Origin of the sequence: Flavobacterium sp. ZB4P23, from assembly GCF_003970375.1 — a bacterium.
Taxonomy (GTDB): domain Bacteria; phylum Bacteroidota; class Bacteroidia; order Flavobacteriales; family Flavobacteriaceae; genus Flavobacterium.
In genome coordinates this window covers 350,889-442,436 of record NZ_RYDK01000003.1, presented here as the reverse complement: position 1 = coordinate 442,436, position 91,548 = coordinate 350,889, and the positions used below count along the sequence as shown (strand labels likewise).

81 protein-coding genes, 1 tRNA gene and 1 pseudogene are annotated in these 91,548 nt (G+C 35.4%); 43 read left to right on the top strand and 40 right to left on the bottom strand.

What is annotated here, in order from left to right:
- Positions 1 to 512: 512 nt before the first annotated feature.
- Entirely contained in the window at positions 513 to 1,007 is a 495-nt protein-coding gene (locus tag EKL99_RS07535; RefSeq protein ID WP_126463278.1) for an RNA polymerase sigma factor, read from the top strand.
- Positions 1,008 to 1,012: 5 nt separating this feature from the next.
- Entirely contained in the window at positions 1,013 to 1,618 is a 606-nt protein-coding gene (locus EKL99_RS07530) for a hypothetical protein (RefSeq protein ID WP_126569203.1), read from the top strand.
- A 24-nt stretch (positions 1,619 to 1,642) separates the two neighbouring features.
- Here the strand turns inward: EKL99_RS07530 and EKL99_RS07525 are convergent, their stop codons facing one another.
- Together EKL99_RS07525 and EKL99_RS07520 are read right to left on the bottom strand one after the other, a co-directional pair.
- Positions 1,643 to 2,452 carry a 1-acyl-sn-glycerol-3-phosphate acyltransferase gene (locus tag EKL99_RS07525; RefSeq protein ID WP_126563286.1) on the bottom strand — a complete coding sequence of 270 codons (810 nt, stop codon included), beginning with the start codon at positions 2,450 to 2,452 and terminating at the stop codon, positions 1,643 to 1,645.
- A gap of 138 nt (positions 2,453 to 2,590) precedes the next feature.
- Entirely contained in the window at positions 2,591 to 3,232 is a 642-nt protein-coding gene (locus tag EKL99_RS07520; RefSeq protein WP_126576677.1) for a CoA pyrophosphatase, read from the bottom strand.
- A 93-nt stretch (positions 3,233 to 3,325) separates the two neighbouring features.
- Here EKL99_RS07520 and EKL99_RS07515 point away from each other — a divergent pair, with 93 nt between their 5' ends.
- Positions 3,326 to 3,766: a DUF4268 domain-containing protein gene (locus EKL99_RS07515; RefSeq protein WP_126456341.1), complete on the top strand. Its 441-nt coding sequence runs from the start codon at positions 3,326 to 3,328 to the stop codon at positions 3,764 to 3,766.
- Positions 3,767 to 3,797: 31 nt separating this feature from the next.
- Here the strand turns inward: EKL99_RS07515 and EKL99_RS07510 are convergent, their stop codons facing one another.
- From EKL99_RS07510 to guaA, 11 genes are all read right to left on the bottom strand, one after another.
- Positions 3,798 to 4,202, bottom strand: a complete 405-nt coding sequence (locus EKL99_RS07510; protein ID WP_126556195.1) for a hypothetical protein — start codon at positions 4,200 to 4,202, stop codon at positions 3,798 to 3,800.
- A 3-nt stretch (positions 4,203 to 4,205) separates the two neighbouring features.
- Complete coding sequence (locus tag EKL99_RS07505; protein WP_126569205.1) at positions 4,206 to 5,150, bottom strand: nitronate monooxygenase family protein; 945 nt, start codon at positions 5,148 to 5,150, stop codon at positions 4,206 to 4,208.
- A 14-nt stretch (positions 5,151 to 5,164) separates the two neighbouring features.
- The gene (locus EKL99_RS07500) at positions 5,165 to 6,778 is read right to left on the bottom strand and encodes a S8 family serine peptidase (protein WP_126576676.1); all 1,614 of its coding nucleotides are present in this window, start codon (positions 6,776 to 6,778) and stop codon (positions 5,165 to 5,167) included.
- A gap of 103 nt (positions 6,779 to 6,881) precedes the next feature.
- Positions 6,882 to 8,069: a tRNA 2-thiouridine(34) synthase MnmA gene (gene mnmA, locus EKL99_RS07495; RefSeq protein WP_126456348.1), complete on the bottom strand. Its 1,188-nt coding sequence runs from the start codon at positions 8,067 to 8,069 to the stop codon at positions 6,882 to 6,884.
- 73 nt (positions 8,070 to 8,142) lie between these two features.
- On the bottom strand, positions 8,143 to 8,856 hold the full coding sequence (locus EKL99_RS07490) for a toxin-antitoxin system YwqK family antitoxin (RefSeq protein ID WP_231507399.1): 714 nt from the start codon (positions 8,854 to 8,856) through the stop codon (positions 8,143 to 8,145).
- An 84-nt stretch (positions 8,857 to 8,940) separates the two neighbouring features.
- A complete protein-coding gene (gene yidC, locus EKL99_RS07485; RefSeq protein ID WP_126576675.1) occupies positions 8,941 to 10,845 on the bottom strand; it encodes a membrane protein insertase YidC in 1,905 nt (634 codons plus the stop codon).
- Between the two features lie 54 nt (positions 10,846 to 10,899).
- Positions 10,900 to 12,513 (bottom strand): CTP synthase, encoded by a 1,614-nt coding sequence (locus EKL99_RS07480; RefSeq protein ID WP_126556181.1) that lies wholly within the window; start codon positions 12,511 to 12,513, stop codon positions 10,900 to 10,902.
- Positions 12,514 to 12,585: 72 nt separating this feature from the next.
- Positions 12,586 to 12,819 carry a DUF3820 family protein gene (locus tag EKL99_RS07475; RefSeq protein WP_066082415.1) on the bottom strand — a complete coding sequence of 78 codons (234 nt, stop codon included), beginning with the start codon at positions 12,817 to 12,819 and terminating at the stop codon, positions 12,586 to 12,588.
- An 83-nt stretch (positions 12,820 to 12,902) separates the two neighbouring features.
- Positions 12,903 to 13,304, bottom strand: coding sequence for an OsmC family protein (locus EKL99_RS07470; protein WP_126456088.1), 402 nt, complete (start codon positions 13,302 to 13,304; stop codon positions 12,903 to 12,905).
- On the bottom strand, positions 13,304 to 15,265 hold the full coding sequence (locus tag EKL99_RS07465; RefSeq protein WP_370453907.1) for a LysM peptidoglycan-binding domain-containing protein: 1,962 nt from the start codon (positions 15,263 to 15,265) through the stop codon (positions 13,304 to 13,306). Before EKL99_RS07465 ends, EKL99_RS07470 begins: the two co-directional genes overlap by 1 nt.
- A 121-nt stretch (positions 15,266 to 15,386) precedes the next feature.
- The gene (guaA, locus tag EKL99_RS07460) at positions 15,387 to 16,916 is read right to left on the bottom strand and encodes a glutamine-hydrolyzing GMP synthase (RefSeq protein ID WP_126456084.1); all 1,530 of its coding nucleotides are present in this window, start codon (positions 16,914 to 16,916) and stop codon (positions 15,387 to 15,389) included.
- A gap of 198 nt (positions 16,917 to 17,114) precedes the next feature.
- On the opposite strand from guaA, the gene EKL99_RS07455 reads away from it, so the two are divergent.
- A complete protein-coding gene (locus EKL99_RS07455; protein WP_126561694.1) occupies positions 17,115 to 17,642 on the top strand; it encodes a hypothetical protein in 528 nt (175 codons plus the stop codon).
- Positions 17,643 to 17,774: 132 nt separating this feature from the next.
- Here EKL99_RS07455 and EKL99_RS07450 read toward each other — a convergent pair whose 3' ends face one another.
- Positions 17,775 to 18,443 (bottom strand): hypothetical protein, encoded by a 669-nt coding sequence (locus tag EKL99_RS07450; protein WP_126561693.1) that lies wholly within the window; start codon positions 18,441 to 18,443, stop codon positions 17,775 to 17,777.
- 283 nt (positions 18,444 to 18,726) lie between these two features.
- On the opposite strand from EKL99_RS07450, the gene EKL99_RS07445 reads away from it, so the two are divergent.
- The 6 genes from EKL99_RS07445 to EKL99_RS07420 all read left to right on the top strand — a co-directional run bounded on the left by EKL99_RS07445 (position 18,727) and on the right by EKL99_RS07420 (position 24,611).
- Positions 18,727 to 19,137 (top strand): RidA family protein, encoded by a 411-nt coding sequence (locus EKL99_RS07445; RefSeq protein ID WP_126463247.1) that lies wholly within the window; start codon positions 18,727 to 18,729, stop codon positions 19,135 to 19,137.
- A 33-nt stretch (positions 19,138 to 19,170) separates the two neighbouring features.
- Positions 19,171 to 20,427 carry a voltage-gated chloride channel family protein gene (locus EKL99_RS07440; protein ID WP_126576674.1) on the top strand — a complete coding sequence of 419 codons (1,257 nt, stop codon included), beginning with the start codon at positions 19,171 to 19,173 and terminating at the stop codon, positions 20,425 to 20,427.
- Positions 20,428 to 20,496: 69 nt separating this feature from the next.
- Complete coding sequence (locus tag EKL99_RS07435) at positions 20,497 to 21,501, top strand: bifunctional oligoribonuclease/PAP phosphatase NrnA (protein WP_126556164.1); 1,005 nt, start codon at positions 20,497 to 20,499, stop codon at positions 21,499 to 21,501.
- Between the two features lie 3 nt (positions 21,502 to 21,504).
- Positions 21,505 to 22,164, top strand: coding sequence for a gliding motility-associated peptidyl-prolyl isomerase GldI (gldI, locus tag EKL99_RS07430; protein WP_126563296.1), 660 nt, complete (start codon positions 21,505 to 21,507; stop codon positions 22,162 to 22,164).
- 14 nt (positions 22,165 to 22,178) lie between these two features.
- On the top strand, positions 22,179 to 23,303 hold the full coding sequence (locus EKL99_RS07425) for a peptidylprolyl isomerase (protein WP_126463239.1): 1,125 nt from the start codon (positions 22,179 to 22,181) through the stop codon (positions 23,301 to 23,303).
- 33 nt (positions 23,304 to 23,336) lie between these two features.
- The gene (locus tag EKL99_RS07420; RefSeq protein WP_126563297.1) at positions 23,337 to 24,611 is read left to right on the top strand and encodes a peptidylprolyl isomerase; all 1,275 of its coding nucleotides are present in this window, start codon (positions 23,337 to 23,339) and stop codon (positions 24,609 to 24,611) included.
- Between the two features lie 197 nt (positions 24,612 to 24,808).
- Here the strand turns inward: EKL99_RS07420 and EKL99_RS07415 are convergent, their stop codons facing one another.
- Complete coding sequence (locus EKL99_RS07415) at positions 24,809 to 25,249, bottom strand: hypothetical protein (RefSeq protein ID WP_126463235.1); 441 nt, start codon at positions 25,247 to 25,249, stop codon at positions 24,809 to 24,811.
- 616 nt (positions 25,250 to 25,865) lie between these two features.
- On the opposite strand from EKL99_RS07415, the gene EKL99_RS07410 reads away from it, so the two are divergent.
- Both EKL99_RS07410 and EKL99_RS14430 read left to right on the top strand, forming a co-directional pair.
- Positions 25,866 to 26,909 carry a site-specific integrase gene (locus EKL99_RS07410; RefSeq protein ID WP_126576673.1) on the top strand — a complete coding sequence of 348 codons (1,044 nt, stop codon included), beginning with the start codon at positions 25,866 to 25,868 and terminating at the stop codon, positions 26,907 to 26,909.
- Positions 26,910 to 27,056: 147 nt separating this feature from the next.
- A complete protein-coding gene (locus tag EKL99_RS14430; protein ID WP_156063263.1) occupies positions 27,057 to 27,230 on the top strand; it encodes a hypothetical protein in 174 nt (57 codons plus the stop codon).
- On the opposite strand, the gene EKL99_RS14775 is transcribed toward EKL99_RS14430, so the two are convergent.
- Complete coding sequence (locus EKL99_RS14775) at positions 27,227 to 27,358, bottom strand: hypothetical protein (protein WP_255416406.1); 132 nt, start codon at positions 27,356 to 27,358, stop codon at positions 27,227 to 27,229. The genes EKL99_RS14430 and EKL99_RS14775 overlap by 4 nt on opposite strands.
- Before the next feature lie 38 nt (positions 27,359 to 27,396).
- Between EKL99_RS14775 and EKL99_RS07405 the strand changes: the two genes are divergently transcribed.
- The 7 genes from EKL99_RS07405 to EKL99_RS14525 all read left to right on the top strand — a co-directional run bounded on the left by EKL99_RS07405 (position 27,397) and on the right by EKL99_RS14525 (position 33,537).
- Positions 27,397 to 28,521 carry an SHOCT domain-containing protein gene (locus EKL99_RS07405; protein WP_126576672.1) on the top strand — a complete coding sequence of 375 codons (1,125 nt, stop codon included), beginning with the start codon at positions 27,397 to 27,399 and terminating at the stop codon, positions 28,519 to 28,521.
- A gap of 61 nt (positions 28,522 to 28,582) precedes the next feature.
- Entirely contained in the window at positions 28,583 to 28,801 is a 219-nt protein-coding gene (locus tag EKL99_RS07400) for a hypothetical protein (protein WP_126576671.1), read from the top strand.
- On the top strand, positions 28,785 to 29,267 hold the full coding sequence (locus EKL99_RS07395) for a hypothetical protein (RefSeq protein WP_126576670.1): 483 nt from the start codon (positions 28,785 to 28,787) through the stop codon (positions 29,265 to 29,267). The genes EKL99_RS07400 and EKL99_RS07395 overlap by 17 nt, the downstream gene beginning before the upstream one ends.
- A 230-nt stretch (positions 29,268 to 29,497) precedes the next feature.
- Positions 29,498 to 31,063: an IS1182 family transposase gene (locus EKL99_RS07390; protein ID WP_126576669.1), complete on the top strand. Its 1,566-nt coding sequence runs from the start codon at positions 29,498 to 29,500 to the stop codon at positions 31,061 to 31,063.
- An 89-nt stretch (positions 31,064 to 31,152) separates the two neighbouring features.
- Positions 31,153 to 32,220: a tetratricopeptide repeat protein gene (locus EKL99_RS07385; protein WP_126576668.1), complete on the top strand. Its 1,068-nt coding sequence runs from the start codon at positions 31,153 to 31,155 to the stop codon at positions 32,218 to 32,220.
- Between the two features lie 599 nt (positions 32,221 to 32,819).
- Complete coding sequence (locus tag EKL99_RS07380) at positions 32,820 to 33,404, top strand: zeta toxin family protein (protein WP_197037222.1); 585 nt, start codon at positions 32,820 to 32,822, stop codon at positions 33,402 to 33,404.
- Positions 33,391 to 33,537, top strand: a complete 147-nt coding sequence (locus EKL99_RS14525; RefSeq protein ID WP_197037221.1) for a hypothetical protein — start codon at positions 33,391 to 33,393, stop codon at positions 33,535 to 33,537. Before EKL99_RS07380 ends, EKL99_RS14525 begins: the two co-directional genes overlap by 14 nt.
- 293 nt (positions 33,538 to 33,830) lie before the next feature.
- Here EKL99_RS14525 and EKL99_RS07375 read toward each other — a convergent pair.
- Positions 33,831 to 34,247, bottom strand: a pseudogene (locus EKL99_RS07375) (transposase); the annotation flags it as partial.
- Between the two features lie 540 nt (positions 34,248 to 34,787).
- Here EKL99_RS07375 and EKL99_RS07370 point away from each other — a divergent pair.
- The 4 genes from EKL99_RS07370 (at position 34,788) to EKL99_RS07355 (ending at position 38,633) form a co-directional block, all read left to right on the top strand.
- The gene (locus tag EKL99_RS07370; protein WP_126456259.1) at positions 34,788 to 35,081 is read left to right on the top strand and encodes a type II toxin-antitoxin system HigB family toxin; all 294 of its coding nucleotides are present in this window, start codon (positions 34,788 to 34,790) and stop codon (positions 35,079 to 35,081) included.
- A 5-nt stretch (positions 35,082 to 35,086) separates the two neighbouring features.
- Complete coding sequence (locus tag EKL99_RS07365; RefSeq protein ID WP_126456257.1) at positions 35,087 to 35,443, top strand: type II toxin-antitoxin system HigA family antitoxin; 357 nt, start codon at positions 35,087 to 35,089, stop codon at positions 35,441 to 35,443.
- Between the two features lie 549 nt (positions 35,444 to 35,992).
- On the top strand, positions 35,993 to 37,450 hold the full coding sequence (locus EKL99_RS07360) for a M28 family peptidase (RefSeq protein ID WP_126576667.1): 1,458 nt from the start codon (positions 35,993 to 35,995) through the stop codon (positions 37,448 to 37,450).
- Between the two features lie 16 nt (positions 37,451 to 37,466).
- Positions 37,467 to 38,633 (top strand): ATP-grasp domain-containing protein, encoded by a 1,167-nt coding sequence (locus tag EKL99_RS07355; RefSeq protein WP_126576666.1) that lies wholly within the window; start codon positions 37,467 to 37,469, stop codon positions 38,631 to 38,633.
- 232 nt (positions 38,634 to 38,865) lie between these two features.
- Here the strand turns inward: EKL99_RS07355 and carB are convergent, their stop codons facing one another.
- Together carB and rpmH are read right to left on the bottom strand one after the other, a co-directional pair.
- A complete protein-coding gene (gene carB, locus EKL99_RS07350) occupies positions 38,866 to 41,718 on the bottom strand; it encodes a carbamoyl-phosphate synthase large subunit (RefSeq protein WP_126516381.1) in 2,853 nt (950 codons plus the stop codon).
- 157 nt (positions 41,719 to 41,875) lie between these two features.
- Positions 41,876 to 42,037, bottom strand: a complete 162-nt coding sequence (rpmH, locus tag EKL99_RS07345; RefSeq protein ID WP_007136275.1) for a 50S ribosomal protein L34 — start codon at positions 42,035 to 42,037, stop codon at positions 41,876 to 41,878.
- A gap of 164 nt (positions 42,038 to 42,201) precedes the next feature.
- Here rpmH and EKL99_RS07340 point away from each other — a divergent pair, with 164 nt between their 5' ends.
- On the top strand, positions 42,202 to 42,717 hold the full coding sequence (locus EKL99_RS07340; RefSeq protein ID WP_126561685.1) for a DUF2892 domain-containing protein: 516 nt from the start codon (positions 42,202 to 42,204) through the stop codon (positions 42,715 to 42,717).
- Positions 42,718 to 43,001: 284 nt separating this feature from the next.
- On the opposite strand, the gene EKL99_RS07335 is transcribed toward EKL99_RS07340, so the two are convergent.
- Both EKL99_RS07335 and EKL99_RS07330 read right to left on the bottom strand, forming a co-directional pair.
- The gene (locus tag EKL99_RS07335; protein WP_126563303.1) at positions 43,002 to 43,895 is read right to left on the bottom strand and encodes a lytic transglycosylase domain-containing protein; all 894 of its coding nucleotides are present in this window, start codon (positions 43,893 to 43,895) and stop codon (positions 43,002 to 43,004) included.
- A 19-nt stretch (positions 43,896 to 43,914) separates the two neighbouring features.
- Positions 43,915 to 44,607, bottom strand: a complete 693-nt coding sequence (locus EKL99_RS07330; RefSeq protein ID WP_126563304.1) for an alpha/beta hydrolase — start codon at positions 44,605 to 44,607, stop codon at positions 43,915 to 43,917.
- Between the two features lie 240 nt (positions 44,608 to 44,847).
- On the opposite strand from EKL99_RS07330, the gene EKL99_RS07325 reads away from it, so the two are divergent.
- Entirely contained in the window at positions 44,848 to 45,564 is a 717-nt protein-coding gene (locus tag EKL99_RS07325; RefSeq protein WP_126555852.1) for a pirin family protein, read from the top strand.
- 29 nt (positions 45,565 to 45,593) lie between these two features.
- Positions 45,594 to 45,878, top strand: coding sequence for a GNAT family N-acetyltransferase (locus EKL99_RS07320; RefSeq protein WP_126463288.1), 285 nt, complete (start codon positions 45,594 to 45,596; stop codon positions 45,876 to 45,878).
- Positions 45,879 to 45,935: 57 nt separating this feature from the next.
- On the opposite strand, the gene EKL99_RS07315 is transcribed toward EKL99_RS07320, so the two are convergent.
- The 4 genes from EKL99_RS07315 to EKL99_RS07300 form a co-directional block, all read right to left on the bottom strand.
- Positions 45,936 to 47,570 carry an ABC-F family ATP-binding cassette domain-containing protein gene (locus EKL99_RS07315; RefSeq protein ID WP_126576665.1) on the bottom strand — a complete coding sequence of 545 codons (1,635 nt, stop codon included), beginning with the start codon at positions 47,568 to 47,570 and terminating at the stop codon, positions 45,936 to 45,938.
- Positions 47,571 to 47,872: 302 nt separating this feature from the next.
- Positions 47,873 to 49,336: a sodium:alanine symporter family protein gene (locus EKL99_RS07310; RefSeq protein ID WP_126563305.1), complete on the bottom strand. Its 1,464-nt coding sequence runs from the start codon at positions 49,334 to 49,336 to the stop codon at positions 47,873 to 47,875.
- A 283-nt stretch (positions 49,337 to 49,619) separates the two neighbouring features.
- Positions 49,620 to 50,795 carry a GlmU family protein gene (locus tag EKL99_RS07305; protein WP_126576664.1) on the bottom strand — a complete coding sequence of 392 codons (1,176 nt, stop codon included), beginning with the start codon at positions 50,793 to 50,795 and terminating at the stop codon, positions 49,620 to 49,622.
- Between the two features lie 161 nt (positions 50,796 to 50,956).
- Positions 50,957 to 51,208: a type B 50S ribosomal protein L31 gene (locus EKL99_RS07300; protein ID WP_126454388.1), complete on the bottom strand. Its 252-nt coding sequence runs from the start codon at positions 51,206 to 51,208 to the stop codon at positions 50,957 to 50,959.
- 243 nt (positions 51,209 to 51,451) lie between these two features.
- On the opposite strand from EKL99_RS07300, the gene EKL99_RS07295 reads away from it, so the two are divergent.
- The 5 genes from EKL99_RS07295 to EKL99_RS07275 all read left to right on the top strand — a co-directional run bounded on the left by EKL99_RS07295 (position 51,452) and on the right by EKL99_RS07275 (position 57,900).
- Entirely contained in the window at positions 51,452 to 51,982 is a 531-nt protein-coding gene (locus EKL99_RS07295) for a DUF4199 domain-containing protein (protein ID WP_126463204.1), read from the top strand.
- Between the two features lie 5 nt (positions 51,983 to 51,987).
- On the top strand, positions 51,988 to 52,941 hold the full coding sequence (locus EKL99_RS07290; RefSeq protein ID WP_126576663.1) for a glycosyltransferase family 2 protein: 954 nt from the start codon (positions 51,988 to 51,990) through the stop codon (positions 52,939 to 52,941).
- Positions 52,942 to 53,555: 614 nt separating this feature from the next.
- Entirely contained in the window at positions 53,556 to 55,283 is a 1,728-nt protein-coding gene (locus EKL99_RS07285; RefSeq protein ID WP_126576662.1) for a phospho-sugar mutase, read from the top strand.
- The gene (locus EKL99_RS07280; RefSeq protein WP_126576661.1) at positions 55,283 to 57,112 is read left to right on the top strand and encodes an ABC transporter ATP-binding protein; all 1,830 of its coding nucleotides are present in this window, start codon (positions 55,283 to 55,285) and stop codon (positions 57,110 to 57,112) included. Before EKL99_RS07285 ends, EKL99_RS07280 begins: the two co-directional genes overlap by 1 nt.
- Before the next feature lie 86 nt (positions 57,113 to 57,198).
- Positions 57,199 to 57,900: a hypothetical protein gene (locus EKL99_RS07275; protein ID WP_126555863.1), complete on the top strand. Its 702-nt coding sequence runs from the start codon at positions 57,199 to 57,201 to the stop codon at positions 57,898 to 57,900.
- 11 nt (positions 57,901 to 57,911) lie between these two features.
- Here EKL99_RS07275 and EKL99_RS07270 read toward each other — a convergent pair whose 3' ends face one another.
- The 3 genes from EKL99_RS07270 to EKL99_RS07260 all read right to left on the bottom strand — a co-directional run bounded on the left by EKL99_RS07270 (position 57,912) and on the right by EKL99_RS07260 (position 62,935).
- Positions 57,912 to 58,634 carry a hypothetical protein gene (locus EKL99_RS07270; protein WP_126463194.1) on the bottom strand — a complete coding sequence of 241 codons (723 nt, stop codon included), beginning with the start codon at positions 58,632 to 58,634 and terminating at the stop codon, positions 57,912 to 57,914.
- A 122-nt stretch (positions 58,635 to 58,756) separates the two neighbouring features.
- Complete coding sequence (locus EKL99_RS07265) at positions 58,757 to 61,225, bottom strand: carboxypeptidase-like regulatory domain-containing protein (protein WP_231507398.1); 2,469 nt, start codon at positions 61,223 to 61,225, stop codon at positions 58,757 to 58,759.
- Positions 61,226 to 61,240: 15 nt separating this feature from the next.
- Positions 61,241 to 62,935 (bottom strand): M23 family metallopeptidase, encoded by a 1,695-nt coding sequence (locus EKL99_RS07260; protein ID WP_126576660.1) that lies wholly within the window; start codon positions 62,933 to 62,935, stop codon positions 61,241 to 61,243.
- Between the two features lie 179 nt (positions 62,936 to 63,114).
- Between EKL99_RS07260 and EKL99_RS07255 the strand changes: the two genes are divergently transcribed.
- The 3 genes from EKL99_RS07255 to rny all read left to right on the top strand — a co-directional run bounded on the left by EKL99_RS07255 (position 63,115) and on the right by rny (position 65,481).
- Positions 63,115 to 63,405: a hypothetical protein gene (locus EKL99_RS07255; protein WP_126576659.1), complete on the top strand. Its 291-nt coding sequence runs from the start codon at positions 63,115 to 63,117 to the stop codon at positions 63,403 to 63,405.
- A gap of 8 nt (positions 63,406 to 63,413) precedes the next feature.
- Positions 63,414 to 63,707, top strand: a complete 294-nt coding sequence (locus tag EKL99_RS07250) for a cell division protein ZapA (RefSeq protein WP_126463188.1) — start codon at positions 63,414 to 63,416, stop codon at positions 63,705 to 63,707.
- Positions 63,708 to 63,915: 208 nt separating this feature from the next.
- The gene (rny, locus tag EKL99_RS07245; RefSeq protein WP_126561677.1) at positions 63,916 to 65,481 is read left to right on the top strand and encodes a ribonuclease Y; all 1,566 of its coding nucleotides are present in this window, start codon (positions 63,916 to 63,918) and stop codon (positions 65,479 to 65,481) included.
- Between the two features lie 454 nt (positions 65,482 to 65,935).
- On the opposite strand, the gene xerD is transcribed toward rny, so the two are convergent.
- Together xerD and EKL99_RS07235 are read right to left on the bottom strand one after the other, a co-directional pair.
- Positions 65,936 to 66,832, bottom strand: coding sequence for a site-specific tyrosine recombinase XerD (xerD, locus tag EKL99_RS07240; protein ID WP_126576658.1), 897 nt, complete (start codon positions 66,830 to 66,832; stop codon positions 65,936 to 65,938).
- A gap of 74 nt (positions 66,833 to 66,906) precedes the next feature.
- A complete protein-coding gene (locus EKL99_RS07235) occupies positions 66,907 to 67,335 on the bottom strand; it encodes a porin family protein (protein WP_231507397.1) in 429 nt (142 codons plus the stop codon).
- 420 nt (positions 67,336 to 67,755) lie between these two features.
- Between EKL99_RS07235 and EKL99_RS07230 the strand changes: the two genes are divergently transcribed.
- The 3 genes from EKL99_RS07230 (at position 67,756) to EKL99_RS07220 (ending at position 71,478) form a co-directional block, all read left to right on the top strand.
- Complete coding sequence (locus EKL99_RS07230; protein WP_126463181.1) at positions 67,756 to 68,319, top strand: porin family protein; 564 nt, start codon at positions 67,756 to 67,758, stop codon at positions 68,317 to 68,319.
- A 164-nt stretch (positions 68,320 to 68,483) separates the two neighbouring features.
- Positions 68,484 to 68,897, top strand: a complete 414-nt coding sequence (gene aroQ / locus EKL99_RS07225) for a type II 3-dehydroquinate dehydratase (RefSeq protein WP_126561672.1) — start codon at positions 68,484 to 68,486, stop codon at positions 68,895 to 68,897.
- A gap of 94 nt (positions 68,898 to 68,991) precedes the next feature.
- Entirely contained in the window at positions 68,992 to 71,478 is a 2,487-nt protein-coding gene (locus EKL99_RS07220; protein WP_126576657.1) for a DUF5686 and carboxypeptidase regulatory-like domain-containing protein, read from the top strand.
- Positions 71,479 to 71,624: 146 nt separating this feature from the next.
- Here the strand turns inward: EKL99_RS07220 and EKL99_RS07215 are convergent, their stop codons facing one another.
- The 4 genes from EKL99_RS07215 to EKL99_RS07200 form a co-directional block, all read right to left on the bottom strand.
- Positions 71,625 to 72,494 (bottom strand): cation diffusion facilitator family transporter, encoded by an 870-nt coding sequence (locus EKL99_RS07215; RefSeq protein WP_126555878.1) that lies wholly within the window; start codon positions 72,492 to 72,494, stop codon positions 71,625 to 71,627.
- A gap of 113 nt (positions 72,495 to 72,607) precedes the next feature.
- Positions 72,608 to 73,918 (bottom strand): UDP-N-acetylglucosamine 1-carboxyvinyltransferase, encoded by a 1,311-nt coding sequence (gene murA / locus EKL99_RS07210; protein WP_126463175.1) that lies wholly within the window; start codon positions 73,916 to 73,918, stop codon positions 72,608 to 72,610.
- A 104-nt stretch (positions 73,919 to 74,022) separates the two neighbouring features.
- On the bottom strand, positions 74,023 to 74,748 hold the full coding sequence (locus EKL99_RS07205; protein ID WP_126463173.1) for a DUF4290 domain-containing protein: 726 nt from the start codon (positions 74,746 to 74,748) through the stop codon (positions 74,023 to 74,025).
- Positions 74,749 to 74,832: 84 nt separating this feature from the next.
- Positions 74,833 to 75,117: a DUF493 family protein gene (locus tag EKL99_RS07200; RefSeq protein ID WP_126463171.1), complete on the bottom strand. Its 285-nt coding sequence runs from the start codon at positions 75,115 to 75,117 to the stop codon at positions 74,833 to 74,835.
- Positions 75,118 to 75,264: 147 nt separating this feature from the next.
- On the opposite strand from EKL99_RS07200, the gene EKL99_RS07195 reads away from it, so the two are divergent.
- From EKL99_RS07195 to EKL99_RS07175, 5 genes are all read left to right on the top strand, one after another.
- Positions 75,265 to 75,804 carry an AAA family ATPase gene (locus EKL99_RS07195; protein ID WP_126463169.1) on the top strand — a complete coding sequence of 180 codons (540 nt, stop codon included), beginning with the start codon at positions 75,265 to 75,267 and terminating at the stop codon, positions 75,802 to 75,804.
- 59 nt (positions 75,805 to 75,863) lie between these two features.
- Positions 75,864 to 77,759 (top strand): ATP-dependent DNA helicase RecQ, encoded by a 1,896-nt coding sequence (locus EKL99_RS07190; RefSeq protein ID WP_126463167.1) that lies wholly within the window; start codon positions 75,864 to 75,866, stop codon positions 77,757 to 77,759.
- Positions 77,759 to 78,706, top strand: coding sequence for a methionyl-tRNA formyltransferase (gene fmt / locus EKL99_RS07185; protein ID WP_126576656.1), 948 nt, complete (start codon positions 77,759 to 77,761; stop codon positions 78,704 to 78,706). Before EKL99_RS07190 ends, fmt begins: the two co-directional genes overlap by 1 nt.
- 179 nt (positions 78,707 to 78,885) lie before the next feature.
- Positions 78,886 to 79,158, top strand: coding sequence for an HU family DNA-binding protein (locus tag EKL99_RS07180; protein ID WP_073017033.1), 273 nt, complete (start codon positions 78,886 to 78,888; stop codon positions 79,156 to 79,158).
- A gap of 119 nt (positions 79,159 to 79,277) precedes the next feature.
- Positions 79,278 to 79,838 (top strand): YqgE/AlgH family protein, encoded by a 561-nt coding sequence (locus tag EKL99_RS07175; RefSeq protein ID WP_126568629.1) that lies wholly within the window; start codon positions 79,278 to 79,280, stop codon positions 79,836 to 79,838.
- On the opposite strand, the gene EKL99_RS07170 is transcribed toward EKL99_RS07175, so the two are convergent.
- Both EKL99_RS07170 and EKL99_RS07165 read right to left on the bottom strand, forming a co-directional pair.
- Complete coding sequence (locus EKL99_RS07170; RefSeq protein ID WP_126576655.1) at positions 79,835 to 80,674, bottom strand: aminotransferase class IV; 840 nt, start codon at positions 80,672 to 80,674, stop codon at positions 79,835 to 79,837. The genes EKL99_RS07175 and EKL99_RS07170 overlap by 4 nt on opposite strands.
- Positions 80,675 to 80,728: 54 nt before the next feature.
- Entirely contained in the window at positions 80,729 to 81,121 is a 393-nt protein-coding gene (locus tag EKL99_RS07165) for an START-like domain-containing protein (protein WP_126463160.1), read from the bottom strand.
- 152 nt (positions 81,122 to 81,273) lie between these two features.
- Here EKL99_RS07165 and EKL99_RS07160 point away from each other — a divergent pair.
- A tRNA-Met gene (locus EKL99_RS07160) sits at positions 81,274 to 81,350 on the top strand.
- A 264-nt stretch (positions 81,351 to 81,614) separates the two neighbouring features.
- Here EKL99_RS07160 and EKL99_RS07155 read toward each other — a convergent pair.
- The 4 genes from EKL99_RS07155 to EKL99_RS07140 all read right to left on the bottom strand — a co-directional run bounded on the left by EKL99_RS07155 (position 81,615) and on the right by EKL99_RS07140 (position 91,423).
- On the bottom strand, positions 81,615 to 82,691 hold the full coding sequence (locus EKL99_RS07155; protein ID WP_126555887.1) for a PorP/SprF family type IX secretion system membrane protein: 1,077 nt from the start codon (positions 82,689 to 82,691) through the stop codon (positions 81,615 to 81,617).
- A 13-nt stretch (positions 82,692 to 82,704) separates the two neighbouring features.
- Positions 82,705 to 89,427 carry a PKD-like domain-containing protein gene (locus tag EKL99_RS07150; RefSeq protein WP_126576654.1) on the bottom strand — a complete coding sequence of 2,241 codons (6,723 nt, stop codon included), beginning with the start codon at positions 89,425 to 89,427 and terminating at the stop codon, positions 82,705 to 82,707.
- 136 nt (positions 89,428 to 89,563) lie between these two features.
- The gene (locus EKL99_RS07145) at positions 89,564 to 90,052 is read right to left on the bottom strand and encodes a hypothetical protein (protein ID WP_126555893.1); all 489 of its coding nucleotides are present in this window, start codon (positions 90,050 to 90,052) and stop codon (positions 89,564 to 89,566) included.
- A gap of 33 nt (positions 90,053 to 90,085) precedes the next feature.
- Positions 90,086 to 91,423 carry a restriction endonuclease subunit S gene (locus tag EKL99_RS07140; protein ID WP_126555903.1) on the bottom strand — a complete coding sequence of 446 codons (1,338 nt, stop codon included), beginning with the start codon at positions 91,421 to 91,423 and terminating at the stop codon, positions 90,086 to 90,088.
- Positions 91,424 to 91,548: the final 125 nt, after the last annotated feature.

Genomic DNA, 91,548 nt, shown 5'->3' with positions numbered 1-91,548 from the left:
AATCCCTTTTTTTTAAACTTTTCTTAACTTTTTCTTTAACTAGCTGATATCTCGTTTTTTGAAGATCAAAGTTTTTTCTTCTCCACATCTAGATTCAAAAGAAAGGATGACTTTATCTACAAATTTTAGGGGTTCTGCAGCCTTAACTAGTGTAAAATTGCCTTTCCTGTTTATTAAATCTTTAAAAATTCATGCTTTATTGCACTCAGCAATTCACTTTGCGTATTCAAGATAGCATCCCTAACTAGCATTCGAACAAAAAATCCGGTTTAACTCTTTCTTTTCAAACAGAAATCATGCTAAATCATTTCGGTAAACATCATCAAAAAGAACTATTTGCACGATACCTTATATATAAGGAGTACCTATCAATATATTCTCTCCATACTTTTAGAAGATAAATGACGCAAAAGCACTGCAAAACGAATAGTATCAAAAAAGGAACACTGTTGTGCTTCAAAAAAAAAGCACTACTTTGTAACAAAAACCACTATTGACTTACTAACGTATATATGAGTGATAATTTAGAACATTCTTTTGTAATGCAGTTGCAAGAAAATCAGAATATAATCCACAAGATTTGTAGGTTGTATACTAATGGCGATGATGCACACAAGGATTTGTTTCAGGAAATTACGATTCAGTTATGGAAGGCTTTTCCAAAATTCAGAGGTGACAGCAAATTTTCTACTTGGGCGTATCGAGTTGCTTTAAATACAGCAATTACTTTATACCGAAAAACAAAACGATCCATAAACACCATAGAATTTGAAGGACGACAACACTTCCTGAATGACGTGGAATATGATTATGAAGAAGAGGAGCAATTAAAATTAATGTACAAAGCGGTTTACCAGCTGAATGATATTGAAAAAGCATTGATATTTATGTATCTGGAAGATAAGGATTATCAGGAAATATCAGAAACATTAGGAATTAGCGAGGTGAATGCCCGGGTAAAAATGAATAGAATAAAAGGGAAATTAAAAAAAATATTAAATCCGTAAGGAATATGAAAGAGCTGGATTTATTAAAAAAAGACTGGCAGAAGAATGATAATTCTTTTGCGCAAGTATCCGAAACCGAGATTTACAAAATGATTCATAGAAAATCGTCTTCGATTGTGAAATGGATATTTATTATTAGCATTATTGAATTTGTAGTATTAAACACTTTGAGTTTTTTACTTCCTGATAAAAAGATGAGTGAATCTGAAACAATTGATATTTTTATTACTGTTTTAGATTATTTAAGTTATGGTGTAGCAATATTTTTTATGTATTTATTCTATAAGAATTATCGCTCTATATCAGTCACTTCGAATACTAAAAAACTGATGGAATGCATTTTAAATACCCGGAAAACAGTCCGATACTACATAGGATATAATTTGTTACTTGTGTTTTTTGTTGCTGTACTTTTACTATCCTATGAAATTCAAATTAAGTCTGCAACGACCAATGACGATGGAGTAAGAATATTTTTTACTTGTATTCTTATGCTATTGTTTATCCTTATTTTAGTAGGTATGGTATGGCTGTTTTATCAATTAATTTATGGAATTTTACTAAAAAAATTGAATAGAAATTATGCAGAATTAAAGAAAATTGATTTATAAAAAAAGAGGCTTTTGCCTCTTTTTTTAATATTCCCATTTTCTAAATTTATTCAACTCTTCTTGCTCTTTAATATCTTCAGCAGGAATAACTTTAAGGAACGAAGGATGCTGCTCAATAGCAAATTCTACTTTTTCGACTATCTCATCAACTGTATCATTGTCATAATCAATATCTAAGGGCTCTTTAATAATGAACGATTGCAGAATTCCTTTCTTTTTCATCCGAAACCCTTTTTTATCAAATGAACGACGAAAACCATCTATAACAATAGGCACCACAATAGGCCTGTGTTGTTTGATAATATGGGCCGTTCCTTTACGAACTGGTTTAAAAGATTTTGTTGTTCCTTGCGGAAAAGTAATTACCCATCCGTCATTTAAGGCTGTTTTTATGTTTTCAGTATCATCCGGGTTAATTTCTTTTTTCTCCTGGACATCAACTCCTTTAGCACGCCAAGTCCGCTCTACAGAAATTGCTCCGGCATACGCCATAATTCTTGGTAACAATCCCGCCTGCATGGTTTCTTTGGCAGCAACATAATAAATATTCATTTTGGGTTGCCACAGATAGCAGACATTCTTAATAGTATCTTCTCGTCCGCTCAAACTTGCGTTAAAAACATGAAACATAGCTACTACATCTGCAAAATAAGTTTGATGATTGGAAATAAACAGCACGTTAGTGTCCGGTAAATTTCTGATAATTTCTGACCCTTCAATTTGCAATTCATTGAATCCTCTATAGCGTCTGTGAGTCACGACACCAAAAATCCGAATTAACCATTTTTTTATAAATAATACATGACCAAAAGGATTTCTCTTAAATAATCCCATAAAATTGTGTGTTTTTTTTTAAAATTCTAAATACAAACTTACGAAAATTATATTTGAAGTTGAGTACTGAAGTACACAGAAAAAAATTGAACATGACAGCCAATTAATTGCTCTTTTCAATTCCTAAACAAAACTATTTTAGCGTAAAACTTCCTTTAACACATCTTTCAATTCGCTCAACATCATCGCTGTAGCTCCCCAAATAATGTGTTCTTCAATTTTGAAAGCCGGTACATTTATATCATTCGCATAAGAAGTTGACAATTTTGCTTCAATTACAATTGCATCGCTTAAAAAAGTTGACAACGGTATTTCGATAATACTGGCTACTTCAGCAGGTTCCAGTACAAATACAAGTTCTTCTTTACTAATTCCCAAAAAAGGATACACCATAAAATTACTTGGAGGAATATAAATTTGAGTAAATGGTTTAATAATTTCAATTTTATCTGGATGGATCCCTACTTCTTCATGTGTTTCACGTAAGGCTGTAATTGCATAATTCCCATCCTGTAATTCATACTTGCCTCCTGGAAATGCAATTTGTGCTGAATGAACTCCTTTATACGAGTTTCTCACAATTAAAACGAAATGAGCACTGTCCTTTTTAGGATAAAAAAGCATCATCACTGCTGCTATTCTTGGATTTTCAGTCTCTATAGTACTCTTTTTCAAGCTTTCCAATCGCTCTAGTGGCGCCATTTTGATATGTGCGTCAAATGCAGGAAGCCCAGCATTAATTAATTTAGGAACAAACCGTAAAAATTCTTGAAAATCCATAATCAAAGTCTATTTTTGTACACTGAAATTTAATATAAATATAGTTTAGAAAATGTGCTTGAGCAAATTTTCCAGGATCAAAAAGCCCCTAAAATGTACAGTAAAGAAGAGACCCAAAGATTAAAGCGAGAATTCTGGATTGCATTTGCAGAAAAATATCCCAGAAAATGGGTCTTATATGATACTAAGATTAAAGATTTCTCCTTTAAATTTTACGTAGATAATAAAAAAGCGCAAGTTTTAATAGATATTGAACATCGAAGTGACGAAAAAAGAATGGCTTATTTTGAAAAATTCGAAGCGTTAAAAAACATTCTTGAAGAAGAATTTATCAAAGATTTGATTTTTGAAAAAGACTACACCCTGGAAAGCGGAAAAACAATTAGCCGCATTTGGGTTGAAAAACTGGGTGTGGGAGTTAGCAATAAAAACTATTGGAATGAAATCTTTGATTTTTACAACGAAAAGATGAATGCTGTAGAATTATTTTATTTAGAATATGATGGTTTCATCAAAGACATCGAAAAGCTTTAAAGGAACAAAATCTAATACGATAATTCACTATTTACATATTGAAAATATTATAAACTATTATCCGATTGTCATAATTGATATAGAGCTGTTTCCTGTTATTTTGTTTTTTTCTGGTTATGATTGAGACGGTACAATCGACCCCCTCATTGTCTTTACAGGTAAATGAATACACAATATCAGTCTCATTTTCTTCGATGGGTTGATACTCGATTATTTCAAATAATTGAATGATTTGAGAATAAACTACAATCCTGTTTTTATCCGTATCCAAAGTAACACGGAGATTGACCAGCTGTAAATCTGACCACTTATCCCCTTTTTCTTTTTTTTCTAAAACACTAAATCCTGATGTTTTAAACGTATAGCTTTGTCCATAAGAAGTATGCAACCCTATGACCAAAAAAAACAATATCTTGTATATTTTTGTCTTTGTCATTGTTTAAAAATTGAAATTCAACACTTCCCTTTTTGCCAATTCAAAATCAGATATCATTTCCTGGACAATTTCTCCCGCTGGTCGTATCGCGTGAATAATACCTGCTATTTGACCAATTTCTAATTCTCCTTCAATTACATCACCCTCAAACATCCCGCGTTTTGCTCTAGCTCTTCCTAATAAGGAAACAATTTCCTCTTTTGTAGGACCACTTTCATACAAATGCTGTACGTCTTGATAGAATTTATTTTTAATCAATCGTACCGGAGCCAGTTCTTTTAAAGTCAATTGTGTATCGCCTTCCTTCACCTTTACGATGATTTCCTTAAAATTATCATGAGCAGATGATTCGATAGACGCTGCAAATCTGCTTCCAACCTGAACGCCATCTGCACCAAGAACCATTACGGCTAACATTGCATGGCCTGTGGCAATTCCGCCGGCAGCAATCAAAGGAATCTTTATTTTTTCTTTAACCATAGGGATCAACGCAAGGGTCGTAGTTTCTTCTCTCCCATTATGTCCTCCAGCTTCAAAACCTTCGGCAACAACGGCATCGACACCCGCATCTTGTGCTTTTAACGCAAATACAGAACTGCTGACTACATGCACTACCGTTATGCCATTTTCTTTTAAATATGAAGTCCACGTTTTAGGGTTTCCTGCTGATGTAAAAACAATTTTCACGTCTTCTTCAACAATAATTTTCATGATTTCTTCAATGTTTGGATACAACATAGGAACATTTACTCCAAAAGGTTTTGAAGTCGCTTTTTTACATTTCTGAATGTGTTCTCTCAAAACTTCAGGATACATGGAGCCTGCTCCAATTAATCCTAAACCTCCGGCATTACTGACGGCACTTGCTAATTTATATCCGCTGTTCCAAATCATTCCGCCTTGAATAATTGGGTATTTTATTTTGAAAAGGGCTGTAATTTTGTTCATGTGCTCCTACTGTATTATTGTTTCATTATTTTTCCCGTTTTAGAAAAACCAACGGATTCCATTTTATAAAAGTACATTCCTTTCTCCAATTTTTTCAAGGAAATAGTTGCGGATTGAGGAGTTACTTTTTGTTCTAAAATTTTTTGGCCTAAAAGAGTATAAATAAATAAAGTACCCATTTCAAATTTTGAAGGTAAAGAAACCGAAACAAAATCGCTTGTCGGATTGGGATAAATAATAAAATCATCTTTCGAAAAAGAAGCTATGGACAATTGATTGCTTAGCGCCAAATTAAAATCGGGGATTCCATATCCGTACTGATTATTTGGTACTGAAAATTTATCGGATGATTTGAGTACTAATTCTCTAATTTCCCTGTTGGTTTTTTTAGGAAATGCCTGCCACAAACACGCTACCATTCCTGCCATAATTGGACTGGAAAAAGAAGTTCCGCTTGCCGTTACAATAATTCCAGCTGCATCTGAAATTACTGCTGCTTGTCCTTGTGCCATTACATCCGGTTTTATTCTTCCGTCAAAAGAAGGACCAATTGAACTGAAAGAAGTTTTTACTTCAGAGGAATTTACTGCACCAACTGCAATTACTGAAACAGCATCTGCCGGAACAGCAATATGAGGATTTGAGGAACTTCCTGAATTACCGGCCGATGTCACTAAAACCATTCCTCGGCTAAATGCAATTTCAGCTCCTCGAGACATAAATGCAGTTGTGCCATTCATTTCGGCATACGTATGATTGTAGGCCTGATTCTCAAAATCAAAATAACCCAAAGAGGTATTAATAATATCGACCCCTAAACTATCTGCTTTTTCTGTTGCTTCAACCCAAAGTGATTCTTCCACAGGATTTTCAGAAGTATCGTCTTCCGTAATAAATAAATAATAAGAGGCATCCGGTGCCGTTCCTACAAGAGCATTTTCTTTATAACCGCCCATTGTAGAAAGCACAGAAGTTCCATGTGAAGAACCGGTATAAAAATTTGGATTTCGTAATACAAAATTATAACCTCCTAAAATCTGACTGTTATTTCTTAATCTTTCAAAAGGAAGTATGGTATTTACACCCGGAAATCCGGCATCCATAACGGCAATTATTTTTCCTGATCCAGTATAATTCTGCTGGTGCAACAGGTGCCCATTGAGCATCCGTATTTGAGTTGAAGAAGATCCGTAAGCGTAATCAATTTTGGTTTTACTAGTCTTGTTCTCTTTTTTTACCTTAATTGATTTTGCGGTTTTACCTTTTTGATTTAACGATTTGTCTGCAAAATCAACTTTATCTACAAAAGAAAATAGGGCTAATGACTGTATCGCTACCTGTTCTCCTCTAACATGAATGGCATTCATCCATTTAGATTTTGCCATAACAGTAATTCCCGATGTAGATTTTACTTGATTAACATAGGAAGCTTCTACCGGAATATCTTTAAAATCTAAGGCAATATTTTGATTGGATCTTCTGTCCAATGCTCTTTGAGAAAGCATTTTCAGTGGTGAATCAACATAGAATTGAGAATTGGGCTTCGCATTAAAATACACCCAAGCATCCTGTTGTGAAAAACCCACAGTAGTAATGAATAGAAAAAAGAATAAATAGAATTTTCTCATAGGTAACTATATTGTTAAGATATAAAGATATAGCTTCCAATGAAATTAAATGGCAATTGAAACTACGGTTTTTCTTGAAATCATACTAAAATAAAGTACTAAACTAAGAAATAACTCCTGAACCAACTAATTCATCCCCTAAATACCACGCGGCAAATTGTCCTTCGGTTATTGCCGACTGCGGTTCGTTAAAGTCCACGTACATTTCATTTTCAAACTGATGCAAAGTAGCCCTTTGCAACGGTTGCCTGTAGCGTATTCTTGCCATCACCTCCATCGTTCCTCCATTGGCCAAAGCCAAATCTTTACGAATCCAATGTACTTCTTCTTTTTCAATACGCAATGCTTTCTTGAATAATCCGGGATGTTGACTTGATAATCCGGTATATATCGTATTGGTTTCTACATTCGTGGCTATAATAAACAAGGGATCCGTTGTGCCTCCTACATTTAATCCTTTTCGTTGTCCAATAGTAAAATAATGAGCCCCTTGATGTTTCCCCACTATTTTCCCCATTTGTGGCGTGTACGGAATTTTTCTTGCTGCTGATTTTAAATCCGCTTCTACACTTAGGCCTACATGATTTTCAGCACTGTAAACCGGATCATTTTTATCTATTTGGATAATAATTCCGTCTTTGGGTTGCAATTTTTGTTGTAAAAATTCAGGTAAACGCACTTTTCCAATAAAACACAAGCCTTGTGAGTCTTTCTTTTCGGCAGTTATCAATTCCATTTGGGCAGCAATTTCACGTACTTCCGGCTTAGTTAATTCGCCAATGGGAAATAAGGATTTTGCCAATTGTTCTTGGGATAATTGACACAAGAAATAGGATTGATCTTTATTGGTATCAGCACCGGCTTTAAGTTGATACACGGTTTCGCCATTCACTTTGATTTCACTTTTTTGACAATAATGCCCCGTTGCAACATAATCAGCACCAAGACTCAAAGCAATTTTCATGAAAACTTCAAATTTTATTTCCCGATTACAAAGCACATCGGGATTTGGAGTACGTCCTTTTTCATATTCATTGAACATGTAGTCTACGATTTTTTCTTGGTATTCAACACTTAAATCTACTGTTTGAAATGGAATTCCAAGTTTTTCGGCAACTAACAATGCATCATTACTGTCCTCCAGCCATGGGCATTCATTAGAAATAGTGACTGAATCGTCATGCCAATTCTTCATAAAAAGACCAATAACTTCATACCCTTGTTGCTGCAACAAATAAGCAGCAACACTTGAATCTACTCCTCCGGAAAGTCCTACAACTACACGCTTCATCTTCAAAAAATTAAAATTTTATAAGGGTGCAAAGTTACAAAAAGATTTACAACAGTAATGGCTAACGATACCGTTAATTGTTTTTTGATTTTGTGGCATTTTCTGTAAAGCTCATATTGATTTCTTTGACTACTTTTCCTTTTTCAAAAAACTGCCATATACCCGCTTTCTTTCCATTTACAAAGCGTCCTTTAGAGACTGTATTTCCGTTGGAATCTCTAAAGATTGCTAAACCGTTATAAAGGTCGTTCTTGAAAACAGACTCTTCCAACACGATTCCTTTTTCAGTATATTTTTTATAAAAGCCATTTTTTAAATTATTTATATAATTGATTTCTTCGGCAATTTTTCCACTTAAATAAAATACGGTACGCAAACCTTCTAGTTTTCCTTTACTATAGTGCTCCGTTGTCATTATATTTTTTGAGGCCAAATGGTAATAGTTCCATTGACCCTCAAATACTTTATTGATCACTTTTCCTTCACTTACTTTATTCTTGTTTTGGTCGTAAAAAATAGTAAACGCTGCATTGTCTTTTGGATTAAATTCTCGAGTTGCAATTAGCGATTTTGCTCTGGTATCATCAAAAAAATTAAAAATACCAATTTCTTTTCCGTGCTCAAAAGTTCCTTCATATCTAGGTCGTTTTGAGGTTTCATATACACCTTTCCACACTCCGTGTTTTTTCCCTTTTGCATCTAATACATTAAAATCAGTTTGTGCATAAAGAAAAAACACATTCAAAAACATCAAAACCAATATTCTTTTTTTGTAATATGTTTTCATAATTACTTTTTTTAGTACCGAATTCAGGTCACTTAAATTAATCTAATAAAAAAGCTCTCAATATTTGAGAGCTTTTTTTATGCATTATTTTTTCTTTTGTTGTGCTTTTTGAGCTTCGGCTTGTTCCATCACTTCTTGCAGTTTTTTCTGGAATTTACCTTGCTTTTTGGGCTCTTTCAATTTATTCTCTTGAATTTGAGTATGAATCTTATCACTATCGATAAAGTATCGTTTGATGACAATCATAATTCCAATGGTAATCAAATTCGAAATAAAGTTATACAAACTCAATCCCGCACCATAACTATTAAAGAAAAACAACATCATGATTGGCGACACGTATATCATAATTTTCATCATTTTTGCCATATCCGGCATTCCTTCTTGTTGCGGAGCAGCCATTTGCTGGTCTCCAGAAGTCATTTTCATGTAAAAGAAAATAGCAATCGAAGCCAGAATAGGAAATAAACTGATGTGATTTCCGTAAAACGGAATATAGAAAGGCAAACGGATTACTTCATCAAAAGACGATAAATCATCTGCCCAAAGGAAACTTTTTTGTCTTAACTCAAATGCCGATGGGAAAAACTGAAACGAAGCATACATAAATGGCAGCTGAATCAATGCTGGAATACAACCTGCCATAGGATTTACTCCCGCTTTGTTATACAACTTCATTGTTTCCTGTTGTTTCTTCATGGGGTCTTTTTTGAATTTTTCACCCAATTCTGTTATTTCAGGACGCAATACTTTCATCTTAGCCTGTGACAAGAACGATTTAAAAGTAATCGGCGACATTGCTATTTTTATCAAAATTGTAAAAATAATTATCGCAATTCCATAAGAAATATAAGAACTTAAAAAGGCAAATAATGGAATAAAGATAAACTTATTGATCCACCCAAAAATTCCCCAACCCAGTGAAATAATTTTTTCCAGATTTTGATCGTATGAGTGTAATGTCTTATAATCTGTTGGACCAAAATACCAACTCATTTTGTGATCTAATTCGCCATTAGTAAATGCTAATGGGATGTTAGCATTAAATTGTTTTGTAAAAGTAGTATCTACTTTGTCATCCAGCACTAAATTTGTTGATTTTAATTTAGCCGTTTCGAAAGGGGTTTGCGTTAAAAGAATCGTAGAGAAAAAATGCTGTTTGAAAGCTACAAAAGTGGCTTTATCTAAGTCAGATTCTTCCGTCTGACCCAATCCTGCGTAATCTATTTTTCCGTCTTCATGTTCAAAATAGATTTCAGTATACCGGTTTTCATACGAAACACTTTTCTCGTTTCGGTAGGTTTTTAAATCCCACTCTAAATCTACTGGTTTGGCGGTATTCAAGACTTTATTCAATCCTTGGGAACGAATGTCAAAACCAATCATATATTCGTTTGGTTTCAAAATGTATTTGTATTCCAAATATTCATTGGCTCCCGCTTTCAATTTCATGGACAATATTTGATCTGCTCCTATTTTTGTTAATGTAGGCTCAAAATACAAGTCTTTTGAATTTAACGTACGGTTATCACTAGTCAGCAATTGTACATTTAAATTGGCATTATTGTCTTTGATCAATTGCACTAATTGTCCTGAACCTTTCTTGAATTTTTCAAATTTTTTCAAAGTAGCCTCCACAATATAGCCTCCTTTATTGGCTATTTTTAGCATAACCAATTCGTTTTCAATAGTTGTAAAGCCTGCTTTTGCTGAAGGTAATGTTGCAGAATAGGCAAAATTCCCTAAGGTTTTTTGCAACTGCGCCAGTTGAGTTGAATCTCCGGTTGCAGCAACCTCAATTGTTGCTTTTGCAACCGTTTTAGCTTCTAACTCTTTCGCTTTAGCTTCCTGAATCACCAATTCTTTTTGTGCTTTTTCAGCGGCAATTACTTTCTCATCAGGTTGATTTTGATACATGATAAAAATCAAAATACCAAAAATTAATACAAAACCTATGATCGAATTGAGGTCAAATTTTTTTTGTTCCATTATAATTAAAAAAAGTTATAAATTTTAGGTTTACTGAAACCCAATCGTTTTCAGTTATTTTTTCTTTGCCTGAACGGCTGCTGCCACAAAATTCACAAAAATAGGATGCGGATTTGCAACCGTACTCTTGTATTCCGGATGGTATTGCACGCCAATAAAAAACGGATGATCTTCTATTTCTATAATTTCTACCAATCCCGTATCAGGGTTTACGCCTGAAGCCATCAATCCGGCATTTTCTAATGGAGCAACGTATTTACTGTTGTACTCATAGCGGTGACGGTGGCGTTCTGAAATGGTTTCTTTTCCGTAAATTTTATAGGCTAATGTATCTTTTTTGATGTCGCATTTCCATGCACCAAGACGCATTGTTCCGCCCTTATCCGTGATAGTTTTTTGCTCTTCCATGAGGTTTACTACCGGATAAGCGGTGTGTTCATTCATTTCAGTTGAATTAGCATCTTTATAACCCAACATATTTCTTGAATATTCTATGATGGCCATTTGCATCCCCAAACAAATTCCGAAAAACGGCACTTTATTCTCACGGGCATATTGCACTGCTGCAATTTTTCCTTCAATTCCTCTTTCTCCAAAACCTGGAGCAACCAGAATTCCGTCTAAACCTGAGAATTTTTCCTGTATATTATTTGCATCAATGTGTTCTGAATGAATCGAAATCACATTTACTTTTGTTTCATTAGCTGCACCGGCATGGATAAATGCTTCCAAAATAGATTTGTAGCAATCCTGCATTTCTACATATTTTCCTATCAAACCTATATTCACGGTATGCTTTGGATTTTTTAATCGGCGTAAAAAAGTATTCCAGTTTTTTAAATCCGGAGCCGCTTTTTTAGGTAAATCTAATTTTTTTAACGCCACAACATCAAGTCCTTCTTCCAGCATTAGATTCGGCACTTCATAAATCGTGGAAGCATCAATAGACTGAATAACAGCTTCTCTTTTTACATTACAAAACAAAGCCAGTTTATTGCGTAATTCTTCAGAAATTTCGTGTTCCGTTCTGCACACTAAAATATCTGCTTTTATTCCGCTTTCCATCAAGGTTTTTACGGAATGCTGGGTTGGTTTTGTTTTCAACTCTCCCGCGGCAGCTAAATAAGGAACCAGAGTAAGGTGAATTACAATCCCATTATGCTCTCCTAATTCCCAAACTAATTGACGAACAGATTCTATGTAAGGTAAGGATTCAATGTCTCCTACTGTACCCCCAATTTCAGTGATGACAATATCATAATCGCCGGAATTTCCAAGCAACTGCATTCTTTCCTTGATTTCATTGGTGATATGAGGAACTACTTGTACTGTTTTTCCTAAAAACTCTCCTCTTCTTTCCTTTTCAATAACCGAAAGATAAATTCTTCCTGTAGTCACATTATTCGCCTGAGAAGTAGGAACATTCAAAAAACGCTCGTAATGCCCTAAATCCAAATCCGTTTCGGCACCATCATCAGTCACATAACATTCTCCATGTTCATAAGGATTTAATGTCCCTGGATCTACATTAATGTATGGGTCAAACTTTTGGATGGTTGTACGGTATCCTCTAGCTTGTAACAATTTTGCCAAAGATGCTGCAATGATTCCTTTCCCTAAAGAAGAAGTCACACCGCCAGTAACAAAAATATATTTCGTTTGATTCATTCTGTTGTTATTTGTATTGTAGTTGTGTAAAAAACGTGGCAAAAGTACAATTATAAATTGTCAAATTGAAAATTAAATCGGTTTTGGGTACCGTTTTTTTATATTTCGAATTAACTCTTCCAGACCATTGAGTTTCAATTCATAAATTAATTTCAGTTGTTCCCCTAGTTCCCCTTTAGGAAACCCTTTATTGCTATACCAAACAATATAGTATTCCGGGATATCGATAAGAAACCAGCCTTCGTATTTACCAAAAGGCATTTTAGTATGGGCTAGCTTGATGAGTTGTTTTTGGTTTTGATCCATTTTATAATAAAAAAGAAGCAAGAGACAGGAAAACAAGAAGAAATAATCATTTTTGTTTCCTGTCTCTTGCTTCCTAAGACTATTTAATTCCAGTTAAAAATAATTCGTTTCTCGATTTCGGGATGCAGACTCAGGAATACAGGACAGGTCATTGCTGCTCTTTCCAGTATTCTTTTATTCTTTACATCAGCAGTTCCGTACATCTCAAAATTAATCGCTATTACATCAATACGTCTGGGTTCCATTTTCATTATTTTGACCACCTCAGCGGTAGATCCTTTTAAATCCACTTCGAGATCTCGTGCTTTTATTCCCATAATGGTCATCATACAAGTTGCCAGAGCATTGGCAACCGCATCCGTTGGAGAAAAAGCTTCTCCTTTCCCATTATTATCTAAAGGAGCATCCGAAAAAATTTCAGTCCCGGATTGCAAATGAATAGAAGAGGTTCTTAAATCCCCTAAATACGTTACTATTGATGTCATTATTTTGCTTCTTTTATGGTTAAATCGGTATCATAATATAAAATATAAATTCCTTTATTGGTATACCCACCATCTTCTTTTTTATAGAATTCAAACTTATTATCTATTTGTTCCGTTGCCGTAAAGTCTACTGTTTCCTGATATTTCTTATCTTGTGACAAACGCATCATCGTGTCAAAAGTAACATCAAAACCACGAATTGCATAAGCACTTGGAGTAATTTTATTTCTGTTTTTAAACTCTTTCTCAAAAATTAATGCTTCAGGAGTTTCATTTTCACGAGCAACTGAAGGATACATTAATTTCAATTTTGTCAAATTCACAAAATTAATTTCGTCCGTGTCTAATGTTTCATTTGGTTCCAGAATTACTAACTGCACTTGATACGCAGACATAGCACTCAACATAGTGGCCATAGTTGCCTTGATCATACTCGTGTTTTCGGTTTCCATCACCACGTAATTCATTTTGCCTTTTACAAATAAACGCTGTAGATTTTCGGGAGACACACTGCCATTTGGATTAAGAGTTGCAAATTTAACGTCTTTATGATTTTCTTTTATAAACTGAATTACAGATTCTTTTTTCCTATCGACTACTGCTATAATAACGCCTCCTCTGGCTCGCATATAATTGAACATCGCATTTTTAACCTCAGTGGTCGTTGGAATGGTTTGATATAAATTACTAAGGGAGTTGCCAACATCTTTTGATAAAGGGGAGATTACCGGAACCTGGCGTTTATGAAGTAATTCAGCCGTTATCTCGACGTTACTTTGATAAAAGGGTCCAATTATAGCATCTGAATCTTCCAAATTATTTCGCTTAATTAATGCTACTATATTAGAATAATCCTTAGTTTCCTGGGAATCATAGATACTCACATCAAGAGAAAGACCCAATTGTTTGGCAGAATCTATGGCCATTAATGCACCTGCATAAAAATCTAAAGTCATATTCAAAAACTTGTCGTTTTTCAAGCGGGTGATGATTGAATTTGCAGTATCCACCTCCATTTTTGCAATATTAAAGGGCAAAAGAAGCACTAGTTTTTTCCTGTTCGCGCTATTATTTGACAATACGGTATATTCTTTTTTAATTTCTTGCAAAACAGGAGTCGCTGACGGAACTTTCAAAATCATACCTTCTGTCACGCCCTGAGATAAAGCGGGGTTTAAAGCAATTAATTCCTCCTGACTCAAATTAAACATTCGGGACAAACTATACAGTGTTTCTTTCGGTTTTATAACATAGGAACGGTAACTAAAGAATACTTTGGCTGGTTGTGCATTATTTTCTCCCATTTCTTCTTTGGACGCAAACGCTGCTTCCGTTTTATCTGCTTTTGGCCCCAAAGTTTCGGGATTCCCTTTGATACGCAATTTATATCCAATGGGTAAACCGGAAACTATTTCAGGATTTTTCTGCTCTAATTCTGCAATGGTAATTCCATAGTATTTTGCGATTGAGTATTTAGTCTCTTTTGGAAGCACATCGTGATACACTACTTTATCCTGATTTGATACTGTTTTTTTTAACCCATTTTTAGATGGAATAATAAGCGTCTGCCCTATTTGGAGGCCCTCGTTTTCAAGAAAAGGGTTCGCTTCTTTTAAAGCTTCATCCGTTACCTCATATTTTTTTTCGATACCATAGAGCGTTTCTTTTGGTGTCACTTCGTGAATTATAGCCTTCGCACCTGGTATAGTCGCAGTCAACGGTTTTTGGTTGCCCCCTTTTTTAGGAATCAGCAAAATACTGTTTGGTTTCAATCCACTTTGAGCATCCGGATTTAGTTGATATATATCAAATGGAGTGACCTTGTATTTTTGAGCAATTTCGTTAATTGTTTCCCCTTTCGCCACTTTGTGCGTTGTATTTTTTTCTTGTGCAAAAACACTATCATGATTGAACAACAACAGCACCATACAAATTACAAAAAAATATTTCATCGTTTTCATTTATAAATTATTCAAATTAGTAATACAAGAACGGTACCAAATTTTATTCTAAAAAATTTGATACCGTTTATATGGGAACATTAAAAAAAGCTGTTCTTAGAAAGGACTAAATAGTAAAGTATTATTCCCATTCAATAGTTGCCGGCGGTTTTGAACTGATATCATACACCACTCTATTAACCCCTTTTACTTTGTTGATTATGTCATTCGAGACTTTCATCAGGAAATCATAGGGAAGATGTACCCAATCTGCTGTCATACCATCTGTAGATTCTACAGCACGTAATGCAATTACTTTCTCATAGGTACGCTCATCTCCCATTACTCCTACGCTATTAACGGGAAGTAAAATGGCTCCGGCTTGCCATACTTTATCGTACAGTCCCCAAGATTTTAATCCGTCAATAAAAACAGCATCAACGTCCTGTAAAATCTGTACTTTTTCCGGGGTAATGTCTCCTAAAATTCTGATGGACAGTCCTGGTCCTGGAAAAGGATGTCTGCCTAATAATTCAGGGTCTATTCCTAAAGAAGCCCCTACTCTGCGTACCTCATCTTTAAAAAGCATGCGCAATGGCTCTACTATTTTTAGTTTCATGTAATCCGGTAAACCGCCAACATTATGGTGTGATTTTATGGTTGCCGATGGTCCTTTTACAGAAACGGATTCAATAACATCCGGGTAAATAGTACCTTGTGCCAACCATTTTACATCTTGTATAAGGTGCGATTCATCATCAAAAACTTCGATAAAGACACGTCCTATAATTTTACGTTTGGTCTCCGGGTCGCTGACACCTGCTAATTCAGATAAAAAACGATCACCGGCATCGACTCCTTTTACGTTCAAACCCATTCCTTTGTACTGATCCAGTACGTTCTGGAACTCATTTTTACGAAGCAAACCATTATTTACAAAAATACAATACAGGTTTTTACCAATCGCTTGATGTAATAAAACTGCTGCCACGGTAGAATCTACTCCTCCAGAAAGTCCGAGAACCACTTTATCGTCTTGTAGTTTTTCTTTTAATTCAGCCACCATTTCTTCAACAAAAGCATTTGGCGTAAAATTTTGAGGCACTTCCGCAATTTTCACCAAAAAGTTCTCCAACATTTTAGATCCGTCGGTTGAGTGAAAAACTTCCGGATGGTACTGAATGGCGTACGTGGTTTCACCCTCTATTTTGTAAGCTGCAAATTCCACATCGTGGGTACTGGCAAGTTTTACTCCATTAGTGGGCAATGCTTTGATACTATCGCTATGGCTCATCCAAACTTGGCTGTTTTCAGAAACACCCTCGAAGAACACTTCATTCTCTTTTATAAAAGATAAATTAGCTCTACCATATTCTCTTGTATTTGAAGCTGCCACTTCACCTCCACTAAAATGAGATAAATATTGGGCTCCGTAACAAACGGCTAATAAAGGTAATTTCCCTCTAATTTGAGATAAATCAGGATGTGGCGCATCTTCTCCTCGAACAGAAAAAGGGCTACCACCAAGGATTACGGCTTTGTAAGAAGATAAATCACTCGGAAAATGATTGTATGGGAAGATTTCGCAGAATATATTTAATTCGCGAACTCTACGAGCAATAAGTTGTGTGTATTGCGATCCGAAATCTAAAATAAGTACGTTGTGTTGCATGTGCAAAAATACTTTTTATATTTTGAATTGAAAAATCGAATTTTAAAATATTTATTTTATTTTGGATCGCCAAAATAATTTCTCCTATCTTTTAAAAGAGAATTAGCCTTTTAGTCCATTTTGGAATTATCCTGAAATTAAGTTTAGAAGATAAAAGAGTACATTTGCAGCCCTAATAATCTACTTAAAACAGCAAAAATGAAAGCAAAAAATTTTATAGCCGTTGCCTTTTTTGGCTTTATTATCATTTCATGCAATGTAATTGATGATTTATTGACCTTTTCGATAGACAATCAAACGACCGTTACCATTCCTTCTGGATTTCCAGTGAACACCTCTTTAGAATTAGTTACTCCAGATGTTCCGTCTAATTCTAGTACCGCATTTGAAAATAACAATACAAATGCCGAATTAGTCAAAGATGTAAAATTGAAAGAGATGAAGTTGACGGTAACAAATCCCGCTAACAAATCATTTTCATTTTTAAAATCGATACATATTTATATTTCAACAAATGACAGCGACGAGATTGAACTGGCTTTTTTAGACGATATAAACGCAACATCAAACACGTTGAATTTAACCTGTACCACAGCAAAATTAGACAAATACGTTAAAGCTTCCAGTTTTAAACTACGAACAAAAGCGATAACCAAAGAGGCGATTCCTCAAGATATTTCCATAAAAGCGGACATGAAATTTCAAGTTACTGCAGATCCTTTTTAGAAAAAGCTATCAAACTAGTGGCTGACGAAATCCAAAGTGATTGTACCCTGAAATTTCAAATAAGACAAAAAAAGACCTTTGGAATCTCATTTCAAAGGTCTTTTTGTTTTTACAATACAGGATTTATGTCAACTATTCTTTGACCAAAATAATGGTTGCTTTAAAACCTGTTCCCAGATTCCATTGACTTCCTGATATCAAACCTCCTTTATCATTATACACTTTGAATTCAGCAGTATTGGGTCCTGAAGATCCCTGGTTCAACGCTTCAAATTCAATCTTGTTAAATCCTTTTTCTAAGACGATTTCAAATCCTTGAAAATTACTTTCAAGATTCACTTGGTACTGGATCACTTTATCGTTCAGATACACCCTGATCTGATCCCCATCAACGTAGGCCGCATCGCGATACATTACTTTTGCTGTGACAGATCCCGTGGTAAAATTGCCTAAATCTTGGTTTTTTCGATACACCAAACCTTCTGTTTTTTCTTCTTTTTTATTCCATTTGTCTCTATACACATCTCCCGGATTAATAAACTCATTTTTAGGAATCATCGAAAAATTATTTGCCGGCGCTACAGGAGCTGAAGCATTTGGTTTTGGATTTAATAACTCCGGATTTTTAAACACATTAGGTGTCTTAACAGGTGGAACACTCGCTTTTGGAGGAATTGGTTTTTTAATTTTTGGTGCTATATTTTTAGGGGGAATGGCTTTAAATTTTGAGCTAAATTCGTTTTGGGCATATCCGCTTAGAGACATGCTGATGGTAATCATTAAAAATAAAATCCTTTTCATAACTTTCAAAATTAGGTTTTTTGTACCTGTAAAAATTTAAAAATAAAAAACCTATTGTACTTAATCAAGAACGAAGCACTAATTTAACTTTCATTTATAACTTATAATTTCCGATTTTATTATATTTTGGATACCCAAACACCATAAAAAACCGGTACATAAAAGGAATATTTTAATTACAAAACGGGTGATTTTATTTCGCTTTTTTTTATAACTTGCAAATAGTATGCCATACCAAAGCATCGCCTTCCATAACACTAAACAACCTTTAAACACTACTACAATGAAAAGAGAAAACATACTGACAGGCTCGCCATGGGAAGACAAAATGGGATATTGCCGCGCCGTACGCATTGGCAACTCTATTGAGGTTTCCGGAACTGTCGCACTAGTTGACGGCAAAAAAGTAAAAGCTAATGACGCCTATGCGCAAACGCTTAATATTTTAGAACGTGTCGAAAAAGTTCTTGAAGACTTGGATGCAAGTATGAAAGATGTTATCAGAACCCGAATTTTCACTACTGACATTACTACTTTTGAATACGTTGCTAAGGCTCATGCTCAATTTTTTAAAGATATAAAACCTGTCACTGGTTTTTATGAAATCAGCAAATTAGTCGGTCCTGAATATCTAGTTGAAATAGAATTTACAGCAATAGCCCCTGAAAAATCATTAATTCAAGACGGATTATAATACTTTTGCACAAACACTTTGCCTGTTCTACTAATGAGTTTAGAAAAAACGAATAAAATTACGACACTCCTTTTCAAATGGATTTTTATTGGTGCCCTGATCGGTGTTTTTTCCGGATCGGTATCTGCATTTTTTCTGGTAGCATTAGAATGGGTAACCCAAACCCGAGACAACAACAACTGGATCATCTGGCTTTTGCCAATAGGCGGCTTGGCAATAGGACTGGGATATTACTATTGGGGGGAATCAGTCGTCAAGGGGAATAATTTATTGTTAAAAGAATACGAAAATCCGCAGCAAATTATTCCATTCAAAATGGCGCCTTTGGTACTTTTTGGCACCTTGATCACCCATCTTTTTGGCGGTTCAGCCGGTCGTGAAGGAACAGCAGTACAAATGGGCGGTGCCATTGCTGATCAGTTCACAAAACTATTTCAGCTTGACGTTTCCGAAAGAAAAACAATCCTCATTCTGGGAATCAGCGCAGGATTTGCTTCCATTTTTGGCACCCCTTTAGCCGGAGCCTTATTTGCTTTGGAAGTTGTTTTTTTTAGTAAAATCAATTTAAAAAGCATCCTATTATCGTTTTTTGTTGCCTATATCGCTTATTTCACCGTGGAACTTTGGCAGGTACAACACACGCATTATGCTATTCCTTTTGTCCCTTCAATTACTTTCATTACCTTATTCTGGGTAGTTCTCGTGAGTATTTTGTTTGGCTTGGTCGCCATGCTTTTCTCCAGAAGCACACACTTTTGGGGTCGGTTATTTTCTAAAACCATATCGTTTCCGCCTCTTCGCCCTTTTGTGGGAGGATGTTTCATTGCATTAGCCGTCTATTTTATTGGAACTACAAAATACATTGGCCTTGGAGTTCCTATGATTATTGAGGCATTTTCGAATCCAAATGCTTCTTATGATTTCCTACTAAAAATACTCTTTACGGGATTTACGCTGGGAGCAGGATTTAAAGGGGGCGAGGTAACCCCGCTATTTTTTGTTGGCGCTACTTTAGGAAGTGCCTTATCGCTGGTTGTGCCATTGCCAATTGCCCTTTTGGCAGGCATGGGGTTTGTGGCTGTTTTTTCCGGAGCCACCCATACACCTATTGCTTGCACGGTCATGGGAATGGAACTCTTTGGGATTGAAAGTGGTATTTTTATTGGGATTGCTTGTGTGTTGGCCTACTTTACATCCGGTTCCGTGGGGATTTACAACGCCCAAATTGTAAAAGGAGCAAAATACCATTTGTACCAAAAATTAAAAAGAAGAAACACCGACTTTTTATAACCCTCTAAAAGTTTGTTAATTGTATAATTCATTTCAATATTACAGTAAAAAAATGTAATTTCGCAATCTATGAAAATACAAGACATTCAAGCGATACAGTTGTTATTAGCAACTCCTAAAAAGATTGCCATAATCCCACACCGAGGCCCTGATGGCGATGCCATGGGTTCTACCCTGGCTTTATATCATTTTTTATTAAAAAACAAACACCAGCCCGTTGTTGTTTCTCCCAATGAATTTCCAGATTTTCTGGCTTGGATGCCGGGCTCTGAAACGATTAAAATATTTGAAAAAGACAAACAAAATTGCACAAAAATCCTTGAAGAGGCCGATCTGATTTTTACCTTAGATTTTAATGCCTTGCACCGCACCGGCGATATGGAGCAGGTTTTATCCCAGCTAAAGGCACCCTTCATCATGATTGACCACCATCAAAAACCGGATGATTATGCCGCGATCACCTACTCTGATACGGCCTTTGGATCAACTTGTGAAATGGTGTACAACTTCATTTTATTCCTTGGAAAAAAGCAAGATATCGACAAGACTATCGGAACCTGCATTTATACTGGAATCCTAACCGATTCCGGTTCTTTTCGTTTTCCAAAAACAACTGGAACAACCCATAAGATTGTGGCTGAATTAATCGATTTAGGCGTTGAGAACACAGAAATCCCAAGCTTATTATTTGACAACAGCTCCTTTGGACGTTTGCAAATACTAGGAAGAGCGCTCCAAAACATGAAAGTACTTCCGGAACATAAAACAGCCTACACGACTCTTAGCCAGGACGAATTAAATTCGTTTGATTATGTAAAAGGCGATACAGAAGGTATTGTAAACTACGGATTAAGCATCAAGGGAATCATTTTTACAGCTATCTTTATAGAAAATAGAGAAGAAAAAATCATCAAAATTTCATTCCGTTCCCAAGGCGATTTTGATGTGAATCAATTTGCAAGAGACCATTTTAATGGTGGCGGACATCGCAATGCAGCCGGAGGGAAATCAGAAACATCAATGACAGAAACTATCAAAAAATTCGAAGATTTAGTAACAACGCTAAAAGTATAATCCATGTTAAAATTCAGTACGCCTATTGCACTGGTCTTTTTTTTGATTCTGGTTATGTCAAGCTGCAAGCAGCATCAGGAGGCGCGCAGACCCCTTTCGCAAGCTTCGGGAAGTTTCATGAAAAAATCAATTCAACGCAACAAAAAACTGGTGGCCACCGAAGAAGATAAAATTGAGGCTTTAATCAAAAGCGACCCAAAGATAAAATACCTTGCCTCAAAAAAAGGATATTGGTACACCTATCAAACCCGGAATGAAACGGATACGCTTACGCCAAAAAAAGGAGATGTAGCCTTTTTTGATTACGAGATAAAAGATTTAAAGGGAGCCATCATTTATTCTGAAGTAGAGCTAAGACCTCAAATCTATTATGTTGACAAACAAAACATTATGATGGGATTGCGAGACGGCATCAAACTAATGCGTAAAAACGAGAAAGTTACCTTTCTTTTTCCATCAAATATGGGGTACGGTTACCATGGTGATGACAAAAAAATTGGCACCAACCAGCCCTTAATCTGCACGGTTACGCTGCGTGACTTTAAATCGGAAGCAACTTATAAAAAAGAGAACGAAGCACCAGTAAAAACAGTTGTACTCCCAGCTCCCAGCAAACAACAAGTACCGCCCACCAGTACACCTAAAGACACTATAAACCAATAAAAATAAAGTTAGAAATGAAAAAAAAGATCGTACTCGCATTCCTGGCAATTGCCTCATTTTACTCCTGTAAAGAAGAACACAGCGATCTTCCAGACGGTTTATACGCTAAAATTGAAACCAATAAAGGGGACATCATCGTACAATTAAATTTTGAAAAGGCCCCTATTACAGTAGCAAATTATGTGGCATTAGCAGAAGGGAAAAATGATTATGTGACCAATGAAAATCTTAAAAAAAGACCTTTTTTTGATGGTTTAAAATTCCATCGTGTCATCAATGACTTCATGATACAAACCGGAGATCCGCTAGGAACGGGTTCTGGTGATACCGGCTACAAGTTCAAAGATGAATTTACTGATTTGCAATTTGATAAAGGAGGTGTTCTGGCTATGGCCAATAACGGCCCGGCCACCAACAGCAGTCAGTTTTTTATCACGCATCTTGCTACACCTTGGCTAGATGGCAAACACACTATTTTTGGTCATGTAGTCGAAAAAGGGATGGAGGTCGTGAACAAAATTCAACAAAACGATTACATCAATACAGTTACCATTATCAGAAATGGAGAAGCGGCTAAAAAATTTAACGCAGTAAAAATATTCAATGATTATTTTGCTGTAGAAAATAAAAATCAAAAGGAAAAAGCAGCTGTAGATACTGAAAACAAGCGAGTTTACAACGAGAAATACAAAGAAGTCCGCAAACAAAAAGTAGCTTATTTTGCCGAATTGAAAGCCAAAGCAACAAAAACCAAAACAGGACTGCAATACGTGATCACCAAAAAAAGCGGGGGTAAAAAACCTGCTATTGGTACTGGCATCTTCATTCATTACGCCGGTTTTCTTGAAAATGCTGAATTATTTGATGCTAGTATCGAAAGTATTGCCCAAACTTTTGGAAAATACGATGAAAACAGAGCCGCTCAAAACGGCTACCAACCCATCCCTTTCCAAGCTGGTAAAAAAGATGGCATGATTCCTGGTTTCATTGAAGGCATCGAAAAATTATCGTTTGGAGACAAAGCCGTGATTTTTATTCCATCCCAATTGGGATATGGGGCAGCTGGAGCCGGAGGTGTGATTCCGCCTAATGCCAACATCATTTTTGAAATTGAATTATTAGAAAAAATGCCTCAATAATAGTAAGAAAATAAGCCTTTAAATTAGTACACTATGAAATTTAAAATTCTGGTTTTATTGTTTCTGGGAATGGTCAATGTACATTCCCAAACGGTCAAGAAATCTATTCCTGCCAAAAAACCGGTGACAACAGCAAAAGCAATTGTAAAAAAACCGGTGAAACCTGCGGTAAAAGCTCCGGTAGTTATCGAGGGAATTTTTGCAACAATTGCTACCAACAAAGGAGACATTGTAGTGGAATTAGCCTACCAAAAAGCACCGGTTACCGTTGCGAACTTCATTGCATTGGCAGAAGGTAAAAACACTTTTGTCACTGATGACAAACTAAAAGGAAAACCGTTCTTTGACGCTCTGAAATTTCACCGTGTCATACAAGATTTTATGATACAGACTGGAGATCCTTCCGGCAATGGTTCCGGTGGCCCAGGTTATAGTTTCAAAGATGAATTTACGGACTTGAAACACAGCAAAGCCGGTATTCTTTCTATGGCTAATTCCGGACCTGCAACTAATGGAAGCCAGTTTTTTATCACCCATAAAGCAACGCCATGGTTGGATGGTAAGCACTCCGTTTTTGGTCATGTAACCCAAGGAATGGCTATTGTAAACGCTATTGCGCAAAGCGATGTAATTACAAAGATTACTATTGTGAGAAAAGGCGCTTTGGCCAAAAAATTTGATGCGCCAAAAGTATTCGCTGATTATTTCAACAATAAATCCGAAGACCAGAAGAAACAAGACCTGGCAAACGCTGAAAATAAAGCAAAACAAGCTGTTTTTGAAGCGGAAAACAAAGTAAAAAGAGAAGCGCTGGAAGCGGAAGCTAAACGAGTATACATGGAAAAATACGGTGCTGTAGTAACCGCTAAAAAAACCTATTTAGCCGCTGCTAAAGCGACAGCAACCATCACACCTTCCGGATTAGCGTACAAGATAACAGAGAAAGGAACCGGAGTAAAACCTGCTAACGGAGCAACATTTTATTTTCATTACGCAGGCTATTTTGAGGACGGAACCCTATTTGACAGTAGCTATGAAGAAGTCAATCAAGTCTACGGGAAATTTGATGCCAATCGTGCCGCCCAAAACGGATACCGAGCCTTCCCGTTTGAAGCCGGAAAAAAAGACGGCATGATACCCGGATTTATTGAAGGACTTGACAATATGGCTTTTGGCGATAAAGCAGTCATTTTTATTCCATCCAATCTGGCGTATGGCGAGCGAGGTGCCGGAGGCGTTATTCCGCCTAATACAATGCTTGTGTTCGAATTAGAAATGCTGGAAAAACAGCCAACTCCAAAACAATAAAATAAAATATTTGACAATTATAAAACCCGACAATTCTCATCAAAGGAAAATTGTCGGGTTTATTATTTAATCCATTTAGATAAATCTTATTCAGTATGCGGATTTAAACTGGGTTACACTGATTAAAAAATACTTAAAATCCGTTTTTCCTCTGGCATCCGTGTCATCTGAGTGCTATCAGACGTACACCAACACTATTATTTCTTTGTAAATTTCCAGTCAAATTCATCTTTCTGATTGATAATTGCACCAATCTCAAATTTTACCACCTCATCAAATTCTGTTTGAAAAATGATCCAGTTTTCCTCGTTGAAGTAATTTTCGAACGTATCAAACTCTTCCTGAGTAAATTTAGTGATTCCTTTGGTAACCAAATCTTTTTTGACCTCACTAATTTTTCTGTTGATCAATTTGTATCCAAATAATTCCAACTCCGGACTTGATGCGACAATGTACCCCAATTTCAGCTCTTCTTCCTTATAGAATGTCAAGCGCATTTTGAGTTTGTTGTAAGCAAAAATTACATTATCATCCTCATCCTTATAATTGCGGTCTGGTTTCCCGTAAAGCGCCGTAACATCATTTTGTTTCATCCCGAAAAGAAGCTTATCGATGCCGTGTTTTGGATTTATTTTCATACGTAGTCTGTTTTTTTTTAGTGAATAGAAAAATCAATGTGTATTGCAACAGCTCCTTTTCCAATCCTGATTATGGAACGCAAAGTTCGCAAAGTTTTTATAATGTTTGCCCTTTTTATCATTAAAAACTGAAGACTTTTTAGTAATCTAGCCGAGTATAAAAAAACCAGCTGCCAAACTACAGAGTAGGATCGGTTTTCGGGGCGGCAAAGTGCTCAATTTTTTTTAATCCCCATCGTTAAAACTACAATTTAAGGTTTTGTTTTAATCCAGCGCTGGATTTCTTTCCTGAGATTTCACCCATTTACACCGATTAATTCATCAGGCATCTTTAAAAATCTTTTATCAGCCTATGCTGTGGCAGCACTTTTTTTAATACTTGTATCTATATCCTTTTCTTGCTGCTTAATCATTAATGCTGGACTAAAAATGTAATAGATTTGACGGCAGTATTAAAGTCTGTACCGATACCATTCTAAATGATAATCCTATATTATTTTTAGAATCCAGAAGCAAAACACATTGAAGCACATTGTTTTAACTAGCATCGAAGCCAGTTCACTATTTTGGAAAGATGACAATAAATGGCTACTTTAGTACCACCAAAAGAAATAGTATGAGCTGGAATGCTAAAATTATTACACATAAAAAAGAGAAAAGAATCGCGGTCTATTTCGAAAAAAATCAAGAATTAATTACTCGAATAAAAACAGTAGCCGGTTCCAGATGGAGCCAATCTTTAGTCGCTTGGCACATTCCAGATACGGAAGAAAATAGAATTCGGTTTAAAATCCCAGCACTTACCTACTCCTTTCCGTCACCTGAAGGCATTGCTCAAATCGAGAAACTCAAGCAATGGATGCGTTCCAAGCGGTATAGCGAAAGTACGGTTGTTACCTATAGTGAAGCTTTGAAATCCTTCTTGGTTTTTTATAACCAAAAACCTATTGCTGAAATTACCAATGAAGATGTAATTGTGTACAATAATGAATACATTTTGAAAAACAATCTTTCGGCTTCGTATCAAAACCAAATTACAAACGCCCTTAAGCTATATTTTAAAACTATACAAAACACCAAAATCGAAATTGATAAAATTCACCGACCAAAACGGGCTAAGGTTTTGCCAAATGTATTGAGCAAAGAAGAGATAAAATTGATTTTGAATGCACACAGCAACATTAAGCACAAAATGATGTTGAGTCTGATTTATAGTTGTGGGTTACGCTGTGGTGAATTATTAGCACTTCGACCCGTTCATATCGATGCTAACCGAAACATAGTTTTGCTAAAAAACGCCAAAGGTCAAAAAGACAGGATTGTGCCATTAAGTCTAAAAATATTAGAAATGCTTCGTGAGTATTATAAAGTTTATAGACCTATATCTTATTTATTTGAAGGACAAATCAAAGGACAACCCTACGATGATAGAAGTTTGCAACAGGTGTTGAAACAAGCGCTTCAAAAAGCTGGGATCACAAAACCAGCCACCTTACATTGGCTCAGACACAGCTACGCAACGCACTTATTAGAAAGTGGCACCGATTTAAGATATATACAAGAATTATTGGGACACAGCAGCAGCAAAACCACCGAAATTTATACTCACGTAAGTACGAAAAGTTTGCAACAAATAAAAAGCCCATTTGATGATTTGTAAGAAATTAATTTATTATATTTGAATCGCAATGCGCTCCTCAATAGCGACAATCTACCCAAAACAGGGTGTATAGTCGCTACTTTATAGCGAGTATAGACAAGTTGTGTGAGATTATAAGAAACCAACGTTCAAAAAACACGAAACAAAATGAAAGTGTATGTAAACGGATATGGTTTAAGACCATTTAGAGTTGAAGAAACTACAGAAAACCCTACCCAATATAAAGGTAGTTATCAGTTGCCAAAAAATGTAGAAACAACTGGTGGAGAAAAGTGGATTAAATTAGACTACTACTTTACCGAAAAAGAAATAAAAAATTAAATAGGAACTTTCATTGTCTCCTTAACTGTTGTTTTAGGATTCTTTTTAGCATACTCTGCTGTTACAGTTCTACCAGTAATTGCGCTTCTGTAAATGATTACAGTTTTGAATTTTACCTCTTTAGCCATAATATATAAATTTAATTAAAATCAAATATACTTAAAATATGGACAGTAATCCATTAGTCGCCATCATAGTAGGTTTAGTAACAGCATCAAGCATATACGTTTGGAAATCTGACGAGTTTAATAAATCACAAAAAACATTTATATTGTTTTGTATTGTATTCCCACCCATACAGTGGATTATGATTTTACTTGCTAAGTACTATAACAAGTTAGCCTATAAAAAATCAAAAGAGTTCAAAAAAGAAGTTCTGAATTATAATGAAGAAAAGAAAATTGACAATTCAAAAACTACTCTACAAGAATTAAAAGATAGTGGTATAATAACTGAGGAAGAATACAAAACAAAAGTTGAGAAAATAGACGGTCAAAAAACTGAACTCGCCATTTTAAATTCAAAAGAATATAACCAATTAAAATCTCTATTAGATTCAAATATATTGACTAAAGAGGAATTTGAAAGTAAAGTAGAAATATTAAAGCATAGTAATATAAAAAGTGAAATTCTCGAAAAAGTATTACCACCCACATTTAATCCTGTAGAATTTGATAGCCTTGAAAGTGAAAATAAATCAAGTACAGTTAAAACTTATTTTTTGTCTTTTTTGGCACTAATTGCTTTATACTTACTTATTTATCTGTTTATTAATAGTAATAACTATAGTAATGAAAATATTGACAGTCAACCAACTGCTATTGATTCTACCTATATTAACAATAGTTATCAAAATACTACATATGTAGAACCACTAAAAATAAAAAAGTTTGTCTATGTTGTAATGAAAATCGAAAAACCAAGTTTAGATGTTTACGAACCAAAAGGATTTATAAATAGTGTCGGTTTTTACGAAACTTTAGACCCTATGTATTCCATAAACTATGAAAAAGAAACATATAGTACTGATATAATTGAGGTAAATGATTATAACATTGATGAAAAGTATAAAGTTTTAGATGATGCAAAAAATAAAATGTATTCACAATTGAAATTTGTTGATGATGCGTTCTCAACTAATTTATGGGTTAAATGTAAAGACGATAGCAAAAAGGAAGAATTCAAAGGAATACGCTCAAAAATAACTGATTCTCAAATATTTGATTTTGACAGCTATTCAGAAGCAAGTATTCATAAACAGGATAATTTGGATATTAATCCAAAACAATAGAATGGAATTAATTTGGAATAAAATTTGTTGTATATTTGAATACTTTAAATAAGTTGAAATTATGAGAACTCTTAAATTTAAAATTTCACCTGATACGATTAGAAAAGCAAACCGAACCTTAATTGTTAATGGTGTAGATTTTCACGTAAAAAATTCCTATGTTGGTGTAATAACTACAAGAATAATACTGAATGGTGTTGAAGTCGTAAGAGAAATTAGTGGAGAGAAGATAAAAGAAGCTTACGGTAAATCCCTTCGAGAATATGCAGAGAAAGTATAACTACATTTATTCTCAACTTGTAAAAGAAGATGCTGATTTAATTGGACACATAGCCTACTCTCTTTATAAAAAACAAAAGATAGAATATATCCAAAAACAACAAACTAGCGGAAAAGACCTTACTGATGAAGAGTTAGTGCCGTTTAATGATTTCTCATCATCTGAAAGCTCAATTGACAGTTATAAAATCAAAGCTGAAATTATCATACAAGGGTTTATTGAAAATGTTTTAGATGAAACATTTGATGATATGGAAAAACAAGCCGTATCTCGACAATCTGAAATACTAAAGACAATAGTAGACCCATTAAAACCTTCTTATCTTAAAGATTTGGGTATTGGAGTTTTGAGTGCCTTTATATTTGCATTGTTAGTGATTGTATTAGCTTTTTACATTCAAAATAAAGACACCTCTTTCAACATAACCGTTGAGACTCCTAAAACAGTTACTGCACCTGCAAAATAACCTCACACAACACACGCTACAAGCAAGTTGGGCATTTAGGCTTAATTTAAAGAATACGCTTACCAGCCGAAATTCGGCAAAACAGAAAAACAAGGAATTTTAACCCCAACTTGCTTGTAGCGTGGGAACGTCAAACTGTCTAATAACCTCCTTATCTCTATGTTAGATAATTTGTACAAAAAATCGTTCAAATAATTTGCATAATTCGTTGGTTTTATGTATATTTAAGCATGAAATTCATCAACGGAACCAACAGAAACCAACTCCCGCTATTTGCCTCATCGATTGATGATGCCATTGCGCAAGACAACGAAATCAGACTCATTGACCTTTTTGTAGACCGTCTTAAACTCGCTGATTTTGGATTCATTTTCGATTTTGTCGAGAACGGAAGACCCGCTTATCATCCTTCGGATTTACTCAAACTCTTTATTTACGGCTACCTCAATCGCATGCGTTCCTCCAGAACTTTGGAGAAAGAATGCAATCGTAACATTGAACTCATCTGGCTTTTGAAAGGTTTGGTTCCGGACCACAACACCATTGCTAATTTCCGAAAAGACAATTCTAAAGCCATTGCTCGCGTTTTTCGGGCAACAGTTAAACTAGCGACGCACTTTGAACTCATCGGTGGTGCTTTGGTTGCTGGAGACAGTACCAAACTCAGAGCGCAAAACTCCAAGAAAAACAATTTTAATCCCAACAAAATAGAGCGTCACATTGCTTACATTGATGCTAGACTCGAAGAATATAACACAGCTTTAGCCAAAGAAGACGGCGATGTTCTGGAAAAACAAAGCATAGCAAAGAAGATTAAAAAACACAGTATTCAAAAGCAAAAATACATTGGGTATCAAAACACCATTGACTCTACTGGTATTACTCAAATCTCGACATCGGATCCCGATAGTCGCCAAATCATGACTCGAAATAACATCTCGGAAGTGGCCTACACAGTACAAACCACCGTAGATGCACTGCATAACATCCCCATTGATTTTAAGGTGACCAATGAAAACGATTCCAAAGCTATGGGCGGCATGTTACGCCGAGCCAAAACTATTTTAAGACACAATAATTTTACCGCCATTTATGACAAAGGCTATCACACTGGAAGCGAATTTGATTGCGCTAATAGTCTTGGAATTGATCTGTTGGTTGCCATTCCTGGTGTTTCTGCACACGCGCCTGATTTGGCTTTTGATGTAGAACATTTTATATACAATAAAGAAACGGATACTTATACGTGCCCTGCGAATCAAACCCTAACGACCAATGGAAATTGCTACGCCAAAAAGAACGGCAAGTCAATAAGCCAGATGAAGCATTATAAAACTAGTGCGTGTTTGAGTTGTGAACTCTTTAAAAAATGCACCAAAAATGCCAAAGGAAGGCTCATTGAACGCTCTCAATACGCCGATTTGATTTATCAAAATAAAGTAAGAATCCAAAATAATTATGAAATCTACCGCAGACGCCAAGCCATAGTTGAACATCCATACGGTGTCATAAAACGGCAATGGGATTTTTATTATATCATGACCAAGAAAACCATAAAACGCGCCGCAGCTGATGTTGGATTGATTTTTACCGCCTACAACCTGCGCCGAATCTTCAACCTGATTGATCACAATCTACTCACACAGTATCTAAGAATACTGGCTTTATATTTTGGGACTCTAAGAGCAATATATAACCCTTTTTACGGACTGTTTTATTTTATTAATCATAAAGCGAGTTTTACCAGAACGAATTTTAATTGTAGTTTAAATAACATATATTTACTCAATGAATAACAAAATACAGTTCGTTTAGAGGTTTTTAGACGAACTGACGTTGGCAGAAATATTACCAAAAATCGTAGAATTAAGAAAAATTAAAACGAATGAAAAAAGTTATATTATTATCGCTATTATTGAGCGTTCCATTTTGTTTCTCTCAAAATAAAGTTGAAGCAGAAAAATTAGTTGAGGAAGGAATTCCTTATCACGACAAAGGAGATTTTGAAGGTGCAATAAATAAATATGACAAAGCATTAGAATTAGATAAAAATAATGTTTTAGCATTAACAGAAAAAGCTTTTTCACTTTTGTCGTTAAAAGAATATGATAAAACAATAACAATATGTAAATCACTTATTGAATCAAATCCAAACGATACAAAACTTAAAACAGTCTATGTTACCTATGGAAACGCGCTTGACGGTCAAAATAAAACTGACAAGTCTATTGAAATCTATACTGAAGGTATTAGTAAATTTCCCGATTATTATCAGTTATACTATAATAAAGGAGTTACTTACGCAAGCGTTAAAAAGAATGACGAAGCAATTATATGTTTTCAGAACGCACTTTTACAAAATCCTAAACATTCAAGTTCAAATAATGGACTTGGTAGACTTGAAAAAGCTAAAGGAAACAGAATTCCAGCAATTTTATCTTTTTGCAGATTTTTAATTATTGAACCTCAAACAAATCGGTCTAAAGAAAATCTCGCAAGTTTAAAAGAATTGTTAATGCAAGGTGTCAAAAAAACAGGTGAAAATGCAATAAGTTTAAGTATCGATCCAAAAGACTTAGATTCTGATGACAAAAGAGAAAAAACAAAAGAGAATAATTTTAATTCAACTAATATGATTTTGTCAATGACTTCTGCTTTAGATTTTGACGATAAAAATAAAGATAAAACAGAAATAGAAAACTTTATCAGAAAAATGGAAACTATTTGTGCTTCTTTATCTGAAACTAAAAAGACAAATTTTGGATTCTATTGGGAATATTTTGCACCATATTTTGTTGAGTTGAAAAAAAATAATTTATTGGAGCCATTTGCTTATATTGTTTTTGCATCATCGGAAGAAGAGTACATTAAAAATTGGATTAAAAATGATAAAACAGAATTAGACAAATTTTACAATTGGTCAAAAGAATATAAATGGAAAAACATCAAGTAGAAAATACTTCTGCCAACAGCTAGGGATTCGTTGCGTGCGCAGCACGAACAATGAAACCCGGGTTGAACGGAACCGATTGTACGTCCGTCAACACTATGGAGTTGTCGTAAAGATTTTAGAGAGAATTATAAAAGGCAAGCGAGACCCGATCGCGCGGATATCTGATTTTTCGGACAACTATAGCGCGGATTTGCAATCCGTGCCCACAAAGAGAATGATTCAGCAAGAAATTGTGCCCGTTTAGAGTGTGAAATAGAAGTGGTTTTATTAGAATTATTTCGATATTGTTTACGGGCACGGATTGCAAATCCGCGCTATCGAAGCTAAAAATTATCATCAAAACTGTCCAATTTGAACCGGAATGAGGTGTTCACTTTGCTCCGGAATCACCGGTCCAGTTTGACCCGGAATATCTATAAAGCAACTTTTGCCAGAACGAATTTTAATTGTAGTTTAAATCACAGGTATTTACTCAATGAGTAACAAAATACAGTTCGTTTAGAGATTTTTAGACGAACTGACGTTGGCAGTAATCTCAAAAAAATCCAGAAATCGAAAAAGAATAGTTTCCAATTTTGAATTTGATTATATTTGCAATTATGAATAAAAACCTTTACATAATTGCAGGTTGCAACGGAGCAGGGAAAACAACCGCTTCTTTTACTATTTTACCTGATATTTTAGACTGTAAAGAATTTGTAAATGCTGACGAAATAGCGAAAGGATTATCGCCATTTCAGCCCGAAAAAGTTTCATTTGAAGCTGGAAGAATAATGATAAAGAGAGTTAATGAACTTCTTGAAATTAATGAAAATTTTGCTTTTGAAACTACTTTAGCTACCAAAAGTTATAAGTCAAAAGTAATAAAAGCTCAGAGTAAAAATTATACTGTTACTTTACTTTTTTTTTGGTTGCAAAACGTAGATTTGGCAATTGAAAGAGTAAAAACACGAGTATTGGAAGGTGGACATAATATAGAGACAGAAGTTATTCGACGTAGATATAAAAACGGGATTAAAAACTTATTTGAAATTTATCTTTCAATAGTTGATGAAGTTATGATTTTTGATAATTCAGGAGGGAAACCTGAATTGATTGCTGAAAAAACTTTAGAAACAGAAATAAACATTTTAAATGAAATGAAATTCGATAAACTTAAAAAATATTACAATGAAAAAGCATAAAAGAACATTAAATCAAACCAAGATTTTAGAAGGAATGGATAAAGTTTATGAAAAACTAATCGAATTCAAAAAGAAAATGAATAGCGAATTGATAATATTGAAAGATAACCAAATCGTAAGACTAAAACCGTAAATATTTGCACTTCTGCCAGCAGCTAGGGTTTCGTTGCGTGCGCAGCACGAAAAATCAATTATAATCACCGAATACCAACAAAAATAAATTCAATGAGGTAAATCCGGGTTGAACTGCCTGTCCCGTTTTTACGGGAGAACCGATTGTACGTCCGTCAACGCTATGCTCTTATCGAAAAAAAATTAGAGAGAATTATAAGAGGCAAGCGAGCCTCTTTTTTTGTAGCGTGGTTTCAGCTTGTTTTTTTTCGTGTTTTTCATCACTTTTGAGCAGAAGTTCCCTTACCCATCCCGCTAATTAGCGGGACAGGAATTTGAACTTTGGCTACCGCCAAGATACCAAGCAGGTGGACCACGCTGGTCAAAGACTGCTATCCGGTGTAAATTTCCTGTTTTACAACACGGACACTTAGGCATAAAGGTCTTTTTCTCTGCTTTTTCTAACACTTTTACTTTGAGCTTTTCTTGTAGAAGCTTTAGTTTTTTTCGTTTCCAGGTGCTACTCAAAAATCCATAATGCCGTATTTTTACAAAACGTTTGGGCAAAATATGCAACGAAAATCTTCTAATAAACTCCTTATGCGTGAGCGTCATTTGTTTTTTAACGCCCGCTACTCGGTAATCCTTGTAAACAAAAGTTACGTTTTCATTGTCAATGCTTTTAATTCGATTGTTACTAATGGCAATTTTATGAGTGTAACGTCCTAGATATCCCCGATCGCGCGGATATCTGATTTTTCGGACAACGATAGCGCGGATTTGCAATCCGTGCCCACAAAGAGAATGATTCAGCAAGAAATTGTGCCCGTTTAGAGTGTGAAATAGAAGTGGTTTTATTAGAATTATTTCGATATTGTTTACGGGCACGGATTGCAAATCCGCGCTATCGAAGCTAAAAATTATCATCAAAACTGTCCAGTTTGAACCGGAATGAGGTGTTCACTTTGCTCCGGATTTGTTCGTATTCAGTGCAATCTCCTAAAAAAGATGGCTTTATATTTTGGGACTCTAAAAACAATTTTTAACCCTTTTTACGGACTGTTATATTTTAATATTCATAAGCGAATTTTGCCAGAACGAATTTTAATTGTAGTTTAAATCACAGGTATTTACTCAATGAGTAACAAAATACAGTTCGTTTAGAGATTTTTAGACGAACTGACGTTGGCAGTCATACACACTTGCGACGGAAAAAATAGAAATCCCATTTCGGGAACTTTTTTTTATTATCTTTGAAAAAAATTAATACATTTGAGAGTAGTAGCTAAAAAAATATTAAGAGACTTTTGGGAGATACATGGTGATTGTGAACAACAATTAAAATCATGGTTTCAAGAAGCAAGTACAGCTGAATGGAAAAACCCAAACGAAATAAAGTTAGATTATCCTAGTGCTAGTATTTTAAATGACAATAGAATAGTTTTCAATATTAAAGGAAATAATTACAGATTGATAGTTAAACTAACTTATGAATATCAAATGATTTGGATTCGATTTATTGGAACGCATGCAGAATATGACAAGATTAATGCAAATGAAATTTAAATATTATGGAAATTAAACCTATAAAAACAGAAAACGATTACAATCAAGCTTTACAAAGACTTGAAATAATCTTTGATGCAAAAAATGGCTCTCCTGAAGGAGACGAACTTGAGGTGCTCGGTATTTTAATTGACAAATATGAAAATGAAAAATTTCCTATCAGCTTACCAGACCCCATTGAAGCAATTAAATTTAGAATGGAGCAAATGGGTTACAACCAAAATGATTTAGCAAATATTATAGGTCTGAAAAGTCGTGCAAGCGAAATTTTAAACCGAAAAAGAAAGCTTTCTTTGGAAATGATAAGACAATTACACGAAAGGCTTCATATACCAACTGACGTTTTAATTCAAACTTATTAAAAGTACGACTGCCAACAGCTAGGGTTTCGTTGCGTGCGCAGCACCAACAATGAATTATAATCACCGAATCCAACAAAAATAAATTCAATGAGGTAAACCCGGGTTGAACAGCCTGTCCCGTTTTTACGGGAGAACCGAGTACCTGCCGTCAACACTATGGAGTTATCGTAAAGTTTTTAGAGAGAATTACAAGAGGCAAGCGAGCCTCTTTTTTTGTAGCCTGGACATGCTAACTTTACCAGCATAAAAAGTTAAGAAACCAGGATACCAAATAAAGTCCCAAATAGAATCCCTATGCGACACATTTCTTAGTAAACGAAACGGATTCACGCTATATTCGGGAATTATTAGAGCGCAATAGTAGAAAAACTCACAGCCAATGAAGTACCAAAAGTATTCAGCAAAAAAAAAGTCATTTTGATGATTTGTAATAAAAGATTATCTATACATTTGGAAAGACTAGGCTATTCAACAGCGATTACAGACAGGTTGCCAATACTCATAGATCCTTTACGATTTTAAACTTTTCAATTTTTAAAAATAAATCTTATGAAATACAAACAAATTCTTCTTTTAATATTATTTATTTCCACTTCGCTTTTTGCGCAAAGCACAGCACCACAATTAGATAAAATTAAGCAGCAAGATCTAAAAGATGATTTATATGAACTGGCGGGTGACGCCTTTCGGGGACGAAGAGGAGGAGAACTTGGCGAAATGCGAGCTTCTGTTTGGGTGGCTCAAAAGGCCCGTGAAGCTGGCCTTAAACCTGCAGGCGAAGATGGAACCTACTTCCAATTCTTTAATCTGAAACGCAGCCGTGTGGCCAATAGTAGTACTGTTAGTGTAAATGGTAAAGCACTTGATCTTTGGAAAGAGATTTGGCCAACTAATTTGGTTGACACTACCCTAGAAGGCTCCGTAGTTTGGCTGGACAAAATACCGGATAATACTGTCGATCTGAAAGGCAAAATTGTAGCTATGAATATTATGCCTCCAACCCCCATTATTCAAGACTGGGTGAGCCTCTGGCAATATCGTTATACCGCTTCTGCCATGAACCAGCAGGGAAAAGAACTCCTCAGCCGCGGTGTTACTGCTATAATTTTTGTTGCTGATGACACTGTAGAATCACTTATCTCATTTACGGGATTTCATTATCAAGAAGGAAGTTATGGAATAGAAGGTGCCCAATCCTCTACTGCAGCTACGGTACCAATTATATTGGCAAGTAAACAGTTAAAGAATATGTTTTCTAAACAAGGCGCTTATTTAAAAACTACTTTGAAGGTAGAGAATTTTGACTATCCCTCTATTAATGTTGTTGCTAAGGTTGATGGAACTGATCCTAAACTGAAAGAGGAATATGTTTTATTCAGCGGTCACCAGGACCATGACGGAGTAGGACCAGCTGTTAACGGTGATCCTATCTGGAACGGTGCTGATGATAATGCATCAGTAACGGTAGCGATGCTTGCAATAGGGAGTGCGTGGAGTACACAACCCGCTAAGCGATCGGCTTTATTTGTATGGCACGGATCTGAGGAAAGGGGTTTATTGGGTTCTCGCTATTTTGTTAGCCATCCCACCGTTAAACTGCCCTCCATAGTTGCTGTTTTAAATGGCGATATGATAGGACGCAATGCACCTGATTCTGCTGCACTATTGGGCGTAACAGAACCTCATCTTAATTCTTCTGACCTTGTAGCTATCACTTTAGCAGCTAATAAAAGTATTGCCAACTTCAAAGTAGATACTTCTTGGGATGCTGCAGATCACCCAGAGAATTGGTACTTCCGAAGCGATCATCTTCCCTATGCTCAAGCTAATGTTCCAGCAATATTTTTTACCACCTTATTACACCCTGACTACCATACCCCCTTCGATAGCCCAGATAAAATTGACTACGTAAAACTTACTAAGATGGCAAAGTGGATCTATGAAACCGGATGGAGAGTTGCTGAAAGTGCCAAACGTCCTGCTTTAACTATTGAAATAAAAAAATAAAAAATAACTACTTATTATGTTCTTAATAGACAAGCCATTTGTTTCCGATTTTCTTATCAAAACAATAAAAGATAATAATTATAAAATAATTGCAACCAAAGTAGCAAAAGAATTGGTAAAAGATGATTCTTTGGCATGGATAGCCGAAGAGGAAGCAATCACTTTACTAAAAAATAATCCAGAAATTTCTCTTTATAGCAATTCAGAGAACGCATTAGCTTGGATCGACCAATACTATGGAGAAAGTGAATTATCAAGTCAATTACAAGTTTTAAAAAATAAAGTAAAGTTTAGAGAACTTATAAAAGAGTTGTTTCCCGACTTTTATTTTAAGCAAATAAGTATTGAAGAAATCCAACGATTGTCCGATGATGAAATTCGGTTCCCTTTTGTAATTAAACCTGCTGTTGGTTTCTTTAGCATAGGAGTTCATATAGTAGAAAATGAGAAAGACTGGGTAAAAGCTAAAAGTGAGTTACAACCTGATAAACTTAAAAGTATATTTCCTGAAAATGTATTAAACACAAGTAATTTTATTATTGAAGAATTTATTCGTGGAGAAGAATATGCAATCGATTATTATTACGACAATAATGGAGATGCTGTTTTGTTAAACGTTTTACACCACCTCTTTTCATCCGGTACAGACACAAGTGATCGGGTTTATTCAACATCCAAAGCAATCATTGAAAAGTATAAAATTGATCTTGAATATTTTTTAAGTAAAATTGGTAAAGAGTTACATTTAAAAAATTTCCCGGCTCATGCAGAAGTCCGCATAGATGAAAATGGAAAAATAATCCCTATCGAGGTAAACCCTTTACGCTTTGGTGGATTTTGCACCACGGCCGACCTTCTAGGAGTAACTTTAGGTTTTAATGAATACAAATGCTTTTGTGAAAACAAAAAACCAGACTGGAATACTATATTTAAAGGAAAAGAGAATAAAACATTTAGTGTCATTATTTTGGATAATAATTCAGGAATAATTCCTTCGGATATTTTAGGATTTAACTATTCAGGTCTTGCTAAAGATTTTGAAAAACCGATAGTAATTAGAGAATTAAATATAAATAAATATCCTGTATTTGGATTTGCTTTTATTGAAAGTGCTGCCAGTAATAAAAAGGAATTAAATGATATTCTAACCTCTGATTTAAGAAAATATATAGTATCGAAATAAGGAAAATTTTAAAGTAACATGCTTTAGCCATCATAGAAAGTTAAGAAATAATCTTAATTTTAATCTATGAAACAAGTGCGCAAAATTTACGAAAAAGCTTTTAAAGAAAAAGCTGTCCAAAGCTAGACTTGGTTGCGTGGCACAATAAAAGCATCTGCGCTATTTTACCTTTCAGCAAATTCCACAAAAAAAGCCCCAATCGGGGCTTTTTACATATAATAAATTCAAGTTTCTACTTACTCAAATACATTTTTCTTCTGGAGTACAATTCGTAGAATTGATCGTCTTTCAAGTCATCAATAAACAAGATGCTTTCTCCTGTTGATTTCATTTCTGGTCCTAATGCTTTGTTCACATTATGGAACTTGCTGAAAGAGAAAACCGGTTGCTTGATGGCATATCCTTTCAATTGCGGATTAAATTTAAAATCGGTTACTTTATTATGCCCTAACATTACTTTAGTCGCATAGTTCACATACGGTTCTCCGTATGCTTTTGCAATAAACGGCACCGTACGAGACGCTCTAGGATTTGCTTCAATGATGTAAACGATATCATCTTTGATTGCAAACTGAATGTTGATTAAACCAACGGTTCTCAAAGCCAACGCAATATTCTTGGTATGGTCTTTTATTTGTTGCATTACAAATTCACCTAAGTTAAACGGTGGCAAAGTCGCGTTACTATCTCCAGAGTGCACTCCGCAAGGTTCGATGTGCTCCATAATTCCTATGATGTACACATTTTCGCCATCGCAAATCGCATCAGCTTCCGCTTCAATTGCACCATCTAAATAATGGTCTAAAAGCAATTTATTTCCTGGAATCGTTTTTAATAAATTGATTACGTGCTCTTCCAGTTCTTGTTTGTTGATTACAATTTTCATTCCTTGACCACCCAACACATACGAAGGACGAATCAATAATGGAAAATCTAAAGTATCCGCCAAAGCTGAAGCTTCATCCGCTGTTTCAGCGATTCCAAATTGTGGAAAAGGAATTTTTAAATCGGTCAACAATTCTGAGAAACGACCTCTGTCTTCGGCTAAATCCAATGCATCAAAACTCGTTCCTATAATTTTAATACCGTATTTAGACAGTTTTTCGGCTAGTTTCAGGGCCGTTTGACCTCCTAACTGCACAATTACCCCTTCTGGTTTCTCATGTTGAATAATATCGTAAATATGCTCCCAGAAAACCGGTTCAAAATACAATTTATCTGCTGTATCAAAATCCGTCGAAACTGTTTCCGGATTACAGTTGATCATAATCGTTTCGTAGCCACATTCTTTAGCCGCTAACACACCATGCACACAAGAATAATCAAATTCGATTCCTTGTCCAATTCTATTTGGGCCTGACCCAAGAACGATTATTTTCTTTTTATCGGTAACAATACTTTCATTGTCAACGTAACGGGTTCCGTCCGCTTTTTCTATTTCGGCTTCAAAAGTCGAGTAATAATAAGGCGTTTTTGCTTTGAATTCCGCCGCACACGTATCCACCAATTTGAATACACGATTGATGTTCATTGTAGTTCGCAGCGTATGTACCTGGCTTTCCAAGCAACCTACCATGTGAGCAATTTGTCTGTCGGCGAAACCTTTTTGTTTGGCTTCTAATAGCAATTCTCTGGGTAAAGAATCCACTTTATAAGTAGAGACTTCTTTCTCTAACGTATAAAGCTCTTCGTATTGTTTCAAGAACCACATATCGATTTTAGTGATTTCATGAATGCGGCTCAATGGAATTCCCATCGCGATAGCATCATAAATCACAAAAACACGATCCCAACTCGCAAAAGTCAGTTTCTCGATAATCTGTTCGTAGTTTGTATATCCTTTTCCGTCAGCACCCAGACCATTTCTTTTGATTTCTAATGATTGAGTCGCTTTGTGCAATGCTTCTTGGAACGAACGTCCAATTCCCATTACTTCCCCAACAGATTTCATTTGAAGTCCTAACGTTCTGTCAGCTCCTTCGAATTTATCAAAGTTCCAACGTGGAATTTTTACAATCACATAATCCAAAGTTGGTTCGAATAATGCCGAAGTCGATTTGGTAATTTGATTTTGCAGTTCATCTAAGTTGTACCCCAAAGCTAGTTTGGAAGCAATTTTTGCAATAGGATATCCCGTCGCTTTTGATGCCAAAGCAGAGGAACGAGATACACGAGGATTGATTTCAATCGCTACGATGTCTTCCTTATCGTCAGGAGAAACGGCAAACTGCACGTTACAACCTCCGGCAAAGTTTCCGATACTTCTCATCATCAAGATTGCATAATCACGCATTCTTTGAAATGTCGAATCAGATAATGTCATTGCTGGCGCCACAGTGATGGAATCACCGGTATGGATTCCCATTGGATCCATATTTTCGATAGAACAGATAATCACAACATTATCGTTTTTATCTCTCAAAAGCTCCAATTCGTATTCTTTCCAACCCATTAAAGCCTTGTCAATTAAGACTTCATGAATAGGAGATGCTTCTAAACCTCGGGTTAGAAGTTCGTTAAAATCTTCTTTTTTATAAACAATAGCCGCTCCTGTTCCACCTAAAGTAAAGGAAGGACGAATTACTAATGGGAAACCAAATTCCTGAGCAATTTCTTTTCCTCTCAGATAAGACGTACATATTTCTGCTGGAGCAGATGGCACACCGATTTTTTTAAGCAGTTGTTTGAACTGTTCTCGATCTTCGGTAATATTAATAGCGTTAACATCAACGCCAATTAATTTCACGCCAAAATCCTGCCAAATCCCTTTTTCATCGGCTTCTAAACAGAGATTTAAAGCCGTTTGGCCTCCCATTGTAGGTAGGACTGCATCAATCTGAGGATGTTCTTTTAAAATTTGAATAATCGATTTTGTCGTTAAAGGCAATAAATAAATGTGATCCGCCATTGAAGGATCGGTCATGATTGTTGCCGGATTCGAGTTGATCAAAATAACTTCGATTCCTTCTTCACGAATAGAACGTGCAGATTGCGATCCCGCATAATCAAATTCGCATGCTTGACCAATAACAATAGGACCTGAACCTATTATTAAAACTGATTTTATGGATGTATCTTTTGGCATTGTGTGTAATTATAGTGTTGTGTAGTTGTTGTTTTGAAAAGATTAAAATTACTGAACTCAAATCTTTTAACTGTAAATCTTAAACATTTTTTAACGATTAGGTATAAAAAAAGGCGATACTAAAAAAAGTAACGCCTTATTTATGTTTATACAAACATTATTTTTTGTGTCTTGGTTCGCAAGAAACAGTCAATTTATGTCTTCCTTTAGCTCTTCTACGCGCAAGAACTTTTCTTCCATTAGCAGAAGCCATTCTGTCCATAAATCCGTGCTTATTTCTTCTTTTTCTTTTCGATGGTTGAAACGTTCTTTTGCTCATTGCTTTGTATCTTTAAAATCTTATTTATATGTCTTCCTATTTTTGAATAACTGTTATTCTAAAACCGAGTGCAAATATACAAAGACTTTTTTTTCTCACAAGTAGTTTTGTAAAAATATTTTCAATTCATTTTACTATATTTGTCATCTTAAAATAATCACACTATGTTTCACAGAAATATTAAACTTATTATCGCCGGACTTATTATAGCTACTGGCATTTGGCAATTTAAAGAAAGTAATATTGGGAATGGAATATTCCTTATATTATTAACTGTAATCCCTATTTTCCTTTACTTCAAAAACGAATTCATCCTATTAGCCTTCTTAAAACTACGAAAACAAGATTTTGAAGGTGCCAAAAAATGGTTGGCGTACATCAAAAATCCGGAAACGGCTTTGATACAAAAACAGCAAGGCTATTTTAATTACCTGCACGGGATCATGCTTTCGCAAACGAATATCAATCAAGCAGAGAAATATTTTAAGAAAGCCATTGAACTCGGATTATCAATGGACATGGACTTGGCTGTAGCCAAATTGAATCTGGCCGGAGTTGCCATGACACGTCGTCGTAAACTTGAAGCCACTTCCCTATTGAACGAAGCCAAAAAATTAGACAAACAGAATATGCTGAAAGAGCAGATTACTATGATGAAACAACAAATGAAGAAAATATAGTTTTTATAATTATCGAAAAAAGGGTCAAATGATACACATTTGACCCTTTTTCTTTGGTATATATCCTAATTTTTGGAATAAAACTGCTTCATGTTTTCTTATATCAATATCCGTTATTAATACTAAATTGATAAAATTAGCCACAGATTAAAAAGATTCAACTGATTTCTTAAATACAAAATAAAATCTGTGCAAATCTTTGAAATCCGTGTCAAAAAAATGCTTGGCACACTTTGCGGACATTCCTATTTTCTTAAATGCCTTATATGGTTCAAAAAAATCAGTTAATATCCTTTTAACGGAATTTCGATTTGGTATTTCTTACCGGTATCATTTATTAATTTTGTTTCTCTAAGCCAAGGATTATGAATTTTCAAAATCTTATAGTTAATCCCTTGGCTTTTTGCAAAATCAGCTAAATCTGCAATCGAACTGTCAATTTCTATTTTCCGAGTGGGCAGCGTTGCGTATAATTCTTCGGCAGCAATCCTAAAATTGTATTTTTCTGGATTTCCCATAATTTCTTTCAAGGCTAAAATTCTGAAAACATAGCGGGACGTTTCTTCGGTAAGTAACAAATCATAATAATTCGATACTTTTTGAATCTCAATTTGTTTGTTTACTCCTGTCATTCCGCCATTATACGAGGCTGCTGCCAAAGTCCAACTGCCAAATTTACCTTTGGCACTCAAAAAATAACTGCACGCTGCCTGGGTTGATTTCTCAAGATCATAACGCTCATCCACATTTTCATTGACTTCCATGCCGCGTTCTTTGGCCGTTTCCGGCATAAATTGCCAGATTCCCCTTGCCCCTGCCGGAGAAACTACATTCACTAATCCACTTTCAATAACGGCCAAATATTTGAAATCATCCGGAATACCGTTCTTTTTTAGAATAGGCTCAATTACTGAAAAAGCACGACTGGCTCTTTTTATTGCCAAAATTGTAGAAGCATGTAAATTGACATTCACCTGTAATTCCCGGTCAAATCGTTCCTTGACATCTGCTATTTTCAACGGAGTTGCTTCCCCTGAAAAATTCAGTTTTTCAGGAAAAAAAGATGCCGATTCTCTTTTTAACACTTTTTCAACGTCCGGATTTGTAGTGGCAAAAACTAATATCCCACTTGCAAAAACTACGGTAAGCACTAGAATCACTTTATTCATTACTTTCATCTTTTCTTTTTTTATGCCTTTAGAGTAGTTGCGAAAGTGCGTTTGTTTCTTTTTTGGTTTCCAATATAATGGAAGGCAAATTTTCATTCAACCATTTGTATTTATTCAAAATCATAATATGTGTTCCTCCTTTTACAACGATACAATTCTTAATATATTTTACAGGAAACACATCATCCATATCTCCATGAATATGAATCACGTCTGGGTCTGCAACTGTTCTGTCCCAAAGAACAACCTGCTCTACTGCCCAATTCAAATAGCGAATATCCCGAACCGAAAGGAATTTTTTATACAATTTTAATCTTTGATTCACTTTTTCTCCAAACGAAAATTTAGCCAGGTTTTCCAGATTCAAAATCAAACTCATAGGAATCAGCTTATAAGCCTTCGTTGTTTTAGCAATTTTTAATCGGCGTGGAAATTCTAAATTACTTTTGACACTCGAAATGATAATCACTTTTGAGACAGCTATACATCTAGCGATTTCCTGAACCAAAATACCTCCAAATGAAACGCCTATCAAAACGGGATTTTTATGCTTGATTTTCTTAGCTATCCTATTGGCATAATCCATCAGCGCTTCATTTTCCAACGGAATCTCCCACTCTAATAAATGGATCTCAAAACGATCTTCCGGAAGTGCAATTCGTTCAAAAATAGCGGTACTTGCCGCTAATCCTGGCATTAAATAAACTGGAATTTTACTCATAATTGTTTTAACGATTTTATAACAACATTCCCCTTTTTTATAGCGAATTTTGTATAAAATTAATTTTTTTATTGGAACCTGCTGTAACTAAGTAAGTCGAAAGTTTAAAAGTCGTAAAGTCAAAAGAATTAACTTTAAGCAAAATAGCTTTAAATCAGATTGTTACATAATTTTATCCTGATTTTAAAATATGACATTATACCATGGTTATTACTTATCATCTTATATTATTAATAATTTATGACTACACAACTATTTGAATCAAACACTAGGGGCAAAGCTGATTTTGGCTGGCTAAAAGCCAATTTTTCTTTTTCTTTTGGAAATTATTTCAATCCGGAACGTTTGCAATTTGGAATGTTACGTGTTTTAAATGATGATATCATCAAGGGCGGAATGGGTTTTGGGACTCACGGTCATGCCAACATGGAAATTATCACCATTCCTCTTGAAGGCGGCTTGAAACATCGTGACAGCATGGGAAACATAGGTGTCATTGGTTTTGGAGAAGTTCAGGTAATGAGTGCCGGGACTGGAGTAGAACATTCTGAAATGAACGCAAGCCACATAGACGAAGCCAAAACGCTACAGCTTTGGGTCTTTCCTGACAAAGAAGAAGTTACACCAAGATACGACCAAAAATCATTTGATATTGAGAATCAAATCAATACCTTTGTAAATATCGTTTCGCCAAATGATATGAATGATGGCAATGCACTTTGGGTTTACCAGAAAACCTTTTTTCATTTAGGAATTTTTGACAGCAACACTCGTTCGACCTATCAGGTTCGAATTCCTAATAACGGTGTGTACTTATTTTTAATCGAAGGCGAAATAGAAGTTAACAACCATGTTTTGAAGGCAAGAGATGCCATGGGAATAACCGATTTTGAGGCATTTGAAATCAAGATTATTACCAAATCAAAAATACTTTTGGTAGAGGTACCAATGAATTAGCGTTAATTATTATGGAGGCAGCAATCACTATGGAAATCAAAGACAACACTTTTGCAAGACAATTTGAAACTATGGTCGACGAAGGATTAGTTTCTGTTGAATATTCGTTTCAGGAGAAAAAAATATTTTTGACAAAAATAAATGTACCGGAATCCTTTGAAGATGAGGAATTCATTTCTAAATTTCTAAAAAACATTATGGAAATTGCGATAGAACGAAAATTTAAAGTTGTTCCTATCCTTCCAAAAATAGTTGTTTTTTTTAAAAAGAACCCTATTTACAAAGAGTTGCTTCCTCCGGGAATCAGACTCTAAAAAAAAGAGGCTATATTCTTGAATACAGCCTCTTTTTTTATGTAGATTTTCAAGCGATTACTTCTCTATCTCTCGCATACTGTCCATTTTTTTGTGCGCTAGGAAACCCGCAATATCCTCAAAATGTTCCACTACTCTTTTGTTTCCAAACTCAAAAACCTTAGTGGCTAATCCGTCTAAGAAATCCCTATCGTGAGAAACGATAATCAATGTACCATCAAAATCGCGCAAAGCCTCTTTGATGATGTCTTTGGTTTTCATGTCCAAATGATTCGATGGCTCATCCAGAATCAATAAATTCACCGGTTCCAATAATAATTTAATCATTGCCAAACGGGTTTTCTCTCCTCCGGAAAGCACTTTCACTTTTTTGGTTACATCATCGCCCTGAAACATAAAAGCCCCCAAAATATCTTTTATTTTAGTTCGAACATCCCCCACGGCAATGTCATCGATGGTTTCAAAAATAGTCGCATTTTCATTTAATAAAGAGGCTTGATTTTGAGCAAAATAACCAATTTGGGCGTTATGGCCAATTTCTAAACTACCACCATTGATTTCGATTTGTTTCATAATGGCTTTGATCATCGTCGATTTTCCTTCTCCATTTTTCCCTACAAAAGCCACTTTTTCGCCTCTTTCGATCACCATATTTGCATTCGAAAAAACCACATGCTCTCCATACGATTTTGATAAATCTTTTACAATTACGGGATATTGACCGGAGCGAGCAGCTGGTGGAAATTTTAGTTTCAAAGCAGAAGTATCTACCTCATCTACCTGAACGATAACGAGTTTCTCTAACATTTTTACACGGGACTGTACAGCATCCGTTTTAGAAAAAGTTCCTTTAAAACGATCAATAAAAGTCCTGTTATCCGCAATCATGCGCTGTTGCTCGTCATACGCTTTTTGCTGATGCACACGTCTGTCTTTTCTGAGTTCTAAATAATGTGAATACTTGGCTTTATAATCATAAATACGTCCCATTGTAACTTCGATGGTGCGATTCGTAATATTATCGACAAAAGCTTTATCGTGCGAAATAACCACAACCGCTTTGGCGGAATTAATCAAGAAATCCTCTAACCATTGAATACTTTCAATATCCATGTGATTGGTAGGCTCATCCAGCAAAATTAAATCTGGTTTTTGCAAAAGAATTTTGGCAAGTTCAATTCGCATTCTCCAACCACCAGAAAATTCCGCAGTTTGACGGTTAAAATCTTCGCGAACAAATCCCAGACCAAGTAGAATTTTCTCCACTTCGGCTTCATAATTTACTTCTTCAATAGCATAAAATTTCTCACTTAAGTCAGAAACTCTTTCGATCAATTTCATATAAGCATCACTTTCATAATCGGTGCGAATCGTCAATTGTTCATTGATTTCATCGATTTCGGCTTTCATACCAAAGATTTCACCAAAGGCTTTAGAGGTTTCTTCCATAACCGTTGCGCCATCGGTAGCTAATAAATGCTGAGGCAAGTAAGCAACTATCGCATCTTTTGGTGCCGAAATATTCCCAGTTGAAGGCTTACTTTGACCCGCAATAATTTTAAGCAGTGTCGATTTTCCTGCTCCATTTTTGCCCATTAGGGCAATTTTATCATTCTCATTTATGGCAAAAGAAACATCACTAAAAAGTGTCGTTCCACCAAATTGTACGGAAATATCGTTAACTGTAATCATTGTTTATTTGTTGATTTGGTAATTCGGTTAATCGGTTAATCGGTTAAATCAATTAAACGATTTTTTAAAAGTGCAAAGATAGATTAATTAAGTACTTTGTTTACTATAAAATAAAAGCTTGCAGAAAGAGAATAAAAATTCTGTTCCTGCAAGCTTTAAAAAAAAAATACTCAAACTAAGTAATAACCATGGTATAATGTCGTATTTTAAAATCAGGATAAAATTATGTAACAATCTGATTTAAAGCTATTTTGCTTAAAGTTAATTCTTTTGACTTTACGACTTTTAAACTTTCGACTTACTTACGCTTCTTTATTTGTATTGATCTCGTCCCATAATGGCGCATTCATAACACCAATATTTTGTGGATTAAACACTGGATTCTTACCTTCTTTTCTTTGTTTTTCGTAATCTTTTAATGCTGCGAGAGCTGGTTTTTGCAACAGCAGGATTGCAATAATATTACACCAAGCCATAATCCCCACACCAATATCACCAATATTCCAAATCAATTTAGCTTCATTGACACAGCCATACATAACCACTAGTATCATCACCACTTTTAACACGCGATTGAACATGTGCGAATTTATCTTTCTGGTCAAGTACGAAATATTAGTTTCAGCAATATAGTAATATGCCAAAATAGTGGTGAAAGCAAAGAAAAATAACGCAATAGCCACAAAGAAAGAGCCAAAGCCAGGAAAAACACTATCCATAGCGCTCTGTGTATAGCCTGTCCCAGCAGTAACATTTTGCGCTCCCTCGTACAAAAATTCAGTGGCCCCATTTGTACCTAAGACCGGATTTTCTACATTATATCTACCGGTAATCAGCAACATAAAACCGGTTGCACTACAAATCAATAATGTATCTATATAAACTGAAAAAGATTGCACTAAGCCTTGTTTTACCGGATGCGACACATTTGCAGCAGCGGCAATATGCGGTGCAGTACCCTGTCCCGCTTCATTAGAATAAAGTCCTCTCTTTACACCCCACTGAATTGCCAATCCAATAACGGCTCCAAATCCGGCTTCCTGATTAAAAGCACTTGTAAAAACCAAAGAAATAACGCCCGGTAGCTCGCTAAAGTTCATCCCTATTATCACAACTACAAGCAAAATATAACCAATGGCCATGATAGGAACCACGATCTCAGTCACTTTTGCAATTCTTTTTACCCCACCAAAAATAATCGCTCCAAACACAAGAGCAACAACAACGGCGGTAATTCTAGTATCAAGATTGAAGGCATTCTCTAAACCTTCAGCAACCGAATTGGACTGAATACCGGGCAGCAAGATTCCTGCAGAAATAATAGAAACTATAGCAAACAAGATGGCAAACCACTTAACACCCAAGCCTCTTTCGATATAAAAAGCAGGACCTCCTCGAAACTGTCCCAAATGTTTTTCTTTGTAAATTTGCGCAAGAGTCGCCTCTACAAATGCGGTACTCGCACCCAAAAAAGCAACCATCCACATCCAAAATAAAGCACCCGGACCACCAAAGGTTATTGCTGTAGCCACACCGGCAATATTTCCCGTACCAACCCTGCCGGCCAAAGACATGGATAACGCTTGAAAAGACGAAACACCAGATTCTGAACTTTTGCCATCAAACAGCAAACGAAACATTTCCTTAATGTGCCGCAGTTGAAGAAAACGAGTCCGAATAGAGAAATAAAGCCCTGTTCCTAAACATAAAATTATTAAAGGCGTACTCCAAACTATTTCATTTATCATTCCAACAATCTCTTCCATATATTCCATTTATATTAATAATCCGACCAATTAATTTTTATAAAACTATAACATTAAGCCAAAGAAAACTAACTAAGAGCCCTCTAAAACCCAAACAAACTCTTAATCCACTTAAAACCAACGGCTGAAACAGCGTCTTATTTGTATTCAAAAAAAGATGTATCCATTCTCTTTTTCTTGTTTTTATAAAGAATCCATTTTTATTCCATTAAAAAAAATGCTCCATTCAATTGAATGGAGCATTTTTTTGTTTTAAATAATTCTGACAGCTTAGCGAAAGTAATTATTCCTTCCTCCACTTTTTAGTTTCTTCAAAAACATGTTCAAGAATAGCCGCTTCTCTTTCATCAAAAGCTACGTTTCGGCGACTCATTACCAGCCGAGCTGTTTCAAATGCTTTCTTGGTAATATAGGTCGTAAAACCGGAAGCCCCACCCCAAGAAAAACTCGGTACAAAATTGCGTGGAAAGCCGCTGCCAAAAATATTAGCACTTACGCCTACTACCGTTCCGGTATTAAACATCGTATTAATTCCGCATTTACTATGATCTCCCATCATCAATCCACAAAACTGAAGTCCGGTTTTAGCAAAACCTTCGGTTTCGTAACTCCATAATTTTACTTCTTCATAATTATTTTTTAAGTTTGAATTGTTACTATCCGCGCCAATATTACACCATTCGCCAAGAACAGAATTCCCTAAAAAACCATCATGTCCTTTATTCGAATACCCAAACAATACCGAATTATTAACTTCGCCTCCAATTCTGGAATGCGGACCTACGGTTGTTGCTCCGTAGACTTTGGCAGCCATTTTTACGGTTGCGTTTTCGCACAAGGCAAAAGGACCTCTGATGACAGAACCTTCCATAATTTCAGAATCCTTACCTATATATATTGGACCTGTTGAAGCATTTAAAGTAACAAACTCTAACTTTGCGCCTTCCTCGATAAATATATTTTCGGAAGCGATGACGTTGACACTTTTTGGGACGGGCTGTGACCTGCGGTCTTCGGTTAAGATTTCGAAATCTTCCCGAATGGCGGCATCATTTTTCGAAAAAATATCCCATGTATTTTGAACCGTCAAACAATCGTCCTGAAATTCTATAATTTCATAGGAATCAAAATCTACTTCTTCTTGTTCTTCAGTGGTATAAAAAGCAATCACTTCATCTGCTCTAAAAATAGCCTGATTGGGTTCCAGATTACTAATCATTTCTACCAAAATAGCATTGGGCAGAAAAGAAGCATTGATCATCACATTTTCTTCTAGTTCCACCATAGGGAATTTTTCAGACAAATAGTCCTCCGTCAAAGTAGTTGTGGTAGAGCCTAAATGCATTTCCCATTTTTGACGAATGGTCATAATCCCAATAAGAATATCCGCAACAGGACGTGTAAACGTAAAAGGCAGTAAGGCGTTTCGAGCGGGACCGTCAAAAAGTATGTAATTCATATATTTTTTTTTAAAATGTATCCGTACGGACAAGTCGTGACTTGTCCGTACTTTTAAGCAGTGCCAAAGTTACAAAGTTTTCAAATAGATAAAAATAAAAAAAGCCTTCCATCTCGAAGTATCGGGAGGAAGGCTTTACTATAATTAAAAACAAGCTTTTATTATTTAGCGTGTTTAGCATATTTCGTTTTAAATTTATCAATACGTCCTGCAGTATCGATAAGTTTAGATTTACCGGTGTAAAAAGGGTGAGAAGTTCTGGAGATCTCCATTTTTACAACTGGATATTCAACTCCGTCAACTGTTAACGTTTCTCTTGTATCTGCAGTAGATTTAGTGATAAAAACATCTTCATTTGACATGTCTTTAAAAGCAACTAATCTGTAATTTTCTGGGTGTACACCTTTTTTCATCTTGTTATTCTTTTTTATTTGTTTGGCTATAAGTCATTTTGAAGCTTTTCTTCTGACAGAAAAGGTATAAATGTATTATAACTTTTTGTTTTTACACTATTATTTTGAGTCTGCAAATTTACAATTTTTTTCCAATAAACAAATCTTTGTCTCACTTTTTTTATATAATCGTAAAAAGTGATTTTTAGTCCCGAATATATTGGGAATTGTTATATTTGTAGATTAATTCTAAAACAACACATAATGATCAACGAAATAATTAAAAAAAACGGTGTAACCTACGGTGTAATTGCAGGAGTACTATTATCATTGATAACTGCTGTTATGTACGCTATAGATATCAAATTATTCATCGCATGGTGGACTACCCTTTTAAGCTTCTCTGTTTTTATAATCGTTCCTATCATAATGCTGTCAAAAACAAAAAAGGAATTAAATGGCATTCTTTCTTTTAAAGAGGCCTTTACTACCTATTTTATATCAGCAGTGGTTGCCGTTCTTATTTCTGTTGTTTTTAAAATCATTTTATTTAATTTTATTGATCCTTCCGTAAAGGAGACTCTTTTAGACTTAACCATAAAATATTTAATTAGTACGTCTGAACAGTTTGGGGTTCCGGCATCCTCATTGAATGAAACCGTTTCAAAATTAAGAGAAACGGATCCGTATTCGATCGTTGAACAATTAAAAGGATCTGTTTTCGTACTCTTTTTTTGTGCCATATTAGGATTAATCATGGCAGCATTCTTTAAAAGTAACACTACACAAGAATAAAAGTAATGAATTTATCTATACTCATACCGCTTCTTAATGAAGAGGAATCCCTTAATGAACTCTACCGCTGGATTATCAAAGTGATGCAATCTCATAATTATTCTTATGAAATCCTTTTTCTGGATGATGGAAGCACGGATAATTCCTGGACACTTATTGAAGGATTTGCCCAAGAGAACCCTCATGTAAAGGGAGTTCGTTTCATGAAAAATTTTGGAAAATCACAAGCGTTGCATGCTGGTTTTGCAAAAGCGCAGGGTGATGTAATTATCACCATGGACGCCGATTTACAAGATAGCCCGGAGGAAATTCCGGGATTGTATGATATGATCACCAATGGCAAATATGATTTGGTTTCCGGATGGAAAAAGAAACGCTACGACTCCGTAGTGGCAAAAAACCTTCCGTCTAAATTATTCAATTGGGCTGCCAGAAAAACCTCTGGTGTAGCATTGAATGATTTCAATTGCGGATTGAAAGCTTATAAAAATGTTGTGGTAAAAAATATCGAAGTTTCGGGTGAAATGCACCGCTACATTCCGGTTTTGGCAAAAAATGCCGGTTTTGGAAAAATTGGTGAAAAAGTAGTGCAACATCAAGCTAGAAAATACGGACAAACAAAATTTGGAATGGAACGTTTCATCAATGGTTTCCTGGATTTAATTACCATTTGGTTTCTTTCTCGTTTTGGAAAAAGACCGATGCATTTATTTGGCGCCATGGGATCGTTGATGTTTATCATTGGGTTTATGCTTGCCGGATATATTGGTGTTTCCAAATTATACCACATGTACAATGACATGCGCTATAGCCTGGTAACGAATAATCCTTGGTTTTATATTGCGCTAACGACAATGGTTTTGGGAACACAATTGTTTTTAGCTGGCTTTCTGGGCGAAATTATTTTGCGAACAAAAAACAATGAGGAACGCTATAAAATTTCGAAAGAACTGAGTTAACGAGATCAATCTTTTTGTATAATTATTATTTTTTTAAGGTCCCAAATTGTGACCTCAAACATTTAGAAGTTATAGAATTAAAAATTATACACAAAAAAATAGTGGAGATAAGAGAATTCAACGTGATCCTTGATTTTGGTTTAGCCTTGTTATACAATGTTGAAACACGCATTTTATAGCAAGTCGTACGAAGAAACCGCTCTCGATTCCCCAAAAATTTTATGTTTATGCTGACCGCAACTGAGACAAACTAACGGGTATCACAAGCTGTGATATCCTAAAAAAGCAATATTAGTGTTGCTTTGCCTTTTGCGTTTACAGAACAAGGGATCGCAATGCTCTTGATTGTCTAAAAAAAAGCAATAGAAAATCAATTTGCTTTCGCCTGTTCGTCTTTCAGACTCGAGTCTGGATATTTACAACGTATTAAATTATTTGGTAAATAAAGGTAATACGGCTCAAAAGGATTCTGAACGAAATAGAATTGGGTACAAAAAATAATTTTTGAAAAAACGAGTACTAGCCCTGATAGCAATGGAAATCCTTTTTTGAGGTTTTTACCGAAAAAAAGATTGAAATGAATAGCAGGAAAAAGCTCCGAAAAATTTATAAAAATGGAAATTAAACGACACATTTTAGACGCCGTAAATGAATGGCTTACGCCAACATTTGATGCTGCGACTCAGGAAGCAATTACTGAATTGATGACTACATCACCAAAAGAGCTGGAGGAAAGTTTTTATAAAAACCTGGAATTTGGAACCGGCGGAATGCGCGGTGTCATGGGCGTAGGAAACAATCGGATCAATAAATATACGCTTGGGAAAAGCACGCAAGGTCTTTCTGATTATATGCACACTGTCTTTCCAAACCAGCCTTTGAAAGCGGTTATTGCTTATGATTGCCGTCACAATAGCGATACGTTGGCTAAGTTAGTTGCGAATGTTTTTAGTGCCAATGGGATTGAAGTGTACTTGTTCTCGGAGATGAGACCTACACCAGAATTGTCCTTTGCGGTGAAACATTTAGGTTGCCAGTGTGGCATTGTGCTTACGGCATCACACAATCCGCCGGAATATAACGGATACAAAGTGTACTGGCAAGATGGTGGACAAATTGTGCCACCGGAAGATGAAGGAATTATTACTGTCATTGAAAATTTAAATTACAATCAGATCAAGTTTACTGCCAATGAAGATTTGATTCATTATATAGATACGGAAATTGATACGGCTTTTATCCAATCGACGATCGAAAATGCTAGTTTTGGAACTTCGGCTGTAGCCAAAGAAAAGCTGAATATTGTATTTACTTCCTTGCACGGAACCTCTATAAAACTAGTTCCTGATACTTTGGCGCAAGCGGGGTATCCAAATGTGAATATCGTGGAAGAACAACGAGTACCCAATGGTGATTTCCCTACTGTGAAATCGCCAAATCCGGAGGAACCGGAAGCCTTGACCATGGCGTTAGCACTTGCCGATAAAGTAAATGCGGATATTGTTATTGGGACGGATCCTGATTGTGATCGTTTGGGAGTTGCTGTTAGAGACAATGAAGGTAAAATGACGTTGCTAAACGGGAATCAAACCATGATTTTGATGACTGCATTTTTATTGGAACAATGGAAAAAAGCAGGTAAAATTAATGGCAAACAATTTGTGGGCTCTACGATCGTTTCCACACCTATGATGATGGAATTAGCGACAAACTACGATGTAGAATGCAAAGTGGGTTTGACTGGTTTTAAATGGATTGCCAAAATGATTAAAGACTTTCCTGAATTGGAATTCATAGGTGGTGGTGAAGAAAGTTTTGGCTATATGGTGGGCGATGCGGTACGGGATAAAGATGCTGTTGCAGCAACGTTATTGATTTGCGAACTTGCAGCTCAGGCTAAAGCCAAAGGAAGTACGGTGTACAAAGAATTATTAACACTCTATGTTGATAACGGATTTTATAAAGAACACTTGGTCTCGTTGACTAAAAAAGGAATGGATGGTTTACAGGAAATCAATCAGATGATGGTTGACATGAGAGAGAACCCACTGAAACAGATCAACGGACAACGCGTGATTATGCTGGAAGATTACCAATCATCAATCGCTAAAAACCTTTTAGATGGATCCGAGTCTACGATGACCATTCCAAAATCGAACGTGTTGATTTATTACACGGAAGACGGGTCTAAAATTTGTGCCAGACCAAGCGGTACGGAACCAAAAATAAAATTCTACATCAGTGTAAATGCTGAACTATATTCAGTAGAAGATTTTCAGGAAGTAGAAACCGTATTGAACGAGAAAATTAAAAATATTATTATTGCAATGCAATTGAACTAATGGACAAAAATTTAATCAAATTAATTCCCTTTACAAAACCATACAAAACACATATTATCTGGAATGTGGTGTACAATATTTTGTATGCTTTATTTAGTACCATTTCAATGTTGACGCTGCTTCCAGTACTTCAGGTGCTTTTTGGCAAAGTCAAAACAGTAGAAAAAGAGCCAATATATACCGGAATAGGGAATATAAAAGACTACGGGACTGATCTTTTGTATTTTAAAATAACCGAATTAACAAAAGACAATAGTGCTCAGTTTGCGCTTTTATTAGTCGTTTCATTAGTCATTGTCACTTTTTTATTCAAAAATTTATTCAATTACCTCGCTTCGCATCACATCATGCACCTTAAAAATGGTGTGTTACGCGATTTACGAAAAACAATGTATGATAAAATAGTTGAATTGCCCATATCCTATTATTCCGAAAAAAGAAAAGGAGACATTATGGCGCGAATGCTGGGCGATGTCAATGAGGTTCAAAACTCTTTTTTCTCAATACTGGAACTTATCGTAAAAGAACCTTTGACTATAGTCTTTGCAATAGTCACCATGTTTTTCATAAGCGTTGAACTAACGTTTTTCGTTTTGATCTTTATTCCGATTTCGGGATTTATCATTTCAAAAATCGCTAAAAACCTGAGAGCACAATCTTTACAGGCACAAAAAGAAAGTGGTTTTCTGATTTCAATAGTTGATGAAAGCCTAGGTGGTTTAAAAGTGATTAAAAGCTATAATGCCGAACCTAATTTTAAAAACCGATTCAACGATTCGGTAACCCGATTATTGAATTTATCCAATAGTATAGGCGACAAAAATAATTTGGCAACGCCATTGAGCGAATTTTTAGGAATTACGACTATTGCTGCCTTGCTATGGTATGGTGGAAACTTAGTCTTAATTGACAAAACCCTTGAAGGTGCCGCTTTTATTGTTTTTCTTACGCTGGCCTTCAACATTCTTACTCCTGCCAAAGCCATTTCGAAAGCATCGTATGCCGTGAAAAATGGTTTAGCCGCTGCAGAACGAGTTTTTGAAGTTTTAGAAGTCGAAAACGAAATCACTTCAAAAGAAAATGCAATCGAAAAAAACACTTTCGATTCCAATATCACAATCAAAAACATTAACTTTAAATACGAAAAAGAGAATGTGTTGAAAGACTTTACTCTTGAAGTAAAAAAGGGTCAAACGGTGGCTCTTGTTGGGCAATCTGGAAGCGGAAAAAGTACCATTGCCAATTTGCTCACCCGTTTTTATGACACCAGTGAAGGCGAAATCACCATTGATGGAGTTAACATAAAAGATTTTAGTTTAAAATCGCTTCGGGGCTTGATGGGCTTGGTTACGCAGGACAGCATCTTGTTTAATGATACGATCAAAGCCAATGTTGCCCTGGGAAAATTAGACGCAACCGATGAGGAAATTATCGAAGCGTTGAAAATTGCCAATGCCTATGAATTTGTAAAAGATTTACCGTTAGGGATTCACACGAACATTGGCGACAGCGGAAACAAACTTTCCGGAGGTCAAAAACAACGTTTATCGATTACCAGAGCCGTTTTGAAAAATCCACCAATTATGATTCTGGATGAGGCCACATCAGCATTGGATACCGAAAGCGAAAAATTCGTTCAAGTCGCTTTGGAGAACATGATGCAAAACCGAACTTCGATTGTGATTGCGCACCGACTATCAACCATTCAAAAAGCGGATAAAATTGTGGTGATGCAAAAAGGAAAAATAGTAGAACAAGGAACACATGACGAATTAATTACTCTTGATGGAACCTATCATAAATTAGTGACGATGCAGTCATTCGAATAACTCTTGCGTCTTATGATACGCTGATGAAATGAATTTGCGACAGTAAAAACATGATTTTGACAGATTTTTAAATCTTTAAATTAAAAATGTACATTAATAATCCAAACATAAATCTTCCCGAGGATCCCAATACTGTTGTTTGGAAATACCTCGATTTGTCTAAGTTTCTGGACTTGTTGTTGTCACAAAAACTATTTATGTCCCGATCCGATAAATTTGAAGATCAATACGAAGGCACTTTTAGCGAGCCTACTTTTGAGGAAATAAAAAAACTTTCTATTGACAATCCTGACTTTTTAAACTACTATAAAACACATCGGGAAAAAGTAGCGATTAGCAGCTGGCACATCAACGAGTATGAATCATTTGCTATGTGGCAAATTTTCACGCAAAACAGTGAAGGTTTAGCCATTCAATCTACGATTGGGCGTTTACAGCAAGCACTTGGTCCGGAAACAAATTTTAATCAATACATTGGGGAAGTAAATTATATTGATTACAAAAAAGAACACATCCCGTTTGATGATCTATTTTTTCCTTTTTTGTTCAAGCGAAAAAGTTTTCAATATGAAGGTGAAGTGCGCATCATCACGGACATTGGAGAAAGCGATATAAAAATTAATGATGGTTTAAAAATCAATGTAGACATCAATCAGTTAATTGAAAAAATATACATCCATCCCAAATCCGAAAACTGGTATAAAAACCTGGTCATTCAGTTAGTGAAACAACTGGGATTTAATTTTACCATTGAAAAATCAGACTTGGAAAGTGATATTTTGATCTAAAATCAGTGCTTCTAAACGGGCTCATACCCAATTATTTTCCACTCTTTATTGGACAAATCGATATAGTAATAATTCACGACATCTTTTTTATCAAATTCACCATTTTTATTAGTGTCTTCAACGGTCCTAAAATACAAACGATTTTTGGAACCGATCAATTTCCAATCGATCAATTCCTGAAAATCGGGTGACATCTTTGTGAACTTCTTGCCGCTAATCTCACTTAAATACAAGGCCTTAATATCGCTTGTGTCTAGTTTTCCATCTTTATTAGTATCCACATCGACCATCGTATAGACCATAATCTGGTTATTGGTTTTATCAGCAACGGACTTCAAATACGTCGCTGTTTGAATCAAAACAGGTTTGTCTGTCAATTTCCTGATGGAATCCGAATCTACTTTTTGAAATTTTAAATTTTGCAAAAAACCGGTGATTTCAAATTCACCATAATTAGAAATCGTAAAACTTAAATCATTTACACTCGAAGATCCATATCGCGCTTTAGTTCCTCTTTCACGGATACTTAAATCGGCCACAGGATGAATCAAATAATCCGTCCCTTCCATTTGCAATGGTAAGTCAGCAATTTGTATTTGAGTAGAATCCACTCGGGCAATTACCTTTGCTTTGCTCGTTCCATCGTAAGTTACTTTAGGTTTTTCAACCTCTTCTTTACAACTAGTCAAAAGCAGAACGGCTATTCCTATAAGAGTGATCTGTATTTTTTTCATGATGCTGTGCTTTAAAATTCAAATATAATCATTTTTAAAAAATGACAATCGTATTCCGTTGTCGATTTATCTAATTAAAATGGAGTCCGACTTTTATCTAAAATACGACATATCGCATACTACTATAATTTAGCACTCAATTTCACATTAAAAACTCTGGTAGTCATGTAATTAGGAATTGCATACTGATTTTTAGAATATACATCGCGAACCCAAGTATTCGTAATGGCATTTTGATTGTCAAAAAGATTAAAAATTTCCAATCCTACCGCCAACTCTTTAAAATCTTTAAACCAACCCGTATTCTTTTTTACTGTTGTGTTATCTATAAAAACTTTAGAAAAACCTACATCCACACGGCGGTAATCATTCAATCGGTTTTGGTATGCATAAGGATCTGCATAAGACGGAGAACCTCCCGGCAATCCCGTATTATACACTAAATTCAAATACAATTTAATACTTGGAATATTGGGCATATAATCCTGAAACAACAGACCAAATTTTAATCTCTGGTCTGTTGGTCTTGCGATAAAACCCTGGTTATTGCTATTTTCCTCTGTTTTCAAATACCCAAAACTAAACCATGATTCGGTTCCGGGAACAAATTCCCCGTTTAACCGAATGTCTACTCCTTGCGCGTACGCTGTAGCATTATTATTAGCGGCATACCTAATGCGCACATTGTCAATCGTATAGGTATTTACATCCGACAGTGATTTGTAATACAACTCAGATATTAGTTTGAAAGGGCGATTCCACATCGTGAAACTAAAATCATTCCCAATCACAAAATGAATGGATTGTTGCGCCTTGGTATTGGGCTGCACCAGTGCATCTGCATTTCTCAGTTCCCTGTAAAACGGAGGTTGATGGTATAAACCTCCGGAAAGTCTAAAGATCATATCGAGCTGCCAATCCGGCTTTATGGCAAATTGTGCTCTGGGACTAATCGTTATTTGGGATTTACCAATTATAGTAGCACCTGATACTTCCCATTGATGCATCCGGACTCCGGCATTATACCAAACTTCACTCCTGCCAATAGTACTTTTCAAACTCCATTGGCCATAGCCTGAAAATCTATTGATCGAATTAAAATTAGTCGCACGAATGTCTTGGTAGGGCACTAACGGTCCTTTGTAAGGCGAGTAGGGCTGGTCGTTTTTAGGCAAATCAATAACAGGTGGATTCAACGAGAAACCGGCTGAATCGATTACCTCCCACTCTATAATTCGATCCCGGATGGATTCTCGTGTATACTTTATTCCCCATTCAAATTGGCTTTCTTTCCAATCCTGAAATCCTTTTATTTCCGTATTAACAATCAGTGCATCTAAGTCATTTCTGGCATGATTGAGCTGGGAGCCAATTCCTCTTGTAAAAGCGACTTCGCCATAGGTTTCAGAACCAATACTGGAATCCACTTCGCCTAAGCGATATTGGGCAAAAATATCAAAATATTCTTGTTCTAAAGTATGAAAAACAGAACCAATAAATTTCAACGTAAAATTATCCGAAACGTTAAAGGTCGTTTTCACCGCGCCGAAATACGTGTCGTACTGATCCGTTTCGTGTCCTTCATAGAAAACAGAAAGACGCATTGGATTATCTATAGTTCCGAAATTAGTTTGTCTGGTTAATGGTTGATACTGGTATTTGTTTTGGGAAATATTACCTAAAAAACTCCATTGCCATTTCGCCGAAGCATTATAATTTATATTGGCTTGAATGTCTGCAAAGGAAGGCGTGAAATTTGTTTGTGTTTCCTGGCTATTCACCAGAAGACTGTTGTTGCGATAGCGGACTCCCGTAACCGCAGACCATTTTTTATCCTTGGAAACCACATCTACAGAAAGGCTTCCGCCAAGAAGACTCGCTTCAAGGCTTGCGCCAAATTTAATCGGTTTTCGATACGTAATATCTAAAACCGAGGATAATTTATCTCCAAACTTCGCTTGAAAACCACCCGCTGAAAAATCAACATTTTGCACTAAATCCGTATTAGTAAAGCTCAACCCTTCTTGTTGCCCCGACCGAATTAGAAACGGACGATAGACTTCAATTTCATTCACATAAACTAAATTCTCATCGTAATTTCCCCCACGCACGGCGTATTGCGTACTCAATTCGTTATTTGAGTTTACTCCCGGCAATGTTTTCAAAATATTCTCGACACCGGCGTTAGCCCCAGGAATTTTTCGGATCATTTCTGGTTCAATTGTAGTAATTCCCTGGATCTGTTTTCTGTTATTTGCCGTTATAATAACTTCTCCCATTTGCTCCTTCCGATTCGTCATTACAGGGTTGAACTCCCTTTCCTCTTTTGGTTCCAATACAAAAGTTACCGTTATTTTCTTCAGCGAAACATGTGTAAAAACAAGCGTAATTTGTTTATTCACAGGAACTTTTAGCACATAAAATCCATTTTGATTGGAGCTTGTTCCACTACCGGAATACGAAACATTTACGCTTGCCACAGGCTGGTTGTTTTCATCCAAAATCACCCCTTTGATCCTAGCCGTTTGGGCTGCTGCAGTAAGACTCAGAAGAAAAAAAAAGAATACAGGTAATAATCGATTCGTGCTCAAATGGTTTGGCTTTTATTATTTTTGACTTCTAAAAAAATGCGTTTCAAAGGTAGTTGAATTTCCTACATTATCCGTCACTACCACTTTTAAATCATTGGCGCCTTCAGCAACAATCCCATCACTAAAATAATGAGTAATTTTTCTGGTTTTATTATCATATTCAAACAATACCCATTTTCCGTTCAAATACCCATTGTATGATTTGATGCCTGACAAATCATCGGATATAGAAAGCTGAATCGTTTTTTGTGTACTGATCCATTTTCCTTCTACAGGTGCATTCATGGTGATTTTAGGAGCAACGGTATCAGAAACCAAAGCATATTTTCCCAAAATTTTGACTTTGGTGCTAAATACGTTGTCTTTTATGTATGTTGGATTGTAATTTGTAGCTTTTCCGTCGATTCTGCCAATAAACATTTTCTCTCTTTGCAGTTCCGTCGCTTTTGTGTCTTCAATAGAAACAGTAAAATTACTATGGGCAGGAACGGTGTCATCATGCAACCATAAAATGTCATTTTTTACATCAAAATTCATATTAAAATCATCGTAAAATGTTCCCGAAGGAAAGAAAACTGACATGTTCTCTAAAGCAAAATTGCTATCTACGTTAGCGTTCACAAAATAATTTGACACCGCAGGTTCCGGGCTTATAACCGTTGGCAATAAATCATATTGAATAGGAATCGCTATTATTTTTTTGTTTCCAAAGAAATCCGACACTTCAATGCGATACAACGAAGCTAAATTTGGCGTTATTTGCAAAACACCTTTATTTTCATCGGCTTGAATAATGCTCAAATTATACGGAGTTTTCATAAAAAGTTTCTGAACCCGTTGTTGCGTTTTTTTATATCTGGGATAATCAATCAAAGCATTAATGTAACGCATCTCATCAAAGGAATAGGTGTTGAATTCATACCCAAAATTTGGTTTCCCATTATAAAAGGAGTGCACCTTGTACACTCCGTTAACATTAAACGAGACATCATCACTATCAGAAGCGGAAATACCAAAACCAATCACGCCATTTGCGGTTACTTTATCAGACAGGTAAGTCCCATCTTTTTGTAACGAAACATTGAGAGCTATTGGTCGTTTGGAATGGTTAACTGTTGTTTTTGAATCTAAAGGGTACACGTAAACGGCTGAAACAATTGGTTTTTTAGTGTCTTTTAAATATGTATCGTAGCCAAAAAGCATGGGGTTGATTATGAACTCCGTTTTGGAATCTCGAAATTCAAAATGCAGATGAGGACCTTGAGAAGATCCTGTATTACCAGAAAAAGCGATAACATCCCCGTTTTTAACCTGCATTTCATCGGGTTTAAAAAACATTTCAATTTCAAAGGATTCCTCTTTATAATGGTTGTTTTTGATGTAGCTTTCAATGGCACCATTGGCCATTTTTAAATGCCCATAAACGGATGTAAAACCATTAGGATGATTAATATAAATTGTTTTTCCATTACCAAAAGTAGAAATTTTTATTCTGGACACATACCCATCGGCTACTGCATACACCTTGAAACCCTCCTTTTGTTGGGTTCTTAAATCAAATCCCGCATGAAAATGGTTGGGTCGCAATTCTCCAAAATTCCCTGACAATTGCATCGGGATGTCTAATGGAGACCTAAAATAATCTTTGGGATACTCCGCTTGCGCAAAAACAAAGTTGCAAAAAAATACTAAATAAAGAGAAAATTTCATTGTTTACATTTTTGCTAAGGTAAAAAAAAAGTATGCAAAAACAGTTCTAAAAAAAAACAGTTCCTAATCAATTGTTTAACTGTTATTTAACTAAATAAATGCAAAAAAAATAATAAAATATTGCAAAATTAAAAAGGAATACTAACTTTGTATGATTATGTAATGAATTAGAATATATAATGAGTGCAATTGCAGAAATTATTGATACTCTTGAAAATAAAGTTGAAAAACTTTTCATAAAAATGAAAAGTTTGGAACAAAAAAATCAAGATTTAAGAAACGAATTAACAAAAACTGCATCTATAATACTAACTCAATCACAACAGATTGAGGCCTTAAAAACGCAGTATGAAACACTCAAAGTAGCGAATGCATTACTAGGCAGTGACGATAATAAAAGAGATACCAAGTTTAAAATAAATTCATTAATTCGCGAAATTGATTATTGTATAGCCCAGCTATCAGACTAATAAAAGATATGGACGAAAAGCTTAAAATTAAAATATCAATTGCAGACAGAGTCTACCCGTTAACGGTTGATCTTTCACAGGAAGAAGGACTGAGAAGTGCTTCAAAAAAAATTGATAAAATGATAAAGCAATTTGAAGAAAACTATGCCGTTCGTGATAAGCAGGATGTTTTAGCAATGTGTGCCCTGCAATTTGCCTCACAAACGGAACAAAAACAAATTGATAATGCAATTGATGGAGAAGAAACCATTGAAAGAATTAAAAAAATCAATGCGGTTTTAGATCAATATCTCGACAAATAAACGTTCTTTACAAAAACTAAGATACTGCCTACATTAGTTCACATTTGGTAAACTCAACACTAACAATTTAGAATGAGCAAATCATCACTACTAAAGCATGCCACGCCCCGGCGAGGAAACTTGAACAGTGAGTTAGCTCAAAACTTGTCTTTCCGAGTTTATTCAACACAACTAATGTAGGCTTTTTTATTTATAAATTTTAACAAACATGGACAACATATTAACGATTATTATTACGGGAATTATAGGTATTGCAGGCGGTTTTGCCATCGCAAAAATGATAGAAAAAAGCAATATCTCTAACTTGATTAAGAATTCAAAAAAAGAAGCCGCATCGATTCTTAAAGATGCCAATCTTGAAGCTGAAAATATAAAGAAGGATAAAATTCTTCAAGCGAAAGAAAAATTTATTGAATTAAAATCAGAACATGAGCAAGTGATCCTTTCTCGTGATAAAAAAGTCGCTGAAATAGAAAAAAGAGTTCGGGACAAAGAATCTCAAATTTCAAATGAATTATCAAAAGCTAAAAAAGTAAATGATGATTTTGAAGCAAAAACGGTAGAATACAACTCTAAAATAGATGTTTTAGACAAAAGACAGGCTGAAGTGGACAAACTTCATAAGAGTCAATTGCAACAATTGGAAGTAATCTCCGGCTTATCCGCAGAGGAAGCAAAAAATCAATTGATTGAAGGACTTAAAGCCGAGGCTAAAAGCAAAGCAATGTCTCACATACAAGACACGATTGAAGAGGCGAAACTTACAGCACAACAAGAGGCTAAGAAAATAATCATCAACACCATTCAAAGAGTTGGAACCGAAGAAGCAGTAGAAAATTGCGTTTCAGTATTCAACATTGAATCTGATGATGTAAAAGGACGAATCATAGGCCGTGAAGGTAGAAATATCCGTGCACTGGAAGCAGCTACAGGAGTAGAAATCATTGTAGATGACACCCCGGAGGCGATTATCCTTTCCTGTTTTGATCCGGTTCGAAGAGAAATTGCACGTTTGGCACTACATAAATTAGTGACTGACGGAAGAATTCACCCCGCTCGTATTGAAGAAGTAGTAGCAAAAACTGCCAAACAAATTGACGATGAAATTATAGAAGTGGGTAAACGTACCGTTATAGACTTAGGAATTCACGGATTACACCCTGAATTGATTAAAGTAGTAGGACGCATGAAATACCGTTCTTCTTACGGACAAAATTTATTGCAACACTCCCGGGAAGTTTCTAAACTATGTGGAATCATGGCAGCTGAACTTGGCTTAAACGTAAAACTGGCTAAAAGAGCTGGTTTATTGCACGATATTGGTAAAGTTCCAGATGCTGAAAGTGATTTACCACACGCTTTATTAGGAATGCAATGGGCTGAGAAATACGGTGAAAAAGAAGAGGTTTGTAACGCCATTGGTGCTCACCACGACGAGATAGAGATGAAATCATTACTATCCCCGATCATTCAGGTTTGTGATGCTATTTCAGGTGCAAGACCAGGAGCAAGAAGACAAGTCTTGGATTCTTATATACAACGTCTAAAAGATCTTGAGGAAGTAGCGTACGGCTTCAGCGGTGTGAAAAATGCTTATGCCATTCAAGCTGGTAGAGAACTTCGGGTTATCGTAGAGAGCGAAAAGGTTTCGGATGAAAATGCGGCTACCTTATCTTTTGATATTTCACAAAAAATTCAAACAGAAATGACCTATCCGGGCCAAGTTAAAGTAACCGTAATTCGGGAAACAAGAGCTGTGAATATTGCTAAATAATTTATTCCCATTATAAGAAACAAAAAAACTTCTCCATACGGAGAAGTTTTTTTTTGCACTGAAAATACGGTTTTTAAAAATTATTTATCTCTTGGTAATTTTCGTTTTAGGGAACATCAAAAACCATAATTACTTTTTATATCATTTAAATGCGATTATAATTTAGATTTTATTTTTATTCAAACATAAAAAAAGTATCAATTTTATAAAATTTCAACTAAACTAACCCGTTGGGTACAATTGTTCAAAACGTCAGTTCGAGTGTTTTTTGTAAAGTAAAACGCAACAAAACTTCTCGATACGCTTCGCACTCGAAGTGACGTGTATCGAGAACCGTTTTTAATACTAATTTTCTAGTTCTCGATATAATCCCGCCTAAAAGCGGGATCACTCGAACTGACGAAAATTTCCATCAAAAACTAATTACACTCAACAGGTTAAACTAATAAAAATATTACTTTCTTGGGTGAAAAGTATTAAGAACCTGAGTAAGAAATGTTCTGTCAAGATGTACGTATATTTCCGTTGTGGTGATTGATTCATGACCAAGCATCAATTGTATTGCACGCAAATCAGCCCCATTTTCCAAAAGGTGTGTGGCAAAAGAATGCCGCAGGGTATGTGGACTAATTGTTTTGTGCAACGCTATGACTGACGCTAAATTTTTGATTATCGTAAAAATCATGGCTCTTGTCAATTGGCTTCCCCTTCTATTTAAAAACAAGGTGTCTTCAAAACCTTTTTTTATATTCAGTTGATTTCGTTTTGTATCCCTGTAGATAATGATGAATTTTTGAGTATAATCCCCTACAGGTACAAAGCGCTGTTTGTTTCCTTTTCCGGTAACTTTTATAAAACCCTCTTCAAAAAACAAGTCGGACATTTTTAATGCCACTAATTCCGAAACCCGAAGCCCACAACCATAAAGGGTTTCCATCATAGCGCGATTGCGTTCCCCTTCATTAGAGGTCAAATCAATGGCTGCAATAAGAGTATCGATCTCATCAACAGATAAAATATCTGGAAGTTTCCTGCCCGTTTTGGGTGTTTCTATAAGTTCTAATGGATTATCTGTTCGATAGTCCTCAAACATTAAATAACCAAAAAAACTTTTAAGACCCGAGATAATTCGGGCTTGTGATCGGGGATTCACTTCTTTTGAAACACTGTAAATAAACTGTTGAAGTACTTCTTCATCAATTTGAATTGGTGAAACTTCCATTTTATTTTCAGTCAAAAAAAGACACAATCGTTGTACATCAAACGAATAATTTTCTATTGTGTTGTGAGACAAACCGCGCTCAATTTTTAAGTACGATTGATACCTTTTTATGTAAGCAGTCCAATTCATAAACACAAAGTAACACTTTTATTCATTAAAAAACCTTCCAAATTGAGAGGCTTTTGAATGTAACTATGCAAACTTTAGAAATGCAATGCAAAACCCATATTAAATTGAAAATTTGAATCATAAAACGATTTGTTAACCGCATTATTGTAGCGAATACCTGGTTCCATACTTACATTTTTGCCAAGAAAAAAAGCGTATCCTGCTTGAAAACCAATGTAGGCAGGATTTGCATCTGTATCGCCAAAGCCTACACCATTATAGGAAATCTCGACCGGAATTTTACTTTTAAAATAATACTTCAATCCTAATTTATACGCAATTGGGTCCGTGAGAGTACTGACACCATCGTCGCCATAGCCTAATCCCACTTTAATTGCTAAGTTATCTTTAATAAAATAACCCCCTTCAAGCCCTATATTATAGGCGGTAACACCATCAGATGTTTTAAAGTACAAAGAAGTATTGCCTACATTTTGCCCAAAACCTGTATTTGCTTCAATCAATCATTTTCCGTTAGAACCTTGATTTCCTTGCATTTGCAATTCATTTTCTTGAGCTTGAGCAACTAAAAAAGCAAAAAAGGCAATACCGGACAGCATAATTTTTTTCATATTGATTTGTTTTTATTGGAACGAAAGTAGATAATGCTAAATATTTTGTACGATTTTTATGAAAAAAATAACTTTTAAAATTCACAGTATTTTTCTTCACATAAAAAATATAATTATAAATTTACAAATACACAACGCACTCAATTGTAACATTTTAATCCAAACTAACCAAGAATAATAATTAAAAAAAATAACTATTATTCCTATTAACAAAATGTGGACTAATTTTTGATTAGAGAGAAGACAACAATAATAATCAAACAAAACAGTTTGTAATAAATGTACTCATTAAATTAATTTAAAAAAAAAATTATGAAAAAAATAATTCTTGTTACAGTAGTTCTTCTTGCCGCGTCAGTAGACATGCAAGCACAATTGATAAAGTTTGGGTTTAAAGGGGGTTTAAATTACGCCAATCAATCAGGAACTGATATCACCATCAACAGCGGTAATTATGATAAAGAAGCTATAACGAGTTATCATGCGGGTCTAGTAGCTGAACTGAAATTGACAGATGGTTTTTCGATACAACCCGAATTATTGTATTCCACTCAGGGAGCATCATATAAATATGCGGCTACAGAATTCAAAAAAGAGTTAGGATATTTATCTATTCCAGTGATGGCTAAATTTCATTTCAACAAAACAGTCAGTTTAGATCTTGGCCCTCAGGCCTCATTCCTATTGAGTGAAAGAAGAGAATTTGATGTAAAAAATGCAGAAACTTTTGAATTTGGAGTAGCCGGTGGTTTAACTCTAAATGTAACTAAACACATTTTCCTTCAAGGTCGTTATGTGTTAGGATTAACTGAAGCTTCAAAACAAGCAGAAGTTAAGAACTCTGTTCTTCAAATTTCAGCAGGATTTACATTCTAAAAAAATAAAAAATTAAATTTATTAAAACCGTTCTATAAAGTGGAACGGTTTTTTTATTTTTACAGAAGCAGGAATTATAAAATGAGCGTATCGGAAATGTAATGAAAACCAGATAAGCCACATGGGAATTCGATATTCAAATAAAAAACAAATAGCAACTACTTATGAAAATTAGTATCATCAATGGACCGAACCTCAATCTTCTGGGTCAACGCGAGCCTTCAGTTTACGGAAATCAAACTTTTGAAGAATATTTCACTACTTTACAAATTAAATACCCAGCAATAGCATTTACTTATTTCCAAAGTAACATTGAAGGGGAATTAATTGATAAAATTCAGGAATTTGGTTTTTCATTTGATGGCATAATCCTAAATGCCGGAGCGTATACACATACTTCTATAGGAATTGGCGACGCTGTAAAAGCCGTTACCACTCCAGTGGTTGAAGTTCATATTTCGAATACGTTTTCCCGTGAAAGTTTTAGACATCAATCCTATATTTCTGGAAATGCCAAAGGTGTTATTCTGGGTTTTGGTTTAAAGAGTTATGAGCTGGCGATTCAGTCATTTTTGTAGTATCAAAATAAAATAAGCCATTAGATAAATCTTTAACAAATAATTAATACGCTCTTTTGTAACTTCTTCTATTTTTGTGAAAGAAAAAACTTTCATGAAAAAATACTACTTACTACTGCTTTTATTAGTTTCATTTGTCAGTACTGCACAAATTAAAGGAACCGTTTCGGACGAAAAAGGAAATCCCTTGCCTTTTGTGACTATTTTTCAGGAGGACACCTATAATGGAACCACTTCAAACGAGCAAGGAAACTATGAATTCAACTTAAAGAAAAAGGAAAAACAAACAGTTGTCTTTCAATTTTTAGGTTTTAAAACCCAGAAAGTAGTTATACAAACAGACAAACTCCCTTATTCGTTGCACATCAAAATGATCGAAGAAAGTTTCTCGCTGAACGAAGTAATCATCAACAAAAAAAACAATCCGGCTTTAGCGATAATAAAAAGTGCCATTGCCAGCAGAAAACAAAACACCAAAAAAACAAATCGATTCAACGCTAACTTTTATTCCCGCGGTATTTTTAAACTAAAAAATGCCCCAAAAAAAATATTAGGCCAAAAAATTGGTGATCTTGATGGCGCACTGGATTCTACCGGAACCGGAATCATTTCCTTATCTGAAACGTTTTCAAAAATAGCATTTGAGAAACCCAATAACTTAAAAGAAGTAGTTACTGCCTCAAAAGTAAGTGGCAGAGACAATGGCTACAGCTACAATACGGCTACATCTTCATTCTACGATTTTTATGACAACACCATCGATTTTAGTGTCCAAATGATTTCTCCAATAGCTAACAACGCGTTCAACTACTATAATTACACCTTAGAAAGCACTTTTTTTGACGAGAATACAAACATGATCAACAAAATAAAAGTGATTGCAAAGCGCGACAGTGAACCCGTTTTTGAAGGGTACATTTATATAGTGGAAGACTCCTGGGCGATTTACGCCGTTGATCTGGATATAAAAGGCTACCGAATAAAAGAAGAATTTCTGGATGTGATGACCTTAAAACAAAATTTCAGTTACAACAACAGCAATAAAATCTGGGCCAAAAATACCCAAAGTCTCGAAATCACAGCAGGTGCTTTTGGGATAAAATTTACCGGAAAATACAATTACGTGTATAGCAATTATGAATTCATAAATGCTTTTGCACCCAAAACATTTACAAATGAAATTACGAGAATCGAAATAAATGCCAATAAAAAAGACAGCTTATTCTGGAATACCAACAGACCCATTCCGTTAACAAATGAAGAAAGCACAGATTATTTTAGAAAAGACAGCATTTACAAGGTCCGAAATTCCGAAAAATACCTGGATTCAGTAGACACAAAAGAGAACAAGTTCAAAATCTTGAAGCTACTGAGCGGCTACACCTATAAAAACAGTGGCAAAAAACACAGTTTTAGTTATGAAGGATTATTAAATCTTGGTTCATTGAGTTTCAATACGGTGCAAGGATATAATTTTGACTCAGGATTTAAATACACCAACTGGAAAAATCAGGAAAGTAAAGGAATCTACACTTCCATAAGTACAAAACTCAATTACGGTTTTGCCGAAGATCGTTTGCGTGTCACCGGACAATTTATCCACCGGTTCAACAATCAGAATTATGCCACTTTATATATGACAGGAGGCAGTTCTGTAAAGCAATTTAATCCGAATGAACCCATCAGTAAAGTAATAAACACAATCAGTTCCCTAGCATTCAAGAACAATTTTATGAAGTTGTATAATCTGGAATCAGCGGCAATTGGCTACAGCCAAGATGTTGCAAATGGCGTGAATCTCAATGGAAAGATAGAATACCAGCAACGCAAACCAGTATTCAACAATACGGATTTTTCTTTTTTTAACAAGGACGAATTATACACTTCGAATAATCCGTTGGTACCAAATGATTTCACCACTCCCGGTTTTGAAAAACACCATTTGACGAAAATTAATGTGCTAGCAAAAATCAATTTTGGAAACAAATATTCCTCCCGTCCCGATGGAAAATTTAACATCCGAAATGAAAAATATCCAACTCTTTATTTAGGCTATGAAAAAGCAATTGCGGCTAATGAAAAGAAGTATGAGTTTGACCATTTCAATAGCCGATTAACGTATGATTTGACATTGAGAAATAAAGGTGTTTTAGGGTTGAATCTAAAAGCGGGAAAGTTTCTGAATGCAGATAACATTGCTTTTATAGATTACAAGCATTTTAATGGCAATCAAACCCACATTGGGCAGTCAGCGCGCTATTTGAATGTATTTAACTTACTGCCGTATTACTCTAACAGTACGAACGACAGCTATTTTGAAGTGCATACGGAATACAACGACAAAGGCTATATCATGAATAAAATACCTTTATTGAACAAACTAAAATCAACTTTGACACTGGGTGCTCACGCGCTGTCTACGCCAAACAACAAACCTTATACTGAAATTACAGTTGGGTTAGACAATTTAGGTTTTGGTAAATTTAAAATGCTCCGTATCGATTATGTTCGTTCGTACCAAAATGGATTTCAAGGAGACGGCGTAGTATTTGGGCTCAAATTTTTGAATATATTGGAGTAAAAAAGAATCTATTTGTCAGTTGCAGTACAGTCGGAAAATATAACGGCATCTCGACTGCACTCGATGTGACAAAAACATAACGAATTAAAAAAAGGCACTCGAAAATAGTTTTGGTGCCTTTTTTAGTTTTATCATACACCACAATATTAATCATTTGGTTCCACATGAATCAACACCTGTCCCAATTCCGGAATTTCCTCTAGCAAAGTATCCTTTAGTTTATGAGCCAGATCGTGTCCTTCTTTCACGGTAATATTTGAATCAACAGTAGCATGCAAATCTACATGATATTGCATGCCGGCTTTTCGAATAAAACATTTCTCGGTATCGATAATTCCGTCAACCTGAATGGAAACCATTCGGATTTGAGCTATTAAATCGTCGTATAAATGTTCGTCCATTATTTCGCCCAAAGCGGGTCTAAAAATAAGGTAACTGTTATAAAGTATGAATCCCGAAGCAAAAAGTGCAGCCCAATCATCCGCAGATTCGTAACCATCCCCTAAAATCAAGGCAATCGAAATTCCAACAAATGCCGCCACAGAAGTTATGGCATCACTTCGATGGTGCCAAGCATCAGCTCGTAGTGAGGAACTATTGGTTTGAATGCTTCTTTTCATCACCAGTCGAAACGAATATTCTTTCCAAATAATAATTGCAGCCAGAACGAGTAATGTCCATGGTTTTGGTAATTGATGTGGCGTTCCAATATTTACAATACTTTCATAGGCAATAATTGTGGCCGAAGTAATCAAAAAACCTACCACCAGAAAAGTAATCAAAGGTTCTGCTCTACCATGTCCGTACGGATGATTTTTATCCGCTGGCCTGTTGGAATATTTAATTCCGAACAACACCAAAAAAGAAGCAAAAATATCAGTCGTTGATTCAATTGCGTCTGCAATTAGTGCATACGAATTTCCGAAAAAACCGGCCAACCCTTTAATAATAGCCAGGCAAGTATTCCCTATAATGCTAAAATAAGTCGCCTTGATCGCTGTTTGTTCGCTTGACATGCGCTTTGTTTAAAGATGAAATAAAAGTAAAATCGTTTAAGTAAACCGAATTAAATTTTAGATTTAAATTCTTTCTGGCTTACTTAAACGAAAATTTTTATGATTTATGTTATTTATGCACGTACAATATTTGCACCAATAGCTCTCAATCGTTCGTCAATACGTTCGTATCCTCTGTCGATTTGTTCAATGTTTTGAATTGTACTCGTTCCTTTTGCGGAAAGCGCAGCAATCAATAATGAAATTCCCGCACGAATATCCGGTGATGACATTGTGGTGGCTTTGAGCTGCGATTTGAAATCATGCCCCATCACAACTGCTCTATGCGGATCGCACAACATAATTTTTGCTCCCATATCAATCAATTTATCCACAAAGAACAATCTGCTTTCAAACATTTTTTGGTGAATCAAAACATCACCTCTTGCCTGAGTGGCAACTACAAGCACAATACTCAATAAATCCGGAGTAAATCCGGGCCAAGGTGCATCAGCAATTGTCAAAATAGAACCGTCAATATCTGTTTTTACTTCATATCCATCTACGTGAGCAGGAATGTATATATCATCGCCACGACGTTCCAGTGTAATTCCAAGTTTTCTAAAGGTCGTAGGAATAACACCAAGGTTGTCCCAGCTGACATTTTTTATTGTAATCTCTGATTTTGTCATTGCAGCCAGGCCAATCCAGCTCCCAATTTCAATCATATCTGGAAGAATTCTATGCTCGCAACCACCTAAACTTTCAACTCCTTCAATAGTCAATAAGTTAGACCCAACTCCAGTTATTTTAGCTCCCATAGAGTTCAACATCTTACACAATTGTTGCAAGTAAGGTTCACAAGCTGCATTATACACTGTTGTTTTTCCTTTGGCCAAAACGGCAGCCATAACAATATTTGCGGTTCCGGTTACGGAGGCTTCGTCTAATAACATATCGGCCCCTTTTAATCCTTTTGGTGCTTCAACGCCATAAAAATGATCTTCTCTGTTGTAACGAAATTTAGCGCCCAGATTGATGAATCCTTCAAAATGCGTATCCAATCTTCGGCGGCCTATTTTATCACCACCTGGTTTTGGGATATATCCTTTTCCAAATCGTGCCAAAAGTGGCCCAACAATCATAATAGAACCTCTTAAAGAACCGCCTTCTTTCTTGAATGCTTCGGTTTCCAGATACTCTATATTCACTTCATCAGCTTGAAAAGTATACGAGCCTGATCCATTTTTTTGAATTTTTACTCCTAAATTTCCTAGAAGCGTAATTAGTTTATTGATGTCAATAATATCAGGAATATTATTGATAATTACTTTTTCAGGTGTTAAAAGAACGGCACATAAAATTTGCAACGCTTCATTTTTTGCCCCTTGTGGCGTGATTTCTCCTTTTAGACTGATGCCACCTTCTATTTTGAAAATTCCCATTTTTTACAGTTATGAGTTATAAATTATTAGTTATGAGTTAAAAAGTTACGAGCTAAAAGTAATAGAACAAAATTCAAAACTTATAACTCCAATTTATAACTGACTTACAAAGGTTTCCTATTTTGGTTCTTGTGAATCGGATTTGGTTTTCCTGTTTTTGTATTCTTATTGCTAAGAATTTTGGGTTGTCCTACCGGCAATATTTTATTCGAAACCCGCTTATTGGTTCGTAATAAATCAGTGGTATTTAATAATTCCTCTGAACTTTGAATCAAATTCAACTTGCCATCAGAGAGTTCAAATAAATGTTCAAAAATGACATCATCTTTTACTGTGTCTTTGTTCCAACTCAAATATGATTTTTTCATGTGATTGGCAATTACTTTCACCAAGGCACTTTTCATATCGCCATCTTCCCATTTATTGGCCACGTCAATCATGTATTTTATGTTGTTGCCGTAATACCTGTATTTAGGAAAATTCTGAGGATAACTCAACACATCCGGTTTCAGCTGCAAGACTTCGCGAGATGGAGTTGGGTAGGGCGAATCCGCCACTAGTTTAAAATCAGACATTATGAAAATTTGATCCCATAATTTGTGCTGAAAATCAGGAACATCACGCAAATGCGGATTCAAGCTACCCATGACCTGAATAATGTATTTTGCCGCTTTATTGCGTTCTACATCATCTTCAATTTTAGTTGCCTGATCAATTAATTTTTGCAAATGACGCCCGTACTCCGGAATAATCAAATGCGATCGCTCTGCATTGTATTCCAAATGATGCACTACATCGTTCGCATTTTCTTTACTATATTTTGAATTCATATTTGAATGTATATTTTTTTGATTTACGTGTTTTCTTTTTCGAATAGTGGAATCATTCGAACACCCATCCCAATTTTTTTATATCTAAAGAGAAACAATGCCTTTTATTGTAGAGACTTCTAGGTATTTATCTACTATTTCTTGTGCATCTTTCACAGTCACATCAACAGATATACTGGTAAATTTGCCAGTCTTGGATTTTGTGGTTTTGATAACCGCTCCCATGCAATCAAAAGCCAACTCAACGCGTTCTACATTATCACTTTCTGTTGGCACAATAAATTTAAATAAATATTCTGCTGGCCATGTATTGCTCATATCCAACTCTACTTTTAATCTATCGTAAAATTCTTCCGTCTTCTTATCCATTTTTTATTTAAAAATAAAGGCAAATATACGGTTTCAAACGTGAATTATGAATTTTGAAATATGATTTTTTGTCTAATCGCACTTTAACCGCAATGATTTTTTCAAATCCCAATAAGTTTAAGTAAATTTGCCCCTTATTTTTTAAAAGTGCAGAAAGAAATTATAGTTATCATTGGCGGTCCAGGAACCGGTAAAACTACTATCATCGATGGATTGATAGCTCAGGGACATTGTTGTTATCCCGAAATTTCCCGGGAAGTAACATTGGAAGCAAAAAAACAAGGAATCGAGCAATTATTCCTAGAAAAACCACTGTTATTCAGCGAATTGCTTCTTGAAGGAAGAAAAAAACAATTTCAAAATGCTTCTAAAGAAATCCACGATATTGTATTTATAGACAGAGGAATTCCGGATGTTTTGGCCTATATGCATTACATAGGCGATAGTTATCCTGCTACTTTTGATACGGCTTGCCGCGAACACACCTACTCAAAAATATTCATACTCCCACCTTGGGAAGAAATTTATATCAGCGACCACGAACGTTATGAAAACTTCGAACAAGCGAAACTCATCTACAATCATCTCACTGAAACCTATGAAAATTATGGGTACAAACTCATAGAAGTTCCAAAAGATACGATGGATAACCGAATTCTTTTTATCTTAGATGAAATTTCCAGATAGTCTGCAGGTTTAGGATCTATGCTTTGGACTGTTTTTCAATGAAATGAAATCTATACTCTATGCAAGAAGCAGAAGCTATTCTTCAAAAATATTGGAAGCACAACAAATTCAGGTCACTGCAAAAGGAAATCATCGATTCCGTTTTAAGTGGTCAAGATACTTTTGCATTGATGCCAACCGGCGGTGGAAAATCAATTTGTTTCCAGATTCCGGCAATGATGAAAGAAGGCATTTGCCTGGTTATCTCGCCATTGGTAGCGCTCATGAAAGATCAAGTCGCCAATTTGCAACAGCGAAACATCAAAGCCATAGCGCTGACAGGCGGAATTCGATCCGAAGAAATGATTGATTTATTGGACAATTGCCAATTCGGAAATTACAAATTCCTTTATTTATCGCCAGAGCGTCTTCAATCCGATTGGATTTTAGAACGAATAAAAAATCTTCCCATCCATTTAATCACAATCGATGAAGCGCATTGCGTTTCCCAATGGGGACATGATTTCCGACCAGCTTATTTAAAAATTTCAGAACTAAAAAAGCATTTTCCAACAGTCCCATTTTTAGCCTTAACCGCTACTGCAACGCCAAGAGTCAAAAAAGATATCATCGCAGAACTGGGACTACATAAACCACAGATTTTTGAAAAATCATTTGCCAGAGAAAATATTGCTTATATGATTTTTGAGGTCGAGGATAAACTGTTCCGAATCGAACAAATCCTGAAGAAAAATCCACAACCTTCCATAATATATGTACGAAACAGGAAATCGTGTCTGGATATTTCCTCTCAATTGAATTCATTAGGATTTAAAGCTACGTATTATCACGGCGGACTTTCGTCCAAAGAAAAAGATAAAAACATGGAATCCTGGATGAATGAGGATGTACAGGTTATTGTGGCAACCAATGCTTTTGGAATGGGAATTGACAAAGCCAATGTAAAAACGGTCATTCACATTCAGCTTCCGGAAAATATGGAAAATTATTATCAGGAAGCCGGACGTGCGGGTAGAAACGGAGAAAGAGCTTTTGCGGTTTTATTAACCAGTCCCTCTGACATCATTCAGGCTCAAAGCCAATTTATCACTATTCTTCCTGATAAAAAGTTTTTGAATCTCATGTATGTCAAGCTTTGCAACTATTTTCAAATCGCTTACGGAGAAGGAATCAATGAACAGTTTACCTTCAATTTACATCATTTTTGTTTAAAATATGAATTCCCAACCTTAAAAACGTACCATGCAATGCAATTCCTGGACCGACAAGGAATTATTAGCCTGTCTCAAGAATTTTCAGAAAAAATCACCCTGCAGTTTCTTATTCCCTCCAAAGAAGTGATTCGGTATATGAGTTTAAATCCAAATGACGAGGAAATTATTTTAGCCATTTTGCGCACGTATCCGGGAATTTACGAAATGCAAACGGCATTCAACCTGCAACTGATTGCTAAAAAATCAAACCATAAGGAAACTGAAATTCAGGCTGTTTTACATAAATTAAAAGAAAAGAAAATTATAGAGTACCATTCGAAAAATAATGACGCCACATTAATTTTCAATGAAGTTCGGGAAGATGACAGAACCATCAATCGAGTTTCGAAGCATTTAGAAAATCAAAATCAATTAAAAAAAGAACAGCTTCAATCCGTAATTCAGTATATAAGTGAGAAAAAAGTATGCAAAAATAAGTTGATTCTAAATTATTTTGGCGAAAAAACAACCGTTGATTGCGGTGTTTGCTCCTTTTGCATTACTAAAAAAATAAAGAAAAAAGAGGTATCGGTGCTTTCCAAAGAAATAATTGCGTTATTACAAGCAGAAGATTTAAACTCAAGAGACATTCAAAATAAAACTAAAAATAGTCCAGACGAAGTTATCTTTGTACTTCAGGATTTACTAGAAAACAACACAATTTTGGTTAAACCAAATAATAAATATACTTTACGATCATAATGGAAAAATTACGAATAGTTTTTATGGGTACGCCTGAATTTGCCGTGGGAATATTAGACACGATACTTAAAAACAACTACGAAGTCGTAGGTGTCATTACTGCTGCAGACAAACCTGCAGGTCGCGGACAAAAATTAAAATACTCAGCAGTAAAGGAATACGCACTAGCCAATAATCTAACTTTATTGCAGCCTTTAAACTTAAAAGACGAAACTTTTTTAGCTGAATTAAAAGCGTTGAATGCTAATTTGCAAACTGTAGTTGCGTTTAGAATGCTGCCAAAAGTAGTTTGGGAAATGCCCTCTTTAGGCACTTTTAATCTTCATGCTTCGCTCCTGCCGAATTATCGCGGCGCGGCACCCATAAACTGGGCAATCATTAATGGAGAAACTAAAACTGGTGTCACCACTTTTTTTATCGATGATAAAATTGATACAGGCGCAATGATTTTAAGTTCGGAAATTCCAATTGATGAAACCGAAAATGCGGGACATTTGCATGACCGATTAATGGAATTAGGAAGCAAGACCGTTATTGACACTTTGGCACTGATCGAAAAAGGAAGTGTATCGACAGTGATTCAAAAAGACACCAACGATATCAAAACAGCATACAAACTCAACAAAGAGAATTGCAAAATAGACTGGACAAAATCAGCGCAGGAAATAAACAATCTGATCCGAGGTTTGAGTCCGTACCCAGCGGCTTGGAGTTACTTTGGCGACAATAATGAAGAGTGGAATGTAAAGCTATACGAAGCCAAAATAATCACTGAGGAACATAATTATGCTGTCGGGAGTTTAATTTGTACCAAAAAAGAAATGAAGGTAGCTGTAAAAAAAGGATTTATCCAAATACTTACTCTACAGTTTCCAGGCAAAAAGAAAATGAATACTTCTGAATTTCTGAACGGGATTGTATTTTCTGTTGACGCAAAAGTCTATTAACACCAACAAAAAGGGCACCTCATACACTTTAACAAGAAACAATCTTTACTTTATCAACAAAAAAAATAAGTTATCAACAAAATACTCTAAATTAACACAAAACGCTTGCAAGGAACGTATTTCCTACTAAATTTGTGTATTAACAATTTTTTTTAACCAACAATTAATAACTAATTATTATGAACAAATCAGAATTAATCGATGCTATCGCTGCTGATGCAGGAATTACAAAAGCTGCAGCAAAATTAGCTTTAGAGTCATTTTTAGGTAACGTAGGCGGAACTTTGAAAAAAGGTGGAAGAGTATCTTTAGTAGGTTTCGGATCATGGTCAGTATCTGCCAGAGCTGCAAGAGACGGTAGAAATCCTCAAACAGGAAAAACTATTCAAATCGCTGCTAAGAATGTAGTGAAATTTAAAGCTGGAGCAGAATTAGAAGGTGCAGTAAACTAATTTTTATCCTTCCTAAATATAATAAAACCTTCCATCTGGAAGGTTTTTTTATACGTTTCAACGATTTTATATGGCGCCCTTAAAATAAAAAACCTAAATTTAATGAAAAATCTAATCCGATGATAACAGATAAGATAAAAAAAGGATATTTACTTATAGCAGAACCTAAGATAATTGGGGATTTATCATTCAATAGATCGGTAATTTTATTAGCTGATTATAATGAAGAAGGATCCGTAGGGTTCATAATTAATAAGCCTTTAAAGTACACTATCCACGATTTAATTCCGGAGATAGCGGCACGATTTAAGATTTATAATGGTGGTCCGGTAGAACAAGACAACTTGTATTTCATTCATAATATCCCTGAATTAATTCCAAATAGCATTGAAATATCTAATGGAATATATTGGGGTGGTGACTTTGAAGCAACTAAAGAGCTCATCAATAAAGGAGAAATAAGCAAAGACAATATCCGATTCTTTTTAGGATATACCGGCTGGCATGAAAACCAACTAGAGAGCGAAATGGAAAGTCACTCCTGGATTATAACGGCAAACAGCTATGAAAACAAAATAATTGGAACATCAGCCACTCATTTCTGGAAAGAACAGATTATGGAATTAGGCGGCGAATACCTCATCTGGTCTAATGCTCCGGAAAATCCATACCTAAATTAAGTATTTCGGACTATTTCGTTGAGTTTTTCTAATAATTGAGTCGATACGTGAGTCGTAAATATTTTTTTGCGGTATCGCGTTATGGGTTGAATGCCTTTTATTACGTTCGTTATAAATAATTCATCCGCTTTTTGCAGGTCAAACGGAGAGATCACTTCCTCGACAACCTCTAAAGTTTCTATTTTTTTAGCCAGACTTAAAATCTGTTTTCTCATGACGCCGTTTAAACACCCCTCAGAAACCGGCGGCGTAATCAATTTATCACCCATTAGCATAAAGATATTCCCCTGCAATGCTTCTACTACATTCTTGCTATCATTAAGTACTAAGCAATTGTCCAAGCCATTTTCATTAGCGAAAATACTTCCTGTTATATTGATAATTTTATTAGTCGTTTTGATCGACGATAGCAATTGTTTTGTGATATAGAAGTCTTTGTATAAATCTACTTCATATTCTTTCTTTTCAATTGAATACAAAGTGTTCTCAAGCGCTATTGAATGAATCAAAAAAGAAACCGTATTATTTTGCGGCAAATAATACCCGCCATCGTTTCTATATACTGTAATTCTGGCTCGGGAGGAAAGAGAGAGACCCGTTTTTTTTACTAAAGAGAGAATTTGTTCCTCCAGGTATTCCATGGTGAAATTCATTGGGATTTCCATACGTACCACCCGCATAGAAGACATTAACCTGAAATAATGATCTTCTAGAAAAAGAATTGTATTATTTACTATTTTAACTGTTTCAAAAACACCGTCACCATATAGAAAAGCACGGTTTTGAAACAATACATTGGTGTCCTGAGACACAATAGTTCCATTAAAATTAATCATAAAGAAGCCCTAAATTTTATTCAAGGCAAATATAAGTCATAAAATATGATTTTACTATACAGATCCTATTAGATGTTTAAGATCCGATATTTGATTTTCCCACAGTAATGTGGCCTCGTCTACCTCGTCTTTTTCAGCAAAATCTACTACCATTAAAGAAACGTCTTTAGTGAGTTCATCTACTAAAATATGCAATTCAAAAAAGTACTCCGTGTCTTTACTATTCTCGTCGACCCACTTGAATTTTACTTTCTCACCTGCTTTCTTAGAGGCAAGCCTTGCTTTTTCTTCGGAATCCTTCCAAATAAAAGTAAAAAATTCACCACGAGAGTTTACATTATCTGCAAACCATTCAGACAAACCTGATGGAGTAGAGATATACTGATACAATAATTGTGGAGAAGAATTTATGGGAAACTCGATTTCGTAACGTACTTTTTGATCCATGACCTACATTTAATTTTTCGGAAATATATAGAATATAACTACATAAAAAAAGTGTTTTTAAAAATATATTTTTTTATTAAAAATATAGTTGCATCCAATATTTTTATTTTTATATTTGCACCCGCATTCAGGGAAGGTTTTTCCCTAATTATGGCGAGATAGCTCAGTCGGTTAGAGCGCAGGATTCATAACCCTGAGGTCCCGAGTTCAAATCTCGGTCTCGCTACCAAAGCAAAAACCCTAACATCATTATGTTAGGGTTTTTTATTGGAAATAATTCAAAAAACATCGCCCTCTGATTACTCCAGTGAGCACCGAAGTGACGAATTTTATGAATTGAGCTGATAATTCTTTAAGTATGATACAGACACTGCAAACATGCAATGTAGTTTTCATGTGTACCGCGTCTCTTTCAACCAAATTTTCAGAATTTTAATTGTTGCAGAAGATTGTAGTATGATTAATTCGTTTGATTGTTTTTTCTTTTAAAATGTTAATCATCATAATTCCTACCCCAGGGTCTTCTTGCTAAATAATTATTACAACTATGACATTCCCTACCTATCTGCCAAGTAAGCGAAAACTCATGAACTCCTTGGGTATTTTTTATTTTTGATGTACTTACATCGTAGGAATATCCAAAAGTGAAGTTATATATTTTAATAGAACCAATTAGATTTACTGAAGTAAGTATATGGCTTTCACTACTTTTAATCATAGGATTTGTTGCAGCAATGACTCCCAGAATAAATGGATTAAAATGAACAATACTACCAAAATCCAATCGATTATATTGTCCTTGTTTCATGAAATTTGATGTAAGTACTAATTTGGAATCATTCGGTAAAAATGATAAAGCGGGATTACTGTCCAGATTAAATGCATATCCACTCTGAAGAGTAATGTTCATATCTAAAGGGAGCTTACCTTGAGAGTCGAAGGCAATATTGGGAGTATTGAGATGCTTCACTGAAGCTCCGAGCCAAAAATCATCGGTATAAAGTAAAAGACCAGATGAAATATCTAAGAAATCTATTTTATTTTGTAGACCTATAAGACTTGGATCTGAACTACCATCACCAATACTACCATCGTTACTATTAATTTGATCTTCAAACAAAAGGCTTTTGAAATTAAAATTTTTAGTTCCATAACCCCCTTCTACTCCTAAAATCATTCTTAATCCGGAATAAAAATTATCTAAGTCAAGATTTAGCGAAAACACACCGTTAATTTGAGTGTAATTATAGTTTGTAAAAGCCTCATACTGATTTAGTACGGTGATACCGATTCCAATATTTTGAAGATTTGAATCATTCGGACGGGAATCTTCTGATAAATTCCCAATGGAACCATTGATAAAGGCATAATCAGTATCCACTCTTCTAACTCCATCGGGCCACTGTGTTCGGTGTAAAATTCCGGTGTTTAACGTGTTTACGGTTCCTGTAAACGCGCCGTTCTGCGTTTCAGGGACAAAATAATAGTGTGTAAAAACAGGATCTTGTGCGTTAACTTCTGTAATAAATATGGAAGTTAACAGGATATACAAAGCAAATTTTAATTTCATTCTCTGTTGTTGATTATTTTATTACTACAAAAGGGTGATTTTCAGTGACAATAGTTCCATAAAAAGTTTCTGCGCTAACTTTACAATAATAATTACCATTCTCCGCATTCTGGCCTTTTATTTTACCATCCCACCCTTTCAATGTGTCTCCGGTTTCTGAATAAATAAGTGAACCCCAGGTGTCATAAATATCCAGGCGAACATTTTTTAAGGTCTTCGCCACAGGTCTGAATGTATCATTGACAATATCGTTGTTGGGTGTAAAAGCAGTGGGAACAACCAACACATACCCCTTTTCAACGATAAAACTAATTTTTTGTACATAGATGCATCCAAACGGATAAGTAACTGTTTGTGTTACCGTATATTCTTTTGGATTTATGAAGGTATGTACTGGATTTAGATCTGTTGAAAAGCTACCGTCGCTAAAGTCCCAAATCATACTGATGTAATCACCAGTAGCGGTATTGGTAAACTGTATTGGATCCATTATAGAATAACTACCATACGTTAAATAAGAATATGATGTTACATTAAATGATGGTGTTCCAAGAGACTGCAATTTAACATTGAAGGAGTAATTTGCTTTACAGCCCAAGGCATCAGTTACATATAATATTGCCGTTCCGTTTTGACTGGTATTCATTATTTCATTATTTGAACCGCTGACCGTTCCATTGGACCAAGACAATTGGTAAGGCGGAACCCCACCCGAAACTTGGGCTACAAAGTTTTGTTTAACGTATTTGGTTTCACAATCAAATTCTGTTTTGGTTGCCACTCCAATAACGATAGGTGGCGGTCGATTGATGCTATATTGCGCCTGTTTTGAACAGCCTCTGCTATCAGTTACTGTAACCAGATAATTTCCTGCTGGAATATTCACTAAATCCTCAGTTGTAGATCCATTTGACCAAGAATACGTAAAAGGTGGTGTCCCTCCAGCAACCAGAAGATTTATTGTACCACTATTGGCATTGTCACAATCAAAGGCATTGGTAGTATTAGCGGATAAAATTAAAGGTTGAGGTTCTAATATTATAAAAGTTTTTTTGATTGCGCAAGGCTTACCATCCACGATAGTTACGGTGTAAGAGCCTGTTTTCAAATTGTTTCTAACATTTCCAGCTACTGAACTATCATCCCAAACCAATTTTACAGGAGCAATCCCTCCAATAATATTTAGATTTATACTACCATCTTGGGCACCAAAACAAGAAATGTTTTTAACTACAGGATTGATCGTAAAAATGGGGGCTTCGGGGATATTTACATTCAGTGTTTTTACACAATTATTTGAATCTGTAATGGTGATTAGATAATCACCAGCCGTAAGATTATCCTGAAACGTGCCGCTGCCAAGATTACTCCACACTATTCGATAGGGTGCAAGACCTCCATTTATAACAAGACGTATAGAAGCATCATTAGAACCATAACAGATTATTGGTGTGGTTGTGGCTGACAAAACAATGGCAGTTGGTTGGGTTAGTGTAACACTTAATACTTTAGAACAACCTGAGTTATCAGTAACCTGTACATTATAAGTTCCAGCTGAAGTAGCAGTGAGATTTTTATTGGAACTTGTAAATCCGTTAGGTCCAGTCCAAGCAAAGCTATAGCCCGAAAGTGTAGGTGTTCCTCCAACTACTGCAATCTGTATCGCTCCTGTAGACTCTCCATAGCATAATATATTAGTTTGACTGATTAGGCTAACCGCTAATACAGGTGGTTCTGTTATGGTAAATGTCGCAGTTTTTGGGTTGCAATTATTAGCGTCCGATACGGTTACTTTATATATTCCGGGACTTAAATTGGATATATCATCGGTGGTTGCATAAGAAATTCCATCTTTCGTCCAAGCATAATTGTAATTTAATGTACCGCCAGTGATTGTGATTTTAATTTCACCATTGGCAGCATTAAAACAAGTAATGTCTTTTTCTAAATCAGTAGTTATACCAATATCGTCGGGTTGCGTAATATTTACTGTTTGAACCTTCGAGCAATTCTTAGCATCTGTAACGGTCAAATGATAAGTTCCTGCAATTAATCCTGTTGCATTTAACGAAGTCTGTACTGGAATTGTATCCCAAGAGTATGTCAATATTCCCGTTCCACCACTTGCTAAAACGGTAACTGCACCTGTATTATTTTCGAAACAATTTACATTGGTTTGTGAGGCTATTGAAATTATAATTCCGTTTGGTTCTGTGATCGTGGCTTGTGCTGCTGTAGTACAACCTTTAGCATCTGTAATTGTGGCTGTATACGTGCCGATTGTCAGATTTATTGCTACAGCTGAAGTTTGAACTGGTGTTGTGTTCCAAGAATAACTGAAAGGCGCTGTGCCTCCAGTAGCAGTCACAGTTGCTGAACCGGTGCTATTTCCTGAACATAAAACATCCGTTTGAGCGGTTATAGTTGCAGACATTCCTGCTGGTTCTGTTATTGTTACGGAGCTTAAAATAATGCACCCTTTCGCATCAGTAACAGTTACATTATAAGTTCCGGCTTTTAACCCGATAGCTGTTGCCGAGGTTTGAATTGGGCTGGTATTCCAAGAGTAAGAATAAGGGGAAGTCCCTCCAGTAACTAAGACAGTAGCATTTCCGTTATTTCCTCCAAAACAGCTCACGTTAGTTGAATTCGAAATCATAGCGGTCAATCCGGCAGAAGGCTGAGTAATAAGTACTGTTTGCACTTTTGAACAACCATTGGCATCTGTTATGGTTACGTTATAAGTACCTACTACTAATCCCGTTGTTGTTGCCGTTGTCTGAATTGGAATAGTGTCCCATGAATAGGTTAAAGTTCCTGTACCTCCGGTGGCAGAAACCGTTGCTGAACCCGTGTTATCTCCAAAACAGAACACATTGGTTTGAGATGTAATGGATGTAATAATACCGTTTGGTTCCGTAATCATAACCTGTTTTTGTATCGAACAAGTATTGGCATCTGTAATCGTAACGGTATAAGTTCCTGCTTTCAAACCTGACGCAGTTGCCGTGGTTTGAATTGGATTGGTATTCCAAGAATAGGTTAAAGTTCCTACACCACCACTTGCGGTTACCGTTGCCGAACCCGTTGCACTGCCAGCACAACTGATATTCGTAGGATATGATATGGAAGCAGTTATGCCGTCGGGCTGCGTAATTACTATTCCAGAAATTGTCTTCACACTTCCATTTGCATCGGTAATTTTAATATCATAAATGCCTACCCCCAAACCCGTAAAAGTATAAGTAGTAGCTGCTGAATCAACAATACTATTAATTGTTCCACTTCCTTGCAAAGTCAATAAATAATCATAAGGTCCAACAGATTGTTGTGTAACATCTACTTTAATAGCTCCAGTCAAATAACCAAAACACAAAACATTTATTTGTGCTGCTGTATCTTCCTGGATAAGCAAAGCTAATGGTGCCGTTAAGGTAAAATTTAATATGACAGGATTACAAAGTCCATCGTTTATGGTTAATGAGTATGCGCCCGCTGGAACAAGTGAAATATCTTGACTTGAAGCCGAAAAACCGCTTGGTCCTGACCATAAATAAGTATAAGCGCCCGAACCTCCCGTAACGGTAACATTAATTGCTCCATCACTTGCACCAATAGTACTCACATTAAATCCATTAAAATTAGAAGGAATACTGGATGTTATAATGGCAGGACTTACCGTTATTTTATAAACTAAAGGCACCCCCGAACAAGAAACCGCATTATTTTTAAAAGTAGCGGTCGCAGTATAAATTACAGTTAGTGGATTTGTGGTTGAATTTACCAGCGTTTGAGTTGCTATTGTATCTGTTCCCGAAGGTGTTGCGCCAGAAATTCCCGCAGGAATAGTAGCCGTCCAATTGAAGGTAACATTTCCGGTAGTAGGACTTGATAAACTTATTAGTGAACTGTCACTTCCAGAGCACAGCGTTTGATTTACTCCCGAAAATTGGACTTTTGGAGAAGGATTAACAGTAATTATTACTGTAAATGTTGGCCCTGTACAAGTTCCAGATTTAGGAGTTATAGTATACGTAGCCGTTTGAACATCATTTGTTGGATTAATTAATGTACCCTTTATAGTTGTTTGATTTACTAAGGCTGCACCTCCCGTAATTCCTCCAGTTACCACAGGAGCCGACCATGAATAGGTGGTTCCAACCGGGACAATATTTCCCACACCGTCTGAAGGAACTATTGAAAAAGCGGTAGAGGAACAGATGGTTTGGTTTTGTGGGGTTATAATACTTGGATTAATACTCACAGTAAATGTTTCTGTTTTCTGGCAACCATTAGAATTTGTATACGTAATTATTGTAGTTCCGCTTGTGAATGCAGTAACTAGTCCAGTATCGCTAATTGAAGCGACAGCCGGATTTGAAGATGACCAAGGTGAAGTTGTGGATGCTGTTGCTGTACCTGATAATTGTGAGCTAGCACCAATACATGTAGACAATGTCCCTCCTATAACTGGTAAAGCATTTACAACTACTGTTACTGGTTTAATTATAGAACAACCGTTCGTATTCGTTGCTTTGATATAGTATGTACCTGAAACTGTAATCGCAGATGGTGCTGATATCGCTGTTGTTGCTGATGCGTTTGTCCAATAACTATAAATTAATCCGTTGTCAGAACCTAATGTTATGGCTGGTACTGTAATGTCTACAGTCCCAGGAGAACAAACTGCTAAGGGATCTGTAACAATTAAACTGGAGAATTTATTTAATGTAAAAGTAAAAGTAGCTTGACCTGAGCCTGCGCAATTTCCATTAACGACTACAGTGATATTATACGTTTTAAATGTCGTAACGTTTATTTTAGGGAACTGACTGTTAGCCGTTGTCCCGCCGATAAAACTGTAATCCGATGCAGTGACACCACTACCGGAAATAGACCATAAGAAACTTGTTGGAGCATAAGGAGCGACACTATAATTTGGCTTCGTCCCGACTTGACTAAAATCGATTGTATAATTGGGTGGTGCCTGATTGCATATTGATATTGTGTTAGGACTAAAACTTACTGTAGGGCTTCCTAAAACTTCAATAATTTTTGGTGTCGACACAACAGTTCCACAAGAATTTGTAACAGATAATTTCACAGTATAAATACCAGGATCTGTAAATACTATTTCAGGGTCTTTTGAAGCAGAATTAGACGGACTGACAAATTGATAACCAGTAGAAGGTGAAACAGTCCATAAATAGATTGGCTCTTGACAACTAAGATTAATTACATTTGAAGTATTTGTAAATTGGATTTGTGTATTTGGACAAATCGGTGTTTCTGGTGTATTCGTGAAAGTAGCTGTTGGTGAGATCTCTATTTTTATGGTTTTAGTAACTTCAGAAACAGTCTGACATAAATCGTCATTTATTGCTGTTAATTTTATTTCCCAACAACCTGGAATAGTAATTAATGCTTTGGGAATTTTCAGATTATTCGAAGAATCAATCCAACTAGAGATTTTAACCTCCGTAAAACTCACATCCCCGGGTTTTTTGTAATACCATGTAAAGGTGGCTTTATCAAGACAAGTTCCACTGCTCCCATACGACCCCAACATTGTTTTATTAGTTGCAATAATGTCTAGATTGATGCATTGCTTTGTTGATAAAAGAAATTCTGCTTTTGGGGCTAAACTTACATTTACTTTTTTCTCAACACCATTTCCATTTTTATAAAATTCAGTACAGTAATTTGCATTAGCGCCACCATTGTAAACGCCTTTATTTAAAAGAGTTTCTTTTATAATAAAATTACCATCAGTCTTAGCACATGATACCGACGTAAATGTATGAGTTATGGTTGGATTTGCCATTAATTCTGCCTGCGTTAGTTCCAATACAGGTGAACTGTCGCCAAAATCAACCCTATATTTTGAACCACTGTAATTTCTTCCAATTCCTTGATTTGTTACATCAACAGTAAATGAAACATCTACACCTACACAAACCACTTCACTTGTAGAGTTACCTAAACTTGTACCATTTCCGTGAAACAAAAACACCAAACTATACACAGATTTACTGTTCTTTTCAATTTCAAAAACATACGTTCCAATTGCTAAATTGTCAGGGATCGTTATTTCTCCATTTCCAATGTTATAGGCAATGAGAGTTTGTGTACCATTAATTACGTCTATTAAGGTTATTTTGTAATTATCCGTATTTAAATAATTGCAAACTGTAATCTTCTTTTTCGGCAAAATATTACTAGTAGCTCCTGAACTTTGTGTCAACGAACCAAATATGTTTGTTGTTTTTAAACAGGTTAAAGTACAATTAAAAAAAGAACTATTATTTGTTAAATCAGAAGTAGCAGAAGGAATATCACTACTACCTGGAACAATATTAAATGATAAAGTTTCTTCTGTGGGATATGTTTCTGGTGTTGTCCCCAAACCTGTTGTCGCTCTAACCCTTAATTTATAAGTTCCAGCAGGAAGTCCAGCAGGAAGTGTACCATTCATCACAGGAGCATAAAACTCATTTAAAGTTGTTAATATCGTTGGTGAAGTCGGAAAAATCCCTCCAACGTTAGATAATTCTAAAATAAATTGATTATCCAATTGAAATATTCCTGTTGGATTAACGATTACAGAAACTCCTGAACCAGCAGTATAATTAGCTGTATTATTAAATCTAATTAAGTTAATTGTCTGAGAGTTAACACTATATATTGCAGTAAAAAGGAAGATAAATAAAAATAGAATTTTGTAAAAGTGTTTCATTAAGTATATTTTGTTTGCTGTCAGTAATTATATTTTATCCAAATAATTAAACAGGATAATTTATTTATTCCTAAACATGAAAGTTCAAACCTACAGTTTATAATACTATCTCCTTTACGGTTTTCCGTAATGTCGTCTAAATATCATCAAAAAAATCATTTGGATCAAATGGGATATCATCATCTGGATCTTTATCATGGGCATTGACACCAGGCGGATTAAATAATCCCCAACTGTCTTTGATATAATCCCAAACATCAAAACTCGCCACCCAATCAATAAACAATAACCTGAATTCATCAATGGTATTTCTTAATAATTCGATGTAATCTTTGTCAGTAATGCCTTCTTCAAAACGTAAACTTCCTGCCTGCACATACAATTCTCTGGCAGCTTTACGAATAATCGCGGCATTTTCCATTTTTATATCATACAACCCAACCCCTGCAGCTCCAGCAATTTTGGCCGGAATCAGGAACGCATTTTCCATCATAAACCGTACGGTCGTTTCTTGCAAAAACTCGTTTTCTTTGGGTACAATTTCTACTAATCCCATGGTGATTTTTAGGATTTGCTCTGCCTTTTGGTACAAAGGCATTTGCTTTATTTCATCGTGTTTTGACATCTTTTTTTAATTTTAGTATCAAACTATTGATTTTTATTTCCCATAACGTGGGCTTTCCTCCGCAACCATTCCCAATTCCTCTTCACCATCACCCACACGTAGCTGACCATTCATCAACATAGGCAACAACCAATCGCGAAGCGAAGAGAATTCTTGGTTTTCTTTTAGGTTCCTTAAAATCATTTCGAAATGAGAATTTGATATTTTATAAAATTGTTCCATTAAATTATCCTCAGGAATTACAAAATAAAGTTCTTTGATTTTATCCTGTGATAAATTATCTCTTGCCGAACCTGAACTTAAATTTATTAAATAATCGTACAATTGATGTAAACCATATTTTAAATAAGGAATCATTCTCTTGTCGTTTGGTATAATTCCACATACAGCTTGATTAGTTGAAGCTTCAAGGTCAATTAAACTGACTTGTCCAGCAGTTGCACCATACATCGCCATTAAAATAGTCCCTCTTTGAAACAACTTTGCACTTGAATTGTCTAACCCTTTTTGGGTTATAAATTTTCTCGAAGAAATAATAAAAGAGGCATTAACTTCCCCACTATTAATCCAAGGAATTGTTCCATTTTCGAAGTATTCTTTTTTAGATTTTAAAGGTGTTCCTCCAGAACCAGTTTCTGCAATATCTTTGACTTTTTTTACCTCCCAACCCTCCGGAATTTCTCTTTTCAACTCATCATTCCAAACCATTTTACCTCCAGATGTTTTATACGGTTTTCCAATGCCCACCCCGTCCTGCGGACACCCCTCCGAAGGAGGGGAATAAGGAAAATCAAACTGCACAAACCAATAGTCATAAAGCGTTTTTGCCATCGCTTCCAGCTCGGTATTGATGCGGTTGTTGAGTTCTATTTTAGAATCTAAATCAGAAAGGACTTTGGCTATTTTTTGTTGAATATTTGAGTCCGTTGGTAATTTAGTCTTAAGATTTAATAACACAACCTTATCTAATTCTGATTGACCAGAACTTCCAGTCATAAAAGACATTAATGTTTTTTCAAATGAGAAAAGTAAATAACTTAGACATTGTGCTTCGTAATACGAATTACATCTTAATAATAAAATATGCGAATCCGTTATTAGACGATGATTTTCTGGAAGTTCATTTACAAAAGCACATCTTCCAGCTGTTCCTGTTCCAGTAGAATTAATTAAGATGTCACCTCTCTTGACAAATTTTGATTCAGAAATTTGTTTAGTATCATCAGTATATTGAGAAAATGAATAATCGATCTTACCATTTCGAATACATTTTTGATTTAAAACAATGATTGAACTATTTTCAACATATTTTGGTGTTATTCCTTTAATTGAGAAATTAACAAAATCAGATACTTGTTTCCAATTACTCATATCTCAACCCCTTTAAATTATTCTGAATCTCTACTTCTAATAAAATATTTTTAATTATTTTGTTTGACCCGGAAAGGGTCGAACGTCTATAAAAAAACATACTCCAAATTGGTTCGACCCCAAAG

Coding starts and splice junctions, on each gene's coding strand:
- EKL99_RS07270 (WP_126463194.1), bottom strand. CDS start 58,634: ATGAAAAAAATACAGATCACTCTTATAGGAATAGCCGTTCTGCTTTTG.
- EKL99_RS07290 (WP_126576663.1), top strand. CDS start 51,988: ATGAATTTATCTATACTCATACCGCTTCTTAATGAAGAGGAATCCCTT.
- EKL99_RS07250 (WP_126463188.1), top strand. CDS start 63,414: ATGGACGAAAAGCTTAAAATTAAAATATCAATTGCAGACAGAGTCTAC.
- EKL99_RS07505 (WP_126569205.1), bottom strand. CDS start 5,150: ATGAACAAAATTACAGCCCTTTTCAAAATAAAATACCCAATTATTCAA.
- EKL99_RS07380 (WP_197037222.1), top strand. CDS start 32,820: ATGAATAAAAACCTTTACATAATTGCAGGTTGCAACGGAGCAGGGAAA.
- EKL99_RS07390 (WP_126576669.1), top strand. CDS start 29,498: ATGAAATTCATCAACGGAACCAACAGAAACCAACTCCCGCTATTTGCC.
- EKL99_RS14430 (WP_156063263.1), top strand. CDS start 27,057: ATGAAAGTGTATGTAAACGGATATGGTTTAAGACCATTTAGAGTTGAA.
- rny (WP_126561677.1), top strand. CDS start 63,916: ATGGACAACATATTAACGATTATTATTACGGGAATTATAGGTATTGCA.
- xerD (WP_126576658.1), bottom strand. CDS start 66,832: ATGAATTGGACTGCTTACATAAAAAGGTATCAATCGTACTTAAAAATT.
- mnmA (WP_126456348.1), bottom strand. CDS start 8,069: ATGAAGCGTGTAGTTGTAGGACTTTCCGGAGGAGTAGATTCAAGTGTT.
- EKL99_RS07255 (WP_126576659.1), top strand. CDS start 63,115: ATGAGTGCAATTGCAGAAATTATTGATACTCTTGAAAATAAAGTTGAA.
- EKL99_RS07425 (WP_126463239.1), top strand. CDS start 22,179: ATGAAAAAAAAGATCGTACTCGCATTCCTGGCAATTGCCTCATTTTAC.
- EKL99_RS07510 (WP_126556195.1), bottom strand. CDS start 4,202: ATGACAAAGACAAAAATATACAAGATATTGTTTTTTTTGGTCATAGGG.
- EKL99_RS07260 (WP_126576660.1), bottom strand. CDS start 62,935: ATGAAATTTTCTCTTTATTTAGTATTTTTTTGCAACTTTGTTTTTGCG.
- EKL99_RS07170 (WP_126576655.1), bottom strand. CDS start 80,674: ATGATTAATTTTAATGGAACTATTGTGTCTCAGGACACCAATGTATTG.
- aroQ (WP_126561672.1), top strand. CDS start 68,484: ATGAAAATTAGTATCATCAATGGACCGAACCTCAATCTTCTGGGTCAA.
- carB (WP_126516381.1), bottom strand. CDS start 41,718: ATGCCAAAAGATACATCCATAAAATCAGTTTTAATAATAGGTTCAGGT.
- EKL99_RS14775 (WP_255416406.1), bottom strand. CDS start 27,358: ATGGCTAAAGAGGTAAAATTCAAAACTGTAATCATTTACAGAAGCGCA.
- EKL99_RS07285 (WP_126576662.1), top strand. CDS start 53,556: ATGGAAATTAAACGACACATTTTAGACGCCGTAAATGAATGGCTTACG.
- EKL99_RS07395 (WP_126576670.1), top strand. CDS start 28,785: ATGCAGAGAAAGTATAACTACATTTATTCTCAACTTGTAAAAGAAGAT.
- EKL99_RS07155 (WP_126555887.1), bottom strand. CDS start 82,691: ATGAAATTAAAATTTGCTTTGTATATCCTGTTAACTTCCATATTTATT.
- EKL99_RS07400 (WP_126576671.1), top strand. CDS start 28,583: ATGAGAACTCTTAAATTTAAAATTTCACCTGATACGATTAGAAAAGCA.
- EKL99_RS07280 (WP_126576661.1), top strand. CDS start 55,283: ATGGACAAAAATTTAATCAAATTAATTCCCTTTACAAAACCATACAAA.
- EKL99_RS07330 (WP_126563304.1), bottom strand. CDS start 44,607: ATGAGTAAAATTCCAGTTTATTTAATGCCAGGATTAGCGGCAAGTACC.
- guaA (WP_126456084.1), bottom strand. CDS start 16,916: ATGCAACACAACGTACTTATTTTAGATTTCGGATCGCAATACACACAA.
- EKL99_RS07220 (WP_126576657.1), top strand. CDS start 68,992: ATGAAAAAATACTACTTACTACTGCTTTTATTAGTTTCATTTGTCAGT.
- EKL99_RS07515 (WP_126456341.1), top strand. CDS start 3,326: ATGTACAGTAAAGAAGAGACCCAAAGATTAAAGCGAGAATTCTGGATT.
- EKL99_RS07415 (WP_126463235.1), bottom strand. CDS start 25,249: ATGAAAATAAATCCAAAACACGGCATCGATAAGCTTCTTTTCGGGATG.
- EKL99_RS07435 (WP_126556164.1), top strand. CDS start 20,497: ATGAAAATACAAGACATTCAAGCGATACAGTTGTTATTAGCAACTCCT.
- EKL99_RS07275 (WP_126555863.1), top strand. CDS start 57,199: ATGTACATTAATAATCCAAACATAAATCTTCCCGAGGATCCCAATACT.
- EKL99_RS07355 (WP_126576666.1), top strand. CDS start 37,467: ATGTTCTTAATAGACAAGCCATTTGTTTCCGATTTTCTTATCAAAACA.
- EKL99_RS07470 (WP_126456088.1), bottom strand. CDS start 13,304: ATGACATCAATAGTAACGTATTTAGGGGATTTAAGAACCTCTTCTATT.
- EKL99_RS07360 (WP_126576667.1), top strand. CDS start 35,993: ATGAAATACAAACAAATTCTTCTTTTAATATTATTTATTTCCACTTCG.
- EKL99_RS07300 (WP_126454388.1), bottom strand. CDS start 51,208: ATGAAAAAAGGTGTACACCCAGAAAATTACAGATTAGTTGCTTTTAAA.
- EKL99_RS07175 (WP_126568629.1), top strand. CDS start 79,278: ATGATAACAGATAAGATAAAAAAAGGATATTTACTTATAGCAGAACCT.
- EKL99_RS07150 (WP_126576654.1), bottom strand. CDS start 89,427: ATGAAACACTTTTACAAAATTCTATTTTTATTTATCTTCCTTTTTACT.
- rpmH (WP_007136275.1), bottom strand. CDS start 42,037: ATGAGCAAAAGAACGTTTCAACCATCGAAAAGAAAAAGAAGAAATAAG.
- gldI (WP_126563296.1), top strand. CDS start 21,505: ATGTTAAAATTCAGTACGCCTATTGCACTGGTCTTTTTTTTGATTCTG.
- EKL99_RS07520 (WP_126576677.1), bottom strand. CDS start 3,232: ATGGATTTTCAAGAATTTTTACGGTTTGTTCCTAAATTAATTAATGCT.
- EKL99_RS07455 (WP_126561694.1), top strand. CDS start 17,115: ATGAAAGCAAAAAATTTTATAGCCGTTGCCTTTTTTGGCTTTATTATC.
- EKL99_RS07480 (WP_126556181.1), bottom strand. CDS start 12,513: ATGAATCAAACGAAATATATTTTTGTTACTGGCGGTGTGACTTCTTCT.
- EKL99_RS07200 (WP_126463171.1), bottom strand. CDS start 75,117: ATGGATAAGAAGACGGAAGAATTTTACGATAGATTAAAAGTAGAGTTG.
- EKL99_RS07465 (WP_370453907.1), bottom strand. CDS start 15,265: ATGAAAACGATGAAATATTTTTTTGTAATTTGTATGGTGCTGTTGTTG.
- fmt (WP_126576656.1), top strand. CDS start 77,759: ATGGAAAAATTACGAATAGTTTTTATGGGTACGCCTGAATTTGCCGTG.
- EKL99_RS07340 (WP_126561685.1), top strand. CDS start 42,202: ATGTTTCACAGAAATATTAAACTTATTATCGCCGGACTTATTATAGCT.
- EKL99_RS07310 (WP_126563305.1), bottom strand. CDS start 49,336: ATGGAAGAGATTGTTGGAATGATAAATGAAATAGTTTGGAGTACGCCT.
- EKL99_RS07385 (WP_126576668.1), top strand. CDS start 31,153: ATGAAAAAAGTTATATTATTATCGCTATTATTGAGCGTTCCATTTTGT.
- EKL99_RS07500 (WP_126576676.1), bottom strand. CDS start 6,778: ATGAGAAAATTCTATTTATTCTTTTTTCTATTCATTACTACTGTGGGT.
- EKL99_RS14525 (WP_197037221.1), top strand. CDS start 33,391: ATGAAAAAGCATAAAAGAACATTAAATCAAACCAAGATTTTAGAAGGA.
- murA (WP_126463175.1), bottom strand. CDS start 73,918: ATGGGAATTTTCAAAATAGAAGGTGGCATCAGTCTAAAAGGAGAAATC.
- EKL99_RS07190 (WP_126463167.1), top strand. CDS start 75,864: ATGCAAGAAGCAGAAGCTATTCTTCAAAAATATTGGAAGCACAACAAA.
- EKL99_RS07215 (WP_126555878.1), bottom strand. CDS start 72,494: ATGTCAAGCGAACAAACAGCGATCAAGGCGACTTATTTTAGCATTATA.
- EKL99_RS07335 (WP_126563303.1), bottom strand. CDS start 43,895: ATGAAAGTAATGAATAAAGTGATTCTAGTGCTTACCGTAGTTTTTGCA.
- yidC (WP_126576675.1), bottom strand. CDS start 10,845: ATGGAACAAAAAAAATTTGACCTCAATTCGATCATAGGTTTTGTATTA.
- EKL99_RS07305 (WP_126576664.1), bottom strand. CDS start 50,795: ATGAATTACATACTTTTTGACGGTCCCGCTCGAAACGCCTTACTGCCT.
- EKL99_RS07325 (WP_126555852.1), top strand. CDS start 44,848: ATGACTACACAACTATTTGAATCAAACACTAGGGGCAAAGCTGATTTT.
- EKL99_RS07320 (WP_126463288.1), top strand. CDS start 45,594: ATGGAAATCAAAGACAACACTTTTGCAAGACAATTTGAAACTATGGTC.
- EKL99_RS07180 (WP_073017033.1), top strand. CDS start 78,886: ATGAACAAATCAGAATTAATCGATGCTATCGCTGCTGATGCAGGAATT.
- EKL99_RS07145 (WP_126555893.1), bottom strand. CDS start 90,052: ATGTCAAAACACGATGAAATAAAGCAAATGCCTTTGTACCAAAAGGCA.
- EKL99_RS07315 (WP_126576665.1), bottom strand. CDS start 47,570: ATGATTACAGTTAACGATATTTCCGTACAATTTGGTGGAACGACACTT.
- EKL99_RS07230 (WP_126463181.1), top strand. CDS start 67,756: ATGAAAAAAATAATTCTTGTTACAGTAGTTCTTCTTGCCGCGTCAGTA.
- EKL99_RS07205 (WP_126463173.1), bottom strand. CDS start 74,748: ATGAATTCAAAATATAGTAAAGAAAATGCGAACGATGTAGTGCATCAT.
- EKL99_RS07420 (WP_126563297.1), top strand. CDS start 23,337: ATGAAATTTAAAATTCTGGTTTTATTGTTTCTGGGAATGGTCAATGTA.
- EKL99_RS07440 (WP_126576674.1), top strand. CDS start 19,171: ATGAGTTTAGAAAAAACGAATAAAATTACGACACTCCTTTTCAAATGG.
- EKL99_RS07365 (WP_126456257.1), top strand. CDS start 35,087: ATGGAAATTAAACCTATAAAAACAGAAAACGATTACAATCAAGCTTTA.
- EKL99_RS07295 (WP_126463204.1), top strand. CDS start 51,452: ATGATCAACGAAATAATTAAAAAAAACGGTGTAACCTACGGTGTAATT.
- EKL99_RS07530 (WP_126569203.1), top strand. CDS start 1,013: ATGAAAGAGCTGGATTTATTAAAAAAAGACTGGCAGAAGAATGATAAT.
- EKL99_RS07450 (WP_126561693.1), bottom strand. CDS start 18,443: ATGAAAAGGATTTTATTTTTAATGATTACCATCAGCATGTCTCTAAGC.
- EKL99_RS07525 (WP_126563286.1), bottom strand. CDS start 2,452: ATGGGATTATTTAAGAGAAATCCTTTTGGTCATGTATTATTTATAAAA.
- EKL99_RS07475 (WP_066082415.1), bottom strand. CDS start 12,819: ATGGATCAAAACCAAAAACAACTCATCAAGCTAGCCCATACTAAAATG.
- EKL99_RS07490 (WP_231507399.1), bottom strand. CDS start 8,856: ATGAAAACATATTACAAAAAAAGAATATTGGTTTTGATGTTTTTGAAT.
- EKL99_RS07445 (WP_126463247.1), top strand. CDS start 18,727: ATGAAAAGAGAAAACATACTGACAGGCTCGCCATGGGAAGACAAAATG.
- EKL99_RS07405 (WP_126576672.1), top strand. CDS start 27,397: ATGGACAGTAATCCATTAGTCGCCATCATAGTAGGTTTAGTAACAGCA.
- EKL99_RS07410 (WP_126576673.1), top strand. CDS start 25,866: ATGAGCTGGAATGCTAAAATTATTACACATAAAAAAGAGAAAAGAATC.
- EKL99_RS07165 (WP_126463160.1), bottom strand. CDS start 81,121: ATGGATCAAAAAGTACGTTACGAAATCGAGTTTCCCATAAATTCTTCT.
- EKL99_RS07140 (WP_126555903.1), bottom strand. CDS start 91,423: ATGAGTAATTGGAAACAAGTATCTGATTTTGTTAATTTCTCAATTAAA.
- EKL99_RS07535 (WP_126463278.1), top strand. CDS start 513: ATGAGTGATAATTTAGAACATTCTTTTGTAATGCAGTTGCAAGAAAAT.